Origin of the sequence: Dyadobacter sp. OTU695 (assembly GCF_038440355.1) — a bacterium.
Taxonomy (GTDB): Bacteria; Bacteroidota; Bacteroidia; order Cytophagales; family Spirosomataceae; genus Dyadobacter.
Genome location: NZ_JASATN010000003.1, coordinates 1 through 115,343, shown reverse-complemented (window position 1 = coordinate 115,343; position 115,343 = coordinate 1). Strand labels below are relative to the sequence as shown.

108 protein-coding genes and 1 tRNA gene (1 of these 109 running past the window's edge) are annotated in these 115,343 nt (G+C 48.9%); 67 read left to right on the top strand and 42 right to left on the bottom strand.

Translation table 11 applies throughout. The features are described from left to right. The 3 genes in view from rnc to AAHB90_RS08455 are tightly spaced (at most 43 nt apart) and all read right to left on the bottom strand, a layout consistent with a single transcriptional unit that may run on beyond the window. Positions 1-415: the 5' portion of a ribonuclease III gene (gene rnc, locus AAHB90_RS08465; RefSeq protein WP_342084503.1), read on the bottom strand. 332 nt of this gene lie to the left of the window's left edge; only the first 415 of its 747 coding nucleotides appear in the window; its start codon is at positions 413-415; its stop codon lies beyond the left edge, outside the window. Between the two features lie 14 nt (positions 416-429). Continuing rightward, positions 430-1,683 (bottom strand): beta-ketoacyl-ACP synthase II, encoded by a 1,254-nt coding sequence (gene fabF, locus AAHB90_RS08460; RefSeq protein WP_342084502.1) that lies wholly within the window; start codon positions 1,681-1,683, stop codon positions 430-432. Between the two features lie 43 nt (positions 1,684-1,726). Next, the gene (locus AAHB90_RS08455) at positions 1,727-1,963 is read right to left on the bottom strand and encodes an acyl carrier protein (protein ID WP_015813362.1); all 237 of its coding nucleotides are present in this window, start codon (positions 1,961-1,963) and stop codon (positions 1,727-1,729) included. Positions 1,964-2,195: 232 nt separating this feature from the next. Here AAHB90_RS08455 and kdsA point away from each other — a divergent pair, with 232 nt between their 5' ends. Genes kdsA through AAHB90_RS08435 form a run of 4 tightly spaced genes read left to right on the top strand, consistent with a single transcriptional unit; the run spans position 2,196 to position 4,782 of the window. Then, entirely contained in the window at positions 2,196-3,008 is an 813-nt protein-coding gene (gene kdsA, locus AAHB90_RS08450) for a 3-deoxy-8-phosphooctulonate synthase (protein ID WP_342084501.1), read from the top strand. 11 nt (positions 3,009-3,019) lie between these two features. After that, positions 3,020-3,694, top strand: coding sequence for a phosphatase PAP2 family protein (locus AAHB90_RS08445; RefSeq protein ID WP_342084500.1), 675 nt, complete (start codon positions 3,020-3,022; stop codon positions 3,692-3,694). A 60-nt stretch (positions 3,695-3,754) separates the two neighbouring features. After that, on the top strand, positions 3,755-4,213 hold the full coding sequence (locus AAHB90_RS08440) for a GyrI-like domain-containing protein (RefSeq protein WP_342084499.1): 459 nt from the start codon (positions 3,755-3,757) through the stop codon (positions 4,211-4,213). A gap of 35 nt (positions 4,214-4,248) precedes the next feature. Further along, complete coding sequence (locus AAHB90_RS08435) at positions 4,249-4,782, top strand: DNA-3-methyladenine glycosylase I (RefSeq protein WP_342084498.1); 534 nt, start codon at positions 4,249-4,251, stop codon at positions 4,780-4,782. A 13-nt stretch (positions 4,783-4,795) separates the two neighbouring features. On the opposite strand, the gene AAHB90_RS08430 is transcribed toward AAHB90_RS08435, so the two are convergent. Next, positions 4,796-5,611 (bottom strand): glycerophosphodiester phosphodiesterase family protein, encoded by an 816-nt coding sequence (locus AAHB90_RS08430; RefSeq protein ID WP_342084497.1) that lies wholly within the window; start codon positions 5,609-5,611, stop codon positions 4,796-4,798. Between the two features lie 128 nt (positions 5,612-5,739). After that, entirely contained in the window at positions 5,740-6,657 is a 918-nt protein-coding gene (locus AAHB90_RS08425) for a PfkB family carbohydrate kinase (RefSeq protein ID WP_342084496.1), read from the bottom strand. 191 nt (positions 6,658-6,848) lie between these two features. Here AAHB90_RS08425 and AAHB90_RS08420 point away from each other — a divergent pair, with 191 nt between their 5' ends. From AAHB90_RS08420 to AAHB90_RS08410, 3 genes are read left to right on the top strand one after another with little or no spacing between them, the layout of a single operon-like run. After that, a complete protein-coding gene (locus AAHB90_RS08420) occupies positions 6,849-7,235 on the top strand; it encodes a DUF5618 family protein (RefSeq protein ID WP_342084495.1) in 387 nt (128 codons plus the stop codon). A gap of 21 nt (positions 7,236-7,256) precedes the next feature. Beyond that, a complete protein-coding gene (gene cysS, locus AAHB90_RS08415; RefSeq protein ID WP_342084494.1) occupies positions 7,257-8,759 on the top strand; it encodes a cysteine--tRNA ligase in 1,503 nt (500 codons plus the stop codon). 50 nt (positions 8,760-8,809) lie between these two features. Then, positions 8,810-9,844: a M28 family peptidase gene (locus AAHB90_RS08410; protein ID WP_446717889.1), complete on the top strand. Its 1,035-nt coding sequence runs from the start codon at positions 8,810-8,812 to the stop codon at positions 9,842-9,844. A 222-nt stretch (positions 9,845-10,066) separates the two neighbouring features. On the opposite strand, the gene pbpC is transcribed toward AAHB90_RS08410, so the two are convergent. After that, entirely contained in the window at positions 10,067-12,367 is a 2,301-nt protein-coding gene (gene pbpC, locus AAHB90_RS08405) for a penicillin-binding protein 1C (protein WP_342084493.1), read from the bottom strand. 164 nt (positions 12,368-12,531) lie between these two features. On the opposite strand from pbpC, the gene glpK reads away from it, so the two are divergent. From glpK to AAHB90_RS08370, 7 genes are all read left to right on the top strand, one after another. Further along, complete coding sequence (gene glpK / locus AAHB90_RS08400; protein ID WP_342084492.1) at positions 12,532-14,031, top strand: glycerol kinase GlpK; 1,500 nt, start codon at positions 12,532-12,534, stop codon at positions 14,029-14,031. A gap of 290 nt (positions 14,032-14,321) precedes the next feature. Beyond that, positions 14,322-15,131: a 3'-5' exonuclease gene (locus AAHB90_RS08395; RefSeq protein WP_342084491.1), complete on the top strand. Its 810-nt coding sequence runs from the start codon at positions 14,322-14,324 to the stop codon at positions 15,129-15,131. Positions 15,132-15,233: 102 nt separating this feature from the next. Then, positions 15,234-15,587, top strand: a complete 354-nt coding sequence (gene nuoK, locus AAHB90_RS08390) for an NADH-quinone oxidoreductase subunit NuoK (protein WP_342084490.1) — start codon at positions 15,234-15,236, stop codon at positions 15,585-15,587. Between the two features lie 51 nt (positions 15,588-15,638). After that, positions 15,639-17,558, top strand: coding sequence for an NADH-quinone oxidoreductase subunit L (gene nuoL, locus AAHB90_RS08385; RefSeq protein ID WP_342084489.1), 1,920 nt, complete (start codon positions 15,639-15,641; stop codon positions 17,556-17,558). Between the two features lie 54 nt (positions 17,559-17,612). Then, positions 17,613-19,061, top strand: a complete 1,449-nt coding sequence (locus AAHB90_RS08380; RefSeq protein ID WP_342084488.1) for a complex I subunit 4 family protein — start codon at positions 17,613-17,615, stop codon at positions 19,059-19,061. A 9-nt stretch (positions 19,062-19,070) separates the two neighbouring features. After that, positions 19,071-20,465: an NADH-quinone oxidoreductase subunit N gene (locus AAHB90_RS08375; RefSeq protein ID WP_342084487.1), complete on the top strand. Its 1,395-nt coding sequence runs from the start codon at positions 19,071-19,073 to the stop codon at positions 20,463-20,465. A gap of 114 nt (positions 20,466-20,579) precedes the next feature. Continuing rightward, on the top strand, positions 20,580-21,728 hold the full coding sequence (locus AAHB90_RS08370) for a polysaccharide biosynthesis protein (RefSeq protein WP_342084486.1): 1,149 nt from the start codon (positions 20,580-20,582) through the stop codon (positions 21,726-21,728). Between the two features lie 50 nt (positions 21,729-21,778). Here AAHB90_RS08370 and AAHB90_RS08365 read toward each other — a convergent pair whose 3' ends face one another. Then, positions 21,779-22,690: an alpha/beta hydrolase gene (locus AAHB90_RS08365; RefSeq protein ID WP_342084485.1), complete on the bottom strand. Its 912-nt coding sequence runs from the start codon at positions 22,688-22,690 to the stop codon at positions 21,779-21,781. A gap of 378 nt (positions 22,691-23,068) precedes the next feature. On the opposite strand from AAHB90_RS08365, the gene AAHB90_RS08360 reads away from it, so the two are divergent. From AAHB90_RS08360 to AAHB90_RS08340, 5 genes are all read left to right on the top strand, one after another. Then, positions 23,069-23,842 carry an alpha/beta fold hydrolase gene (locus AAHB90_RS08360; protein WP_342084484.1) on the top strand — a complete coding sequence of 258 codons (774 nt, stop codon included), beginning with the start codon at positions 23,069-23,071 and terminating at the stop codon, positions 23,840-23,842. 79 nt (positions 23,843-23,921) lie between these two features. Continuing rightward, positions 23,922-24,593, top strand: coding sequence for a CBS domain-containing protein (locus AAHB90_RS08355; protein ID WP_342084483.1), 672 nt, complete (start codon positions 23,922-23,924; stop codon positions 24,591-24,593). A gap of 105 nt (positions 24,594-24,698) precedes the next feature. Beyond that, the gene (locus AAHB90_RS08350; RefSeq protein ID WP_342084482.1) at positions 24,699-25,574 is read left to right on the top strand and encodes an NAD kinase; all 876 of its coding nucleotides are present in this window, start codon (positions 24,699-24,701) and stop codon (positions 25,572-25,574) included. A 28-nt stretch (positions 25,575-25,602) separates the two neighbouring features. Further along, positions 25,603-26,625, top strand: coding sequence for a dipeptide epimerase (locus tag AAHB90_RS08345; protein WP_342084481.1), 1,023 nt, complete (start codon positions 25,603-25,605; stop codon positions 26,623-26,625). Positions 26,626-26,633: 8 nt separating this feature from the next. Continuing rightward, complete coding sequence (locus tag AAHB90_RS08340) at positions 26,634-27,728, top strand: aminotransferase class I/II-fold pyridoxal phosphate-dependent enzyme (RefSeq protein WP_342084480.1); 1,095 nt, start codon at positions 26,634-26,636, stop codon at positions 27,726-27,728. A gap of 11 nt (positions 27,729-27,739) precedes the next feature. On the opposite strand, the gene tatC is transcribed toward AAHB90_RS08340, so the two are convergent. Together tatC and pdhA are read right to left on the bottom strand one after the other, a co-directional pair. Beyond that, complete coding sequence (gene tatC / locus AAHB90_RS08335; protein WP_342084479.1) at positions 27,740-28,621, bottom strand: twin-arginine translocase subunit TatC; 882 nt, start codon at positions 28,619-28,621, stop codon at positions 27,740-27,742. A 137-nt stretch (positions 28,622-28,758) separates the two neighbouring features. After that, a complete protein-coding gene (gene pdhA / locus AAHB90_RS08330) occupies positions 28,759-29,790 on the bottom strand; it encodes a pyruvate dehydrogenase (acetyl-transferring) E1 component subunit alpha (RefSeq protein WP_342084478.1) in 1,032 nt (343 codons plus the stop codon). Positions 29,791-29,919: 129 nt separating this feature from the next. On the opposite strand from pdhA, the gene recF reads away from it, so the two are divergent. Beyond that, entirely contained in the window at positions 29,920-31,017 is a 1,098-nt protein-coding gene (gene recF / locus AAHB90_RS08325; RefSeq protein WP_342084477.1) for a DNA replication/repair protein RecF, read from the top strand. 2 nt (positions 31,018-31,019) lie between these two features. On the opposite strand, the gene AAHB90_RS32760 is transcribed toward recF, so the two are convergent. The 3 genes from AAHB90_RS32760 to AAHB90_RS08315 all read right to left on the bottom strand — a co-directional run bounded on the left by AAHB90_RS32760 (position 31,020) and on the right by AAHB90_RS08315 (position 32,711). Continuing rightward, the gene (locus AAHB90_RS32760; RefSeq protein WP_446717888.1) at positions 31,020-31,247 is read right to left on the bottom strand and encodes a type II toxin-antitoxin system RelE/ParE family toxin; all 228 of its coding nucleotides are present in this window, start codon (positions 31,245-31,247) and stop codon (positions 31,020-31,022) included. Between the two features lie 4 nt (positions 31,248-31,251). Next, a complete protein-coding gene (locus AAHB90_RS08320; protein ID WP_342084476.1) occupies positions 31,252-31,530 on the bottom strand; it encodes a hypothetical protein in 279 nt (92 codons plus the stop codon). Positions 31,531-31,643: 113 nt separating this feature from the next. Further along, complete coding sequence (locus AAHB90_RS08315) at positions 31,644-32,711, bottom strand: mannose-1-phosphate guanylyltransferase (protein ID WP_342084475.1); 1,068 nt, start codon at positions 32,709-32,711, stop codon at positions 31,644-31,646. 282 nt (positions 32,712-32,993) lie between these two features. On the opposite strand from AAHB90_RS08315, the gene AAHB90_RS08310 reads away from it, so the two are divergent. Then, entirely contained in the window at positions 32,994-36,077 is a 3,084-nt protein-coding gene (locus tag AAHB90_RS08310; protein ID WP_342084474.1) for a carboxypeptidase-like regulatory domain-containing protein, read from the top strand. 12 nt (positions 36,078-36,089) lie between these two features. Here the strand turns inward: AAHB90_RS08310 and upp are convergent, their stop codons facing one another. Beyond that, entirely contained in the window at positions 36,090-36,734 is a 645-nt protein-coding gene (upp, locus tag AAHB90_RS08305; RefSeq protein WP_342084473.1) for a uracil phosphoribosyltransferase, read from the bottom strand. A 126-nt stretch (positions 36,735-36,860) separates the two neighbouring features. Here upp and AAHB90_RS08300 point away from each other — a divergent pair, with 126 nt between their 5' ends. The 6 genes from AAHB90_RS08300 (at position 36,861) to AAHB90_RS08275 (ending at position 44,731) form a co-directional block, all read left to right on the top strand. After that, on the top strand, positions 36,861-38,633 hold the full coding sequence (locus AAHB90_RS08300; protein ID WP_342084472.1) for a capsule assembly Wzi family protein: 1,773 nt from the start codon (positions 36,861-36,863) through the stop codon (positions 38,631-38,633). 17 nt (positions 38,634-38,650) lie between these two features. Further along, positions 38,651-39,514 (top strand): carboxylating nicotinate-nucleotide diphosphorylase, encoded by an 864-nt coding sequence (gene nadC, locus AAHB90_RS08295; protein ID WP_342084471.1) that lies wholly within the window; start codon positions 38,651-38,653, stop codon positions 39,512-39,514. Between the two features lie 36 nt (positions 39,515-39,550). After that, positions 39,551-41,641 carry a ComEA family DNA-binding protein gene (locus tag AAHB90_RS08290; RefSeq protein ID WP_342084470.1) on the top strand — a complete coding sequence of 697 codons (2,091 nt, stop codon included), beginning with the start codon at positions 39,551-39,553 and terminating at the stop codon, positions 41,639-41,641. A gap of 62 nt (positions 41,642-41,703) precedes the next feature. Then, positions 41,704-43,857, top strand: coding sequence for a DNA helicase RecQ (recQ, locus tag AAHB90_RS08285; RefSeq protein ID WP_342084469.1), 2,154 nt, complete (start codon positions 41,704-41,706; stop codon positions 43,855-43,857). Between the two features lie 44 nt (positions 43,858-43,901). Then, positions 43,902-44,285, top strand: coding sequence for a RidA family protein (locus AAHB90_RS08280; RefSeq protein ID WP_342084468.1), 384 nt, complete (start codon positions 43,902-43,904; stop codon positions 44,283-44,285). Between the two features lie 152 nt (positions 44,286-44,437). Continuing rightward, on the top strand, positions 44,438-44,731 hold the full coding sequence (locus tag AAHB90_RS08275) for a hypothetical protein (RefSeq protein WP_342084467.1): 294 nt from the start codon (positions 44,438-44,440) through the stop codon (positions 44,729-44,731). 40 nt (positions 44,732-44,771) lie between these two features. Here AAHB90_RS08275 and AAHB90_RS08270 read toward each other — a convergent pair whose 3' ends face one another. The 5 genes from AAHB90_RS08270 to AAHB90_RS08250 all read right to left on the bottom strand — a co-directional run bounded on the left by AAHB90_RS08270 (position 44,772) and on the right by AAHB90_RS08250 (position 51,878). Then, positions 44,772-48,560 carry a DEAD/DEAH box helicase gene (locus AAHB90_RS08270; RefSeq protein WP_342084466.1) on the bottom strand — a complete coding sequence of 1,263 codons (3,789 nt, stop codon included), beginning with the start codon at positions 48,558-48,560 and terminating at the stop codon, positions 44,772-44,774. Positions 48,561-48,649: 89 nt separating this feature from the next. Continuing rightward, entirely contained in the window at positions 48,650-49,093 is a 444-nt protein-coding gene (locus AAHB90_RS08265) for an NUDIX domain-containing protein (RefSeq protein ID WP_342084465.1), read from the bottom strand. Between the two features lie 223 nt (positions 49,094-49,316). After that, on the bottom strand, positions 49,317-49,901 hold the full coding sequence (gene lpcA / locus AAHB90_RS08260; protein ID WP_342084464.1) for a D-sedoheptulose 7-phosphate isomerase: 585 nt from the start codon (positions 49,899-49,901) through the stop codon (positions 49,317-49,319). A 22-nt stretch (positions 49,902-49,923) separates the two neighbouring features. After that, on the bottom strand, positions 49,924-50,580 hold the full coding sequence (gene mnmD / locus AAHB90_RS08255) for a tRNA (5-methylaminomethyl-2-thiouridine)(34)-methyltransferase MnmD (RefSeq protein WP_342084463.1): 657 nt from the start codon (positions 50,578-50,580) through the stop codon (positions 49,924-49,926). A gap of 29 nt (positions 50,581-50,609) precedes the next feature. Then, positions 50,610-51,878 (bottom strand): aspartyl protease family protein, encoded by a 1,269-nt coding sequence (locus AAHB90_RS08250; RefSeq protein ID WP_342084462.1) that lies wholly within the window; start codon positions 51,876-51,878, stop codon positions 50,610-50,612. A gap of 301 nt (positions 51,879-52,179) precedes the next feature. Here AAHB90_RS08250 and tpiA point away from each other — a divergent pair, with 301 nt between their 5' ends. Further along, on the top strand, positions 52,180-52,941 hold the full coding sequence (tpiA, locus tag AAHB90_RS08245; RefSeq protein ID WP_342084461.1) for a triose-phosphate isomerase: 762 nt from the start codon (positions 52,180-52,182) through the stop codon (positions 52,939-52,941). Between the two features lie 141 nt (positions 52,942-53,082). Here tpiA and AAHB90_RS08240 read toward each other — a convergent pair whose 3' ends face one another. The 3 genes from AAHB90_RS08240 to AAHB90_RS08230 form a co-directional block, all read right to left on the bottom strand. After that, a complete protein-coding gene (locus AAHB90_RS08240) occupies positions 53,083-54,333 on the bottom strand; it encodes an OmpA family protein (protein WP_342084460.1) in 1,251 nt (416 codons plus the stop codon). Positions 54,334-54,417: 84 nt separating this feature from the next. Then, entirely contained in the window at positions 54,418-55,170 is a 753-nt protein-coding gene (locus AAHB90_RS08235) for a DUF5672 family protein (RefSeq protein WP_342084459.1), read from the bottom strand. Positions 55,171-55,190: 20 nt separating this feature from the next. Beyond that, positions 55,191-56,168 carry a glycosyltransferase family 2 protein gene (locus AAHB90_RS08230; RefSeq protein WP_342084458.1) on the bottom strand — a complete coding sequence of 326 codons (978 nt, stop codon included), beginning with the start codon at positions 56,166-56,168 and terminating at the stop codon, positions 55,191-55,193. Positions 56,169-56,279: 111 nt separating this feature from the next. Between AAHB90_RS08230 and AAHB90_RS08225 the strand changes: the two genes are divergently transcribed. The 6 genes from AAHB90_RS08225 (at position 56,280) to AAHB90_RS08200 (ending at position 62,512) form a co-directional block, all read left to right on the top strand. Then, positions 56,280-56,831, top strand: a complete 552-nt coding sequence (locus AAHB90_RS08225; RefSeq protein ID WP_342084457.1) for a hypothetical protein — start codon at positions 56,280-56,282, stop codon at positions 56,829-56,831. A 15-nt stretch (positions 56,832-56,846) separates the two neighbouring features. Then, positions 56,847-57,641, top strand: a complete 795-nt coding sequence (locus AAHB90_RS08220; RefSeq protein WP_342084863.1) for a nicotinamidase — start codon at positions 56,847-56,849, stop codon at positions 57,639-57,641. A 73-nt stretch (positions 57,642-57,714) separates the two neighbouring features. Further along, on the top strand, positions 57,715-60,603 hold the full coding sequence (gene uvrA, locus AAHB90_RS08215) for an excinuclease ABC subunit UvrA (protein WP_342084456.1): 2,889 nt from the start codon (positions 57,715-57,717) through the stop codon (positions 60,601-60,603). 51 nt (positions 60,604-60,654) lie between these two features. Beyond that, a complete protein-coding gene (gene parS, locus AAHB90_RS08210) occupies positions 60,655-61,089 on the top strand; it encodes a type II RES/Xre toxin-antitoxin system antitoxin (protein WP_342084455.1) in 435 nt (144 codons plus the stop codon). 11 nt (positions 61,090-61,100) lie between these two features. After that, positions 61,101-61,556: an RES family NAD+ phosphorylase gene (locus tag AAHB90_RS08205; protein WP_342084454.1), complete on the top strand. Its 456-nt coding sequence runs from the start codon at positions 61,101-61,103 to the stop codon at positions 61,554-61,556. 119 nt (positions 61,557-61,675) lie between these two features. Next, complete coding sequence (locus AAHB90_RS08200; protein WP_342084453.1) at positions 61,676-62,512, top strand: fumarylacetoacetate hydrolase family protein; 837 nt, start codon at positions 61,676-61,678, stop codon at positions 62,510-62,512. A 62-nt stretch (positions 62,513-62,574) separates the two neighbouring features. Here AAHB90_RS08200 and AAHB90_RS08195 read toward each other — a convergent pair whose 3' ends face one another. The 4 genes from AAHB90_RS08195 to AAHB90_RS08180 form a co-directional block, all read right to left on the bottom strand. Continuing rightward, positions 62,575-62,964, bottom strand: coding sequence for a hypothetical protein (locus AAHB90_RS08195; protein ID WP_342084452.1), 390 nt, complete (start codon positions 62,962-62,964; stop codon positions 62,575-62,577). A gap of 329 nt (positions 62,965-63,293) precedes the next feature. After that, a complete protein-coding gene (der, locus tag AAHB90_RS08190; RefSeq protein WP_342084451.1) occupies positions 63,294-64,604 on the bottom strand; it encodes a ribosome biogenesis GTPase Der in 1,311 nt (436 codons plus the stop codon). A 66-nt stretch (positions 64,605-64,670) separates the two neighbouring features. Next, positions 64,671-65,597: a GTPase Era gene (gene era / locus AAHB90_RS08185; protein WP_342084450.1), complete on the bottom strand. Its 927-nt coding sequence runs from the start codon at positions 65,595-65,597 to the stop codon at positions 64,671-64,673. 44 nt (positions 65,598-65,641) lie between these two features. Continuing rightward, positions 65,642-67,597, bottom strand: a complete 1,956-nt coding sequence (locus AAHB90_RS08180) for an LTA synthase family protein (RefSeq protein WP_342084449.1) — start codon at positions 67,595-67,597, stop codon at positions 65,642-65,644. Between the two features lie 108 nt (positions 67,598-67,705). Between AAHB90_RS08180 and AAHB90_RS08175 the strand changes: the two genes are divergently transcribed. From AAHB90_RS08175 to AAHB90_RS08140, 8 genes are all read left to right on the top strand, one after another. Then, positions 67,706-67,778 (top strand) — tRNA-Met (locus AAHB90_RS08175). Between the two features lie 218 nt (positions 67,779-67,996). Next, a complete protein-coding gene (locus AAHB90_RS08170) occupies positions 67,997-68,221 on the top strand; it encodes a hypothetical protein (RefSeq protein ID WP_291204448.1) in 225 nt (74 codons plus the stop codon). 124 nt (positions 68,222-68,345) lie between these two features. Continuing rightward, positions 68,346-69,764, top strand: a complete 1,419-nt coding sequence (locus AAHB90_RS08165) for a hypothetical protein (protein WP_342084448.1) — start codon at positions 68,346-68,348, stop codon at positions 69,762-69,764. A 124-nt stretch (positions 69,765-69,888) separates the two neighbouring features. Continuing rightward, positions 69,889-70,047: a 50S ribosomal protein L34 gene (gene rpmH / locus AAHB90_RS08160; RefSeq protein WP_015813300.1), complete on the top strand. Its 159-nt coding sequence runs from the start codon at positions 69,889-69,891 to the stop codon at positions 70,045-70,047. A 111-nt stretch (positions 70,048-70,158) separates the two neighbouring features. Then, on the top strand, positions 70,159-70,575 hold the full coding sequence (locus tag AAHB90_RS08155; protein ID WP_342084447.1) for a ribonuclease P protein component: 417 nt from the start codon (positions 70,159-70,161) through the stop codon (positions 70,573-70,575). Between the two features lie 6 nt (positions 70,576-70,581). Continuing rightward, positions 70,582-72,234: a S41 family peptidase gene (locus tag AAHB90_RS08150; RefSeq protein ID WP_342084446.1), complete on the top strand. Its 1,653-nt coding sequence runs from the start codon at positions 70,582-70,584 to the stop codon at positions 72,232-72,234. Between the two features lie 41 nt (positions 72,235-72,275). Beyond that, positions 72,276-72,971: a tRNA (adenosine(37)-N6)-threonylcarbamoyltransferase complex dimerization subunit type 1 TsaB gene (tsaB, locus tag AAHB90_RS08145; RefSeq protein WP_342084445.1), complete on the top strand. Its 696-nt coding sequence runs from the start codon at positions 72,276-72,278 to the stop codon at positions 72,969-72,971. A 75-nt stretch (positions 72,972-73,046) separates the two neighbouring features. Continuing rightward, positions 73,047-73,580, top strand: a complete 534-nt coding sequence (locus AAHB90_RS08140; protein ID WP_342084444.1) for a DUF2480 family protein — start codon at positions 73,047-73,049, stop codon at positions 73,578-73,580. On the opposite strand, the gene AAHB90_RS08135 is transcribed toward AAHB90_RS08140, so the two are convergent. The 4 genes from AAHB90_RS08135 to AAHB90_RS08120 are packed head-to-tail and all read right to left on the bottom strand — an operon-like array spanning position 73,541 to position 77,011. Continuing rightward, positions 73,541-74,167, bottom strand: coding sequence for a ribonuclease HII (locus tag AAHB90_RS08135; protein WP_342084443.1), 627 nt, complete (start codon positions 74,165-74,167; stop codon positions 73,541-73,543). The two genes, AAHB90_RS08140 and AAHB90_RS08135, sit on opposite strands and share 40 nt — an antisense overlap. Continuing rightward, positions 74,167-75,186 (bottom strand): vWA domain-containing protein, encoded by a 1,020-nt coding sequence (locus AAHB90_RS08130; RefSeq protein ID WP_342084442.1) that lies wholly within the window; start codon positions 75,184-75,186, stop codon positions 74,167-74,169. Before AAHB90_RS08130 ends, AAHB90_RS08135 begins: the two co-directional genes overlap by 1 nt. 12 nt (positions 75,187-75,198) lie before the next feature. Next, positions 75,199-76,125, bottom strand: a complete 927-nt coding sequence (locus AAHB90_RS08125; protein ID WP_342084441.1) for a hypothetical protein — start codon at positions 76,123-76,125, stop codon at positions 75,199-75,201. After that, complete coding sequence (locus AAHB90_RS08120; protein WP_342084440.1) at positions 76,118-77,011, bottom strand: DUF58 domain-containing protein; 894 nt, start codon at positions 77,009-77,011, stop codon at positions 76,118-76,120. The genes AAHB90_RS08125 and AAHB90_RS08120 overlap by 8 nt, the downstream gene beginning before the upstream one ends. 84 nt (positions 77,012-77,095) lie before the next feature. On the opposite strand from AAHB90_RS08120, the gene AAHB90_RS08115 reads away from it, so the two are divergent. Both AAHB90_RS08115 and AAHB90_RS08110 read left to right on the top strand, forming a co-directional pair. Continuing rightward, entirely contained in the window at positions 77,096-77,455 is a 360-nt protein-coding gene (locus tag AAHB90_RS08115; protein ID WP_342084439.1) for a DUF4296 domain-containing protein, read from the top strand. 55 nt (positions 77,456-77,510) lie between these two features. After that, positions 77,511-78,272, top strand: a complete 762-nt coding sequence (locus AAHB90_RS08110) for a polyprenol monophosphomannose synthase (RefSeq protein ID WP_342084438.1) — start codon at positions 77,511-77,513, stop codon at positions 78,270-78,272. On the opposite strand, the gene AAHB90_RS08105 is transcribed toward AAHB90_RS08110, so the two are convergent. After that, complete coding sequence (locus AAHB90_RS08105) at positions 78,235-79,428, bottom strand: M20 metallopeptidase family protein (protein WP_342084437.1); 1,194 nt, start codon at positions 79,426-79,428, stop codon at positions 78,235-78,237. The genes AAHB90_RS08110 and AAHB90_RS08105 overlap by 38 nt on opposite strands. Before the next feature lie 185 nt (positions 79,429-79,613). On the opposite strand from AAHB90_RS08105, the gene AAHB90_RS08100 reads away from it, so the two are divergent. From AAHB90_RS08100 to AAHB90_RS08070, 7 genes are all read left to right on the top strand, one after another. Beyond that, a complete protein-coding gene (locus AAHB90_RS08100; protein WP_342084436.1) occupies positions 79,614-80,495 on the top strand; it encodes a class I SAM-dependent methyltransferase in 882 nt (293 codons plus the stop codon). Positions 80,496-80,527: 32 nt separating this feature from the next. Further along, positions 80,528-81,463 (top strand): hypothetical protein, encoded by a 936-nt coding sequence (locus AAHB90_RS08095; RefSeq protein WP_342084435.1) that lies wholly within the window; start codon positions 80,528-80,530, stop codon positions 81,461-81,463. Positions 81,464-81,559: 96 nt separating this feature from the next. After that, a complete protein-coding gene (locus AAHB90_RS08090) occupies positions 81,560-82,378 on the top strand; it encodes a phytanoyl-CoA dioxygenase family protein (RefSeq protein ID WP_342084434.1) in 819 nt (272 codons plus the stop codon). Between the two features lie 20 nt (positions 82,379-82,398). Beyond that, on the top strand, positions 82,399-82,638 hold the full coding sequence (locus tag AAHB90_RS08085; protein ID WP_342084433.1) for a hypothetical protein: 240 nt from the start codon (positions 82,399-82,401) through the stop codon (positions 82,636-82,638). 2 nt (positions 82,639-82,640) lie between these two features. Next, entirely contained in the window at positions 82,641-82,865 is a 225-nt protein-coding gene (locus AAHB90_RS08080) for a DUF2283 domain-containing protein (RefSeq protein WP_342084432.1), read from the top strand. Between the two features lie 17 nt (positions 82,866-82,882). Beyond that, the gene (locus tag AAHB90_RS08075; protein WP_342084431.1) at positions 82,883-83,713 is read left to right on the top strand and encodes a glycosyltransferase family 2 protein; all 831 of its coding nucleotides are present in this window, start codon (positions 82,883-82,885) and stop codon (positions 83,711-83,713) included. 38 nt (positions 83,714-83,751) lie between these two features. Then, entirely contained in the window at positions 83,752-84,516 is a 765-nt protein-coding gene (locus AAHB90_RS08070; protein WP_342084430.1) for a glycosyltransferase family 2 protein, read from the top strand. A gap of 6 nt (positions 84,517-84,522) precedes the next feature. On the opposite strand, the gene AAHB90_RS08065 is transcribed toward AAHB90_RS08070, so the two are convergent. The 3 genes from AAHB90_RS08065 to AAHB90_RS08055 are packed head-to-tail and all read right to left on the bottom strand — an operon-like array spanning position 84,523 to position 87,660. Continuing rightward, positions 84,523-84,972, bottom strand: a complete 450-nt coding sequence (locus AAHB90_RS08065; protein WP_342084429.1) for a hypothetical protein — start codon at positions 84,970-84,972, stop codon at positions 84,523-84,525. Beyond that, entirely contained in the window at positions 84,973-86,133 is a 1,161-nt protein-coding gene (locus tag AAHB90_RS08060; protein WP_342084428.1) for a 1-deoxy-D-xylulose-5-phosphate reductoisomerase, read from the bottom strand. It abuts the gene before it with no gap. A gap of 24 nt (positions 86,134-86,157) precedes the next feature. After that, a complete protein-coding gene (locus AAHB90_RS08055) occupies positions 86,158-87,660 on the bottom strand; it encodes a GH3 auxin-responsive promoter family protein (protein WP_342084427.1) in 1,503 nt (500 codons plus the stop codon). Positions 87,661-87,870: 210 nt separating this feature from the next. Between AAHB90_RS08055 and AAHB90_RS08050 the strand changes: the two genes are divergently transcribed. From AAHB90_RS08050 to nadD, 7 genes are all read left to right on the top strand, one after another. Beyond that, a complete protein-coding gene (locus AAHB90_RS08050) occupies positions 87,871-88,896 on the top strand; it encodes a rod shape-determining protein (RefSeq protein ID WP_019946014.1) in 1,026 nt (341 codons plus the stop codon). Positions 88,897-88,943: 47 nt separating this feature from the next. Continuing rightward, positions 88,944-89,786: a rod shape-determining protein MreC gene (gene mreC, locus AAHB90_RS08045; RefSeq protein ID WP_342084426.1), complete on the top strand. Its 843-nt coding sequence runs from the start codon at positions 88,944-88,946 to the stop codon at positions 89,784-89,786. Next, positions 89,783-90,286, top strand: a complete 504-nt coding sequence (locus AAHB90_RS08040) for a hypothetical protein (RefSeq protein WP_342084425.1) — start codon at positions 89,783-89,785, stop codon at positions 90,284-90,286. The genes mreC and AAHB90_RS08040 overlap by 4 nt, the downstream gene beginning before the upstream one ends. Before the next feature lie 218 nt (positions 90,287-90,504). Beyond that, entirely contained in the window at positions 90,505-91,104 is a 600-nt protein-coding gene (locus tag AAHB90_RS08035) for a sigma-70 family RNA polymerase sigma factor (RefSeq protein WP_015813277.1), read from the top strand. An 82-nt stretch (positions 91,105-91,186) separates the two neighbouring features. Further along, positions 91,187-91,474: a phosphohydrolase gene (locus tag AAHB90_RS08030; protein ID WP_229223373.1), complete on the top strand. Its 288-nt coding sequence runs from the start codon at positions 91,187-91,189 to the stop codon at positions 91,472-91,474. A 9-nt stretch (positions 91,475-91,483) separates the two neighbouring features. After that, positions 91,484-92,053: a guanylate kinase gene (gene gmk / locus AAHB90_RS08025; protein WP_342084424.1), complete on the top strand. Its 570-nt coding sequence runs from the start codon at positions 91,484-91,486 to the stop codon at positions 92,051-92,053. A gap of 13 nt (positions 92,054-92,066) precedes the next feature. Then, complete coding sequence (nadD, locus tag AAHB90_RS08020; RefSeq protein ID WP_342084423.1) at positions 92,067-92,639, top strand: nicotinate (nicotinamide) nucleotide adenylyltransferase; 573 nt, start codon at positions 92,067-92,069, stop codon at positions 92,637-92,639. 24 nt (positions 92,640-92,663) lie between these two features. Here the strand turns inward: nadD and AAHB90_RS08015 are convergent, their stop codons facing one another. Beyond that, positions 92,664-93,053, bottom strand: coding sequence for a hypothetical protein (locus AAHB90_RS08015; RefSeq protein ID WP_342084422.1), 390 nt, complete (start codon positions 93,051-93,053; stop codon positions 92,664-92,666). A gap of 128 nt (positions 93,054-93,181) precedes the next feature. On the opposite strand from AAHB90_RS08015, the gene AAHB90_RS08010 reads away from it, so the two are divergent. After that, a complete protein-coding gene (locus AAHB90_RS08010) occupies positions 93,182-93,616 on the top strand; it encodes a nuclear transport factor 2 family protein (RefSeq protein WP_342084421.1) in 435 nt (144 codons plus the stop codon). Positions 93,617-93,682: 66 nt separating this feature from the next. Here the strand turns inward: AAHB90_RS08010 and AAHB90_RS08005 are convergent, their stop codons facing one another. Both AAHB90_RS08005 and AAHB90_RS08000 read right to left on the bottom strand, forming a co-directional pair. After that, the gene (locus AAHB90_RS08005) at positions 93,683-94,612 is read right to left on the bottom strand and encodes a helix-turn-helix domain-containing protein (protein ID WP_342084420.1); all 930 of its coding nucleotides are present in this window, start codon (positions 94,610-94,612) and stop codon (positions 93,683-93,685) included. Between the two features lie 173 nt (positions 94,613-94,785). Next, the gene (locus AAHB90_RS08000; protein ID WP_342084861.1) at positions 94,786-95,925 is read right to left on the bottom strand and encodes an acyl-CoA dehydrogenase; all 1,140 of its coding nucleotides are present in this window, start codon (positions 95,923-95,925) and stop codon (positions 94,786-94,788) included. A gap of 186 nt (positions 95,926-96,111) precedes the next feature. On the opposite strand from AAHB90_RS08000, the gene AAHB90_RS07995 reads away from it, so the two are divergent. The 3 genes from AAHB90_RS07995 to AAHB90_RS07985 all read left to right on the top strand — a co-directional run bounded on the left by AAHB90_RS07995 (position 96,112) and on the right by AAHB90_RS07985 (position 100,028). Further along, positions 96,112-97,383 (top strand): hypothetical protein, encoded by a 1,272-nt coding sequence (locus AAHB90_RS07995; protein ID WP_342084419.1) that lies wholly within the window; start codon positions 96,112-96,114, stop codon positions 97,381-97,383. Next, entirely contained in the window at positions 97,380-98,621 is a 1,242-nt protein-coding gene (locus AAHB90_RS07990) for a hypothetical protein (RefSeq protein WP_342084418.1), read from the top strand. Before AAHB90_RS07995 ends, AAHB90_RS07990 begins: the two co-directional genes overlap by 4 nt. A gap of 63 nt (positions 98,622-98,684) precedes the next feature. Then, complete coding sequence (locus tag AAHB90_RS07985; RefSeq protein ID WP_342084417.1) at positions 98,685-100,028, top strand: MutS-related protein; 1,344 nt, start codon at positions 98,685-98,687, stop codon at positions 100,026-100,028. A gap of 29 nt (positions 100,029-100,057) precedes the next feature. On the opposite strand, the gene serS is transcribed toward AAHB90_RS07985, so the two are convergent. The 5 genes from serS to AAHB90_RS07960 form a co-directional block, all read right to left on the bottom strand. After that, positions 100,058-101,350, bottom strand: coding sequence for a serine--tRNA ligase (serS, locus tag AAHB90_RS07980; protein WP_342084416.1), 1,293 nt, complete (start codon positions 101,348-101,350; stop codon positions 100,058-100,060). 58 nt (positions 101,351-101,408) lie between these two features. Then, the gene (locus tag AAHB90_RS07975) at positions 101,409-102,767 is read right to left on the bottom strand and encodes an aspartate kinase (RefSeq protein ID WP_342084415.1); all 1,359 of its coding nucleotides are present in this window, start codon (positions 102,765-102,767) and stop codon (positions 101,409-101,411) included. Between the two features lie 192 nt (positions 102,768-102,959). After that, positions 102,960-103,454 carry a 6,7-dimethyl-8-ribityllumazine synthase gene (ribH, locus tag AAHB90_RS07970; RefSeq protein WP_342084414.1) on the bottom strand — a complete coding sequence of 165 codons (495 nt, stop codon included), beginning with the start codon at positions 103,452-103,454 and terminating at the stop codon, positions 102,960-102,962. Between the two features lie 118 nt (positions 103,455-103,572). Next, a complete protein-coding gene (locus tag AAHB90_RS07965) occupies positions 103,573-104,274 on the bottom strand; it encodes a tetratricopeptide repeat protein (RefSeq protein WP_342084413.1) in 702 nt (233 codons plus the stop codon). Between the two features lie 237 nt (positions 104,275-104,511). Further along, a complete protein-coding gene (locus AAHB90_RS07960) occupies positions 104,512-105,813 on the bottom strand; it encodes a serine hydroxymethyltransferase (protein ID WP_342084412.1) in 1,302 nt (433 codons plus the stop codon). Between the two features lie 353 nt (positions 105,814-106,166). Here AAHB90_RS07960 and nagB point away from each other — a divergent pair, with 353 nt between their 5' ends. Then, positions 106,167-108,107 (top strand): glucosamine-6-phosphate deaminase, encoded by a 1,941-nt coding sequence (gene nagB, locus AAHB90_RS07955; RefSeq protein ID WP_342084860.1) that lies wholly within the window; start codon positions 106,167-106,169, stop codon positions 108,105-108,107. Positions 108,108-108,199: 92 nt separating this feature from the next. Here nagB and AAHB90_RS07950 read toward each other — a convergent pair whose 3' ends face one another. Beyond that, positions 108,200-108,364 (bottom strand): hypothetical protein, encoded by a 165-nt coding sequence (locus AAHB90_RS07950; RefSeq protein ID WP_176885078.1) that lies wholly within the window; start codon positions 108,362-108,364, stop codon positions 108,200-108,202. A gap of 243 nt (positions 108,365-108,607) precedes the next feature. On the opposite strand from AAHB90_RS07950, the gene mutL reads away from it, so the two are divergent. The 4 genes from mutL to dxs all read left to right on the top strand — a co-directional run bounded on the left by mutL (position 108,608) and on the right by dxs (position 114,293). Beyond that, positions 108,608-110,494 (top strand): DNA mismatch repair endonuclease MutL, encoded by a 1,887-nt coding sequence (mutL, locus tag AAHB90_RS07945; protein ID WP_342084411.1) that lies wholly within the window; start codon positions 108,608-108,610, stop codon positions 110,492-110,494. A gap of 59 nt (positions 110,495-110,553) precedes the next feature. Further along, positions 110,554-111,339, top strand: coding sequence for a rhomboid family intramembrane serine protease (locus AAHB90_RS07940; protein WP_342084410.1), 786 nt, complete (start codon positions 110,554-110,556; stop codon positions 111,337-111,339). A gap of 3 nt (positions 111,340-111,342) precedes the next feature. Continuing rightward, positions 111,343-112,257 (top strand): rhomboid family intramembrane serine protease, encoded by a 915-nt coding sequence (locus AAHB90_RS07935; RefSeq protein ID WP_342084409.1) that lies wholly within the window; start codon positions 111,343-111,345, stop codon positions 112,255-112,257. An 86-nt stretch (positions 112,258-112,343) separates the two neighbouring features. Next, positions 112,344-114,293, top strand: coding sequence for a 1-deoxy-D-xylulose-5-phosphate synthase (gene dxs, locus AAHB90_RS07930; RefSeq protein ID WP_342084408.1), 1,950 nt, complete (start codon positions 112,344-112,346; stop codon positions 114,291-114,293). Positions 114,294-115,343: the final 1,050 nt, after the last annotated feature.

Here is a 115,343-nt window from a genome sequence, read left to right as displayed (position 1 = left end):
CGTCCCCGTACATGGATGAGCGGGGCGACATACCACGGCGGTTTCCATCGTATTCGATCAGGCGGTCGAGGCCCAGCTTGCGCGAAATCTGGTTCAGCGACTCGCGGTTAACGATCCGTGAGCGGATTTCGGTCAGGAAGCCTTCGTCCTTGTAGGGATATTTGGTAAAAAGAAATTCTGCCACCACCATGCCCAGCACTGCGTCGCCCAGGTATTCCAGACGTTCGTTCGATTCCCTGAAACCTTTGATAGCGGTTTCGCGGGAAGCGGAGGTATGCCTGAAAGCCAGCTGGTAAACGCCGAGGTTGGAAGGTTTGTCGCCTATCACATGCGCAATCGATTCCTTAAATTTTTTGTCCTCAGCACTTCCGGTCCTGAAAAGGGAAAGTATCGGTATAAGAATTCGCTTTGCCAATGGTAGAGAATTAATCAGTCTTCGTACTTTTTGAAAACGACTGATGCATTATGACCTCCGAAACCGAATGTGTTGCTCAAAGCGATATTTACACGGCGTTTTTCAGCTTTATTGAATGTAAGCTTCAACCGCGGATTGATTTCCGGGTCGTCGGTAAAGTGGTTAATGGTAGGCGGCACGACCTGATCCTTGATCGCCATGATACAGGCGGCAGCTTCGATAGCTCCTGCTCCTCCCAATAAATGCCCTGTCATCGATTTCGTAGAGCTGATATTCAGATCATATGCATGCTCGCCGAAGAATTTTTCTATCGCCTTGATCTCCTGTGGGTCACCGATCGGGGTAGATGTACCGTGGGTATTGATGTAATCGATTTCCTCAGGCTTGATACCTGCGTTTTCGATGGCATTTTTCATTACAATGAAAGCTCCCAGCCCTTCCGGATGCGGAGCGGTGATGTGATAGGCGTCGGACGACATGCCGGCACCGATCATTTCAGCGTAAATTTTGGCCCCGCGTGCTTTCGCATGTTCGAGTTCTTCCAAAATAATCGCTGCTCCACCCTCTCCAAGCACGAAACCGTCACGGTCCTTGTCATAAGGGCGCGAGGCCGTTTCGGGCGAATCGTTTCTTTCGGACAATGCCTTCAATGCATTGAAACCACCCACACCGGCAATCGTAACTGCCGCTTCCGAACCGCCTGAGATACAAACATTCATCAAACCAAGCTTGATATAGTTGAATGCGTCGATCAAAGCGTTGGTTGCCGAAGCGCAAGCCGATACCGTGATAAAATTAGGTCCCCGGAAGCCGTACCGGATCGACAATACGCCTGAGGCGCTGTCGACGATCATTTTCGGGATAAAGAAAGGATTGAAGCGGGGTGTTCTGCCGTTCTCGGAGAAGTTCATCACTTCTTCCTCGAAAGTTTTGAGGCCGCCGATTCCGGAGCCCCAAATTACACCGGCTTTGTCGAGATCAAGCGTATCTGCGTCAAAGCCGGCGTCCTTCATCGCTTCATCAGCCGCGATGACGGCGTATTGTGTAAAGGGGTCCATTTTACGGGCTTCTTGCCGAGGGATGTAATTAGTGACGTCCAAACCCTTCACCTCGCAGGCGAAACGCGTCCGAAACTTTTCAGCATCGAACCGCGTGATGGGGGCTGCGCCGCTTACGCCGGCAACCAGATTTGACCAAAAGGTGGGAACATCATTGCCAACGGGCGTCAAGGCGCCCATTCCTGTAATTACAACTCGCTTAAAACTCATAAAATTGGGACAGAAATAGAAGATTGTACTGGTAAAAACCGGATTACTTCACGTTTTCTTCCAGATATGCAACAGCCTGACCAACTGTACCGATGTTCTCTGCCTGATCGTCAGGAATAGAAAGATTGAATTCTTTTTCGAATTCCATAATCAATTCAACGGTGTCTAGAGAGTCCGCTCCCAAGTCGTTCTGGAAGTTTGCTTCCGGTGTAACCTCCGACTCTTCTACGCCGAGTTTTTCGACGATAATTTGCTTAACTCTTTCTGCAATTGCTGACATTTTATAATCACTTTTTGGTTAAAATCGCCACAAAGAAAGATATTTCAGTTCACTTTTTCAAAAATTTTTTAAATAGGCCGTTTTATTGCACAATCCCTGTTTAAAATAAAAAAAAGCAGGAAATCAGCCGATTATAAGGGTTCTGTTTCAAGAAATCGGCTGAGTGCAAAGAGAACATTGCGGATAGCCGTACATTCGCGAAACATTTGTTAATATCTATACCAACACCCGTATGATCTCGATACCGAAGTTGAAGAATACCGATTCGACCTCTTTTTTCCTCCTTGCCGGCCCCTGTGCCATCGAAGGCAGGGATATGGCCCTGCGGATCGCTGAACACATCGTTACGGTAACTGACCGCCTCCGTATTCCTTATATATTCAAAGGTTCCTACCGCAAAGCGAACCGCACCAAAATCGATTCATTTACGGGGATCGGCGATGAAAAAGCGCTGAAAGTCTTGCAGGAGGTAAGTCAGACTTTCGGCATTCCTACTGTAACCGACATACATGAATCGCACGAAGCCGCGTTGGCCGCCGAATATGTGGATGTTCTTCAAATTCCTGCATTTCTGTGCCGCCAGACCGAACTTCTCGCAGCTGCGGCGCGCACCGGCAAGGCTGTTAATGTGAAAAAAGGACAATTTCTTTCAGGGGCGTCGATGAAATTCGCCGCCGAAAAAATTCACGAGGTAAATCCTGCCGCCCAGGTAATCCTCACCGATCGCGGCAATAGCTTCGGGTATGGCGATCTGGTTGTAGACTATCGTAACCTGCCCGAAATGGCCGCATTCGGTGTGCCCGTCGTCATGGACTGTACGCATTCGTTACAGCAGCCTAACCAGGCTTCCGGCGTAACCGGCGGCAAGCCCAAACTGATCGAAACAATTGCCAAGGCGGCCATTGCCGTGGGTGCCGACGGCCTTTTTATCGAAACGCATTTCAATCCCGCCGAGGCAAAATCCGACGGCGCAAATATGCTGCCGCTCGATCAACTGGAAGGACTCCTGGAAAGACTCACACGTGTGAGAGAAGCTATTTTATGATCCCAAAAACTATGAAGGCATATCTGATATGCCTTTTTCTTTTACTACAAATACTCCCGCAGGCCGCATTTGCGCAGCGGGATTCGACACTATGGAAAGTTACGGCGGGTGATGTTATTCCGCCTGTCACGCTCGGGCTTGCCGGCCTTATAGTTCAAGGTAAAATCAGCCGGCATTTGCAGGAGCGGGTCGTTTCCAATTATCCCGATTACCGAACCAAATGGGACGAATATCTCCCGTATGCGCCCGGCGTGTTCAGCCTCGGGCTTGCCTCAGCGGGAGTGAAGGGAAAGCATAATCTTGGCGACCAGGTGATCCTGGCATTACTTTCCAATGTTATCGCTCAGGGCGTTACGCAAAGTTTGAAACGGATTGTGAAATATCCGCGGCCCAATGGAGAGGACAATCATTCGTTCCCGTCGGGGCACAGCACGACGGCTTTTACCAATGCTACGATCCTGCATGAGGAATATGGTCAGCGAAGCATATTATATAGTATAGGCGGTTACGGAACGGCCACTGCCGTGGGAACAATGCGGGTGCTGGGCAACCACCACTGGCTTGCGGATGTCCTCATGGGTGCGGGTATAGGCATAGGCGCGACGAAGGTGGTTTACATCAGCTATCCCTGGCTGCAACAGCAGGTACGAAGAATAAAAGCACGGCGGCATAGTGAAAAAAACTGAATGCTGCTGACATAGGGTTGTCACTTGGCGGTTTGACTTTTGTGCAAACATCTGTTAGCCATGCAAACTAAAACCATTCAACCGATCCACGTTTTGTACTTCGAAACGCGGACTTCGTTCAAGGAAATATTCCAGTACGTACGTGTAGAAGCCCGGAAACTGTACCAGGATGCGGTCGGCAACGATCTGGAAATCACCGGCCCGGTTTACTGGATATACAATGGCGCTGATGGTAATGCCGACACTGTTTTTTCGCTAACCATTGCTCTGCCCGTCACACCTCCCGCACACCCTATCGACTCGAAATACCGGTTGAAAACACTCGACACCTTCCAATGCATTAATGAAGAACTTTACGGGAATTGGGACGGGCTGATTAATACTTATGGTTCGCTATTCGGGCAAATAATGTCCCAAAACCTGCGACCTTCCGGCCAAAACCGGGAAATTTACCTGAATATGGATTTCGAAAACCCCGACCGCAACATTACGGAAGTACAGATCGGCATTCTTCAATAAGCTATTACAAAGGCAAGTGCCTAAAAACCAACGCGATGTCATATTGCACTTACGTCAACAACAACCCATCGGAGCAGGCAGATTACCTGCTCCACAAACATTACCATGACAACCAGTACGGCTTCCCGATCGACGATGACGACGAACTTTTCGGACGGCTTTTGCTGGAAATCAATCAGGCAGGGCTTAGCTGGACATTAATGCTTCGTAAGCAGGAAAGCTTTCGGGCCGCTTATGATAATTTCTCCATTGAAAAAGTAGCTGCTTATGATGAATCCGATCGTGAGCGGCTGCTCGGCGACCCCGGCATCGTACGGAATCGCCTGAAAGTGAATGCGGCTATCGTAAATGCGCAGAAGATTATCGAACTGAAACAGGAGTATGGTTCGTTCAAAGGCTGGATCGACGCGCATCATCCTCTGACCAAAGAGCAGTGGGTCAAGCTGTTTAAGAAGACATTCAAGTTTACCGGTGGGGAGATTGTGAATGAGTTTCTGATGAGTACGGGCTATTTGCCGGGTGCGCATGATGCGGATTGCCCGGTATTTGCTGTCACAAAGAAAGTTTAGCTATGTCCTTCGATTACGAATGACTTTTGATATAATCTACTAACTCAGCCGGCTTATCCGTCTGCAAGCCCTGCACACCTTTATGTAAAGCCTCATTCCAGGAAGCTGGGCCTTCGGTAGGGCTTTGAGCATCCAGCCAGACGGAAATGCCTAGCTCATGAGCCGCTTTCAATAACTCGGGTTCAGTAATATTGTCGGCGACCTGAATATGTACTCGGTTCAGAAATGCAATCAGTTGCTCTTTGTTGGTAACATCTTTCGGCAAACTGGTCATCAGCGGCATTTCAGGCGCTGCTTCTTTCCATTTTTTGTATTGCTCTTCCTTATTTAAATAAACGACCACCTGATGTTCCATACCAGCGGCTTTGATCTGCTTCCAGGTTTCGGCTACGTCGGCGTCTTTAAAATCAAGGTAGATATTGATTTTGCCTTTGCAAAGGGCCAGTATTTCCCGGAATTCGGGAATGCGGTGCGTCTTTTTATTTCGGTTGAATACCTGTAACTCCTCAACTTCCTGCCAGGTTATATCGGCGATTTTGCCCATACCGTTTGTCGTCCGATCGACTTTGGCGTCATGCATCGCAACCAGATGTCCGTCTTTGGTAGTCCGCAAATCCACTTCTACATAGTCCGCGCCGCAGGCAATAGCGTCTTTTGTGGACGCCAGCGTGTTCTCCGGTGCATTCACATGGTTGCCACGGTGGGCGATCACGACGGTTTTGTGTTTGGAATGTGGTAATACCGGATGTGCATGGTGTTGCGCGAATGCGGGTAAGGCGGTCGTGGCGCACATCACCAGAAGGCAGATTTTTTGAATAAATAATTTCATCGGAATTTCAGGTTATCAGCGGGATTACAGGTTTTTCAATCAAACAGACCAATACAGCATCAAAAAAATGAGTCTACAAGCAGAAAAGATTCCAACTCATAGACTCATTTACTCTTAACTTTAAAACTTTATTGTATTTCGAAGCTCGACAGTTTCACAAATTCCTGAACGCGGGCATTGATTTCTTCTTTCGAAAGGTTCACCAGGCGCTCGGTACCGAATTTCTCTACACAGAAAGAAGCCATTGCAGATCCGTAAATGATCGCACGCTTCATATTTTCAAAAGAAATATCATCGGTAGCAGCCAGGTAACCGATAAAACCACCCGCAAAAGAGTCGCCGGCGCCAGTTGGATCGAATACTTCTTCCAACGGTAATGCAGGCGCGAAGAAAATGCGGTCTTCCTGGAACAGCAATGCACCGTGTTCGCCCTTTTTGATGATCAGCGTCTTAGGGCCCATAGCCATAATCTTTTTGGCAGCTTTGCGCAGCGAGTACTCGCCGGAAAGCTGACGGGCTTCCTCATCATTGATGGTGAGCAGATCTACCAGTTTCAAAACCGCTTTCAGGTCGTCCAAAGCGATATTCATCCACAGGTTCATGGTATCGAGCATGATCAGCTTCGGGCGTTTCGACAGGCGCTCGATCACCAGTTTCTGGGTCGCAGGGACCGTGTTACCCAGCATCAGGAACTCGGTGCCCTGGTAGGAATCCGGGATAGTCGGATCGAAATGCTCCATTACATTCAGCTCCGTGATCAGCGTGTCGCGGGTGTTCATATCCTCATGGTACTTACCCGACCAGAAGAACGTCTTGCCATCCTGCACGATTTCCAATCCGTTGGTATTCACGCCATGGTCTTCGAGCAGGTCGATCATTTCTTTGGGAAAATCGCCGCCTACCACCGCAACGAGATTATTCTGCTGGGTGAAATAGGAAGCAGCTAGTGTGATGTAAGTGGCTGCACCACCGATAATTTTGTCTGTTTTTCCAAACGGGGTTTCGAGCGCATCGAATGCAACAGATCCTACGGTAAGTAAACTCATAAGTGATTACTGTGTTGATTTTAAGTTAGTTTCAAACTGGATTTTAAATGCAAAAACGCTGCGAAGATAAACAAAACGGTCGAATAGCCTCTTCCCGCCTGCTCATTCTCAGCTATACCTACAAATCAATCATGGGTTATTTGCTATTTTTGTCTGAATCAAATAATTCACCACCCTAATCACATACTATCATGGAAGCAATCTCGGAAGCAAGACGCCACATCGACAATGCAAAGGATTTTCTCAGCAACAATGCGAAGAAACAGGATGGACTTTATCAGGACAGAAAGTACGTCAAAATCGCAGGGCACACCGCATACACCGGGGTGTTGTTGGCGCTGAACGAGCTTTTGGGAGAAAAAAACAAAAAGACGCCAAAGAGTGTTGAATGGTATCAACATGAACTGAGCCGGGTCGACAAGACTCTTCTATCAAACTTTACCGGAGCATATGAAATCCTTCATATTGATATGGGTTATCAGGGGATACGAAGTGCCGATACCGCTTCATTAGGTTTGAAAAAAGCAGAAAAAGTCATCGATTGGGTCGAAACACGGCTCGAAAAGAAAAATCAGTAATCCAGAAAGTACAACATATAAATGACCGCACAAACTTTCCAGCCACTTAAAATATTCAATACGCTTACCCGTAAAAAGGATGTTTTCGTTCCCATTGCCCCTCCCTATGTCGGCATGTATGTGTGCGGGCCGACGGTCTATAACAATGTACATTTGGGCAATATCCGGACCTTCCTGTCATTTGATATTCTCTTTCGTTACCTCACGCACATCGGTTACAAAGTGCGCTATGTACGTAACATTACCGACGTAGGCCACCTAGTGGGCGATGGCGATGCGGGCGAGGACAAAATCGGGAAAATGGCCAAGCTGCAAAAGCTCGAACCGATGGAGATCGTGCAGCGGTATACCAATGACTTTCATGAAGTTACAGCCATATTCAACCTGCTTTCCCCCAGCATAGAACCTACCGCTACGGGCCATTTGATCGAGCAGATCGAAGCGGTACAGGCACTGATCGATAAAGGGGTTGCATACGAATCCAATGGCTCCGTTTATTTTGACATTAATAAATACCAGGCAGGCGGTAATGAATACGGCAAACTTTCAGGCCGTATTATCGAGGATTTGCTGAACGAAACCCGAGACCTTGACGGCCAGGCCGAAAAGCGTAACCCGTTGGATTTTGCATTGTGGAAAAAAGCAAGCCCGGAACACATTATGCAATGGGAATCGCCCTGGGGCAAGGGCTTTCCGGGCTGGCATTTGGAATGTACCTGCATGAGTGCCAAATATTTAGGCAAACAATTCGATATTCACGGCGGTGGTATGGACCTCAAATTCCCGCACCACGAATGCGAGATCGCGCAGGGGAAATCGCTGACCGGCGAAGAACCGGTGCGGTACTGGATGCATACTAATATGCTGACGGTCAATGGCCAGAAAATGTCCAAGTCGCTCGGCAATTCTTTCCTGCCGTCGGAACTGTTTTCAGGTAGTCACGAACTGCTCGACCAGGCTTACAGCCCGATGACCGTGCGCTTCTTTATGCTCCAAAGCCAGTACCGAAGCACGCTCGATTTCTCCAACGATGCACTGAAAGCGGCCCAAAAAGGTTATAAAAAGCTTGCAAATGGTCTGCGCATTGCGAAAATGCTCACCTACACGCACGAGGACGGCGTGAATGCGGACGAAGCGAAAAAAGCGGATATCGAAAAGTCGATCGATGGATTTTACAATGCGATGAACGACGACCTCAATACGGCCGTTGCATTTGCGAATCTTTTCAACATGCTGAAATACATCAACATGCTGAATACGGGGCAACTAAAATCGGCTGCATTGGGCGAGGCGGTATTTACTTCGCTGAAAGAACAATTCGTCGTGTTCTTCGAGGACGTGCTCGGGCTAACCGAGGAACTCGCCGAAGGTCACGCGATACTGGACGGCATGCTGAAACTATACCGGGAATTTAAACTTTCGCAGAACTACGAAAAAGTAGACGAAATCCGTTCTTACTTTAAAAACCAGGGGCTGGTGATCCGCGATACGAAAACCCGGATCGACTGGGCTTACGAGGAATAGAATGCCGGGCACCAGGCACCGTTATCAACGTAACCATATTCAATCAGGAAATGTCATTTCTTTTTAATAGCTTGTTTTTGAGACGATTATCTGTCCTGTTAGCAATCATCATCGGTGCTTACGGATGTAAAAGCAATACGAATTCCGAGCAAACCGCCGAACAAGCTCCGCCCGCGCTCGTCAAAAGCGCTGATTTCAATGCCGACAGCGCTTATCAGTTTGTTCAAAAGCAGGTTGATTTCGGCCCGCGCGTACCCAACACCGCTCAGCACACAGCTTGCGGTGATTACCTGGTCGCTACGTTGAAGAAATACGGTTGGCAGGTTGTTGAGCAGCCATTTACCACCACTACATTTGATGGTACAAAGCTGAAAGCCCGAAACATTATAGGCAGCTTCAATCCACAGGCAAGCAAGCGCATTCTGCTGGCGTCGCATTGGGATTCGCGGCCGTTTTCTGATCAGGATTCTCTGGTGAAAAACAAGCCGGTACTGGCCGCGAACGACGGCGCGAGCGGTGTGGGTGTACTACTTGAAATTGCAAGGGTACTTTCCAAAGAGGCCACCAAACCGGATATTGGCGTCGATATCATTTTCTTTGATGCGGAAGACTGGGGCTCGTCGGGTTCTGAAGATACAGGAATGGAAAACGGCGGCTTCTGCCTGGGTTCCCAGCATTGGGCGGCTAACAAACATAATCCGAATTACACCGCCTATTTCGGCGTCCTGCTCGATATGGTAGGCGCGAAAGGCGCTACCTTTTTTAAGGAGGGCTATTCTGTTCAGCTGGCTGATGACACGGTACGCCAGGTATGGGCGACCGCCAGCCGGCTCGGTTATAGCAATTATTTCATCGACGAGACCGGCGGTGCCATCACCGACGACCACGTTCCCGTCAACAAAGTGGCCCGCATCCCGATGATCGACATCATCCACACCAACCAGAACAATCTGAACAAAACTTTCTTCGACGCGTGGCACACCACCCACGACACGATGGAAAACATTGATCCGAAGACATTAAAAGCCGTCGGTCAAACGCTCATACAGGTGCTATACCAGGAAGCGAAAGATCAGCCGCTTTAAATTTTGTCAGGGGTGGTCATTAATGGTCAGAGGTGGTCATTGATAGTCAGGAGTGGTCAGCGATGGTCAGGAGTAGTCATTTGTTGTCAGATCTTGTCAACAGTACGAAATGACAATACAATGCTTGACAATTTGGTGAAAACACATGACCACTCGTGACCACACTTGACAATACCTGACCATTCCTGACAATACCTGACCCCGTCCTGACAATACCGCCCCCTACAGCCGCTTCACAACAATCCAGACGTCCGAATTACGTCCCTTATCGTCGCTGCAGGAAATCTTAACGCGGCCCAGCGGCGGGCTTAGAAAAACACTTTCCTGGGGCGGTGATTTTTTGTATAATTTATCATTGATATACCAATAAACTTCCTGCACATCGTTGGCCGCCTGGCAGGCAAGCTGAATTTGCTGAGGCTCGTCCTTGCGGATATAGTATTCGCTACCGTCATTCGGACTCACGATCAGCGGGGCGCCTTCGTGAAACACCCTGTCACATTGCGGATTATGCGGTGGAATTTTTTGATACGGTAATTTTTGCAATTCATAGAATGCCGTCAGTTCCGGAGCGAGGTTGGGATAGGCTTTCTTTTCAAAGCCTTTTTCGGGAAGGCAATAGGTACAATAGGACATTTTGCCGGCCGCGTCGGTAAAAACCCAGCGCATATGCTGGCATTTCCGGTAAGCGGATACGCCGACGATGTATTGATCCGGCACATGGTGGTCGCAGAAGTCCGACGGAATGTCGCCACTCACCGGGCATACATTGCGGAGCGAGATATTGGCCGGCGATTTATACCAGCCTTTCGGCGAATTGTAATCCAGTGCATTGAAGATCGAAAACAGCAATGGGGTCGCCGTGTTGGCGCCGCTGAGCTCGGCGACGCCTTCCCCCGAAAAGTTACCAACCCAAACGCCGACCGTGTAACGCCTGTTATAGCCGATACTCCATGCATCTCTTTTCCCGTACGATGTGCCGGTTTTCCAGGCTATGCGCGGCAAATGGTAAGTATTATCAAAATTGGTAGGCAGATCGGGGCGGGTGATCTGGGTGAGGATACTCGTGGTGAGAAATGTCGCTTCCTCCGATAAAACCGGTGTTCCTTTTTTATCCGGAAAATCCCCATCGGTTAACCGCAGATTCCGCAGCTTCCCCTCATTGGCAAATGCCGCAAAAAGCCGCGTCAGTTCTTCCAAAGTTACCCCGCAGCCACCGAGAATCATCGACAGTCCCAGGTCTTTTGCCTGCTTGTCAACGGTTTTGAAACCCGCTTTACGAAGTTTGGCGATCAATGCAGGTGTGCCAATGTCTTTGAGAACTTTAACCGCCGGAATGTTCAGCGAATTGGCCAGAGCAAATTCGGTAGTAACCGCTCCATTGAAATGCTTATCGAAATTTTCAGGTTCATACCCATTGAAATTCCCCGGAACATCGTTCAAAACCGACTTCGGGGTGATAATACCGGCATCAAATGCCGTCGCATACAACAGCGGCTTCAAAGTACTCCCCGGCGACCGCACCGCCCTCACGCCATCAACCTGACCACCATCGAACGGATTATTGAAGTCGGCCGAACCTACGTAGGCTTCCACTTCCATCGTTTCGTTGTTCACCACCAGCACTGCTGCATTATGGATATTCATCAACTGCCGCCGGTTTATATAATTTCTCACCTGCTCTTCAATCTGGTTTTGTGCCTGCAGGTTCAGATGGGTGCGGATTACCGGCTCGTCGGGAAATTGCTGTTTGAGACGTATCGAAAGATGCGGTGCAAGGCGGGGAGTTTGGAGGCGACGGATGTTCAACGGCTCGTCCGACGCATCGCGGATTATATTCCCGGCAAAAAGGCCGTCTTCCTCAAAACGTTTCAGCCAGCTATTCCTGGCTTCACGCAACGCGTCGTTACGCGTACCTGGGCGCAGGCCCGACGGGCGGTTAGGTACGATCGTCAATGCGGTAATTTCCGCCAGGCTCAGCAGCTGTGGCGCTTTGCCGAAATAGAGCAGCGAGGCAGCTTTTATCCCCTCAATATTGCCTCCATAAGGCACCAGATTGACATAAAATTGAAGGATTTCCGCTTTGGAATAATGCATTTCCAGCTGAAAGGCATGCCACATTTCGATCAGCTTGTTCACATATGTGCGGGGGCGCGGGTTCATAAGGCGCACGACCTGCATGGTAATGGTAGAAGCGCCGGAAGTCCTTTTGCCCGAAAATACATTCCGGACCGCCGCCCGTACCACCGCGAACGGGTTCACGCCGGGATGGTAATAAAAATATTGATCCTCCTTATAAATGAGCGTTTTGCGAAGCAGCGGCGTGATTTCGTTGACATCCGAATAAAGCCGCCATTTATCTTCCTTGCTCAAAAACGCATGTATTACGCGACCTTTCTGGTCGGTAATCTGTGTCGCGTAACGAATATCGGGATTAAAAGGAAAGGCCAGATCCAGGGCAAAAAAAACGAGTATGAGGCATATCAATGCCAATAACGTCCTTCTGACCTTGCTGTTTCTCATAGGAGGATGATCTGAAACTTGCTATACTACATGTAAATATAGGCAACGCCGCGAGGCGGTTTTATCATGTTCCATTCAATAAAATTGCCAGGTCGTTTGTGCTGATCGGTTAATTTTCCCTATTTACTTGCTTTACTACAAATAAAATCAATCATAATACCATTATGTCCAAATACATTGCCGCCATTGACCAGGGTACTACCAGCACACGCTGCATACTTTTCAACCAACAGGGGAACATCGTTTCGGTAGGACAAAAAGAACACGAACAGATTTATCCGCACCCCGGCTGGATGGAGCATAACCCCACCGAAATCTGGAAAAATACCCTGGAAGTCATCGCATTGGCGCGCATTCACGTGTCAGCACATGCCTCGGACATTGCGGCCGTGGGCATTACCAACCAGCGCGAAACGACGGTAGTCTGGAATAAACGCACCGGAAAACCGTATTACAATGCATTGGTTTGGCAAGACACCCGCACCACCGATCTGGTAGCGAAATATGAAAAGGAAGGCGGCCTCAACCAGTTCCGCGACATTACCGGTCTGCCGGTTTCCACTTATTTTAGTGGTTTAAAACTAAAATGGCTGCTTGATAATGTGGAAGGCATCCGTGAAGACGCTGAAAAGGGCGAGGCGATTTTCGGGAATATGGACACCTTCCTGATTTGGCACCTTACCGGTGGCACACAAGGTGGCATCCACGTGACGGACGTCACCAATGCCAGCCGCACGCAACTGATGAATTTGCGTACACTGCAGTGGGACCAATCGATGCTCACCGCATATAATATCCCGGAAATAATGCTACCGGCTATCAAAAGCAGCAGCGAAATATACGGCTATGCTACCCACGAAGTGCTTCCCGGCGTGCCCGTTGCCGGTGACCTGGGCGATCAGCACGCCGCATTAGTAGGCCAGACCTGCTTTGAACCTGGAATGGCCAAAAACACCTACGGTACCGGCTGCTTCCTGGTCATGAACACGGGTACCGAGCTGAAAACGTCCGAAAACGGTCTGCTGACAACGATTTCGTATAAGTTTGGCGACCAACCCGTCCAGTATGCCCTGGAAGGCAGCGTGGCCGTAACCGGTGCGCTTGTACAATGGCTCCGCGATAACCTGGGACTGATCCAGAACAGCGGCGATATTGAGCCCCTTGCCCGAACCGTGGAAGACAACGGCGGCGCCTACTTTGTACCCGCATTCTCGGGCCTGTACGCGCCCTACTGGCGCAACGACGCGCGCGGTGTGGTCGCAGGCCTTACGCGCTATGTGAACAAGGGACACATTGCACGCGCAGTACTCGAAGCCACCGCTTACCAGACGGCAGATGTTGTAAAAGCCATGGAGCAGGATTCAGGTATCAGGCTCGCCAGCCTGCGCGTCGATGGTGGGATGGTCCACAACCAATTACTCATGCAATTCCAATCCGATATACTGGATACTCAGGTCGTCTCCCCGGCCGTAGCCGAAACCACCGCGCTCGGTGCCGCCTACGCTGCTGGCCTGGCCGTTGGATATTGGAAAAGCACCGAAGATTTGAAGAAAAACTGGGCGATAGCCCACACCTGGAATCCCGACATGCCCGAAGAAAAACGAAACGCCTATTATAAAGGCTGGAAGAAGGCGGTTACCAAATCGTACGATTGGATTGATTAGTGATTTGGTTCGTGTGGTCAGGTCTTGTCAGGTGTTGTCAAGATTTGTCAGGCGTAGTCAGGTATTGTCAAGGTTTGTCAAGAATGGGCATGTAGTCATGACTGTGCAGAAACAGTAAATGACCTCACCTGACTATCTCCTGACTACACCTGACCACTTCTGACCACTTCCGACTACACCTGACAAACCTCCCGCGGTCTCTTTTTTATAATCTGTATAAACAAGCCCGTTTCTTGCGCCATCTTGCCATTCGGCTTAACTTCGCGCTGCCAAATCAACCTCAGTAACCCATGCATACCCTCCATCTCAAAAAGCCCCTTGCTTTTTTTGATCTTGAGACAACAGGAGTAAATATTGTCCGCGACCGCATTGTAGAGATCTCCGTTGTTAAAGCATTGGTGAATGGCGAGATTGAGATCCGCACGCGCCGGATCAATCCTGAAATGCCTATCCCGCTGGAAAGCAGCCTCATACACGGTATTTACGACGAGGATGTAAAGGATGCCCCTACATTTAAAAGTATTGCCAAAAACCTGGCGACATTCCTCGAAGGATGCGACCTTGCCGGCTTTAACAGCAATCGTTTTGATATCCCGATGCTCGTGGAAGAATTCCTGCGTGTGGGTGTTGATTTTGATATTAAAAACCGCCGGATGGTCGATGTACAGCGTATTTACCACATGATGGAGCCGCGCAACTTGTCGGCTGCCTACAAATACTATTGCGGTAAAACCCTCGACAACGCGCACAGTGCCGAGGCTGATACCATCGCGACATTCGAAGTACTGCAAGGCCAAATCGAAAAGTACCAGGGTGTTACGATCACCGACTCACACGGCAAGGTGACCGAACCGGTGAAAAACGATGTGGCCGCACTGCATGAACTCACTGCCTCCAAGATCGTGGATTTCGCCGGAAGGATGGTGTTCAACGACAAGGGCGAAGAAGTCTTCAACTTTGGCAAGCACAATGGCAAGCGGGTAGTCGACATCCTGAAAAACGAACCGTCGTTTTTCGACTGGATGATGAAAGGCGAGTTTCCGCTCGATACCAAACGGAAATTAACGGAGATTAAATTAAGGGGATTAACCCAACGTTGACATAATCTTACCTCAGGTTTGAGTAAGTAGTAATTATGTCTATTTTTGCCAGAAATCTATTTTTGACTATTTTAACCGGATATCCCATTAGGTAAACCTGCTATGATCCCAAACCCCACCATGCCAGAGGTTAACATACCAGCGGTTATTCAACATATTCCACTTCAAAGCTATCTAATTCTCAGCACCTTATTATTTGTGATCGGTATCATCGGCGTGCTTACGCGCAGGAATGCCATCATCATTTTTATGTCGATTGAATTGATGCTCAACGCCGCTAACCTGCTGCTGATCGCATTCTCTTCATACCGGTCCGATCCATCCGCACAAGTTTTCGTATTCTTCATTATGGCCGTTGCCGCCGCCGAAGTGGCCGTAGGGCTTGCCATTATCGTAATGATTTACCGAAACACCAGAAATACGGACATCGGGTTCCTCAACAAGCTGAAATGGTAATTATCGCGTGCAACCGGTATAAATCAAGAGATTAAAGATTAAAAAATAGACATGTCTGCATCATTACTCATCCTGATTCCGCTGCTGCCGCTCATCGGCTTTCTGATCAACGGAATCGGATTTCCCAATATCCCAAAAGGCGCGGTCGGTATCATCGGAACGCTGGCGGTTGTTGCCAGTTTTGTATTGTCTGTCATGACTTTCAATGCATTCGTAGCGTCCGGCAGCCAGCCATTCATCGTTCCGCTTTTCGACTGGATTACCGTCGGCGACCTCAATATCCCATTCTCATTCCAGATCGACCAGCTTTCGCTGTTAATGCTGATGATCATCACCGGAGTAGGCTCGCTGATCCACATTTATTCGATCGGCTATATGCATCACGATCCGGGTTTTGGTAAATTTTTCGCCTACCTGAACCTGTTTTTGTTTTTCATGCTCCTGCTGGTGCTTGGCTCGAACTATGTGATCATGTTCATCGGCTGGGAAGGCGTGGGACTTTGCTCTTACCTGCTCATCGGCTTCTGGAACAAGAACACCAATTACAACAATGCGGCCCGCAAGGCATTCATTATGAACCGCGTGGGTGACCTTGGCTTTCTGCTGGGGATCTTCACGATCATCGCTACATTCGGTTCCGTTGAATATTCGGAGGTTTTCACGAAAGCCGCTGCCGGTTTCCAGGTAGGCGATCCGGTGATTATTACCATTACATTGTTCCTTTTTGTAGGTGCAATGGGTAAATCAGCCCAAATTCCTTTGTACACCTGGTTGCCCGATGCGATGGCCGGCCCTACGCCCGTTTCTGCCCTGATCCACGCCGCTACGATGGTTACTGCGGGCATTTACATGGTGATCCGCTCCAACGTGCTCTACTCGCTGGCGCCTTCTACGCTCGAAATCGTGGGCATTATCGGTGGTGCTACCGCGTTGTTCGCCGCTTCGATTGGTCTTTTGCAAAACGATATTAAGAAAGTGCTGGCCTACTCTACTGTGAGTCAGCTAGGTTATATGTTCATGGGTTTGGGCGCGATGGCCTATTCGGCTTCGATGTTCCACGTCATCACCCACGCATTCTTCAAAGCATTGCTCTTCCTTGGTGCAGGTAGTGTGATCCACGCCATGTCCGACGAGCAGGATATTCGCTCGATGGGTGGTTTGAGGAAGAAATTACCTGTTACATTCCTTACTTTCCTCATCGCCACGATCGCGATTTCAGGTATCCCTCCATTTGCCGGTTTCTTCTCGAAAGATGAAATCCTTGCCCATGTTTTTGAACACAACAAAGTCCTTTGGGTAATCGGTGTGCTCGGTTCGGTCATGACTTCCTTCTACATGTTCCGCCTGCTGTTCCTGACATTCTTCGGGGCATTCCGCGGCACGCACGAGCAGGAGCACCATTTGCATGAATCACCGGCTTCTATGACGATACCATTAATCATCCTCGCCATTCTTTCGGCTGTGGGTGGTTTCATCGGCGTTCCCGAAGCATTGCACGGTTCACACCAATTGGCGCAGTTCATGAGCCCGCTGTATGATCTGGCTAAAACGGCCAATCCCGCTGCATTTGAACATACTTCCCTTTCACATTCGGAAGAATATATGCTAATGGCCATTTCAGTAGCCGCTGCACTGATCTCCGCCATTGCGGCTTACGTGATGTACGTGCGAAAAGGTGCGGTACCAGCACCCGATTCGGAAGAAAAATCCGGCTTGCAGCGTGCGATTTATAACAAATACTATGTCGATGAACTATACGATGCCGTATTTGTGAAACCGGTTAAAACGCTATCCAATGTGCTGTACAGCTTTGGCGAAATCGCCATTGACTTGATCATCGATGCATTCGTAAGACTCGTGTCCCTGGGTGCGAAACTGTTGAGAAAAACACAAACCGGCTCCACCGGCGAATACGTTTTCGCGATGGTGATCGGCATTGTGGCCATATTGTTCTGGAAGCTGTTACTCTGATCCGATCATCCATAAATCCGTTTCCTATTAGTTTCGGACCGTCGACTTGAAAATATGCTTACTCTTCTTTTAATACTTTTACCGATAGCGGCTGGCGTTATCACCCTCCTGGCCGGCGAACGCATGGCTAAGCAGCTTGCGCTGGTTGGTGGTCTGGCTTCATTGGGCGTCGCTATTTTTACCTGGCTGCAATTCGACCCGGCTGCGGGCTCGCAATTTGGCTTCAAATACGCCTGGGTTGCTTCCGGAGGCATTTCCTTCGCGGCGGGTATCGACGGTATCAGCCTTTTGCTGGTATTGCTCACCACTTTTCTGACGCCGCTGATCATCCTTTCGGCATTCAAAAACGAGTACAAAAATCCCGCGGCATTCTATTCGCTGATCCTGTTCATGGAAGCGGCGCTAATCGGCGTTTTTACAGCAACCGACGCATTCCTTTTTTACCTCTTCTTCGAAGCTGCATTGATCCCCGTTTATTTCCTGGCGGCGATCTGGGGCGGTGAGAACAGGATCAAGGTTACCTTCAAGTTCTTCATTTACACCATCTTCGGAAGTTTGTTCATGTTCGTGGCACTGGTTTACCTCTATTACCAGACACCAGGCACGCATACTTCTGAAATAGCTGCCTTTTACCAACTGCAACTGAGCCCCTCTGCACAAGGCTTCGTGTTCTGGGCGTTCTTCATCGCCTTTGCGATCAAAATGCCGCTTTTCCCTTTCCATACCTGGCAACCGGATACTTATACCGAGTCGCCGACGGCTGCGACAATGCTCTTATCAGGTATTATGCTGAAAATGGGGGTTTATGGTCTGATCCGCCTCCTGCTACCGATCGTGCCCCTGGGCATGGAGCAATGGGGCTTCCTGGCGATGATCCTTTCGGTGATAGGCATCATCTACGGTTCCATCATCGCGATCCAGCAAAGTGATATGAAAACGCTCATCGCCTATTCTTCCTTCGCTCACGTAGGATTGATGGCAGCCGGTGTTTTCTCTTCTTCATTGAATGGCTTGCAGGGTGCATTGATCCAGATGCTGGCGCACGGTATCAACGTCATCGGGCTGTTCTTCATCGTCGACATTATTTATTCCAGGACCAAAACCCGCTATCTCGACCAGCTCGGCGGCATCACCCAGAGTACACCGCATTTGAGCGTGTACTTCATGATATTGCTGCTCGGTAGCGTTGCATTGCCGCTTACCAACGGTTTTGTGGGGGAATTCCTGTTGCTTTCAAGTGTATTCCAATACAAAGGATGGCTGGGCGCAGTAGCCGGTCTGACGATCATTCTCGGTTCTGTATACATGCTCCGTCTTTTCCAGAAATCCATGTTCGGACCAAAATCGAAATGGGTGGAAGGCTTCCAGGACCTTACTGCCAGCGAGCGCGCGGTTCTGCTGCCGCTGGTGATCATGGTATTCTGGATCGGTATTTACCCAAGCACATTCCTGAAAATAACTGAGCCTGCTGTAAACCAACTGTTGCAACTGGTCAATAACTAAGTTAAGAATATGTATCCCATTATATTGTTGTCGGTTTTTGGAGTGTTAACGCTTTTTCTGGGCTTTTCGAAATCCAAGAACATCCTATTGCCATCTACCCTGCTTTTCCTCGCCCTGGCGCTGGGAAGCAACTTCATCGATTGGGGAAAAGGGCCATTCCTGTACTTCGACGACATGCTTCGGGTCGATAATCTGACGCTCGCCTTCAACGGCATCATATTGCTTTCCGCTTTTATGATCGTCGCTATCTCGGGTGGTTTCCAGGATAATGCCGATTCCGAACCGGCTGAATATTATGGATTAATGCTTTTCTCGCTCGTGGGGGCCATTATGATGATCGGCTTCGATCACCTGATCATGCTCTTTATCGGTGTCGAAATCCTTTCCGTGGCTATGTACGTGCTCACAGGGAGCAACAAGCGTAACCTGCGTTCCAATGAGGCTGCATTGAAATACCTGCTAATGGGTGCTTTCGCGACGGGTTTCATGCTATTTGGAATGACATTGCTTTATGGCGCCACCGGCTCGTTTCACCTTGTAGCTATTCAGGGCTTCGCATCGACGATGTCTGCAGCTTCGCAATCCTACATTTTTTACGCAGGCTTGCTGCTCTTGCTGATCGGTATGCTTTTCAAAGTATCGGCCGCGCCGTTCCATTTCTGGACGCCGGACGTGTACGAAGGCGCCCCTACTATTTTCACGACTTTTATGTCGACCATCGTGAAAACCGCCGGGTTCGCCGCCCTGTTCCGTTTGCTGAACCATACCTTCGCCATTTACGGCTTCTGGTGGATCGTCATCGCGGCCATTGCCGTGCTTACGCTGCTTGTCGGCAACATTGGCGCAACCAGCCAGAACAGCTTTAAAAGAATGCTTGCTTACTCGGGTATTTCGCACGCCGGCTACCTGTTAATCGCCCTAACTGCGTTGAGCAAGCCTACTCAAAACGCTATCGTATTTTACTCACTTGCCTACTCTTTATCTACCATCTCCGCATTTGGCGTGCTGATGCTCGTTTCCAAGGAAAAAAGTATCGAAGGACAGCCCAACGAGCGCTACGAGGCATTCAATGGTCTTGCCAAACAAAACCCTTTGCTGGCTTTCGTTTTGGCGGTATCAATGCTTTCACTGGCCGGGATCCCGCTGACAGCCGGGTTCTGGGGTAAGTTCTTCATATTTACGAGCGCAGCGGAACGCGGCATCATGTGGATCACGGTAATCGCCGTTTTGATGTCAACCGTAGGTATTTACTACTACTTCCGGGTGATCATCTCTTCGTATTTTAAAGAAGGGGATACGGTAAGGATACGTGTCGCGCCCTTCTACCGGATCATTCTCGTTCTTGCCACATTCCTCACCATCCTGTTCGGTCTGGCGCCCGGGATTTTCGAAAAGTTGATCTAAAAGTTTGTAAATAATACCTTACGAAAAGAGCTGTACATTTTACGGCTCTTTTTTTGTTACCAAACCGCCAAACAAGCGTATCAAGGATATCAGTTATTTTAAAACGATATCCAGATGCAAACACAACGACACACTTATCCCCTCTTCACATTCAGGCCGGAAGACCTGCTGGGCCGCGAACCTATCGTGCTGGACATGCAAAACGCCATTCAGGAAATCCACGGCAGGAATATCCTCATCACCGGTGCCGCAGGTACCATCGGTAGCGAACTGGCCGCACAAGTGTGCGCCTTTGCACCCGCGAGGGTCATACTGGTCGATCAGTCGGAAACAGCTCTTTATGAGCTCGATCTCCAACTTCAACAGCAATTTCCCCAAACCGATATTTGCAACCACATCGCGAGCATTACCGACGCATTACGGATGGCGGAGCTATTCTCGAGGACGGACATTGACATTATCTTCCATGCAGCAGCCTACAAGCATGTGCCATTCATGGAGCGGCACCCGTACGAGGCGATCAAAACCAATATACTTGGCACCGAAATCCTGGCCGATCTGGCCATATCCCACCGCGTTACCAAATTCATCTATATTTCCACAGATAAAGCCGTCAGACCAGCCAACGTAATGGGTGCCACCAAACGCTTCGCTGAGCTTTACCTGCAATACCTCAGCAGCGAATATCCCGGACAAACCCGGTTTATCATCACCCGGTTCGGGAACGTCCTGGGTTCAAACGGCTCATTCCTCATCCGTTTTGCAGCGCAGATCCGGGAGGGTGGGCCAATTACCGTAACCCACCCCGAAGCCGAGCGGTACATGATGACGGCCAACGAAGCTTGCCAGCTAGTACTGCATGCCGCTGCCACAAGCGATGGCAACGAGATATTAACATTCGATATGGGGAAACCCGTACGAATAGTCGATGTCGCACGGAAAATGATTCGGATGGCAGGCCTGGAACCGGAAAAGGACATTCAATTACAGTTTACAGGCCTTCGACCCGGCGAGAAATTAACAGAAGAACTCATTGGCGCTGGCTTGCGGATAACCTCGCCAGCGCAGCTTCAAACTTACCGCTTCCACTGCCCCGCAGAACAATGCATGCGCTACGCAATGTCATCATTGCAAAAAGCGCTCGATTCGGGCCAGTCCGGGCAGATGGTCTCCGTCCTGAAAGCGGTAATCCCCGAGTACATCAGTGCCAATTCACCCTATGAGAAGCTGGATAGCTTGCGGTCGGCAATTCAGGCGACTTGATCACCGGGTGTCACGGCATCCGTCCGGCGTGCGCCCGAATGCACCCGCAATCACTTTTCGGGCAGGAAGCCATTCGTGCGCATCCAATGGAGGCAACGACCAAACCACTCGTCGAACGACGGTGTTTTGGGGTATCCGTGCTGCCCCTGGGAATAAATGTGCATGTCGGCAGCAACACCTTTCGCATTCAATGCTTCGTAAAAACGGAGGCTGTTGGACACCGGCACCACCGTATCGTCGCCCGCATGCGTAAGGTAAGCCGGCGGTGTGGTAGCCGTTACCTGCAAGTCGCTGGAGAAATAGTCGATCCGCCCGGGCGAAGGCGATGCGCCAAGCAGGTTGGCCGACGAGCCCTTATGTCCGATTTTTCCTTCAAAACTGATCACCGGGTACACGAGCACCATGAAATCAGGTCGAAGGCTGGTTTTTTGAGGATTATCCACAAAGCTGCTGTCATAATGCGTACCGGCCGTGGACGCCAGGTGCCCGCCTGCGGAAAAACCCATAATACCGATTTTCGACGGATCGATACGCCACTCTTTGGCCTTTTCCCGAACAGTTTTAATGGCTTGCTGGGCGTCCTGCAACGGGCCTATTGCCTTGTCTTGCATAATACGGTCGCTCGGGAGCCGATATTTCAATACGAATGCCGCGATACCTGCCTTATTCAGCTCTTTCGCGACCCGGTATCCCTCCCAATCGATGACCAGCACTCCGTACCCTCCGCCCGGGCAAACAATCACAGCTGTACCATTTCCGGTACCAGCGGGCGGAAGAAAAGCTGTCAACGTTGGTTTGGAAACATTTCTGATCACATTCTTCTCATTGGTTTCCTGGTTCTCGGCCTCTTTGGCATTAGGAACACGGCCGGGATAAAGCGGCATTTCCGTTTGCCCATACAGCGAAACCGACCATACCGGAACAAGGCAAAAGGCAAACAGCAGGCGGGATAGCTTAATCATTTAATTTTTTTCTAATTCCGTTTACAAACATTTTCTACCTAAATTTCGGTTACACTAAAACGACCGGATTCGGTGCGAACAATCGCCGCAAGGCCCGATGCAACCAGCAAAGGGCAGACAAATGGGTAAGGCACGATCAGGCAAAATATACCTGCGTCACGATCCCGGAGCAGCCGCGTGACGGAGGTGAACAGAATTGCACCATTCTGTGTTATTCGACTAATTCTTTTAATATTAATATAATATTTACAAGAAATTCGAAACGCGTTTGTTACTTTGCCTCATTGAACAATCAAAAAAATAACTAGTTTTGTAGAGTATCCTAATCATGCACTAGTTTCTTTGATAAGTTATAGATGGTCTTAAATCCACAAAAGAATGAAATATACAGTACGTGCAGAGGGCAGGTTTAAGTTTATCGACGAGGGAAAGGGCGAGACATTACTGCTTCTGCATGGCCTTTTCGGTGCACTGAGTAACTGGGACGGCATTATTGACCATTTTTCGAACCGTTACCGGGTCGTTATTCCTCTGCTCCCCATCTATGAACTTCCTCCGCGCGAAGCCGGTCTGGAAGCCTTGCTTGCCTTTCTGGAAGACTTTGTTTCGTTTAAAAATCTTACCAACGTTACGGCCATCGGTAATTCATTGGGTGGACACATCGGCTTGCTTTATACGCTGAAAAACCAGGAGAACGTACAAAGGCTGGTACTGACAGGCAGTTCCGGGCTGTTCGAAAATTCAATGGGCGGTTCATTCCCGAAACGTGGAAGTTATGATTATATCAAGGAGCGCGTAGCCTACACTTTCTATGATCCCGAAGTCGCGACGAAGGACCTGATTGACGAGGTATTCGAAACCACTTCGAGTATTCCTAAGTGCATGAGCATTGTAGGGATCGCAAAATCGGCTCAGCGACACAATCTTGCTAAGGATCTGCACCAAATTACCGTTCCAACGCTACTGGTATGGGGCCTCAACGATACCATTACTCCCCCGCACGTCGGTTATGAATTCAACCGCCTCATAGCTAATTCGGAATTGTATTTTATCGATAAATGCTGTCATGCACCGATGATGGAGCACCCGCACGAGTTCAATGTGATCCTCGAAAGCTTCCTGGAAAAAGATGTCTCGGTTCCGATAGCGTAAAAACCGGAAAATTTCTTTTGTTACGATAGTTGATCTATATATTGTTTTTTTATAGCTTCGGAAAATGACGTTCTGACCCATGCTCGCAGCCAATCTGATAAATCCAATGATTCCCTTGCTGAAACCAACCGATTCGGTGGGTACGGCTTTGGATTGGATGGATGAGTTCGGCGTAAAGCAACTGGTCGTAACCGACTCGGGCGTATACCAGGGGATCGTCTCTGAGGACATTCTTTTCGATATCAGCGACATTTCCGAACAGCTTTCCAAAGTAATCATTCAGCATAAGGACATTTTCGCGACGGCAGACCAGCACCCTTACGAGCTCCTCCGGCTCGTCAACCAGTTCGGGCTGCTGATCATCCCGGTGCTTCATGAAGACCGGTCATTCGCGGGGAGCATTCTGGTTAACGACCTGGTTGAACACTTCGTGAACGAGCTGGGTGTACAGGAGAAAGGCGCGGTTATTGTCCTTAAAATCGCCGAAAGAAGCTACTCGCTTTCGGAGATCAGCCGTTTGATCGAGTCCAACGGTGTTAAAATCCTGAGCAGCTACTATTCGTCGGGGGAGGTTTACAATCCTACCAATGAGGCGCGGCTAACGCTCAAACTGAACCGGACACATATTACCCCCATCATTGCCACGCTTGAACGTTTCGGGTACGAAATCGAGGAGGCACATGCCAACGATCCTATTGAAAGCCTCGACCAGGAACGCCTCGATATGCTCTTGCGCTACCTGGCCACCTAGTACCCACTGCCCAACGCTTGTCACCCTCAAATGTGCGTGCGGCTTTTGAATCGGCATATTTGTCGTGTATCTTTCGGCTGAAACCACAAGTTTTACTTTTTCTTCATGAAAATCGCCATTCACGGACGCAACTTTAATGAGTCCGCAAGGCCGTTCATTGAAAATATGTTCGATGAACTGGCGCGCAGAAAAGTTGAAGTCCAGCTTTCAAAGTCTTTCAGGACATTTCTGGACCAGGCCGGCATTTCGCATTATTCCGAGCTCGTTTATGAAAACCCGGAAGAACTTTTCGACGCTCGGCTGATCGTGAGTATGGGTGGCGACGGCACCTTGCTTGAAACGATTTCACATGTCGGCAAGCGACAAACCCCTGCAATCGGTATCAATGTCGGCCGCCTTGGCTTCCTGGCCACGATTTCTCCCGAGCGCATTACCGACATGATCGCCGCCCTCGAAAACAGCCAGTTCCGCATCGATGAGCGCACGCTTGTGGAAGTTGAATCCAATGTCGATCTTTTCGACGGTCTGAACTTCGGTTTGAATGATTTCACGATCACGAAAACCGATACCTCGTCGATGATCACCGTGCATACCTATTTGAATGACGAGTTTTTGAACTCCTATTGGGCCGACGGTCTCATTATTTCAACCCCAACGGGCTCAACCGGCTATTCGTTGAGCTGCGGCGGGCCTGTACTGGTGCCGCATTCGCAGAACTTCATCGTGACGCCCATCAGCCCGCATAACCTGAACGTCCGCCCGCTGGTGGTAGAAGACACGGCGGTAATCCGACTCGAAGTAAAAAGTCGCAGCAGCAACTTCCTGGTGTCGCTCGATGCCCGTTCGCGCATTGTGGATGAAAACACGCAGCTGCTCGTACGCAAGGCGGATTTCATCGCGCGCCTGATCAAGATGAAGGATGACAGTTTTTTAAATACATTGCGGAGCAAACTATCGTGGGGCCTCGATATGCGGAACTAGGCCCCGAAATCTTCACTTCTGACACCCTATGCGCATTACTTACCACACTTTCGACCTTCAACTGAAACACACTTTCACCATCGCGCACGACTCGCGCGATGTCCAGCAAACGCTCGTCGTGCAGTTGAGCGACGGCGTGCATTCCGGCTTTGGCGAGGCCACCGCCAATCCCTATTATGGCATTACGATCGATAATATGATCGCTACGCTGGATACAGTAAAAGGTGTTGTGGAAAAAGGCGATTACAGCTCAGCGGAAGTGCTCTGGGCGCTGGTACACCCTTTTCTCAAATCCAATTCCTTTGCCCATTGCGCATTGGATGAGGCCGCGCAGGATTATTTTGCTAAGAAAAAAGGGCAGAAACTATACGAAAGCTGGGGCCTCTCGCCGGACAATATTCCTATGACCAATTTCACGATCGGGATCGATACGGTGGAAAAGATGGTTGAAAAAATGCGGGAACTTCCCTGGCCAATTTATAAGATCAAACTCGGTACCGAAGAAGATCTCCGCATTGTGCAGGAATTAAGGAAAAATACCGACGCGCTGTTCCGCGTGGATGCCAACTGCGGCTGGACGGCCGAAAAAACCATCGAACTCGCCCCGCAGCTCGCCGCATTGGGCGTGGAATTTATCGAGCAGCCATTGCCGGCCGACGATATTGAAGGTATGAGAAAGGTTTTTGCATCGAGCGCATTGCCTGTCATGGCCGACGAAAGCTGCATTATCGAAGAGGATGTCGAGAAATGTCACGGCCTTTTTCATGGTGTAAATATAAAACTGACCAAATGCGGCGGCCCTACCGCCGCTTTACGCATGATTGCCAAAGCAAGGTCTTTGGGGATGAAAACCATGGTAGGCTGCATGACAGAGACCAGCGTAGGCATTTCGGCCATTGCACATTTGCTTCCGTTGCTCGATTACGTCGATATGGACGGCTCGCTGCTCATCCGGAACGACCCGGCTACGGGCGTGACGTTTGATTTCGGCAAGGTCATTTATGCGGAGGGCAATGGCACCGGCGCGGCGCTCAAACCCGAATTTTTATAACCGCTGCCGTGGAAACCTATCACACCAGCAAACTCCCCGGCAGAACCGTCGAAACTACCGACGGGCGCGAATTTCTGTGGTTCAGCGGTACCGATTACCTTGGAATGGGCCACAACGAAGACCTTCGTAGCTATGTATATGCAGCTACGGAAACCTTCGGAAATCACTACGGTAGTTCAAGAAATAACAGTCTCAGACTTGATATTTATGATGAGGCGGAAAAGCAATTCGCTGATTTTCTGCAAGCTGATTCAGCTCTCATTGTCTCCTCCGGGATGTGGGCTGGGCAGTTGCTGATGAAGGAGATCGAAAACATCATACAGCAACGTCCGGATATCGCCAGGATTATTTACCATTATGCGCCGGGCGTGCACCCAGCATTATGGGGCAATGCATTTCACCGGAACAATGATGAATGGCGTGAGTGGGCGGCGCAAACGATCCGAAAAATTAATGCAACGGACCCGGACGTCGCGCATATTATCTCCACGGACGCCGTAGGTTCTCCGATGGTAAAGGCATTTGATTTTGAAATTTTTAGTGCCATTCATAATCCAGCTAACGCGTGGCTGCTTATCGATGAATCACATTCGCTGGGCGTATTGGGCGCCGCTGGACGTGGTGCGGCCGGGCTCATTGACCCTAAACTTTTAAAGCAGACCACTTTTGTTTCGTCCCTGAACAAAGCAATGGGTATCCCTGCCGGTGCAATTTGGGGTAGTAAAAATGTCATCGAAATGATGAGGAAATCGCCCTGGTACGCGGGCGCGTCCCCGCCTGCACCGGCCTATATGTATGCGTTGAAAATGCTTTGGGAGAAAAACAAATACGAATACGCCCGAGGATTGTTAATGGATAATATCAGCTATTTCCGCCAAAGCATGGCAGGCAATGCATTGTTTGAATCCATTCCCGGCTACCCCGTATTCTGTTCGACTAATGCAGCGCTTTTCGATCATTTGCTGCGAAACGGCATTATGGCTTCGTGTTTCCCCTACCCTTCGCTTGCCGACGCGCCGGTGACCCGCATTGCGATCACCAGTTTGCACCAAAAAGAAGACCTCGACCGGTTGGCCGAGGTCTGTAAGCGGTTTAAGGCCTAAAAATCTTTAAATCAGTCTTCGGTAGTTGTACCGCCCAATTTAGCAAGGCGTTTCTCCTCTGCGAGCTTTTCACGCTCCACTTTGGCCGAAACCATAATACTAAGCTCGTAAAGCATGAAAAGCGGAATGGCTACCAGCACCTGGCTGTAAATGTCGGGCGATGGCGTGATCACCGCAGCCACGATCAGGATCACGATCATGGAGTGCTTGCGATATTCTCTCATGAATGAAGGCGTCAGTACCCCGATTTTCGACAATACAAACACAACGATCGGCAGCTGGAATGCTACCCCGCAAGCCAGCGTAAGTGTCGCGACGAGTGAAATGTAGGATGCGAGACTGAATTCGTTGATGATCGAAGGATCGAGCGTATAATTTGCAAGGAAGTTGATAGCCAGCGGGCTTACCACATAATAGCCAAAAAGGACCCCGGCAAAGAACAGGAACGTCACATAGAACACCGCCCCTCTTGCCGACCGTCTTTCGGAAGGTTTCAGGCCCGGTTTGATGAAGCGCCATATTTCCCAGAATGCGTAAGGGAATGCAAATATCAATCCCGCGATTACCGACGACGTCATACTCATCGTAAAGGCATCGCCCATCCCGATAAGCTGCAATTTGAAGTTCAGCGACTTCACGCAAAGGTCTTCATAACCTGTGATTTCCGACAGTTTACAAAGCATTCTGTATGTCCAGAAATCAGGCCGGGAAGGGGCAACAATTACGTAATGGTATATTTCTTGGATATAAACAAATGCAAGAATCGCAAATACAAGAATCGAAGCACCGGCGCGTATGACATGCCATCTTAGTTCTTCGAGATGCGAAATAAACGACATCTCTTTGCCTTCACCTTCCTCTTCTTCGTTATCAAAATCCTGATCCAGGGACATATTTTAAATTATTACTAGAATTCAATCTACGTGGAAACTGAAAAACAGGATCACTACCTGTTTACTAAAAGCTGAAATTACTTAAAAAACCCGTCGAAGTGATCCGACGGGTTTTTATTCATACGCTCTGGATCAAATTAATCCATTACAAAAGGATAATCGCTCTCAACATACACATCCGTGTAAGCTTCTTTCGGGTCCGGCCACTCCGATTCCTCGGCGAATTGCACGGATTCCGCTACGATTTCTTTTACTTTTTTATCGATGTTTTCGAGATCCTCTTCGGTGGCAATTTTGTTTTCGAGGATCACCGCACGGATCTGCTCGATCGGATCGCGGTGTTTGTATTCTTCAACCTCCTCTTTCGAACGGTATTTCTGAGGATCGGACATTGAGTGTCCGCGGTAACGGTAGGTACGGAATTCCAGGAAAGTAGGTCCTTCGCCTTTGCGTGCACGGTCCGCTGCGCGGGAAACCGCTTCGTGGATCGCTTCTACACTCATCCCGTCGACAGGCTCCGAAGGAATGTCGTAAGCCTCGCCAAGGGTATAAAGCTCTGTAACATTGGAAGAACGCGCCACGGAAGTACCCATCGCGTAACCATTGTTTTCAACGACAAAGATCACAGGTAGTTTCCAGCTCATCGCCATGTTCAGCGTTTCGTGGAACGAACCCTGACGGATTGCGCCATCCCCGAAGTAGCAGATGCACAGGTTATCGGTTTTGTTGTATTTCTCAGCGAATGCAAGACCTGCACCCAGGGGAATCTGGCCTCCTACGATACCATGACCGCCGACAAAACCAACTTCCTTATCAAAAATGTGCATTGAACCGCCCTTACCTTTGGTAGTACCGGTTTTCTTGCCGTAAAGCTCTGCCATAATTGCCTTCGGATCGGTCCCTAATGCAAGCGGGATACCATGGTCGCGATAAGCGGTAATGTATTTGTCGCCCTTTTTCAAGGCACTCACCGCGCCGGAAGAGCAGGCTTCCTGACCGATGTACAAGTGACAAAAACCACGAATTTTCTGCTGACCGTACAGCTGGCCTGATTTTTCTTCAAAACGGCGTTGTAAAAGCATATTCTCGAACCAGAACATGTATTGCTCCTTCGGATGCTGTAACTTTTTGGGGGCTGATGCTTTCTTTTTCTCAGTAACGGTGGCCATGTATTTGGTTCTCGTTTATAAAGACAGAACTTTGTCTTAAAGTTAGTAGTGGTATGAACAGAGTCTGTTTTTGCCGTACTCACGCAATGATCTGCGAAAATAAGCATAAACTAAATAACAAAGAAGTTCATGTGGCTAGAAAAGCTCCACCTTACATACTTTAAAAGCTATGAGGAGAAGGCCTTCACTTTTGGACAACATGTGAACTGTATCGTGGGCGAGAACGGCAGCGGCAAGACCAACCTGCTCGACGCAATCTATTTTCTGACCCTTACCAAGAGTGCATTTCATAACCAGGACGCTTTGGGGATCCGCCACATGGCCGACTTTTTCCTGATCGACGGTGTATTTAACGAAGAGGGCAAACACATCCAAATCACCTGCAGCCTGCAGCGTGGCCAGCGCAAGGTTTTCATGGCCGATAAAAAACATTATGAGCGCCTGAGTGACCATATCGGCTTGTTTCCGGTAGTGTTAATCGCTCCGGACGATACCGATCTTATCCGTGACGGCAGCGAGGAACGCCGCAGGTTTTTCGATGCCGTGTTGGGCCAGGCCGTACCCGGTTATCTGAATGATTTCCTCCAATACAACAAAATAATTACGCAGCGCAACGGCCTCTTGAAACTGTTCGCCGAGCGGAATTACCTTGACGAAGACCTCCTCGAAACCTACAACGAGCCGTTGATTGTGCTCTCACAACGCATTCACGGGCACCGGGCCACGTTCATGGAAAAGTTCGTCCCGCTATTCTATAAATTCTATGAATTTCTTAGTAGCGGCCACGAAAAAGTGGATGTGATTTATGAAAGCGAAGTATCCAGTCCCGATTTCCCCGCCGAATTCCGCCGCAACCGCAGCCGCGACCTGCACGCACAACGCACGGGCAAGGGCGTGCACAAGGATGAATATGTATTCGAAATTGATGGGGTAACCTTAAAAAAATTCGGCTCCCAGGGTCAGCAGAAGTCATTTTTAATCGCCTTAAAACTCGCGCAGTTCGAGCTACTGAAAGAAGAAAAAGGCAAGACCCCCATCCTGCTCCTCGACGATATTTTCGACAAACTCGACGACCGGCGCATTCACAAACTCATCGAACTGATCGACACCGGCTTTCTGGCCCAGGTTTTCATCACCGACGCCCGCCCCGAACGCTCGCAAAGGATTTTGGAGCATGTGAAGGCTGATGTAAGGTTTTTTGAGATTGAGAAGGTGTTGAGGGAATAAAATCAGCGCTGCCTTGCTGTATTTACTATATTCATTATCAAGACAATGTCATCGAACACAGTATAAAACAAACTATGACGTTTGCTCAGCACCAACTCCCGCATGGAAGATATAAAATTGTCTTGCTTGCCAATAAATGGGTGTTCTTCCAACCTTTGTAGACTGGCCTGCAAATTATCTGTAAACTTTTCTGCACTCCGATCTCCCCATGTGTCGTAAAGATATCTCACAATTTTAGAGTAATCCTCTTTTGCGAGACGAGTCCATTTTATCTCGTAATTCACGCCTTATTTCTTTAAAGACTTCTTCATTTGAGAAGAGCTTACCTGTTTCGGCTTGAAGTAGAGATTGGTTGAGTTTTTCTAAAAATTCAGGGGAACGAGAATCGAAGCCCGAATGTACCTCCTGTTCGGCAAACGCGCGGATGGTTAATAGCAAATCTTGTAAGCGACTGTCACTTACCTCATTCACAAGCCGCATCAATTCCGCTTTTATTTCTCGACGATTAGACATAGCTGTTTCGATTAACTTCAATTCCTTTTTAACGAATTTACAAATTTAAAAACAACAAAGCCAGGCCTGAGCGACCTGGCTTTCCAAACGGCATACCTTAACCATCAACCGTTCTAAACATATTTAGGATCGAGCTCCTTAGCCTGCGCCACGAATTCCTTTACCTTTTGTTCATCATCTTTTTTGCAGATCAGCAACACGCCGTCGAACTCCGCGACGATGAAGCCATCGAGGCCGTTGATGACGACCAACTTGTCTTTGGGCGTCTTAATGATCGAGTTCGTTGTGTTGTGCAGGATCAGATTGCCGTCCGTAACATTCAGGTTTGCATCCTTTTCCGACACTTCGTACATCGATTTCCAGGTTCCCAGGTCCGACCAGCCGAAGCTTGCCAGTACGACATGCACATTTTCCGCCTTTTCCATAATACCATTGTCGATGGAAATGCTACCGCAATGCTGGTAGGCACGCTGCACGAACGCATCCTCGGAATTGAGGTAGTAATGCTCATTGCCGCCCTGGAAAATCTCTGCGATATCTGGCTGAAACTTGGCCAGGGCCTTTTTGAATGCGTTGATATTCCAGACGAAAATACCGGCGTTCCAAACGAAATCGCCGCTGTCGAGGAATTGCAATGCAAGCTCCAGATGTGGCTTTTCTGTAAATGATTTTACTTTTTTGACCGTAAGCTTGTCGGGAATGTATTGGATATAGCCGTAACCGGTGTCAGGACGTGTCGGCTGAATACCGAGCGTGATCAGGATATCTTCGTTGCGGGTCGCGCCCAGTGCCACTTTGATCGTGTCCTTGAAAACTTCCTCTTTCAGGATAATATGGTCTGCTGGGGCCACTACTACGTTGGCATTGGGATTCCGGGCCGCGATTTTGTAGCATGCATAAGCAATGCAGGGCGCAGTATTCCGCCGGTGAGGTTCCAACAGGATCTGGTCGTCGGTCAACTCGGGGATCTGCTGTTTGACGAGGTCCTTATATTCCTGACTCGTTACGATATAGATATTCTCGATAGGGCAAACTCCTTCAAACCTGTCGACAGTTTGCTGCAGTAGCGTCCTGCCAGTGCCGAGCACGTCATGGAACTGCTTCGGGAAATCCGTCCGGCTAAACGGCCAAAAACGGGTACCAACGCCGCCTGCCATGATTATCACATAAGTATCCTGCATTTGTGTTGTGTTAGCTGTGGTTATTATAACGTGAATGAATCTCCCAAAACTAGTGATAAAGCGTCAGTATGCTCGACCCGCGTCTCCTAAATGTCGGGGAAGTTAGTTCGTGGCATTTAGCACAATCTTTCACCGGAATGGTAAATTAACCAGCCAGGGCAGGGAATCGGTGAACGCGAAACATTTTAGCTCTCTATAAATACCTAAAGAAATAATTGGATATAATTATAAAAAACTTGATTTCTTAGTAACTTGTTAAAGACATCAACTCAATTAAGAACCATGGCCAACACTTCTACACCCCTCAGAAACCCGCTCCTTCTGCTCCTTGCATTGTTGTTCTGGCAACATTCTTTCGCCCAGATAAGTTTAACCGGCAAGGTCACCGAATCCGTCACGCAGGAGCCGCTTGCCGGCGTAAGCATCCGCATACTTGGCAAAGTAGCCGGCACGATAACCGATACAAAAGGGGAATTTTCCCTGACTACAACATCGAATCCGCCGTTTTCTATCATTATCAGTTCCGTAGGCTTTCAAACCCAGGAAATCGCGGTTACGGCAAGTGTGTCGAATCTGGATATCAAACTGGTTGAGCAGCCGGTTCTGGGAAAAGAAATCGTCGTTTCTGCCTCGCGTGTAGAAGAAAGCGTTATGAAATCGCCGGTAGCGGTCGAGAAGCTCGACATCCGGGGGATCCGCGACTCCCCTTCCACAAACTTTTATGATGCGCTCTCCAATTTGAAAGGTATCGATATGACGACGCAGGGCGTTTTGTTCAAATCGGTGAACATGCGCGGCTTCGGCGCGACCGGTAACCCACGCACCGTCCAGATGATCGACGGCATGGACAACCAGGCACCGGGGCTCAATTTCCCGCTCGACAATATCATAGGTATGTCCGAGCTCGACGTTGAAAGCGTAGAGGTATTGCCCGGCGCGGCTTCGGCGCTGTACGGCCCTAATGCAGTGAATGGCCTGATTTTGATGAACAGCAAGAGCCCATTTCTCTACCAGGGATTAAGCGCCAACCTCAAAGGCGGAATCATGCATGAAAAGAACCGCTCGAAAGCCACTACCCCATTTGCAGAAGCTACCATCCGTTACGCCAAAGCATTTAACAACAAATTCGCATTCAAAGTAAACCTTTCGTACATCCAGGCAAAGGACTGGGAAGCTACCAATTATACGAACCTCAATGTAGGGGGGAATGCGGACCCCGCTCGGGGAAAAGGTACGGACCTGGATTACGACGGTGCGAATGTGTATGGCGATGAAATCCAGACCAATATCAACGCGGTGGCCAAAGCGCTGGCAGCAGCGGGTCAGATTCCGCAGGACGCCGTAGGTCTGGTACCCAACTCGTTCGTCAGCCGAACCGGTTTCCGTGAAAGAGACCTCGTGGATTACGATACTAAAAGTTTCAAGGCTAATGCTGCATTGCATTACCGTCTGAACGAGAAAGTGGAAGCCATCGCACAAGTCAACTATGGCTACGGAACAACGGTTTATACCGGTACCGGCCGCTACTCGCTGCGTGATTTTAACCTTACCCAGGCAAAACTGGAACTCCGTGGCGATAATTTCACCGTCAGGGCGTACACCACGCAGGAACGTTCCGGGAAGTCGTACCTCTCTGGCCTTGCCGCGGTTTCCATGCTGGGCGAGATCAAGCCGAACAACACCTGGTTCGGGCAATACGTAGGTGCGTTCGTAGAGGCGCGCGGGTCAGGTGCCGCGGAAGCGGATGCGCACGTGCTCGCAAGGCAGTTTGCCGACCAGGGTATGCCGCAGCCGGGTAGTCCCACATTCAATCAGTTGCTCGACAAATACCGCAATATGCCCATTGTAGACGGTGGAGGTGGTTTTGCAGATAAAACCAATATGTACCATGTGGAGGGGTTTTATAATTTCAAAAATCAGGTCCGCTTCGTGGAACTGATTGCCGGGGCCAATTACCGGCTCTATACGCTGCGCTCCGCCGGAACATTGTTCTCCGATACCAAAGAAGGCCGCGACGGGAGTATTCCCATCAACGAATGGGGCGCATTTGTACAGGCTGGGAAAAATTTGCTGTCGGACCATTTGAAACTGACCGGCTCGATCCGCTACGACAAGAATGAAAATTTCGACGGACAATTCACACCCCGGGTGTCAGCTGTCACCACTTTTGGAGAACACAACATCCGCCTCTCCTACCAAACAGGCTTCCGCATTCCAACCACCCAGAACCAGTATATCGATCTCAGAACACCATCGGGGACGCTGGTAGGCGGCTTGCCGGAGTTCGACTCGCGTTACAACCTGTCGAGCGGTATTCTCCGGCAGAACCTGTCGGAAGCAGCGGTGACCGCCGTTGTGAAAAGCGATCCATCGGTGTTACAAAGTGCACAGCAATATGCCACGGTGGTGGTAACCCAACAAGCAACAACAGCCATTACACAGCAGGTTACAACCGCGGTAACCGCGCAGGTTAACGCAGGAGTAGCGGCCGGAACGATTCCTAACGACCCGGCAGCGATACAGGCAGCCATTGCGGCGGGTGTCAACCAGACGCTCCCCGGTGTGCTGTCGGCCCAATTGCCGGGTATTCTAGCAACTCAGGTTCCGGCATTGGTTCCCGACCTGGCGAAGGCTTATGCATTGGGTAAACTTCCCAAATACCAGCCGGTGAAATTGAAACCGGAGCGCATTGCTTCTTACGAGATTGGTTACAAAGGCATTATCGCGAAGAAACTGTTCATCGACGCCTACTATTATATCAGTAAATACAAAAACCTGATTGGCGGAACGGTGATCGTCGTGCCTACTGCTGCGGCAGCACCCGGCCTGCCCATCGAGTCGGGTATCGGGGTGGGCAACTATCAGGGATTTGCACGGACGGTAAATACGACGGAGACCATTACGACGCGCGGCTTCGCGATCGGCCTGAATTATGCATTACCCAAAGGCTTCAACATCGGCGGAAATGTGGCAAACAACGAGTTGAAAGACTTTACACCATCGCCGGAAGTACAGTACTCGCAGTTCAATACGCCCAAATACCGGTATAATGTCAATTTTGGCCGCCGCATTACCAGCTCCAATACGTGGGGTTTCAATGTCGTGTACCGCTACCAGCAGGCTTTTTTATGGGAATCGAGCTTTGTAGTGCCCACTACGACGGATGTGCCGGTATTCTCCAACACGCAAGTGCCGGCCATTAAGAACCTCGATGCCCAAGTGAGCCTGAAAATCCCGTCGATCAAATCGATCATCAAAGTGGGCGGTACTAACCTTTTTGGAAAGTCGTACTTCCAGTCGTACGCGAGCCCGAATGTGGGCAGCACGTACTACGTGTCCATTATGTTTGATGAATTGCTGAACTAAGTTGCGATAGGGCTACTTTTCGCCAAAAGCCAGGTCGCCGGCGTCGCCGAGGCCTGGTACTATATAATATTGTTCGTTCAGCTTCTGATCCACGGCACCAAGCCAAAGGCGGCATTGCGGGATCCTGCTTTGCAGATAAGCAACTCCCTCAGGACTTGCAATAACCGAAGCAATGTGTGTTTGAGAAGGAATACCGAAGCGCAGCAGTGCATGGTAAACTTTTTCCATCGACCGGCCGGTTGCCAGCATCGGGTCGATCATCACAAGGATTTTACCTGTCAGATCGGGGCTTGTGATGTAGTCCATTTCAACGGTAAATTCTTCCTCAGCATTAATATGATGCCCCCGGTACGCGCCGACAAATGCATTATCGGCATTATCGAAAATATTCAGAAAGCCCTGATGAAACGGTAATCCGGCCCTCAGAATGGTGGCCAGCACAACAGGCTGCAACATCGACCGGCACGATGCGGTACCGAGCGGCGTTTCTACTTTCGTGGTTTTGAAAGTGAGCGTTTTGGACATTTCATAGGCCAGCAACTCGCCCATCCGCTCCATATTCCGGCGAAACCGCATCCGGTCTTTCTGACAATTTACGTCACGCAATTCGGCCAGGTAGTGATCCGCGATGGAAGGTTTTTGGGAAAGTAAAAACATGGGAGCGACAGTTTTTTAGACTACTCCATGCAAGATAATACAAATTCATTGACGTAATTTGGAACACCAATTCTAAAAATTACGTGCAAGAGCTCATATTGCGGTCGTTGTAGATTTTTGTTGCCTATGTATCAAGGAATTATCCGGCTTTTTAAATTACTGTTTTTAACACTGGTATCCTCAGCATACGTACACGCGCAAAGTTCATTCGTTCCGCTAAACGATGACTATTACCATCTCATCGATCGTCTGGAAATCAAAAGAGGAAAATTTTCCGAAGGTTTTCACTACAATGCCAAGCCATTCGAACGCAAAGCGGTGGTGGCGCTCACTGATTCCATATTGAAAGAAGGCACGGTTGACCTCACCGACCGCGACTGGGAGACGATCGATTACCTGCGTGAAGACAGTTGGGAATGGACGAACGGAATGATCTCCACGGATTCGGCCAAATACAACAAGCTGGCGAGACTGGGCTGGTTCAAATCGCCTCCCCCTGGACAGAAACGCAAGTTTTTCCACCATCCGGCCGACCTGTACAGCATTCACAACAAAGATTTCGACCTGCATTTCAATTTTACCACCACCAATTTTATTGGCAAAGACAACAGCTACGATACCACGTCGCACCAAACGCTGTGGTTTACCGGTCGTGGGGTGGAGATCAGGGGGATGATCAACGAAAAGCTGGGATTTTACACATTTGTATCTGATAATCAGGGCCGTTTTCCTCGTTATGTAAACGAATTTGCCCCTAAATACAGCTTCCCGGGCGAGGGGTTTGCCAAGGCGACGCGCAACCATGGCAACGACTTTCTTTCTGCCCGCGGCTACATTACTTTCCGCCCGCTAAAAGCCGTCAATGTTAAATTCGGACACGATTACAACACATTCGGCAGCGGTTACCGCTCGCTGATCCTGTCCGATAACAGCAGCCCATACCTGTTTCTGCGCCTGGATACCCAGCTGGGACGGTTTCACTATACCAACCTCTGGACCAGCATGATAGATGGCGGCAAGGATGCATTCTCGGAGTTTTTGAGGAAAAAGAAATTTGCGGCAATCCATCATTTGAGCGTCAATCTTACTGATAAGATTAATTTCGGGGTATTTGAAGCCGAAGTCTTCAACCGCGATTCCGTCGGCGGCGGGTACGACCTCAATTATCTGAACCCCATCATTTTCTACCGTTATGTGGAATCCTACATCGGCAGCCAGGACAATGCGCTGCTCGGTTTCGACTTCCGCTGGCTCGTGGGCAAAACGGCTTCGATTTACAGCCAGTTCGTACTCGACGAGTTTTTGACCAAATTCCTTTTCAACGGAAGCGGGTCGTGGACCAACAAATACAGCTTCCAGCTCGGTGGCAAGTACGTGGACGCATTTGGCATACCCAACCTTGATTTACAGGCAGAATACAACGTCGTACGCCCCTACACGTACTCGCACAAGGACGGCGGGCGCAACTACATGCATTACGGGCAGGCGCTCGCGCATCCGCTGGGCGCGAACTTCCGGGAATATCTAGGGATCGTGCGTTACAAGGTTACTCCGAGGCTATCCATTTACGGTACCGTCATGTCGGCCATGCAGGGAAAGAACCCAACTACCGGCCCTGAAATGAACTACGGCGGTGATATTTCGAAAAGTTACGAAACAAGAGATTGGGGACGGCCAGGGGACGAAAGCAATATCAACCAAAAGATCGGCCAGGGCATTAAAGCGACTACCTTGTTTACGGATCTGCGCCTGTCGTACTCACTGGCCCACAATGTATTCCTAGATGGCCGGTACCTGATGCGGAAAGTGAAGTCACAGGATGTGAATGTGGCTACGAACTCCAACATTTTTTCGATTGCCATCCGCTATAATATGGCGTACCGGCAGCAAACCTACTGATTTTAATTTCAACCAAAATGGAAACTGATCCACACGAACTCCGGAATCTTCTCAGACTTGCATTACTGGAAGATATTGGTGACGGAGACCATTCATCCCTAGCCAGCGTTCCCGAAAATGCGACCAAGCGCGCAAAGTTGCTGGTGAAGCAGAACGGTGTGCTCGCGGGAGTGGAAGTGGCGCAGATCATCTTCGATGAAACCGCTAAATATTACAATTACCCCCTTCCGAAAATTGATGTGTTACTTTTTGACGGTTCTGTCGTATCAATAGGAGACATTGTTTTTACGGTAGAAGGAAACGCACGCCTGATCCTGAAAGCCGAACGACTGGTGCTGAACATTATGCAGCGCATGAGCGGCATTGCCACCTATGCCCGGCAAATGTCGGACCTGATCAAGGATTTGCCCGTAAAACTGCTCGATACCCGCAAAACGACACCGAATTTCAGGCTTTTTGAAAAAATGGCCGTGAAAATCGGAGGTGCTGTAAACCACAGGATGGGTCTTTACGACATGATTATGTTGAAGGACAACCACGTGGATTACGCAGGTGGGATCGAAGCGGCGATTACCGGCGCCCGGAAATACCTGAACGAAACCGGTCGGAAACTGAAAATCGAGATCGAAACGCGGAACCTTGCCGAGGTGGACGAGGTGCTTCGTGTGGGGCAGGTCGATATTATCATGCTGGATAATTTTAAGCTCGACGATCTGCGTGAGGCTGTGAAGCGGATCGGCGGACGGTACGAGACGGAGGCATCCGGGAATATTACCGAAAAAACATTGCGCGAAGTGGCCGAAACCGGTGTGGATGGGATCTCCTCCGGTGCGCTCACGCATCAGGCGCGAAGTCTGGATTTAAGTCTGAAAGCCTTCTAACCTTTTCATACATATCGAAAGCGTATGCTGAGATCGATGAAAACATACGCTTTTGATCTTCAAGGGTTTCCTTCCGGATATTTCCTGTTGGTAACCACATTGTTTTGCATTTCCATTCCCTCCATTGCCCAGGAGCCTCCACGAGGTGAAATCGATATCACCCGCTTCATCGCCGAACTGTTCCCGATTCCGCCCGACGATAGCGAAGAACTTTACGAGACTCTTTTACAGCTCTACGCCAGTCCGCTCGACCTCAATACGGCCACTCCGGACGATCTTGCGGCCCTGTTCATCCTAAACGAAGAACAGCTCCGTTCATTCTTCCACTACCGCGTAAAAGCCGGTGCATTGTTGTCACTTTATGAACTGCAAGCCATCCCCGGGTTTGACATTTACACCATCCGGAGATTATTGCCTTTTGTAACGGTCAGTGCCAAAGCGGTTTCCATTCGGAATGCATTAAAAAATCCTGGTCAGCATTTCCTGATGTTTCGTTCAGGGAAACTGCTTGAACAACAGAAGGGTTTTGCACCGCTGGATTCGAACTCCACCACAAGATACCAGGGGCCGCCATTTAACGGCTATCTCCGTTATCGCAATGCACGGAGCGGCGTATATAGTTTTGGAATAACATTGGAAAAAGATTCGGGCGAACGATTATGGCACTGGAAGCCCGGTAAGCACATTTTGGGCATTGATTACACTTCCTTTCATGCGCAGATCACCGACAGGGGAAGGCTTAAAAATTTGATTATCGGGGATTTTCAAATGCAGGCCGGACAGGGAATGCTGCTGGGTGCCGGGTTTTCGCTTGGCAAAGGCTCGGAAGTAATCCGGACGGTGTACCGCAGCACAACCGGTTTAAAGCCGTACACATCCGCTACCGAAGCCAACTTCTTCCGAGGCATCGCAGCCAGCTGGACCATTGCACACCGCACCGACCTCACTATTTTACTTTCAGGAACAAAACGCGATGCGACACAGGAGTCGGACAGCATTCATGCCGGTATTACAACCTCCCTGCCTGTTAGCGGTTACCATCGCACGCCTACTGAAATTGAAAAGCATCATGTACTTCGCGAGCAGAATGCAGGGTTGCATTTAGGACACAAACTGGCTGCTCAAAAAGGTCAGATCGGTGTAACGATACTCCATACCCGCTATGATTCATATATCCAAAAGCGCGATCTACCTTACAACCTGTACGAATTTTCAGGAACGCAAAACCTCATTGCCGGTCTGCATGGCGACTATCGCTGGCAGAATATCCATTTTTTTAGCGAAGCAGCCATTTCACGAAGCGGCGGTACCGGTGCTATCGGAGGCCTCGTTGCAAGCGCCGGCAAAAAGCTGGACGTTTCGCTGATGGCCCGGCATTATGCCCGCAACTTTCACACATTCTACGGCAATCCCATCAGCGAAGCCACCAGGCCCATTAATGAGCGCGGCGCATATGCCGGTATCCGCTGGTCGCCTTCGCGGAAATGGCAATGGAGCACATACATCGACTATTTCCGGTTTCCCTGGCTGAAATTCCAGGTCGATAAGCCCTCCCGCGGCTTTGATTACTTCCTGCATTTACTTTGGAAACCCTCCAAGCGGCTGAATGCTTACTGGCTTTTCCACGAGAAGCATAAGCAGATCAATGACCCGGCGGCGGCTGACAACCATCCTGCGCTGATCCATTCCGTCAAACGAACAGCCGTATTCAATATCGAATATGAAGTTCCGCTCAAATGTGCATTCCGGACGCGCCTGCAATATGGCGGGCTAACAAATGGCCATTTAAAAGGCTCGAATGGTTTTACGATCGCCCAGGATATGACCTGGCATTTTTCCAAAGTTGAAGTCAGTGGCCGGATAGCATTTTTTAAAACCGACGACTACGACAGCCGGCAGTATGTGTATGAGAAAGATATGCTCTACGCCTTCTCGATCCCTGCCTATTATAACACCGGTACGAGAAATTATCTGATGCTGCGCTATTCCGTGGCAAAACAGCTCAAAATATGGCTCCGGTGGTCACAAACGCGGTATTCGGATATTGAAAAGATCAGCTCGGGACTCAACGAAATCGAAGGAAACAAACGCAGCGAGGCAAAGTTGCAGGTGATGTATCAGTTTTGAAAGCCTATTTTTGCAGCGCGAAAGGAAATTCTTTTTGAGTAAATACCATTAATCAGTACAACATGCCCAGCAACAAACTTGAAGCGTTAAAAAAATATTTCGGATACGACTCCTTTCGCCCGCAGCAATCCGAAATCATCGACACCATCATGGCCAACCGCGATTGCATGGTGCTCATGCCCACCGGCGGCGGCAAGTCGGTCTGTTTCCAGATCCCCGCCGTGCTCCGCGAAGGGCTCACGGTCGTCATTTCGCCGTTGATTGCCCTGATGAAAGACCAGGTGGAGGCATTGCGCGGAAATGGTATCACAGCTGCATTCCTTAACTCCACCATTTCGGGAGCCGAGCAGGATCAGATCATGTGGCAAATCAAGCTGGGTGAACTGAAACTACTATACATCGCACCCGAAAGGCTTTTTGCAGGAAATACATTCGATTTGCTGCGAGAATGGAACGTGCAGCTTTTCGCGGTCGACGAATCGCACTGTATTTCTTCCTGGGGCCACGATTTTCGCCCGGAATACCGCCAGCTGAACCTGCTGAAACAGCGCTTTCCCGACGTTCCGGTCGTTGCGCTTACCGCTACCGCCGACCGCGTCACGCGTCGCGATATATTGAAGCAGCTCAATATCGAACACGCAGAAACCTTCATTTCGAGCTTCGACAGGCCAAACCTGAGCCTGAATGTGCTTCCCGGAAGAAAGCGTATCGAACAAATCCAACGCTTCATCACCAAACGTGAAGGCCAGCCGGGCATTATTTACTGCCTCAGCCGCAAAGGCACCGAAACGGTGGCGGCCAGTTTGCAGAAAGCCGGGTTGAGGGCGGCCTGCTATCACGCAGGTATGACGGGCGACAAGCGCTCGCAGGTGCAGGAAAATTTCTTACGGGATGATATTCAGGTAATTGTCGCGACAATTGCATTCGGAATGGGAATCGATAAATCCAACGTACGCTGGGTGATCCATTACAATCTTCCTTCCAATGTTGAGAGCTTTTACCAGGAGATCGGAAGGGCCGGGCGCGATGGCGCCAGCGCGGATACCGTGTTGTTTTACAGTTATCTTGACATTATTACGAGGCAGGATATGATCAATAATTCGGATCAGTCGGCGGAACAAAAAGAACTGCTGCACGCCAAACTGAACCGTATGAAGCAATATGCGGAGGCTGATATCTGCCGCCGCCGCATTCTTTTGAGCTATTTCAACGAACCGGTCGATCACGATTGCGGCAACTGCGACGTATGCCGCAACCCACGCACCCGCTTCGATGCGACCATTATTGCCCAAAAGGCATTATCGGGCATTGCCCGCACCGAGCAAAAAGTGGCAATGGGTATGCTTATCGACATTTTACGCGGCAGCCGAAACCGGAATATTCTCCAGCACGGGTATGAACGGCTGCCTACATTCGGCGTCGGGCACGAGCTGCGTGGCGACGAATGGTCGGAATACCTGAGCCAAATGCTGAACTCCGGCGTAATGGATATCGCTTATGACGAGGCACATTCCTTCAAGCTGAATGCGGTAAGCTGGCAGGTTTTGAAGGGTGAAAAGCAGATTGATCTTGTGAAATTCATCCCGCTCAGCGAACGGAAAGCAAAAGAAGAAGAACTGGTGCCCAAGGAAAAACCAAAACAGGAAATCATCCGCGACGCCCTTTTCGAACGCCTTCGCCAGCTTCGCAAACAGCTTGCCGACACGCTGGGTGTGCCGCCTTACGTCGTTTTCAGCGACGCCTCACTTTCCGAAATGGCCCAGAAAAAGCCGGTTTCCGAAGCCCAGATGAAAGCCGTGTCGGGCGTGGGGGCTGAAAAATTCCGGCGCTATGGCGAGGCATTCATCAACGAAATACTTGATTTTGCAAGAGAAAACAATGCCCCCGGCACGCGGGTAATGAAAGGAATGACATTTGTGGAAACCTTTGACCTTTACAAGGAAGGTTATTCCGTCAAGGTAATTGCCGAAAAGCGCAACCTCAACCCGGTGACGATCATTTCACATTTGGTAAAACTGAAAGAAGATGGCCATGGCATTGATTTGAAATCACTCATTGACCCTGCGGCCTACAAAACGATCATTGCTGCCGCCCAGGAAATCCAGGTCGGGAAAAATGATCCGCTGAAACCGCTGTTTGAATTGCTTAACGAGCAGTTTGATTACGGGCAGATCAGGCTGGCGCTGGCGATTTGGGAAGGGGAGCGGCAAAACTAATTGCACGTGCTTATATTTACTTTTTTAAATACTTAACCAACAATATGTCAAGACAAAATATACTTTCAGGCTCTCCCTGGGAAGACAAAATGGGGTATTGCCGGGCGGTTCGGATCGGGAATATCATCGAAGTGGCCGGAACGGTCGCTATTGTGGACGGAGAAAAAGTGAAGGCTGACGATGCTTATGCGCAGACGAATAATATCATCGAACGCACTGAAAAGGTGTTGAAGGATGCTGGCGCCACTCTTGCGGATGTCGTGCGCACGCGGATTTTCACGACAGACATTACCCTTTTTGAGGAAATTGCACGTTCTCATGGTGCGTATTTCGGCGACATTAAGCCCACCACTGGTATTTACGAAATCAGTAAACTGGTATCAGCCGACTACCTCGTTGAGATAGAATTTACAGCCATAGTCCAGTAATATATTGGAATGTTTAAAAAGGGCCTGTTTCCTGCACGGAAATGGGCTTTTTTTATGACCATTTTTAATTCCTTCCAACCTTTTGGCTCGAAATTTGCTCTCTGTGGAGGTGTTGTCTGATTTGGAACCCTAAAAAATAGACATCTCTCGACATGAAAAATAGAATTACACTTCTAATTGCCTCGGTTTTGCTGATTCTGTGCGTAGTGCAAAAAGAGGCCAGGTATGGAACAGCTCAACACGCAAGTGTAGAAAAAATGTACAATTCTTCATCTTCCGGCACGAAAACTGTCGTTTCCGGTTCGCAGTATGATGGTGAATTGCTGACGGATTCGCAGAGCTTTGAATTCGCATCCGTCGATTCGTTGAAATCGGAACCGACTGCCCGGCTGGCCAACCAAAGGTTATTAAACATTTCGGCGGGCAGCAAAATGCTAAATTACTGAACCAACATTTCGATTCAGTAATTTAGCTGACAGTCGATCATTAGCTGAAAAGACCCATAATATCCTCTTGGCTCAGCTTCTTGATAAATCCGGACTCCCCGCCTACTAAATCTTCTGCCAGGTCCTGCTTACGTTGCTGCAACAGCAGAATCTTCTCTTCAATCGTATCCTTACAAATCATCTTATAGGCAAATACCTTGCGCGTCTGTCCGATACGGTGCGTACGGTCGATCGCCTGCCGTTCCACCGCCGGGTTCCACCACGGGTCCACAAGATAAACGTAGTCGGCTTCGGTCAGGTTGAGCCCTACCCCACCTGCTTTAAGGCTCATCAGGAACACGCGGCAAGTATCGTCGCTCTGAAAACGGTTTACACGTCCGGCGCGGTCGACTGTCTGGCCGTCGAGGTATTCGTAAGGGATATTCACCTTTTCCAAATGTTTGCGGATCAGATCCAGCATCCCCAAGAACTGACTGAATATCAATATTTTGTGGTTTGAAGCATTCTCCTCGATTTCCCGCGTAATTTCTTCCAGCTTTGCCGATTCATTACCAAAATCCTCATCCCCCGACAAAATAGAAGGCGAGTCGCATATCTGACGCAGTTTCAGCAACGCTTCCAGAATGAGGAAGCTGCTTTTGTTAAGACCTTCGGTAGCCAGTTTTTCTGCGATTTCCTGCCGGTAGCGCTCGCGGAATGTGTCGTACACCTTCCGTTGCTTGTTACCCATTTCGCAGAACAGGATCGTTTCGGTTTTGTCCGGCAAATCGGTCGCGACTTCCTCCTTCGTGCGTTTCAGCATGAATGGGTATACCAATTTGCGCAACTCGGCGGCCTTTTCCTTATCCTGGTATTTATCGATCGGCGTCGCATATTCTGTCCGGAAAAAGTCGGCGTGACCCAGCATTCCGGGATTCAGAAACTCGAATTGTGAATACAGATCGAATGTATTGTTCTCTACGGGTGTACCCGTCATGGTCAGGCGGTTGCGCGCACGTAACAGGCGCGAAGCCTTGGACGTGAGCGAATCCGGGTTTTTAATAGCCTGTGCTTCGTCGAGGATAATGTAGTTGAAATCGAACTGCCTCAGTAGTTCGACGTCGCTCCGCATTGTGCCGTACGTGGTGAGGATAATGTCGTATTCCCGGAAAAAATCAATGTCTTTCCTTCTCGACATTCCACGATGAACGTATAATTTTAGGTCAGGCGTAAATTTAGCCGCCTCCGCCTGCCAGTTGAAAATCAGGGTAGTAGGAACTACGACAAGATTCGTATACTCCGGATTCAGGTTCTTCTGATTTTGCAGGAACGTCAGCATTTGAAGAGTTTTACCCAAACCCATATCATCGGCCAGACAGCCGCCCCATTGGAATTCGTCGAGGAAATGGAGCCATTTGTAACCCTCTTCCTGATATTGCCTGAGCGTGGCCTGGATGTTCTGTGGAAGTGGTACTGACGGGATTTGCTTAAAGTTGAGCAGTTTCTGCTTTTTCTCCCACAGCTCGCGGAACACCTCCTCATTGTCAATCTCCGAAACCAGCTCGTCAATTAGCGAGAAATGGATTTTGGATAGATGGATCTGATCGTCGTTCACCCGGCCGAACTGCATTAGCGGTTCCAGTTTCGCGATCCATTCGTCGGGTAGCACGCCCAGCGAACCGTCTTGCAACTGAATATAGTTCTGCTTTTTCAGTAACGCTTTTTTCGCATCTGCCAACGTCACCGTCTGATCGCCGAATGTGATCTCGATCCGCATATCGAACCAGTCGATACCCGAGGACGTATGCACTTTCACCATCCCTCGGTTGGGATTGAAGCGCATTTTTTTCAAGTCTTTAAACCCGAAAATCTCGTAATGCTTTTTCTTGGCAGCATCCACGAAATTGAACAGCCAGCCATTTCTCATCACCTGTTCGAAAGGCACGTAGAAAAACGGTTGACCGGTTTGATGTGCAAAGTCGGGGTGCAATGCCTTAGCCCATTCCCAAACTTCATTTTCAGCCTGAACATCGCGTTCGAGCATCGTAATCTGGTTGTTATCGAAGCTCGTTTTGGTGCGACGCTGGTCGTGGAGCAGTTCCAGTTCTTCTGAGCTTTTGCCGTTTTCTTCGAGATAAACGTACGAAGGAACGATCAGCAGGTTCGCCTCATCTTCTTTGAGATAAAACTTCGGCTTCTGGAAAGCCAGCGGCGACGTCTGTATTTCGTGGCGTGTCTGGAAGATCACGTCGAATTTCTCCGAAACGGGTATGATCCAGTCTTTCAGAAAATCATCGCCAAAATCCTTCTTAACCCTTATTTTAAATCCATTCTGGCTCAGGTATGCGACCATTTCGGCCTCGCTGATTCCCGCCCAGCGGAATAAAGTCTTTTCGTTGTAAAGTCCCAGCCAGAAACTATCGAGCGAGACCACTTTCTGCAACTCCAGCGGCGTGCCGGGTTTGATTTCTACGTAAGGATTGAGGGTAATGAACTCCTTGTCCTCCGTAAGCACGAAAAACAATTTCACCGGCTCACGGTGCAGTTCCAGCTGTGTGAGCTGGTGATTGCTGGTCACGTAGTCGCCGTCGGCGAGGAACAGCCGGTCGCCGTCAAGGTCGTTGAAAACGCGGGTGAGCTGCTTTCCTACGTAGTTCCGTGCTTCGTAACGCTGGTCAGCCTCCACGTCGTCGAAATGCAGGTACGCATTATAAGCCCAGCCTTGTTTACGAATGAATTTTTGAAGCCCCTCTTCCCAGTGCTTTGCCAACCGTACAAGCCGCGCATCGGATTCGGTCAGAACGGGAATTTCATCAGCAGAATAATAATGGCTCGAACCGCCCGCAATGTTGCGGATATTAGTGACTTTCTCAGATTTGGAACTGAATTTGACCGAAAAAACCCCGAAACCAATGTCCAGCAAATGATTTTTTCCTTTTGGCCAAAACACAAAAATAGAAACGCGGTCTTCATCGTCCTGCCCGTTATCGGTCAACGTCACGGCAAATGACGACTCTTGCGCGGGCAATATGCGTTCGCGCAGTGATTGCCAGTCCTGGTAAGCACCCACTTTCTGGATGGCAGGGTCGAGCCTGATCAAATGCAGCCCGCCGTCCTCGTCGAGCCGGAATTCGAACTTGTCTTTATATTGATCATCCAGCGAATAGCCGTATTCGGCCAGCAAGTTGCTTTTTTCGACGGTCATGTCGCGCATTACCTCAAATGCCTTCTCACCCAGTTCTTCACGGAGTTTCAGCAATGCGGCCAGCTTATGTTCGCAGAGCGGCACCCATAGCTTCTGGTTACAGGTACAGGAAGTCTGAATCTGACGGGTACCTTTTACACGCCGGAATGTGGTCAGAAACTCCTGATCCTTGTCCGTCACCTGGCATTCCGCCTCGCCTTCCTTCGCCGACACGATCTCCACCGGACCCACGTTTCCGCGGTTCTGCCAGGTTTCGTCGAGTACCATGCTACGCAATTGCATTTCGCGGATTTCCTGCAATTCGATCGTCGTGTTGGCCATTTCATGGACCACCTGCTTGATCGTCGGCATTTTGTCGAGAATGTACAGAATGCTTGCCACGCGGTGTTTGCACAGTCCGGCTTTATCCGGACAAGAACATTCGGTGGTTATTTGCGGTGTGAGAAAATCCCGGATAAAAATCTGGTAGTACTGGATCGAATAGTCGCTTTTGACCTTGAACTCAGCATTACCGGGGCCATTATAATCGAGTTTGGAAACTTTTAAGCCGCCACTGCTATAAATGGAACGCCCTCTTGACAATACATCCCGATCCGCCCGTCTCAGCAAGAAGTTCGATAATTTCTCCTTCTTTTCGTTTTCCATTTACCCTGCTGCCTATTAAAAACGCAAAAGTACGGTATGTTTCTGTCTTATAGAAACGAACGGAGAAGTATTGACCCGAACTATGTAGTTTATGAGCGCACATAGGGCTGGTCGATCACGCCTATATGACCGGAATGTAGCGCTTCATGGCAGAATGCGGTGATCTGCGGGCCGACATTGGGATATAAATGCCTCGAAGAAAGCGATGAAACCGGTAGCCACACGATTTCAAGCGCCGTCGTATGCGCCGGGTCGAGCGCCGGAATACCCTTTGTTATGTTTGCGTTAAATACCATGTGCAGCGTCTCCTTCTGCACTTCCTGCCAGATTACCTCACCGCAGGAGACCATTTCCCCAACCGTAACCTCCACGCCCAGTTCTTCCATCAGTTCGCGGGCAAGCGCATCGGAAAGCGATTCTCCGGGATCGGGGTTGCCGCCCGGCAATGCAAATACTTCCTTTTCGCCATAGCAATAACGCAATGTGAGGATCTTGTCGTTTTCGAGAATGATAGCGGATGGACGGACATTCATGGTGATATGGGTGTGCAGGTTGGTATCGTTGGATTTTAGTCAGGTGTGGTCAGGAGGTTGTCATTTGTGGTCAGGTGTAGTCTGATATTGAAATTTGATTGTTTCTCAATAAACAAACTTCCTGCGACAAATAACAACATCTGAAACAAATGACTATTCCTGGCAACATCTGACCACAAATGACTATTCCTGACCAAACAAAATGTCGCCAAACAGCACCACGTCAATCCCGCAGCACCATTTTTTCGATCAGCAGCATGAAAATGTGGATGACCTTGATGTGGATTTCCTGAATGCGGTCGGCATAACCGAAATGCGGCACGCGGATTTCAATGTCGGCAACGCCAGCAAGCTTCCCGCCGTCCTTTCCCGACATGATAATGATCTTCATCCCTTTCGCTTTTGCGGCTTCGGCAGCACGGATAATGTTGGCAGAGTTTCCGCTCGTACTTAGCCCAAGCAGCACGTCACCGGGCTGTCCTAATGCTTCAATATATCTTGAAAACACATATTCGTATCCGAAATCGTTGCTGACGCAGCTCAAATGGCTCACATCGGAAATTGCGATGGCTGGTAATGCACGGCGGTTGTCGCGGTACCGGCCGGTCAATTCCTCCGCGAAATGCATGGCGTCGCAATGCGAGCCACCGTTCCCACAGGAAAGGATTTTACCGTTATGGATGATCGCGTCGGCCATCAGCCCGGCCGCTTTCTCGATCTTTTCAATCTGCTCCGGGTCGCTCAGGAAATTGTCGAGAACCGCTTGTGCTTCTTTAAGTTCCTGGCTAATTATGCTTTGATAATTCATACTAATATCTGATTCTATTATTTCACAATCTGATGGCTTTCAGGACGTGGGTCTTTCTGCCCGGGCCCTTATGCCGCTCCACTTTAAACCCTCCCGCAGCCAATGCCCTTTTTACGATCCCCTTCGAGGAATATGTTACTAATACGCCTCCTTGCGGCGTTTGGGCCGCTATTTTGGAGAAAATTTCTTCGGTCCAAAGCTCCGGCTGGGCGCGAGGATCGAAAGCGTCGTAGAAAATAACGTCAAAAAACCGCTCCGAAGTAAATTCCTGCACGGTAGCGTTTTCCTTTTGCAGGTAAAAAAATGGAGAAATGGCGGTTTCGGCCCCCCAGGGAGCATGATGCAGCTGCATAAAGCCGCTTGCCCCGGTCGCTTCCTCGTAATTGAGCTGCGACGCTTCCAGCAACGATATTGGAAAGGCCTCTACAGAAGTGTAGAAAACCTGTTTTTGAAGACTGTCGGCTAGTTTCCAGGCGAGGAAGGCATTCAGGCCTGTGCCAAAGCCCATTTCAAAAACGTAAACCGGTCCCGAAGCATTTTCCAGGACCGGCTTTAAACCAAGATTGATATAAATGTGCTCCGATTCACTCAGAGCACCATGCAGTGAATGGTATTGCTGCCTGAACTGCGCGCTGAACAGCGAATGCGAGCCGTCTTCGGTAATAATGAAGCGATCCAAATGGCCAGGTTTTAGTTTGGCCAAAAGTACTAAATCATTCTGCGCAGTGTGACCTGTGTAAAGAAAATATCGCCTTTCCGTTTCACCAGCAGATCCACGTTTTTACCATCGCCCCGCTGCAAAAGCTTATATATTTCGCTCACATTGAGCTCGGAAGCCGAATGGTCGTCGATAAACAGCAGTTGGTCTCCTTCCATCAGCCCGGCGCGTGCTGCCGGAGAATCGGTTACGACATGGTTCACAATGTAGGAACGAAGGTCCCTTCCTTCTGCACGGATTTCCATGCCGCTCATATCGTGCTCAAACTTCTCGCGCAGCCTGCTTTTGATCGGTTTCAGCACCATATAGTGCTCGCCATAGTTGAATGTGACCTTGAAACGGCGGAGCAGCTCGCACCCGATATTGCCCTGACGCTCGGCACCGGCCCGGATCTTGGAACCGAATGCAATACTGTCTGGAAATGAGGCTACTACATTATTCAGCTCGAAGCGGCCCAGCCGCATTTTGTCTACCCGGCCCAGGTTTCCGTTGATGACCCCGTTTAAGCCGCGGCCCAATTGCGCACGGATTACCTTTTCCGGTAAGCGAAAGGTCTCTTTGCGGGTATTGTTCAAAAGCAATGCATGTCCGGCACCGGTATCAATCAGGACCCGGATCGGATGTTCGCGGCCGTCGGCAAAAAGCGTCACGGCATCGGTGAATGGCTTGGTATCCTCGATAATCAGCGGGTGCTTGTCCCCCTTGCTGCTTTTGTATTTGTACCTGTCCGGCCGCATCAGCAGTATTTCCTTTTTGGCAAAATCGATGGTTACGACGAAATTGTTGAAAATCTCATAACCAAAAATGCCATGCACCGGTACGCCCACGTACTCGGATAGCCGCAGAAAGTCCTGTTCGAGGATCACGATATTCTGGTGGTTCGCTTTAAGCCTTCCCATCGCAAACCGGTTGTCGATCGCGACGTGCGCCGAAATCGACGCCCCCTCGCCCGCTCCTGTGAGGTTGACCTTACGGGTTAAACGCAGCTTGTCGGCTTTGAGGATATTCGGATCGGTAATGATAATGGAACTAACGCCCGTGTCGAGGATAAAACGCAGCGAATCATTGTCGTTGATCTTCGCGTAAAGCAATATCAGGTTGGAATGCAGCTCGAACGGGATGCGTGCTGTTTTATGGTTTTTATCTAAAAAGTAACCATACTTTTCCTCTGATACAGGGGGTACGTCGCTGGAATGGCCGAATGTCAGGGTATGAGTAAAAAGTATGATCGCTGCTATGAACCACTTAGACGTTTTCATCGTGGCCTCCTTTCTTTAAATGGCTATGTTTCTATTTCCGCGGGTAACATCAAAAAACACGTTGATTATAAATGGTTTATACTTCTATTTATATTCGTCGGTGTACACTAAGTATCGAATTCAGTCCAATCGGTTAATTCAAGTAAAAATAGTTGATTTTGCATTAATAAAACACAAAAAAATCTCGATATGTGCAAACTTTCCGACATTTTTTTGATCACATATATATAATCATGTAAATGATGAAAATATGGTACTTTTGTTGCGTAAAATGACTTTTTCCCACAATAAAAATTTTCTCATGCGAAAAAAAATTGTTGCCGGTAACTGGAAGATGAACAAGGTTCTGGATGAAGCAGTTGCGCTTACTTCAGAGCTCGTTAATATGGCCAAAGACGAGGTCCGGAATGACGCGAAAATCATCCTTTGCCCTCCTGCGATTTACCTTACTACGATTCAAAAATATATCGAGAACGAGCCCAACTTCGCATTGGCGGCTCAAAACTGCTCCGACAAAGTTTCGGGTGCTTTTACAGGCGAGATTTCCGCGCAAATGCTGCAATCGATCGGGGTACAATATGTGCTGATCGGCCACAGCGAGCGTCGCCAGTACTTCAATGAAACCAATGCATTGCTTGCCGAAAAAGTAAATACGGCATTAGCGAACGGCGTTTCCCCTATTTTCTGCTGCGGCGAGTCGCTCGAACAGCGTCAGAACGAAGATTATATCGGTTTTGTAAAAAACCAGCTAACAGAAAGCCTTTTCCACCTTTCAGAGGAGCAATTGAAGTCGGTGATAATCGCTTATGAGCCGATCTGGGCGATCGGAACAGGCCTTACCGCTTCGGCAGAACAGGCGCAGGATATGCACGCGGCATTGCGGGCGCACATCGCATCGAAATATGGTGCGGAAGTAGCGGATGAAATTTCGATTCTTTATGGCGGAAGCGTTACGGCTGCCAGCGCACCCGAGCTTTTCTCAGCACCTGATATCGACGGCGGCCTGGTAGGCGGCGCGTCGTTGAAATCACGCGAGTTTACCAATATTATTAAGGCGCGGTAACGGTACTGTCATCCTGAGCGCAGTCGAAGGATTTGCATAGTGCATTTGCACTTCGACTTCGCTCAGTGTGACATACCCGTCCTTCGATAGCTCCAAGGATGACATACCACCCCTCGATCGCGCTCCTGGGCGACATTAGTACTACATTTCCGTAATCACAAACTCCACCCTGCGGTTCTTTTTCCGCTCTTCTTCGCTGCCTTTTTTCAGCGGTCGCGTTCCGCCGTAGCCTTTTGCTTCAATACGGCTGCCTTCAATGCCTTTTTCGATCAGATAATTTTTTACTGCCTCAGCACGCTGACGGGAGAGTTCGAGGTTTTTGTCAAAATCACCTACATTGTCGGTGTGGCCTTCGACACGGATCTTGACGGTCGGACTATCCCGCATGACATCTACCAGCCGGTTCAGTTCTTCGTAGGATTCCGGAAGAAGCATGTATTGCGAGGTTTCGAAATAGATATTTGGAAGCAGGATCGTCTCACCTACGATCAGAGGTGTTAAATACACATCCTGATCGAAAGATCTGCCCGTAGAATCGCCCGGCGCAAGGCTGAACGATGAGCCGTAATAGCCCCGGGCCATTACACGAAATTTATATCGTTCGCCTGCATCGACACCCACGCGGTATTTCCCGGATGACGAACGGATTTGCAGTGTATCACCACCCTCAATGTAGGAGATTTGCGAGGCAATTGGCTCCTTCGATTTCGCATTGTAGACCGTTCCTTTCAAAACCGCCATTTCGGCCTCTTTCTTCGCAGCCGGAGCCGGGTTTAGAGGTGCTTTTGCAGCTGGCTTGGCTGCCGGCTTTTTAACGGGCGGTGTCGTCGCTTTCGCTAAGGGCTTCGACGACTTTTCAGGCTGCTTTTTGAGCGGGTTCTTGACGTGGACTCCGTAAAAATTCCAAGACTGGGTTCCCTGCGAGCTTCGGCCTTCATAGAAATCGAATTCCTCGATTCCGGGCGTGAGTCTTTCAAAATAAGCTACAAAATCGACGGTATCACCGTTAGCGACACTCGTTCTGGTGGTTGTAGTGATGTTTTCGGCCCTGATAAACTTAAATTTTTTATCGATTTCACCGGGTTTGTAAAGCCGGGTTTCCGGATCAAGCCAGATCTGGCTCTGGCCTATACCCTGCTGTGGAACCTGCGGAATGCGCGAGTCGGGGAATGGCGACGTCCTTGGTTGCGAGCGGAACTGCGGCCGCTGGTTTTTAGGCTCGGTAAACTGGAGGTAAATAATTGTATTGGCGTCCGTCAGTTCTACTTTCTTGATTTTCACATAGGGAACCGACGACTCCTCTACCTTGGGATTCTCAGTAATTTGCCCGAAGCTGGTATGGATTGACAGTAAAATGGCTCCAAAACTGGCCGAAAGCAACTTGAAATTCATAGCGATATTGGGGTTTTGACTAAATATCAGCAAGAACGTCCGAAAATCGATGATAGTTTGTTAAAAATTGTTAAACGCAGAAAGTCACTGGTTTACAGGGATAAATGGAACCCAAAAAGCCGGATCGTAGCGTTCCCAGGCATGGCAGGCAAAGGGCAGTTGGTGGTTCGTAAGCTCATAACTTGCGGCCGGGCTTTTCTCGAATGCAAAATGTAATGCTTCGGCCCAGTTGGGCAACTTCATGAAGATCTTCATTGGTTTGAGTCGCGTTGCTTCCTGGCAGAAAAGCATGTCTTCATTACCTTTCCAGGATGGATAGAAGAAGTTGTAAATCTTCAGATAACGTAGGAATGCTGAAATTCTCCGCAGGGAAAGGCCTCCATTCAATACGATGCGATGGGCCGACAATGCATTAGCAAAATCCTGGGCAGATTCCGCGGGAATGGTGTCGAACGCTGGCTGATGAAGGGACGGCGCGCCCAGATAATCATACCCTTTGGCACACCATTCACTAAGCTCGTCCCGGAAAACAAATGCGTCGAGCTGGTAAATGAGGATGTATTCGTAGGCAGTGAAAGTTCTGTAAAAATCAGTGGACACCATTAACCGGTTATAAGCGTCGACGTCGGCGAAAAAGGTGCTATCGAAAGACTGAAATCTAAGCGCCGGGCATTGATGCTGCAACGCCGAAAGGTCGAGACCGGCCGGTTTAACCACAATCACCGGATAGTTGCCCAACACAGCCATGCATTGTTGCAACGACATTTGCTCAGCATCCGTCAGGTTTGCCTGATACACCGGTATTACCACCGCCACCAACGACTTTTTTTCAGCCATTTTAAATACTAATCCAGTTCCTATTCAAGTAAATCGCCCACGGCAGGCAGCCACCAGTCTTTGCTACTGAACCGGTAATAACCGCGCAGCAGCTGGCTCAACACCGGTGTAAGTCGTTTGAAACGACTATCCGGCAGTGACGCCCGGGTGTAAAAATGCTTTTGTGAAAGATACAATTTGATCAGCTTCTCGCGCGGAACAAACGGAAGCGCACGAAGGAGCAGATAGAGCTCATGCAGCTTATCGGCCTTTTCCTTCAACGGGACGAGCTTCAATTTCCGGTCGCGTTTCAAACGGTGGGCGAGCTGCACTTTCTCGACCTTATTGCCAAATCCCACCTGCTGGCTGGAATGAATTCGGTACGAAATCAGGGGTTCGGGGATAAAATCTATCTTGTTTTCCAGGCTCAATACCATGGCTATCCAGGCGTCGTGAATGAGGTCCTGCACGTGGGTTGGGAAGGGCATGAGTCGCTGGAGGCACGATTTGCGTAGCGCCAGCGTGGCACCTGTTACCACAAACCCGTTAAAGAGTATTTCATGCGGTCTGCCACTCTCCCAGATCTCCTGCCGTGACCTGTCAAACTCGATTTCCTGCCAGATAGTCCTGCCGGTCGGTTCCGAATCGTCATTGATCATTTCCGCGTCGCTGAACACCGCATCGAGCTCGGGGTGTGCATCCAGGAACGCAAGCTGCTTCTGCACCTTATCTTTTCGCCAGCGGTCGTCCTGATCGCAGAGAAAAATCACGTCGCCTTCGCAGAGTGAAAGACATTTCTCAAAATTCCTGGTCGAGCCCAGATTCTGCTCGTTCACGTGGATGCGAACGGGGAATTTGCTGGTAGCAGCGAAAGATTTTATGATTTCAATAGTGTCGTCCTTAGATCTGTCGTCACATACAACCAATTCGTCCACCGAAACCGTCTGATCAGCAATGCTCTTCAACTGTTCGGGCAGGAACTTTGCCCCGTTGTAAGTACACATAGCCACTGAAATCATAATGTGTATCTGTATTTTATATTTTTGTAAAAGCTTCCCGGCCTTTTTTATAGGCCATAAAGTTACGTGGTTGAGCCGGGAATTAAACTAAAAGTTATTAAAAGCACCCGAATGGCTTTACCTGAACAGCTCAAAAAGGCGATTATCCAGATGCCTGCGAAAGAAAAGGATAAATTGCTCCTGAGGCTGATTACCAAAGACAAAACCCTGAGCGACCGCCTGCATTTCGAACTGATCGAGGACAGCTCCACCATTCCCGAAAGAAGGGAAGAGCTTATGGGACGGATTGTACGGACATCGAAATTTAACCAGAATACGCCCGGTTGGGTACTGACGGACATGCGTAGTCTGAGCGCGGATATCGCTTACCATGTGAAGGTTACGAAAGATAAAATCGGCGGAATCGAGCTGAATATCTTTCTTCTTAATACATTCCTGGAAGGCTATTCCGACATTCTGAGAACCTACTCGTCCCGCGCTGATACCTGTGCATTATACATTGCCAAAAAGGCCCAGGTAATCCTCAACGGCGTCAGCAAACTCGACGAAGATTACAGGATCGATTATATTAAGGACACGAACCGGATGCTGCAACTCGTTTACAGCCTCTGTTCCAAAATGTACGCCCGGCAAATGGAGCTGCCACACGAGCTGGAATTTTAACACACCCATTTCATGATGAAAAAGACCGCATTGCTGATCATCGACGCCCAATATGATTTCTGTAATCCTAACGGGACTTTATATGTGCCGGGCGCCGGGAAGGACATGGAACGCATTGCCAGCCTCATTGCGCTGGAAGGCGATAAAATCGATTCGATTTTCCTGACGCTCGATACCCACCAGGTGCTCGATATGGCACACCCGCTCTTCTGGGAGGACCAGAACGGCAATACGATCGCGCCATTTACGCTCATTTCGGCCCAGTCGGTGGAAACAGGTAAATGGGTGCCGCGCTATCACCGTGAATATGTTTTAAAATACCTGCAAACACTGGAAGCCGAAGGCGAATTCCAGCATTTCATCTGGCCGGAGCATTGCCTTATCGGTTCCAAAGGTGCGGCAATCGACGACACGCTCATGCATTCCGTGCTCGCGTGGGCGCACCGCACCCGCCGCAACTACCACACGGTGTCGAAGGGCATTAACCCTCTTACCGAGCATTTCGGCGTTTTTAAAGCACAGGTACCCGTGACCAATGCCCCGGAAACGGAGCTGAATGAACGTTTTTTGGCGGACCTCAATGCATTCGACCAGGTACTCGTCGCCGGCGAGGCGCGCTCCCATTGCGTAGCGACCAGTGTCCGGCAAATCGTGAAATATGCCCCTGAATTAGCGAAAAAAGTCATCGCGCTCACAGACAGCATGTCCGACGTTCCCAACTTCGGACATTTCGCCGATCCTATATTTGAAGAAGCAGCGAAAAGCGGCCTGAAATTTATGAAAGCGGGTCAGGTTTTTAAAGAAAACTAAATACCGAGGCTTTTGGTTATAATAGTATCACATCATCATTCAAACTAATATCATAATCACCGATAACCCCGCTATGATGCAATTAGCTGTGCCCCGGATCGAGGCCGATCAGTTCGATGAACTGGATCCGAGACAATACATCCTGATCAAAGGTGCCCGAGTAAATAATCTGAAAAATATCGATGTGGCGATCCCGCGTAACAAGCTGGTCGTCATTACAGGCCTTTCGGGCTCCGGAAAATCGTCGCTTGCCTTCGATACGCTGTTCGCGGAAGGCCAGCGGATGTATGTGGAAAGCCTCAGCAGCTATGCCCGGCAGTTCCTCGGCCGTATGGAAAAGCCGGAAGTGGAGTACATCAAGGGCATTTCACCGGCCATTGCCATTGAGCAAAAGGTGAATACCCGCAATCCGCGATCGACCGTCGGCACTTCCACGGAAATTTATGATTATCTCAAACTGCTTTTCGCGCGCATCGGGCGCACCTATTCGCCGGTTTCGGGTGAAATTGTAAGAAAAGACTCGGTTACCGACGTGGTGAACTACATGCTCGCGCACGACGAGGGCACACGCGTGATGATCCTCGCGCCGTTACTCATTCGAGATGGCCGCTCTCAGATGGAGGAACTTACAATACTACTTTCCAAAGGGTATAACCGCATTGTGCTGAATGATGAGGTGGTTTCTATCGAAGATATCCTCGAAAGCCCCGAGCAGTTTCCCCAGGCCGGCAACCAGGTTTTCATCCTCATCGACCGCGCCGCGATCCGCCACAACGACGAAGACACGCAATACCGCCTTTCCGACTCCGTACAAACAGCGTTTTTTGAAGGGGAAGGCACTTGTACAGTACATATTGTAGGTAGTGAAAAAAGGTTTTTTTCTGACAAATTCGAACTCGATGGCATTACATTCGAGGAACCGACCGTCAATCTTTTCAGCTTCAATAACCCTTACGGTGCCTGCAAAAGGTGTGAAGGTTTTGGTAAAATATTGGGCATAGATCCCGATCTGGTCATTCCTGACAAGAACCTATCGGTATACGACGGTGCCATAGCGCCCTGGCGTACGGAGAAAATGGGCGAATGGCTGATCCCGCTCGTCCGCAATGGCGTGAAATTCGATTTCCCAATCCACAGGCCTTACAAAGACCTCACTCCCGCTCAAAAAGAGTTGCTTTGGACCGGTAACCAATATTTCCAGGGAATCAACGACTTCATTTCGGAACTCGAATCCCAGACCCATAAGATCCAGTACCGTGTGATGCTCTCTCGCTTCCGCGGGCGCACGACCTGCCCCGATTGCCGCGGTTCGCGTCTGCGGAAGGACGCTTCCTACGTCAAAATAGGCGGCAAATCCATAACCGACCTGGTTTTGATGCCTATCCAGGATGTTTCGGGATTTTTTAAACAGCTCGGACTAGGCGACCACGACCGGCAGGTGGCACGACGCGTTCTGACTGAAATTGAATCCCGCCTGGATTATATGAACCGCGTCGGACTCGGTTATCTGACTTTAAACCGGTTGACCAGCACATTATCCGGCGGCGAATTCCAGCGCATTAAGCTCGCTACTTCGTTAGGAAGCGCATTGGTGGGCTCGATGTACATTCTCGATGAACCAAGCATCGGCTTGCATCCGCGCGATACGCAACGGCTCGTAGGCGTGCTCGAATCTCTCCGCGACCTGGGTAATACCGTGATCGTCGTAGAACACGAGGAGGAAGTAATGCACGCGGCAGACCAGATCATTGATATCGGACCGGAAGCCGGAACCGGTGGCGGCCATGTGGTTTTTCAGGGCAGGCAGAGCGACATCGCTGCTTTGAAAAGCGATGGTCACAGGGTCAGCAATAGTCAGGAGGTCATTGACGGTCAGGAAGTAAATGCGCAGTCGCATACTTTGGATTTTTTGCTTGGAAATGATTCCATTCCGATTCCTTCTGTGAGACGAAAATCGCTGCACTTTCTTGAAATCAAGGGCGCGCGGGAGAATAATCTGAAAGAGCTGGACGTCAGAATCCCTTTGAATAACCTTACCGTCGTCACCGGCGTGAGTGGTTCAGGAAAATCTACATTGATCCGTAAAATCCTTTATCCCGCATTAATGCGCATCAAAGGCGAATTTAGCGAGGATGTAGGAAGGTTCGACGAGCTGACAGGCAGTATCGACCGCATCGAAGCAGTGGAAATGATCGATCAGAACCCGATCGGGAAATCGTCACGCTCGAACCCGGTTACATATATCAAAGCTTACGATTATATCCGGCAGATGATGTCGGAACAGCCACTTTCGAAAGCGCGGGGCTACAAACCTTCGCATTTCTCGTTCAACGTCGACGGCGGCCGCTGCGAAATATGCCAGGGGGAAGGCCAGGTGAAGATCGAAATGCAGTTCATGGCCGATATTTACCTCACTTGCGAGGGCTGTAACGGAAAGCGTTTCAAACAGGAAGTGCAAGAAGTGAAATACCACGACAAAGACGTGGCCGAAATCCTGGATATGACCGTCGATGAAGCCATCGAATTTTTCAGGGAATCGGAGCCGAAACTGGCTGATAAGCTGCTTCCGTTGCAGGAAGTAGGGCTCGGTTATGTGGGGCTCGGGCAGTCGTCTAACACACTGTCCGGCGGTGAAGCGCAGCGTGTGAAACTGGCTTCGTTCCTGGGCAAAGGTTCTTCCAACAAAGGAAAAACACTCTTTATTTTCGACGAACCGACCACCGGTTTGCATTTCCATGACATTAAAAAGCTCCTCAAAGCCATCAATGCATTGGTAGAACAAGGCGACAGCGTGATCATCATCGAGCACAATATGGAAGTCATCAAAAGCGCTGACTGGATCATCGATCTCGGTCCCGAAGGCGGCGAAAACGGCGGGCAGCTCACATTCGCCGGCACACCGGAAGAGATGGTGAAACTGGAAGGGAACTATACTGCGGACTTTTTGAAGGAAAAGATTTGAAATACGACGTATGTCACTTAACTTAGTGACATACGTCATTTATAGCACGCTATGTCAACGCCACCTATCCGGTTTTTCGAAGAAGAATTCGTTCCCTATGGCAAACAGCCTGCATCGGAGTTTCTTGTTGTTAAAACATCACGCGAAGGAATTATGCGCGCTGTTGCCGATGAAATAGCTGACCTTGTGGGCCTGACAGACAATGAAATCGCTCACGTACTCGGCATGACGCCACGTAACCTGCATCGCATTCAGGGCGATAAAAGGCTTGGTACCGATGCTTCCGAGCGGCTTTTGCTGCTTCGCAATGTGCTTATTCATGCGCTGGATACTTTCGATGGCCGGGAAAACGTGGTCAGGCATTGGCTACGAACACCAATCTCCGCGCTGAATGACCAGTCGCCCTTGCAAATGATGGATACGGTGACGGGCTTTGGGCTGGTGGATGATGTGCTTGGCCGCCTGGATTACGGTTTACCCGCCTGACAGCGCTGCCTATGCCTTTGGTATACAGGATTACGCGTGAAAAATTCCGGCATGATGCACTTTCTACCGAAGGCAGCCGTCTTTTCGGTGCGCGCTGGAACCCAAAAGGAGTTGGCGTGCTTTATACCACTTCCACTCCCGAACTCGGACTTGTCGAAACCCTCGCACACGCGCCCGGCGTGCGCTATGAGGACCTTCCCGAATACTGGCTGTCATCTATTGAAATCCCCGACGACATCAAACGCTATTCTCGGAATGACCTGCCCGCTTACTGGCAGGATAAAACCTATGGCCGGACGCAATTCTGGCTAAGAGACTGGCTCATCAAACCCGACGTACTGGGTGTCGGCATACCGTCGGTCATCGTACCTTTTTCTTACAATATCATTCTCCATCCCGATCATCCACTGTTTGGAGATATCAAACTCCTCGACCAGGAGCCCATACCGATCGACCGCCGCCTGTAGCGCAGCTGATGCCTCCATATTCCCGCATATTTAGTGGCCTGAAACACTTTCCTGTCCGTATTTAACAGTAAAGACACCCGATCGGGGACTTATTCAGGCAAAACCAAAATCTGCATTTCATGAAGTTATATAAGACCGAAAATGGCATCCTCCTTGAAAACGAGGACATTTTCTACCGCCTCCACGAAACCGACTGGGACGTTGTCGTGAACAGGAACAACCTGTACGAATGGCTGGAAAATCAGACTCAAAACCTTATCGCGCTGACATTCAGTGAAGATTTCCCGATGCCGGACGCACTGGCGCCTATCGGGTCTCAGGAAGTGTGGGCTTCGGGTGTAACCTATTTCAAAAGCCGCACGGCACGCATGGAGGAATCCGAAAAAGCAGGCGGCGGAAGTTTCTACGACCGTGTGTATGAAGCCGAACGCCCGGAGCTGTTCTTTAAATCGACCGCCTGGCGTGTGGTAGGCCATCATGGCACAGTTCGTATCCGTAAAGATTCGACCTGGGATGTTCCCGAGCCGGAACTAACCCTGTTTGCTACATCGGAAGGGGCATTAGTGGGTTACACCATCGGAAACGACATGAGTTCCAGAAGCATTGAAGGTGAAAATCCTTTGTACTTGCCACAGGCAAAATCCTACACCGGCAGCGCCGCCCTGGGCCCTTGCCTTTATGTATTTAAAGAACAGTTCGGTACTGATACGGTGATCGACCTCTCGATCGTGCGCGGGGGCGAGGAAGTTTTTAACGGGCAGGTTACTTTGGCCCAAATGAAACGCAAACCCGAGGAATTGCTGCATTTCCTGTACCGCGAAATGGCTTTCCCGCACGGCTGCTACCTTATGACGGGGACCGGTATCGTGCCATCCTCCGACTTTACTTTGAAATCCGGTGATGTCGTTCACATTACCATCGAACCGATTGGCACCTTGACCAACACGGTAGGCTGATAAAGCAAAAAGCTGCGAGATCGACTCTCGCAGCTTTTTGCTTTTAAAATTATCGGTATTGCTTAGGAATGACCCAGTTTAGGAATGAAGGTAAAAATCACACACCTAACTGCGCTCACCAGCTTGGTTACCATTGATTCGCCTTCGCTCTCTTCGGATTCGCTTTCAAAAAATGCCGCCGGACCTTCTTCCAGGATACGCGCATTCAATGTCATAATTTCTGAACCCGACATGCTGGCGCTCGTGTTTTTGACCGCGCCCGCGTGTTTCACCTGCACAGGAGCCTTTGCCTTCAACACAGGCTTTACTTTCCGCGCGGCCGTTCTTTCAGTTACACATTCCTTGCCGGACTGCAACTTTCTGTGCGCCACAAACATGTTGTGTACATAGCCTGTTGCGCTGGCTTGCAGGCTGATGGTGACGAGCAATATTAAAATTCTGAGTGTTTTCATGGCTTGTATTCAATCGTTAAGAATTCCGGTGGAGCCGGGTGGAATTATGTGTAACTAATTGACCTTACAAATATATATGTTTCATTAGGTATCTTGCAATACATAGTACCTTGTTTTTAACATTTTTTTCGAAAATTTTTCAGAATCCTCTCAAAGTACCGTGGCTGGCCGGATAACAGATGTAAAAGTAATATAAAAGGTTGCTCGAGATTCTTTAAAAAAGACGAACCGTCGAATTTTTCGGCTGAATAGTAGTAGGTTATGGATAAAATGCGAAAGCGCCGACAAGGGAAAATCCCGCCGGCGCTTTTGAATGTATTTGTTTCAGCCTATTTCTCGCGAAAGAATATCGTGATCGGTACACCTGAGAAGTCGAAGTTTTCGCGCAAACGGTTTTCCAGGTAGCGTAGATATGGCTCCTTCACATGCTTTGGATGACTACTGAAGAAGACGAATGTCGGCGAAGGCGTCGGCAGCTGGATCATGTACTTGATATTGATATACTTGCCGCGGTGTGCCGGTGGCGGGTATTTTTCAATTTCCGCCTGCATTACCTCGTTCAGTTTCGAAGTGGTAATCTTCTTGGTCTTGTTCTGATAAACTTCCATCGCTTTCTCCATAACCTGGTGAATGCGCTGTTTTTCAACCACCGATGCGAAAATGATCGGCATGTAATTCATCGGTGCGAGCTTTTCGAGCAAGGCTTTTTTGTATTGATCGGCGGTTTTAGAATCTTTCTCAACCAGGTCCCATTTGTTGACCATGATCACAATGCCCTTTTTCGCTTTGTCGGCCTGACCGATAATGTTCATATCCTGGCCTTCAAGCCCCAATGTGGCGTCCAGGAGAACAATGCAAACGTCGGATTCCTCCATTGCTTTGACAGAGCGCAGGGTCGAGTAAAATTCGATATCCTCCTTCACCCGCGACTTACGACGGATGCCGGCGGTGTCGGTAAGGATAAACTCCATCCCGAATGCATTGTAATGCGTATGGATAGCGTCGCGCGTGGTACCTGCGATGTCGGTTACAATACTACGGTCGGTGCCGGTCAATACGTTCAGAAACGAGGATTTACCTACATTCGGGCGTCCCATGATCGCAATGCGGGGAATGCCTTCTTCCGGGTTCTCAATGCCCGCAGTTTCAAAATGCTGGATTACTTTGTCAAGCAGCTCTCCCGTACCGAAGCCGGTTTGCGCGGAAATCGCGAAAATTTCATCTCCCAAACCCAGTTCATAAAATTCCGCAGCCGACTGATAACGTTCTGTCGTCTCGGCTTTATTGGCTACGAGGTAAACCGGTTTGTTGAAACGGCGGAGCACATTTGCAAAATCTTTGTCGAGGTCGGTAAGGCCTGTCATGGTATCAACCATAAAAAGAACTACTGTCGATTCTTCGATCGCCAGTTCTACCTGGTCGCGGATCGCGCCTTCAAAAATATCTTCCGAGCCTACTACATAACCGCCCGTATCGATCACTGTGAAATATTGGTCGGTCCATTCGCCGTAACCATAATGCCTGTCCCGGGTTACGCCGCTCTGGTTGTCCATGATCGCCTTCCGGCTTTCGGTGAGGCGGTTGAACAAAGTGGATTTGCCCACGTTCGGACGACCAACAATCGATATTATATTTGCCATTTTTTATTACTATTAATATGATCCGAACGGGCCTGGCGCCTGTTCTTCATTCGTTTTATTTAAAATTTATTCCTGATAACCGAGCTGGCGCAACTTGTTTTCCTTGCTTCTCCAATCCGGTTCTACTTTTACATGCTGTTCGAGGAAGACTTTTTTTCCGAAGAAATCTTCAAGGTCCTGCCGGGCCTGCGTGCCTACTTTCTTTAGCATTTCCCCTTTTTCACCAATAATAATCCCTTTCTGGCTTTTACGTTCAACCAGAATTTCTGCACGGATCACAATGATGTCGTCCTTATCCTTAAATTCAGTGATTACTACTTCGGAGCTGTATGGAATTTCCTGGCGGTAATTCAAGAAGATCTTTTCGCGGATGATTTCCGAAGCAAAGAAACGCTCCGGCTTGTCGGTTAGTTCATCCTCATCGAAATAAGGCGGGTGGAACGGCAATCGCGTCACGATCGCGTCGAACAGCGTTCCGATGTTCGCCTTTTCCAATGCAGAAATCGGAACAATAGCCGCAGGGTGGATCTCATCGTCCCATTCCTGCATTTTTTGTTTCACCTCTTCCTCATTCGAAAGGTCGATCTTGTTCAAAACTAAAACGACAGGTGCTTCCGTTCGTTTCAGCAACGGCAGTACCTCGTGTTCGGCCGCTTTCTCCCCTATTTCCACGACAAAAAGCACCACATCGGCATCTTCCAACGAGCCTTTCACAAAGGTCATCATCGAATCGTGGAGCTTGTACGATGGCTTGATTACCCCCGGCGTGTCAGAGTATACGAGCTGGAAAGGGATTTCCTCATGCTTCCCATTCAAAATTCCGATAATGCGGTGACGGGTTGTCTGCGCTTTCGAGGTGATGATCGACATCCTTTCCCCTACGAGCACGTTCATCAGCGTCGACTTCCCGACGTTGGGTTTTCCGACAATGCTCACAAAACCAGCCCGGTGGTTACGCAACTCGGTATTGTTATTTTCGACTTTTTCTTCCATAAAACTACTTCTTCACTTTTTTGTGCTTCCCAAAAACATGGCACCTAAGGTGTTACCGTCAGCCGGTCGTCCAGCATCCTGTTCGAATATTGCTGGATAAATGCCTTAACCTGCAATTCCATAGGCCCTTGAACCTCTGGAACCCGGCCTGCAAGGTTATTTTTCAAAAGCTTGTCTTCCTGATATTTATACAAACCTACGGTTTTCCGGCCATCAAATTGCAATACGTAAGGTCCGTTGAACCATTGATACGCCCCGTCATAGTTGACGGCAAAGTTTATCGGAGGGTTCCTGAAGATGTTTTTCCCAAAGCCGAAATAGGGTTTGTCATAATGCAGATAACTCAATACCGACGGCATAATGTCAATTTGCTGGACGAGTGTCGTACTGTCGGTGCCCGCCATCAATGTATCGCCTGGTGCATAAAAAAGGATAGGCACTGAGAAATTCCCAACCGACGTCTGGTACTGCGGATAGTGCGCAAATGTGGCTGAATGGTCCGCCGTGATTACAAATAATGTATTCTTGAACCATGGCTTCGTTTTGATGGAATCGAAGAATTTCCGCAATGCATTGTCGGTATAACCCATGGTTTCGTAGATCGGCAGCGGTCCTTTCGGGAATTTGCCTTTATAGCGCGCCGGGATTTGGAAAGGGTCGTGCGATGATACCGTGAATAAGGTGCTCATAAATGGCTCCTGGAACGAATTGAGCTTTTTGGACCAGAACTGCATAAATTCCTCGTCCCAAATTCCCCAGATACCGTCATAATCCGCATCGTTGTTGTACTCGGTTTTGCCGTAATAATCTTTGATGCCGATCAGATTGGTGAAGGCCTTAAAACCCATTGAACCGTTCGGTGCGCCGTGAAAGAAAGAAGTGTGATATCCTTTGGACTGCAAAATTTCGGGCAAGCTCGGCAATTTGTTGTCGGTATAGCGGGTCAGCACAAAAGGCTCTAAAATGCCTGGAATGCTCGTGAGTACGGATGGAATAGCTTCAATCGATTTCGCGCCATTTGCGAACGAATACCAATGCACCTTACTGTGTTGCATCAGCGAGTCGATGAAAGGCGTGTAACCCTTGTAGGTCCCGTTCTCCAAATCCCGGTTGTAAGTCCCCACCATTTCCTTCCCGAAACTTTCCCAGATCAGGATCACGACATTTTTCGGACGAAATGCCGGTGTATTCGGATCGGGTGTGTGAATGGGAGAATAAACGGCATTCATTTCCCGCTCGGATTTGAAATAATCCGCACGCTGGTAATCGGATCTTTTCAATGTTTTGAAAATGCAGAAAGGCGTATTCAGTACGATGAACATCTCCTTGGGCTTCTCTACATATTCTCCCGCGTTGCTCAGCGTAATAGGCCTGGTACTGTGCAGGAAACCGCCTTTTACGCCACCAATGAACAGAAACACAGCAACGGTCATTAATACACTGTGTACGAGGAATATCTGCCAGGCTGGTCGCAACGGTTTGGATCCAACCCGCCAACGGCGCGTTATATACACCACTAATGCCACCAGCAGCATCCATACCAGCGCCACATACCAATAATGCACCAAGAAGCCGCCAAACAGCTTGTGCATGTTGTTTTCATGCGAGAATTCCTGCAAAACCGACCAGGTACTCCTTTTAATTGTAAACCGGTAGTAAATGAAGTCGGCACAGTTCGCCAGCAGCGCAATGCTGTTGGTGATGATAAAAAGATAGTCCAGAAATTTCTGAAATGCGGGCCGGTACTTGAATGTGACAGGGATCAGCGTCAGGAAAACGTAAAGGATATTAACGTACAATACCGCCACAAGGTCGAACCGCAAACCTCCCAGGAATAGCCGCGGTGCAAGTACAAGATTTACGCCCGGAAAAAAAGATTGGTTGAACAAATAGAAGAGGAGCCGGCAAATGCTGAACAAGATCATAATGCCGAGCAACCTGATCAGCAGCACTTGATGAATACGCCACCCAAAACCGGAAGCGCCTGTATATGAACTCATAAAATTGGTGTCAGTATGTTAGAGGCAAACTTTTTTGAAAAGTTTTCACAAAAATAGTTGTTTTCTCTAAAACATTTGTTGTATGTTTGCACTCCAATTCAACGACACCGCGGGATGGAGCAGTTGGTAGCTCGTTGGGCTCATAACCCAAAGGTCGCTGGTTCGAGTCCAGCTCCCGCTACACAGGCCAAAGCCACTTTCTTTCGAAAGTGGCTTTTTTGCGTTTCCAGTTTTGCCGGATTAAAAATTATTTGCCATCGGTGACATATTGTTTTACAGATTTTGGACTATATTTGAAAAAATTAAGAGTAAACATTAAATTTATTCTACAATTTTATACAACAACACCTACAAAGTTGTATCTTGCCGTTGATTTATACTGATGCCATGCAGATGATTATGACAAACCCTTATTTCTCCGGCTTCGAACATAGTGCAGCTCAAATCCGCCGTTTCCTGCAGACACACAAAACATTTACCCTTTTGCTATCAGGAGGACGTATCGTTCACCACGAGGCCGAAGATGCTATCCGTTTCAGGACCTGGCTTTTGACGCACCAGATCGAGGATGTGCGCGAATCTTTTACCAAAAACTATTCGGCTTACAACTTGATGTCAGCCTAAGCCCGGCGGCGCGTTGTCGGCTACGAAGTTTTCCCCGCCGCATCCTCACAGATGGGCATTTCTACGCGCCGGTTTAAAATAAATGTCTTATGTTTGGATACTTCTTTCACAAGGGTAACAACATATGACACATTACTTCTCCTGGCTTAAAAATCCCGACAACAAGTTAAAACTGCTTATTCTGGCATTTTTTGTCATCCTGTTCCCATTTGTAGCAGTCTCATTTTTCGCATTCCCTACGACCGACGATTACTGCCACACGTTGGCTGTTAAAGAGATGGGCTACTGGGGTTACCAGGTCCATTACTGGAAAACATGGTCGGGCCGGTATATCGGCACGCTTATTTCCGCCACACAGCCGCTCGCGTACGATTCCTACACCGGTTACAAGCTGGCGCCAATTGTACTTATACTCTTATATGTACATGCCTCTCTGAAATTTGCTGGTGCAATTACCGCAGATAAATTGCCCAGATGGCAGACCGTTCTGCTCGCATTCCTGCTCTTATTTGTGCTGATCGCCGAGCTTCCGGTCGTTTCGGGCTACTTTTACTGGTATACGGGCTACTACTACACCATCGCCGACATTGGTACGCTCTACCTGCTTGCCTATTTATTCAGAAACTACTCCACGCTTTCCATACAGAACGTCGTCATTCTCGCCCTCGGCACTATTCTGCTGGTGGGCATGAACGAATACACGCTGGTGTGGCTGGTGGTACTTTCCGGCGGATGGTTCTTTTTCAGCAGCGTCATAGCCCGCAAGTTGCAGGTGAAATATATGCTTCTCAGCCTGGTAGCATTGTCGTTTGGCGTGCTGTCGGTAACGGCTCCGGGCAATGGCGCACGGGCCGAGTCGGGACTCTATCCTACGCCTTTGAAATACAATCTTCTATTTTCGATTAAAAACAGCCTGGTCTGGGAAATCCATAATTTCTCCAAAATGGCGCCGGCATTATGTGTCCTGGCTTTGGTACTGATCCCGATCGCCTGCCAGCTTTTCAAAACCAAGGGTGAGGACGATTTTAAATTCTTCGGCGTACATCCGGCACTTTCGATACTGATCTTTGTGGGCTGTATGTACCTCAGCTATTTTCCTTCGTACTGGTCCATCGCCGAGCCGCCTAACCTGCGCGGGCAATGCGTGATCACGTTCTGGACGCTTATCGGCTGGACATACAATGTATTTGTACTGACGTGCTGGGTGCTGAAAAAAGGATATATGCAACCGCTAACGCAGAGCCCGGCCATTGCCTGGGTGGCAGGCCTGTATTTTTTCTTCCTTTTCGCGGGCAATTTCAATTACCGGTCGGCATGGTCTGATTTGCTTACGGGTCGCGCGGCACGGTTCAATCAGGAAATGCATGAGCGTACGGCTTTGGTACTGAACACCAAAGAAGAGCAGGTTTACGTACCGAAGCTCAAAAATGTGCCGTACACAATCCTCATCGTAAACGACGAAACCGACCCGGCATGGGCGTCTGTGGAGGTCAACAACGGCTGTGCGGAGTGGTTTTTCAAGAAGAAGTTTTTCTATAAATAGCCTTCCTAACCGACTATTTCTGAAAAAAATACAGAAATTTTGACTTGAATAATTTTTTTATCTACCTTTGCAAGCCAAAATTACGGGTAGACAGAGATTTATATCGCAATAATTTGATACTGAGATGAAACGTACCTTTCAACCATCGAATCGCAAGAGGAGAAACAAGCACGGATTCCGTGAGAGAATGTCCACGGCAAACGGACGCAAAGTAGTTGCTGGCCGCCGTAAAAAAGGCCGTTGGAAACTGACTGTTTCTGACGAAAAACGTCACAAGCAATAAGCTACGCTTGAAGGTTTGAGTAGAGGACGGTAGTCAGGGACGCCCAGTCTTTCATAGTCTGATAAGTTTGAGAAAACATCGAACTTATCAGACATTTTTTTCTACAAGAACTTGAAACAGACATTTGGTAAAAGCGAGCGGTTATGTAACCTCCATATCATAGGCAGGCTTTTCAAAAAAGGTAGTCCGGAGGTTCAAACGTTCTACAATTACCCATTCAGGGTGCTTTACATATACGCGCCCGAAACTCCTCCTACCCTTCCGCAAGTACTTTTCTCCGTTTCCAAAAGGCATTTCAAAAAAGCGGTCGACCGCAACCTGATCCGCCGGCGCTGCCGTGAAACTTACCGGCTGCACAAATCGACGCTCGTTTCATTACCTCCCGAAACGCGCCCTTCCTACATTGCTTTTTTGTATCTTGCAAAAGAAATAGCCTCATACGACGTTATTGAAACGGCCATGAAGCAGTCGCTCAAAAAGCTTGAAAAGCTGCCGCCCGCCTTTCTCAAAGATCAATCCAATTCCTGAACATAGATGAAAAAGTATCTTCGTTCCATTTTGCTGGCGGCTCCGGTTGTGAGCGGGCTTGCATTCGTATCATTCCGTCAGGACGACCGACTCTTCGAGATCGCGCGGAATCTGGACATTTATGCTACGCTTTTCAAGGAATTGAACGCGTACTATGTCGATGAGATCAACCCCAACCAGCTGATCAAAACAAGCATCGACAATATGCTCCGCTCGCTCGACCCTTATACGGTCTACTACGCCGAGGACGATATTGAGGATTACATGACGATGACCACCGGCAAGTACAACGGCATTGGCGCGATGGTCAACTCTGCCGATGGCAAGCATACCGTTATGATGGTGTATGAAGACACTCCCGCACAAAAAGCAGGACTGCAACTCGGCGACGAAATCACGAAAATCAACGGCATCGACCTTTCGACCCGCGAGGATTTCGATACGGGCAAACTACTCAAAGGACAAACGCAGACCAGCGTTACGCTTACCGTAAAACGATATGGCATTACCAAGCCCCTGGAAATCAACCTCAATCGTGATATTGTAAAAGTCACAAACGTGCCTTACTACGGCATGCTGAATGAGGAAGTCGGCTATATCGATCTGAAAGACTTTACAGCAACCGCTTCGAGGGAAGTACGCAATGCATTTCAGGAATTGAAAGGTAAGGGTATGAAATCGGTTGTGCTCGATCTCCGGGACAACCCGGGCGGCTTACTGAATATGGCCATCGAAATTTCCAATATATTCATTCCTAAGGGAGAAGAAGTGGTTTCTACCAAAGGAAAAGTGAGCGAATGGAACAAGACCTACACCGCTTACAATCCTGCGCTTGATACTGAAATACCGGTTGTAGTACTCACCAACAATCGTAGTGCCTCGGCAGCGGAAATCGTTTCGGGTGTCATTCAGGACTATGACCGCGGTGTTCTGATCGGCCAAAGAACTTATGGAAAAGGATTGGTCCAAACTACGCGTGACCTTTCTTTTAATACCAAAATGAAGATCACCACTGCTAAATACTATATTCCAAGCGGCCGGTGCATCCAGGCGATCGATTACAGCCATCGCAACGACGACGGCAGCGTGGGCAAGATCCCCGATTCGCTTATGACCGAGTTTAAAACCCGCAACGGACGCGCGGTGTTCGACGGCGGCGGTATTTTGCCTGATATCATTACTGAAAAGGAAAACTTCTCGCCATTGGCTGTGTCGCTTGGCCGTAACCGGCTATTCTTCGACTACGCAGTGAAATACCATTTCGAACATCCGACGATCAAGCCCGCGAAGGAATTCCAGCTTTCGGATGCAGACTACGCGGCATTCACCAAATGGCTCGGCGATAAGGAATATGACTACACCACACAGGTGGAACGCGACCTGAATGACCTGGAAGCTTCTGCTAAAAAGGAAAAATCACTGGAAGTAATTGAAGATCAGCTCAAAGCATTAAAATCCAAGCTTTCACACAGCAAAGACAACGATTTGCAGATCTTTAAACCGGAGATTAAGCAGATCCTGGAAGAAGAAATTATCAAGCACTACTATCTGGAAAAAGGCATGCGGGAAGCTTCTTTCAACGAAGATCCCGAAGTAAAAGCAGCGCTGGCACTCTTCAAGGATCCGGCCCGCTACAATCAGATCCTGAAAAAGAAATAGTATCATCCGGCCCGTCGCTCGCGGCGGGCTTTTTGTTTTATATGCTTCTACTAAGTATCGATACCTCGATCCGCGGATGCTCGGTGGCCGTGCACAATGAGACCGGCCTGCTGGCAGCTTACGATCTTTTTACCGACAAGTCATCATCGGCGATGCTCACCACGCTCCTGCGCGACAGTGTTACGCACGCGGGGTTTAACCTTTCGGACATCGACGCGGTCGTCGTTGGTAAGGGCCCCGGCTCGTATACGGGCCTGCGCGTAGGCGTATCCACCGCCAAGGGATTGTGTTATGCGCTGGACAAACCGCTGATCGCCATCAATACATTGCAGGCAATGGCCTTGCAGCTCGCCCCGTTCTTCCCGGGGTCTTTGTTGTGCCCGATGATCGACGCACGGAGAATGGAGGTTTACGCAGCTGTTTTGGACACAAAAAACGCGTTCGTTCAGGAAACACAGGCCGTGATTATGAATGATGCGTCATTTGAAGACCTGCTGGTGAACAATAGGATCGTTTTCTTTGGCGACGGCGCGGCCAAATGTAAGCCAATTCTCGAAAAGCACCCGAACGCAATTTTCCCTGCAATAGATATCAAACCATCAGCCCGGACCATTGGTCAGTTGGGTGCGATTGCATTCGCGAACGCGCAATTCGAGGATGTGGCGTCATTTGAACCCTATTATTTGAAAGACTTCATGTCGCCCGCGCCACGAAAGGCCAGTACGCTGGTACAGTAACCGGCGGATTTTATAAGGTTTGCCAAACAATCGCCCGCATTTTGTTGTTAGCCTTTTTGTAACAGGATTTTTAGAATGGAAACTGACGAAATTGTAAACCGGGTTGCTACCAGCGGCATCATTTCACTGGATTTGGAAGAGCTCTATCACCCGGGCGAGCGCATTGTTTACGATATTAAGGATAACCTCTGGCAAGGAATGATCCTTCGCGAGAAGGATTTCCGCGATTTCCTCAAAGCCCACGACTGGTCGCAGTATCAGGACAAGAATGTGGCGATCATCTGCTCGGAGGACGCGATTGTGCCAACCTGGGCCTACATGCTCCTCGCCGTACAGCTCGAACCTTATGCCAATGCCTTTGTATTTGGTGATTTAAATGCGTTGGAAGACAAACTCTTTGCCGACGCCATCGCAAAGTTGGATGCAACGGAATTTGCTGGAAAACGCGTGGTTGTAAAAGGTTGCAGTAAGGTAAATGTGCCTGTTTCGGCTTACGTAGCGGCGAGCAAACTGCTGAAACCCGTCGTACAAAGCCTGATGTTCGGCGAGCCTTGCAGCACAGTCCCCCTTTATAAAAAGCCTAAATCTTCGGTTTCCTCCACCGACTGATCGTCCTCCGCTTTTAATAACTTGAATGTCATACGGTGATAAGAACAAGGCCCGTGTAAACCGATCGCCTTCCGGTGGTGAACCGTGGGGTAGCCTACGTTCTGCTCCCAGCCATAATGCGGGAATTGCCTGGAAAGGTTTGTCATCAGCTCGTCCCGGTAATTTTTGGCCAAAACCGAAGCGGCAGCAATGGAGAGATAATGCGCATCGCCCTTGATAATGCAGGTATGCGGGATCATCGGATAAGGCGTGAAACGGTTTCCGTCGACTAGCAAATGCTCGGGGCGTACCCTTAGCTTGTCCACCGCCCGGTGCATGGCCAGGAAACTCGCTTTCAGAATATTGATTTTATCAATTTCAAAATTATCGACTTCCGCCACTGCCCAGCAGATGGATTCGCGGATGATTTCCTTTTCCAGTTCCAGACGTTGCGCTTTGGTGAGCTGCTTGGAGTCATTGAGGAAGGAATGCTTGTAATCGCGCGGCAAAATCACTGCCGCAGCCACTACCGGCCCTGCCAGGCAGCCTCTTCCCACTTCATCAAGCCCTGCCTCGACAGCATCGATATTGTAATAAGCTTTCAGCATCAATCTTCCAGAATATTGGCCATAAATGTACTCTTCGTCCCGATCGCCACAAGCAACAGCGCTACCGCCCAATAGAGGTAAACGCGGTAGTAATCCTTCACATCGCGCGACAGTACATCGCGGGATTTCACTTTTTCGAGCTGGTCGATCTGTTTGAAAACCGTTTCCAGCGCCGTGTTATCGGTAGCACGAAAATACTTTCCATTCCCGATTCCCGCAATATTTTGCAACTCACCTTCATCCATTAATGCCCCTAAACTGGCCGTAGTGTCGGTTTTCGATATTTTTTTTGGTCTGCCGACAGAAATTGTATACACTTTTACACCGAATGCATTCGCCAATTGCGCCGACGTCGTCGGGCCGAGGTTGCCGGAAGTATTATCGCCGTCGCTGATCAGGATTGCCACCTTGCTTTCGCCTGCCGTATCGCGCATCCGGTTTACGGCAACTGCCAGCGCACTGCCGATTGCCGTTCCGGGAGTAGGAATAAGGCTGGGATTAACCTCATCCAGAAAGCCGTACAACAACTCGTAATCGGTGGTCAGCGGGCAAAGCGACACCGCTTCACCGGCAAAGACGATCAGCCCGATACGGTCCTGTAACCTGCCTCTGATAAATTGGCGGGCCATTCTTTTGGCTGCCTCGAGGCGGTTGGGGCTCAGATCTTTTTCGATCATGGAGTCTGAAATGTCGAGCAGCAGCATAATATCGATTCCCTCCGAGTACTGGTCCTTCCGCTCGGAAACCACCTGGGGACGTGCCAATGCAACCAGAATGAGGGAGATCGCCAGACCGACGCAAACGGGCTGCACAAATCGCAGCAATGTGAGCCAGCTCCGCAAACCGGTTACCGAGGTATAGGTGATCGTCAGTCGCTGCTTATGTTTGCGGTGTAACGCGTTTCGAAGCCAGAAAAGGAACGGTACCAGCGGCAGCAAATAGAGAAAGTAAGGGTATACCCATTCATACGACCTTAACGTGCTGTAACCAAACCATTCCAGTGAAAACCAGTTTTCCATTCAATGATCGGGTTAAACGACGGGGCTATCGAGTACAAATTTTCTTTTGGCCCTGTACAAACGCGTAGCGCCGGTTTTGAGCACTTCCAGGTACTTATCCATATTCCCCGACCTGCTTTGCCCGTACACGATGCTATCCATATTCTTCAATGCATCAGCCAGTTCGTCGTCGGGCATATTGTCAATAATTTCTCGTGTGGTATAAGTCGCAAATGGTTTCTTCTCCAATCTTTCGAGGTAATTTTTCCAGATAATAATGGCCTTTTCGGCATCCTTAATATTGCTCTTCTCACGTGCGCTGCGCATGAGGCGGTTAAACGACCGTACATATTCCAGATGCCGGCGCTGCAATTTGAGCAGCTGCCATTGCTTGTAAATATCCCGTCCGAAAACCCAGTAAATACTTCCAACAACACCGATAATCAACGCTACCGAACCGATGAGCATGGAAAAGTTGAACTCCCGGCTCAATGCAACCAGCCGGGTCTCTTCCTTTAATACCGGTTTTTTACGGAGGTCGATGTTATTGCTTCTGATGAGAAAGACCGAGTCGGGCGCTGTAAATACGGCCGTACAATCTTTCTTTTGGAATACAAAGACAGGCAGCCGGAGCTTTTGTACTTTGGATACGTCGAAGGAAATGAGGTGATAAACCGCGCTGTCGAGCGTCCCGCGGCTATCGGTACTTGAAACGAAAGTTCTTTGGGATACCAGTTCAAAAGGCGAAAAATCAAATGTGCTGTCGGGGAAGAAAATCTCGGATTCGGGGCTATGGCGCAGGCTTAGGGAGAAGTAAATGGGCTTTCCCACCTCCACGCTGTCATTCAGGAAAATACCTTTGGGTTTCAAGCGCTGTTTGCGCGCGTCTCTCGCAATGCCCGAAAAGCAGAGCAAAAACCCGACGATTCCCAAAATGATTACCTGAAAAACCCTAGCCATTGGATGGTGCCGTACTTTTGGTATAACGCCTTACCTTAAACAAATGGATGAGCGCCGGCACATAATCCTCCTGGGTATTGATGGAAATATAGTCGGCGCGGTTCTGGTGGCACAGCCGCTGGAGTTCAGTACTTCGTTTGCCGAAGCGGTTGGCCATTTCTTTGCGGTACTGCTTCGACGACGTGTTGACCCACACAGTTGTCTTCTTTTCCGCATCGTAGAGCGGGATAATGCCTAATCCCGGCAAATTCACTTCCCTCGAGTCATACAAATGGATCACGATCAAATCGTGCTTGCGGGCGAGGGCTTTGAGGTTATGCTGATAGTTATTGTCGATAAAATCGGAAATCAGGAATATGAGACTGCGGCGGCGGAGCACGTTCAATGCGACCAGAATGGCCTCGGCTATATTGGTTTTGGTCGATTCAGGAACCAGTTTGTACAGCTCCGAGATCAGGCCGTAACCGTGTTTCATGCCATCTGAAGGCCGTATATACCGCTCATTTCGATCCGAAAAGCAAAGCAAACCTACCCGGCTCGCCTCCTGGATCGCTGAAAGCGTCAGCACCCCGCATATTTCCTTCGCAATATCGATTTTGAGCTTCTTGATCTCCCCTACCTGCTGCGACGCGCTCACATCGAGCATGAAAAACGCCGTTTGCTCCTTATCTTCTTTGAAAATCTTGACAAATGTACCATGGCCTTTGGCAGAAGTGTTCCAGTCTATGGCACGTACGTCATCGCCATACTGGTACAAGCGCAGGTCGTCGAATTCCAGGCCGGACCCTTTGAAAACCGAATGGAAGTTGCCGTGGCGCTCGCTGGTCACTGCTTTCCGCATTCGGATTTCATACTTCCTTAACTTTCCCAGAAACTGCTCGAACATAAGTTTTGCAAAAAAATCACCACCTTTGTCGTCTGGTGTACCTAAAACAAAGATAGGTATTTTGATAGTAAGCTACGCCCTGCGATGAAATTCACGACCGGTATAAGCCTTCTGGCGCTTTTTATGCTGTTGTTTTCGGCTTGTTCCGAAGAGGAAAAGCCCCCGAAAGGGACATTATCCGAGGAAAAAATGGCAACAATCCTGACCGACATTCACCTGGCCGAGTCGCGCGTGAACCGTTTGCAGCTGAAATCGCTCGATTCCTCGCTCATGATTTTTAACCGTTTGAAAAGTGATATCTGGAAAAAACACCAGGTGGATACAACGGCGTATCGCGAAAGCTACTCTTACTATATGAGCCATCCCGAGCAAATGGCGACCATTTACGAAAAAGTGAACAAGAAAATTGAGGATCGGGAGAAAAGTAATAATATTAAACTCTGAAATTTTCGTATCGCGCTATATACTAGGCATTTAACTTCTAAACTGGACAATTTCTGTGAACGACTGCATTGTAGTTATCCCAACCTACAACGAACTTGAAAATGTTGAAGCCATCATCCGGAAGGTTTTTAGCCTGAATCATCCGTTTGATTTGTTGATCATAGACGACGGGTCGCCAGACGGCACCGCAGGGGTTGTCAAAGAGTTAATGAAGGAGTTTTCAGGACTTCACCTCGTAGAAAGAAAGGGAAAACTGGGCCTGGGTACCGCTTACATCCACGGCTTTAAATGGGCGCTTGAAAGAGGCTATAACTACATTTTTGAAATGGATGCCGACTTCTCGCATCCGCCCGAGGATCTGATCCGCCTGTATAATGCTTGTGCGAACGAAGGTCACGACGTCGCGGTTGGTTCCCGGTACATTACAGGGGTGAATGTGGTCAACTGGCCGATCAACCGTGTTTTGATGTCCTATTTCGCAGGATATTATGTGCGTATGATCACCGGAATGCCGATCATGGACCCTACTGCAGGTTTCATCTGCTATACTGCCAAAGTCCTGAACACGATCAACCTCGACAATATCCGTTTTATCGGCTACGCATTCCAGATCGAGATGAAATTCAACTCGTGGAAATACGGTTTCAGCATTACAGAGGTGCCTATCATCTTCACCGACCGCACCAAAGGCGCCTCAAAAATGTCAAAAGGCATTTTCAAGGAAGCCATCTTTGGTGTGATCACGTTGAAAATCAACAGTTATTTTAAAAGGTATATTCCTAAGCATTCAGCTCAGAAATTGCCAGCCAACTCATAAGGCCGGTAGAAATTTCGAGTGCGCTTTCGTCAATATCGAATGTAGGTGTGTGCACGCCGGAAATGATCCCGCGTGCCTCGTTGCGCGTTCCGAGGCGGTAGAAGCACGAATCGACCACTTGTGAGTAGAATGCGAAATCTTCGCCGGCCATCCAAAGGTCGAGGTCGATGACGTTTTCGGCACCCATATAGCCTACTGCCGCTGTTCGGGTACGTCTGGTGAGTTCGGGGTGGTTTTTCAGGAAAGGATAACCTTTTACAATCTCGAATTCGCAGCTTCCGCCCATGGCTTCGGCGATATTTTCAGCCATTTTCTTCATTCTGCGCAGGCCGTCTTCGCGCCATTCCTCATCCATACAACGCCACGTTCCCTGAATGGTCACCTCGTTGGGGATCACATTGGTAACGCCGTCAGCAATGAACCGGCCGAATGACAATACCGAGGGGTTTGCAGGATTGCGGTTGCGGCTGATGATCTGCTGCAATGCTACGATAATATGAGATGCCATTAACACCGGGTCGACCAGCTGATGCGGTGCCGCGGCATGGCCGCCTTTGCCCTTTACAGTCAGGTACAGCTCATCGGTACTGGCCATATACATGCCCTCGCGGAACCCGATTTTGCCGACCGGAATATTAGGCGCCACATGCTGGCCTACCATGCTGGCGGGTCTGGGATTTTCCAGAACACCTTCCTTGATCATCAGTGAGGCCCCGCCCGGTGCTTTCTCCTCAGCTGGTTGGAATACCAGTTTGACCGTCCCTTCAAACTCCTCACGCAATGCGTGCAGGATACGCGCCGTGCCCAGGAGGGACGATGTGTGTACATCGTGCCCGCAGGCATGCATCACGCCCGGAACCGTCGATTTATAGGGAACATCATTCGCTTCGAGGATCGGCAGGGCGTCCATATCGGCACGCAGACCTACCACTTTCTTACCAGGATTTCGGCCTTCGATGATCGCAACCACGCCCGTTCCTGCAATGCCTTCTTCGGGCTGCAAGCCAATTGCTGTAAGTTCGGATGCAACGTATTTAGCCGTTTTGAACTCTTCAAATGATAACTCGGGGTTACTATGCAAATGATGACGGTGGGCAATAATGTCTTCCGACTGATCTTTGGCAAGCGCTTTGATTTTTTCCTGAAGCTGGGACATGATATTGAAGTACTACGGGTTGTCTTTACAAAACATTCAAAGGTAACAATAAAAAAATGGCGGGGGAACGTTGCCATACAAACAGAAACACAATGCCCATTTGCTAAGAAGCCGCCGCACGTTGGCTGGTGTTCCAAAGAAAAAGGGTAATTTTGACCAGATATGAATCAATCAGACACGCAAAAATGAATCAACAGGAGTTTTTAGAATCATTGGTTTGTCCACGCACAGGAACCCCTTTAACCATAGCCGAAGACGGCAAATCACTCAAAAGCGAAGACGGCACCGTTTACGAAGTAGGTGACACAGGCATTGTCAATATGCTGTATCCCAAAGAATTGCTGCCCGAAGATGCCCGTGAACAATACTTGTACGACCAGGCGTTTCTTCGCTACGACCGCGGCGTTTCCTGGGTTTTCGAAACCCTGAACCATTCCGACGAAGCCGCTACCCGCCGCTTTTTCATCGACCTGATGGAGCTGAAACCCGGCATGAAGGCCCTCGAAGTGGGAGCCGGAACCGGTAAAGATTCTGCATTGATTCTCGACAAAGTAAGACCCGGCGGAACTGCCGTGTTGTCCGACCTTTCGCCTAACATGCTGAAACTGGCACAGGAAAAGCTCGTTACCGACGACCTGAATGTGCATTACTTCCTCGGAAACGGCTCTTACCTGCCTTTCCCAGACGATACTTTCGACGCTGTGTTCCATTTCGGCGGCATTAATACCTTCTCGGAGCGCAAACGTGCATTCGACGAATTGACCCGCGTCGTGAAACCCGGCGGAAAAGTGGTGGTAGGCGATGAAAGCGTGGCCCCATGGCTTCGGAACACTCCTACTTACGCTACTTTGCTGAAAGCGAACCCATTGTTCCGCGCCGAAGTACCGTTGGAAGATGTTCCGGCCAATATCGAGAACTTCAAGCTGCATTATGTGTTTGGCAATGCGTTTTATGTAATGGAATACCGCGTTACCGCCAAAGCACCGGAAGTGGATATCGACCTGCCGATCCCTGGCAAAGATTTCGTTGATAACTGGCGCATTCGTGCTGAAAAAGCCGTCGACTAAGCCATTTTTCAATACCAAAATTCAACGTTCCAATGTGGGTTAAAAAAGGAGTTATTTACAAACCTGACGGCAGTCTGGCGCACAGCCAGAGCCATGCGCAGGTGCCATTTGCCTATAAACACAAGGATTTTCTGAGGATCTATTTCTCGACGCGGGATAAGAGCACGCAATCGCGCCCGACGTTCATCGACGTGGATTACGACGATCCCAAAAAGATCCTTTATATACACGACAAACCCGTGCTCGAACTCGGAGGCCCGGGCGAATACGACGAAACCGGCGCTATGCCCGCCTGGTTTGTGGACCGTCCGAACGGTGATATATGGCTATATTATACCGGCTGGAACCGCACCTGGAACTCCTACCGGCTCTCCATGGGCCTTTCGGTAAGCCATGACGGCGGGTTGACATTCAAAAAGATGTTCCGCGGGCCGATTATGGACCGCAGCATTGAGAATCCGCTCTGGGCCGCGCAGCCTTCGGTACTGATCGACGACGACGGCACCTGGCGGATGTGGTACATCTCGGGCCACAAATGCGAGATGATCCACGACTATCCCGAGCCTTACTACCGCGCACAATCCGCGACTTCGAAAGACGGTATCCGCTGGGAAATCAGCGACATTCCGACGTTGGACTTCGACGATTTCCTGCATGCAGTAGGCCGGCCGAGCGTTTTCAAGGAGGATGGTATTTACAAAATGTACTACTCCTACCGCCACTCCCGCGATTATCGCACCGACCGCAATCAGAGCTACCGCCTGGGTTATGCCGAATCGGCAGATGGTACGAACTGGGAGCGCAAGGACCATTTGGTAGGCATTGCAAAATCTGACAATCCGGAAGATTTCGACTACGAAATGATCGATTATGCCAATTTCTACCAGCACAACGGCAAGCGTTACCTGCTTTATAACGGTAATGGGTTCGGTGCCGCAGGTTTTGGTTATGCGGTCTGGGAAGATTAATATTCTGAAATAACCTGAGACACATCATAGTCTCAGCAACAATGGCGAGATAATTTTGAAGAAATCACCATTAAATGTCACAAACGTGATCGCACAATGAGTACACTTCAGGAGCAGTTCAACCGCGATGGTTATGTCCTTTTGAGAAATTACCTCGACAAGGGCGTCATTAATGAAATATATACCGAAGCCCGCAAGATCTTTGCTACGCAGATCAAGCGTGTTACCGGCAAAACGGTCGATATTGACGAGCGCGATACATTTGAAAACGCGATGTTCGAGTTTTTCGAGAAAGATTTCGACGGATTTGTAAGCACAGGCAAAACGGTTCAGCACGCATTCTCGCTGCACCGCTTGGGCGTTGACCCGGTTATTGAAAACCTTTTGAAAGATATCGGCCTTTCGGCTCCTATTATCGGAGCACGTGCCGCCATGCAGTTCAACAGCCGCTTTTTGTCGAAAGACGGCAGCAAGCACTGGAAACTCGATGCGCACCAGGACTGGCGCACCGGCCAGGGCTCGCTCGATAGTGCGGTGATCTGGTTTCCTATGGTCGATGCAGGTGCGGACATCGGCGCATTGCAGGTGATCCCGGGCAGCCATAAAATTGGTTTGCAAGCCTCTACCACGTCCGGTTATCAGGGCGGTATTACTGTGGAGTTGAAGGACGAAGATTTTGTTCAGACTGAATTCCAAGTTGGTGATATCCTGATCTTCTCAGCATTCCTGATCCACCAGTCGGGTAACAACATCACAAACAACATCCGTTGGTCGGTGCAGCTCCGCTACAACAACCTCGACGAACCAACATTCATCGAACGCGGCTACCCGATGGCGTATATTTATAAGCCCGAAACCGAGCTGGTAACGCCGAATTTCCCGACGGTAGAGCAGTTGAAAGAGGTCTTTAGCTAAAATAAAAATGGATCCGGCCGATGAAGTTTACGCAGTACTTTCTGTTCACACGCAATCGGCCGGATCGCCAGGAAATTAAGCTGGAATGGATTGGACAGGTTTTCAATTATCCCGAAAAAGAAGAAATCCAATCCGACGGACGTATCAGGCGCTGGGCGAAAATCGCGGAGAACCAAAAATTTTTACGCATCGTTTTGCTAGAAGACGGCGTTACGATTCACAATGCATTCTTTGACAGGTCATTCAAACCCGGAAACTAGCTATGGACATTCGATATTTTGAGGATACGGATACATTATTGCTCATCTTCAGTCAGAACGCGGTCGTTGCTACCGATGATCTGAACGAGAACATGCTGGTCGATCTGGATGCAAATGGGAATCCCGTTTCGATGACCATCGAACATGCGAAGTCGTTTACAAATGTACATGGCTTGTCGTTCCAACAGATCAACGGCGATTCCGTCAAACAATTAGTAGCCATTTAGGCCTCCAATATCATTCAATGAAACTTTCCGTCTGCGTCCCGACGTACAATCACGAGCAATATATAGGTCAAATGCTGGAAGGCGCATTAATGCAGCAAACCAATTTTGACTTTGAAATCGTGGTAGGCGATGATGCTTCTACTGACGCGACGCCGAAAATTATCCGCAAATATTCCGCAGATACGCCGGGAATCATCCGGGCTTTTCTGCATTCTGAAAACCAGGGGCCGAAAGAGCCGCGTGAGTTTGCAGGAAGAAATAATGTGCTGCAACTGCTGAAAGCCTGCAAAGGTGAATATGTGGCCATGTGCGAGGGCGACGATTACTGGACCGATCCGCTGAAACTGCAAAAGCAAGTAGATTTCCTGGATCAAAACCCTGATTTCGCCGTTTGCCATCACAATATGCAGGTCATTTACGAAGATGGCTCTCCCTCGCATTTCTTCAATGCGGCCGATCAAAAAGCTGTTTCAACCATTGAAGATCTCCTCGAAGACAGATGGTTTATGGCCACCGCCAGCTGGGTTTATCGCAACCATTTTCTCACCGAAGACTTTGCCGAATGGCACGCCAGAGCAGCGGCCGGCGACTGGGCAATCATGTTCCAGTTGGCTGCAAAGGGCAAAATCGGCTATTTGAATGACGTTATGGGCGTCTACCGCAAGCATAGCGCAGGCCTGAGCAACGTACATGCACATACCAATTTTAAGTTTTTACAAAACAGAAAGGAAATGTTTGTGAATGTAGGTAAATGGCTCGGTGGGCGCTATAATGCGACTGTGGCCAGGACCCTGCAACGCTACGACGAGCTCCTTGCCAGCCTTGAAAAAATTGGCAGTTCGAATTAATAATCTTTAATTTGTACTGTTTAACACTTATCACATTTATGAAGCTAAGCGTCGTAATACCAGCATATAACGAAGAAGAATCGATCACTCACACGCTTGTATCTTTACACAATACATTAAATAAGTACAATATCCCCCACGAAATCTGCGTCACCAACGACAATTCGAAGGATGGGACATTGCGTGTGCTGGACGAGCTTTCCCTTCAAATCCCTACGCTGGTTTACTATACCAATCCCGGTCCGAACGGTTTCGGTTACGCGGTACGCTACGGTCTCGAACGCTTCAAAGGGGATTGCGTGGCCGTTTTCATGGCCGACATGTCCGACGATCCCGAGGACCTTGTGAAGTTCTATTATAAAATGCTGGAAGGCGACTATGACTGCGTTTTTGGCTCACGCTGGGAAAAGGGCGGTAAGGTAATCGACTATCCGGCTTTGAAAAAGGTAATCAACCGGGTGGCCAATGCGATCGTGCGCATGGTAATGGGCATTAAATACAATGATACTACCAATGCATTCAAGCTATACAAGCGGGAAACAATCGAAGGTATCAAGCCATTCCTGGCACCTCACTTCAATTTGACCATTGAACTTCCATTAAAAGCAATGGTCCGCGGCTACAACTACGCCGTCGTGCCAAATAGCTGGACCAACCGGAAATACGGCGAGTCGAAGCTGAAAATCAAGGAAATGGGCAGCCGGTATTTCTTTATATTGATGTACTGCCTCATCGAGAAATACTTCTCGCAAGGTGACTTTATGAAGAAAACAACTGCACCAAAGAAGGAGGTCAGCAGGTAATACTTCTCATTTGATCCACTCCTGGATAAACGTCATTTTATGGGCGATGTAAGAGATCGCCAGTCCCCATACGAGCGCGCTTGCGGACATCCACATGAAGATCGAGCCTTTTGGCACACGGAATGCGACGGCCAGAATAGGCCCGAAAAGTGGTGTGAAAAGCGGGGGCGTAAGAAATGCGATGCCTACGATCCCGAATTTACGCCAGATGTTGACGGCAATACGATTGGTTTTCGTGAATTTTTTGGGTGGAGATTTCCGGTATTTCTGAATAAGGTTCCGGATCGCGCCGCCTACGTATGTGAGCACGAACACGCTGAACATCATCCCTACCGCCGAACAAAGTGCGGTTTCTATCCAGGTCAGTTTAAGCACAACCCCCGCAATCGGCCCTCCGAAGAATTTCAATGTACTGGCAAGCGCAACAGACAAGTATTTCAAAAAGGTGGTTTTCATCTACACTTTAATCTGTATCATTTCAGAAGCAAAACGCCTTGTCGCTTCGTTCGTCTCAACGTAATCCCCTATTGAAGGATTCCCTATGAACGCGATTTTGGCAAGGCTTTCGACAATAACGTCCGAAATATCCAGAAATCCTATCTTATCATGGAGGAATGCGTCAACGGCAATTTCATTGGCTGCATTGACAATACAAGCCGCATTTCCCCCTTTTTCCAATGCTTCATAAGCGATTGCGAGGTTACGAAAAGTCTCCAAATCTGGCTTTTCAAAAGAGAGAGAAGGGTAATCCATGAAATTGAAACGCGGAAAGTCAGATTTCAAACGCTGCGGATAATATAATGCATACTGAATGGGCAGTTTCATATCCGGCAGCCCCATTTGTGCCTTGATACTCCCGTCTTCAAACTGAACGAGCGAGTGCACGATGCTCTGCGGATGCACGATCACGTCTATTTGCGAAGCACTCAAATCAAAAAGCCATTTTGCTTCGATTACTTCCAGCCCCTTGTTCATCAACGTTGCCGAGTCGATGGTAATCTTTGCGCCCATCGTCCAATTCGGGTGTTTGAGCGCCTGCGCTTTCGTCACGTGTGCGAGAAACTCCCGGTCTTTGCCCCGGAACGGGCCACCTGATGCGGTCAATATGATTTTTTCAATCGCATTCTCCGACTCTCCCGCAAGGCATTGGAAAATGGCCGAGTGCTCCGAATCAACCGGGTAGATGCTGACACGATGCTTTTTTGCCAATGCGGTGATCAGTTCACCGGCTACCACGAGCGTCTCCTTATTGGCTAATGCTATATCTTTTCCGGCTTTGATTGCATGAATGGTAGGTAAAAGGCCCGCATAACCGACCATCGCGGTCAGTACCACATCCACATGATCCGATTCTACCACCGAAGCCAGTGCGGATGCGCTGCTGTAAACCTTGATACTGAATGGAAAAAGGGCCGCTTTTACCCTTTCGTAATGCTTTTCATTGCAAATAACGACCTCTTCCGGCTTGAATTTCACGGCTTGTTCTATGAGCAAATCGGCATTGCCGCCTGCCGTTAACACCGAAACCGAGAAGATTTCCGGGTTGGCAGCGATCACTTCCAGGGCCTGGGTACCGATAGAACCGGTCGAACCTAAAATTGCTACTCTTTTTTTCATCGCATTCTCACAAATAGGTTCGGATTAATGATGGTTCAGCCGGGTAAGTTCGTCGGCGATCTTGCGGTCGTTGGAGAGGCGTGGAACTTTGTTCTGGCCGCCCAGCTTGCCGTTGGCGCGCATGTAATCGATAAATGAATTTTTACGCAATGGTACAAGTTCCAGCCGACGCAGAATGCTGCCCGTGATCAGGTCCTTATAGTAAATATTCAGTTCTGTCAGGCGACGGTCGAGATCGTTCGCAAATTGTTCCATATCGTTTGGGCGGGTGGCAAATTCTACCAGCCATTCATGATAAGGAAGGCCGCCGTCGACGGAATTTACCATCGGCGCAACGGTCAATTCCACCACTTCGGTTTCAGGATGTCGTTCCAATGCGTATTTCAATGCTTTTTCAATTTCCTCGCCAATAACATGCTCACCGAATGCAGAAATAAAATGCTTGATACGCCCCGTTACCAACACTTTGTAAGGATCAGTCGACACAAACTTGACAGTGTCGCCGAGTGAATAGCCCCAAAGGCCCGCATTATTATTGATAATTACCGCATAATTCCTGCCTACTTCCACCTCGCCGATGGATAAACGGCGCGGATTTTCATCGAAGTAGTTTTCTACCGGAATGAATTCGAAAAAGATACCGGTATCCAGCAAAAGCAGTAAACCTTCTTCACTCTGCTTGTCCTGGTAAGCCAGGAAGCCTTCCGAAGCAGGATATAGCTCGATAGAATCAATCGGTTTGCCTATGGATTCGAACAATTTGGCGCGATAGGGTTCGAAATTTACACCGCCGTATATAAAAAGAGAGAAATCAGGGAAAACGTCTTTAATCTTCTTGCCGGTACGTTCGATAATGCGGTCGAAATACATTTGTACCCACGGCGGAATGCCGGAAATGAGCGACATCCGCTGGTCAAGTGTTTCATCGATGATCTTGTCGAGCTTGGTTTCCCAGTCCTCGATACAATTGGTTTCGTAACTCGGGAGCTGGTTCGCGCGCAGGTACGAAGGCACGTGGTGGTTTGAAATGCCCGACAAGCGGCCTGTCAGTACCCCACTGGTGTCTGTCAGTATGGGACTGCCAGAGAGGAAAATTAGTTTATTATCCAGAAAATCAGACTTTTGTGTCTCTTCAATATACGTCAAAATGGCATTACGCGCCGAGTCGATGTGGTTGGAGATCGAGTCTTTCGAAATCGGGATGTATTTGGTGCCGGACGTTGTTCCCGAAGTCTTTGCAAAATACAATGGCTTACCAGGCCACAAAATATCACTTTCGCCTGATTTTATTCTCTCGACGTAAGGTTTCAGATCTTCATAATCATGTACCGGAACAGCCTCCCTGAAATCGGAATAGCTATGAATATCCTTGAAAAAATGGTCTTTGCCAAACTGCGTTCCGGCCGCTTTCGACACCAGTTCCGCTCTCCACTTTTCCTGAACTTCAACACTTCGCGCGATCCATTCCTGTTGCTGCCTGACAATGTAACGGGCCAGCGGCCTGCTCAAAATTGATCTGATTCCCATAGTGAAAACAAATGTACGCAGGATTTGTAAATTCCATGATTTCGACCTCCCGGAAAGCCGCTGGAAAGCCGTTTGAGAGCACCCCAGCAACTAGTTTTACGCCCTTCGGATACCACATACCGAAATTTTTTAAATGCCTTTGTTTGTGGTTAATAATCTGTAATTTTGCCATCCTGAAATCAAAGTGGGCAAAAGTTTTTAAAATTATATATGGGATTGTTTGATTTTTTGACGAGCGATATAGCGATCGATTTGGGTACTGCAAATACTTTGATCATCCATAAAGATACTGTTGTTGTTGATGAACCGTCGATCATTGCTATGGATAAAACCACGGGCAAAGTGCTGGCGATCGGGCACACAGCAATGCAAATGCACGAGAAGACCAATGAGAATATAAAAACAATCCGCCCGTTGAAAGACGGGGTGATCGCCGACTTCACAGCGGCCGAAATGATGATCCGGGGCATGATCAAAATGATCGACACCGGCAGCCGTTTCTTCACTCCTTCCCACCGTATGGTAGTTTGTATTCCTTCCGGAATTACCGAAGTTGAGAAACGTGCAGTAAAAGATTCCTGCGAACATGCGGGCGCCAAGGAGGTATATATGGTGCACGAACCCATTGCCGCTGCGATCGGTATCGGCATCGATATCACACAGCCAAATGGCGTAATGATCGTCGATATCGGCGGTGGTACCACGGAAATCGCGGTAATCGCATTGTCGGGTATCGTCTGCGAGCAATCGGTACGTATTGCGGGCGATGTTTTCACCCGTGACATTGTCGATTACATGCGCCGCGAGCATAACCTGCTGATCGGCGAGCGTTCTGCGGAACTGATCAAAATGGCCATTGGTTCCGCCTCCCCCGAACTGGAGATTCCCTTGGATGACTACCAGATCCGTGGCCGTGACCTTATGACAGGTATTCCAAAGGAAATCCGTGTCACTTACAGCGAAATCGCTTATTCTCTCGATAAATCGATCTCCAAAATTGAAGAGGGCGTCATGAAAGCCCTCGAAATATCTCCTCCCGAGCTTTCTGCGGATATTTTCAAAAACGGTATTTACCTTACGGGCGGCGGCGCATTGATCCACGGCCTCGACAGACGTATCGCCCAGAAAACCAAGCTGCCCGTGCATATCGCCGACGATCCGTTGAAAGCGGTTGTAAAAGGTACCGGGGAAGTCCTCAAAAACCTCGAACTATACAAGCCTGTACTGATTTCGTAGGATGGTAGCACTCACAGTTGAAGGGCTGCGCGTGAACATTTAACCCCATGCTCCAACTCGTTGATTTCGTTGTCCGGAATCGTTTCTTTTTGGTTTTTGTGTTGCTGGAAGTGCTCAGTGTCTGGATGATCGTGCGCAACAACACGTACTGGGGAGCTACCTATTTCAATACTTCGAACTACTACGTTGCCAAAACACTCGCGTTTTCGAACTCAGTGCGCGACTATACCAAGCTCGACGAGATCAATGCCGACCTCGCGAGTGAAAATGCGCATTTGCACGCGCAGGTCGCCAGGCTGAGCCAGATCAATCCGAGCCAGTTACCAACAGGTTATGTGCCGGATTCGGCATTCGCGGCCCGGTTTACCTACACGGTTGCCAAAGTGGTCGACAACGAAACCAATAAAGCCAACAATGTCATCACGATCGACAAGGGCATGGCGCATGGCATTAAACCCGGAATGGGCGTCATTTCCGCTACGGGCGTCGTCGGTAAGGTACGGTTCTGTTCCGAGCATTATTCGGTGATCACCTCGATCCTGCATTCGAACTTCATGGTTTCGTCCAAATTAGTGCGCAGCAAGGAAATCGGCTACGCCAAATGGGCAGGGAAAGATCCCAATTTCATCGACATGATCGATGTTTCGAAGTATACCAGGGTTTTCAAGGGGGATTCGGCGGTGACTTCGGACCAAAACTCTGTTTTTCCTCCTAATATCATGGTTGGAAAGGTGGAGAGCGTGACGGTCAATCCGAACCAGACGTTCTACAACATCGTGCTCAAACTGGCAACCGACTTCCGGAACCTGTCATACGTGTATGTGGTACAAAATCACCAACTTGTAGAACAGGAAAACCTTAAATCAAGAACCATAGAACTGAAAAAATGAGCTTACGCGAGGCGATACAATATTCCCTGATGATCCTGCTTTACCTGTTTTTGCAGATCTTCTTCATGCGGAATATCGTGCTGTTCAACTACGCGTTCTGCTTCATTTACATTGCGGCCGTTCTGCTGCTGCCTGCGGACATGGACCGGATGTATACATTGCTGATAGCCTTCGCGATTGGCTTTGTAGTCGATGTTTTCTCGAATACCTTCGGCATGCATGCCTCAGCGACAGTACTGATTGCCTATCTCAGGCCATTCCTGATCCATTACCAGATGAAGTCGCGCGGGGCCGAGCGCGCGGAGGTGGGCATACGAGCACAAGGGTTCGGCGCTTTCGTTTCGTATATCCTTCCGCTGGTCCTGCTGCACCATTCCATGCTGTTCCTGATGGAGATGAATAATTTTGGAATGATCCTTTATACGCTTATCCGCATCGGTGCCAGCACTTTGTTCACTACTATCCTGATTATCCTGCTGGAACTCTTCTCCAAACGATAGCATGACATTTTGGCGTAGCCTTCTTTTTGGCTCGAAATTTGATGTATTGACATTGAATTAACGATAGGAGGCGACACCGTTTGGGAAAAAAGTTAATCCCATCTCTTTTTAATTTTATCGTGAAATAACGGCAGTTAAGGCGCTCCAATCAGCCATTTATCAAATTTTAATTTGTACGAATTGGAGCTGTTATTAATCTTTGTAAATTCAGCATTCCTATGTTAGTTGCCATGTCAGAAACGCTCACGACTAATGAATACACGGATGATCTTCGTTATGAAGTATTTAACCGTGAGTTCATGCCACACATTGACTCCATGTACAACTTCGCCTTCCGACTTACCATGGACGAAGACGATGCCAATGACCTGGTTCAAGATACATATCTGAAGGCGTTCCGTTTTATATCTTCTTTCGAGCAGGGTACGAATGCCAAAGCCTGGCTTTTCAGGATCCTCAAAAACAGCTTCATCAACGACTACCGTAAAAAAAGTAAAGAACCTTCCAAAGTTGATTATCAGGAAGTTGAAACGACCTATAATTCCGAGGAAGCATCCGATACCACTTATACCGTAGATCTCCGTGCTGATGCTGTACAGGAACTGATCGGCGACGAGGTTGCCAATGCCCTCAACGCCCTGCCTGTCGACTTCAGAACGGTCATCATACTCTGTGACATCGAAGGTTTCACCTACGAAGAGATGGCCAAGATCCTGGACATTCCTATCGGAACGGTGAGGTCCAGATTGCACCGCGCACGTAACCTCCTGAAAGAAAAACTCAGAAGCTACGCGAGCTCAATGGGATATGATTCATAGGTTGTGAAACTTTTTTTGCAACCTCTTCGGTTATAGGGTACAACTGTACATATATTCCATTATTCTTTTTTCATTTTAACTAATGAATGCATCTTCCACGACGCCTTCTGTAACAGAAGTTGCGCAAAAACAAATGAAGCATACCTGCGAGCATCATGCTGAGTGTATGAAAATCATTCAGGCTATCCTGGATGACGAGGCGAGCGAAGCAGAGAAGGACCACTTCCGCGAAAACATGGACAAATGCATCCCTTGTATCGAATCATACCGACTGGAAAAGTGCATCAAGGATTCCCTCAACAACAAGATTGTCAAGAAGCCTTGCCCTGAGAGCATTCTCAATACGATTATTTCAAAAATTAACAGTTAATCTGTTCGAGTGAAAGGCAAGCTTATCATATTTTCTGCCCCTTCCGGATCCGGAAAGACCACCATCGTAAGGCATCTTTTAAATAAATACACACAGCAACTGGCATTTTCAGTCTCGGCATGTACGCGTCCACGGCGCGAACACGAGGTGGACGGCAAGGATTACTACTTTCTGACCTTGCAGGATTTCCGTCAGAAAATCGCAGATCAGCAGTTTGCGGAATGGGAGGAAGTTTACGCCGGCAACTACTACGGCACCCTTAAAGCTGAAATACAACGCCTTTGGGACGAAGGCAAACACGTTCTTTTTGATGTGGACGTGAAAGGAGGGCTTAAATTGAAAGAGGCATATGGCGACGCCGCACTCGCCGTGTTTGTGAAAGTTACCTCCGACGAAGAAATCAAACGCCGCCTGGCCCGTCGCGGCACCGAAACTCCCGAAACACTCGCTACACGCCTGGCAAAGGTCCGCTACGAGCAGAGCTTTGAACATGAGTTTGACCGGGTTCTCGTCAACGATCATCTGGAAGAAACCCTGGTCAAAGCAGAAGAGCTGGTTCAGGCATTCATTCAATCCTAATTAATTTTCAGCGATGAAGATCGGCCTGTTTTTCGGATCGTTCAATCCAATCCATGTCGGGCATTTGATCATCGCCAACACGATGGCTACCACGACGGACCTCGAACAGGTGTGGTTTATCGTGAGCCCGCAAAATCCATTCAAGAAAAATAACAGCCTCCTGCACGAATTCGACCGTTTCGATCTTGTGCAGCGGGCTATTTCGGACAATACACTGCTTCGGGCCAACGACATTGAGTTCCATATGCCCAAGCCGAGCTACACGATCGATACGCTCGTGCGCTTGCAGGAAAAATTTCCACAGCACCAGTTCAAGCTGATTATGGGGGAAGATAACCTGGCACAATTTCCGAATTGGAAGAACTACGAGAAAATTCTTGAATACACAGGCCTGTATGTTTATCCAAGGCCCAACTCAAAAGCACACGCATTTGCGAACCATCCGAATGTGAAATTCGTGGAAGCGCCGTTGCTGGATATTTCAGCTACATTCCTTCGCGCCTGCATTAAAAAAGGTCAGTCGATCCGGTACATGGTGCCGGAGCCGGTGGAGCAGCTTATTAAAATCAAGAAGTTTTATTTGTGATGAGAATAATCCGGCTTGCTTTGCTCAAAGCGGGCGGTCCTGGTATGTGATCTCCGAAAGCAACCCCACTGCATTGAATTTCAGAAGTACCTTACGGGCATTCGATTTGGCTTGCATGTTCTCGCATTGCGGGCCCTTTTCCAGAAAATAGACGTAAAACTTGGTGTTGCGCTCGCCGAGTTGATGAATATCCGGCCTGCCCAGTATCTCTCCGATCGTATCGGCAAACTTTCCCTTCAATTCTTTTTCAACATTCTTAAAATCGCCTTCCAGGCCTTTGCGCACGTCATTGCAACCTCCGCGGTCGCTGCGCCATTTTTTAAGGTCCAGATTGCCTAATTTATCCGGAGCACCCGAACAGGCGGCAACAATACAGATCAGCGCGGTAAGAAGGATTTTTATTGATAATTTCATTGTACTGATTCGTTCATGGAAAACAGACGCGAATCTAGCCACACAAGACGAGATTTTCACTATTTGCTTACACATGCTGCCGAACCCAAACAAGACCTGACCTTTCTGACAACACCTGACCATCCGACATGAAACAACTCCTGATCATTTTCCTCCTGGCATTTGCTCCGCTTGCCGCATCCGCGCAAAACAACGCCCCACAGCCTGTCGATGGCACGGATTGTTCCGAACTGTTTTTCAAGGCATTGCTGGATGAGGATGCCACAGCCATCACCAATCTCATTTCAAATGATTTTACTGTCACCAGTTTCAATGGCCAGACGATCGACGGACGCGCGTTGCAGCAGGCGATCGGGCAGGGCTACATCGTCATCGACTCGGGTATGCTCACGGGCACACGCACGCGCACGTACGGGGATGTGGCCGTTGTACAGGGTTTTTGGAATGTGAGCGCGAGGATCCAGAATAACGGCTTCAATGGCAATGTTGCGTACACGACCGTATGCGTGCGCTTGGGCGGGAAATGGAGGGTTACGGCTGCCCAACTTACACCCGCGCAGTAATATCAGGACATAAAAAAAGAGAACCGGAACCAGTTCTCTTTTTCAATTATAGTCTAACATTACATTCTAAACATTCATCAGCGATTCGCGACGGCGCATTTTTCCGGCCGGGATACCGAACATCATCTTGAAGCGGCGGCAGAAATAGGCGGTGTCTTTGTAACCCACATCGGAACCGATCGCGCGGATGCTTTTCTTCGACGTGCGGAGCAGATCCACAGCCTTTTCCATGCGCTGGTACTCGATATAATCTTGTGGGTTGATACCGGTCAGCATTTTGAAATATTGACCTACATAGTCCTCAGAAACGTTCGCTACGTTGGCCAGCACCTTGTTCGACAGGTCGCCGCCCAGGTTGTCCTTAATGTACGCGAAAATATCGATCAGACGAGGATCTTTGAAATAGGTACTGTTGGTTACGAGCTGCTCCACGAACAGTTTGTTCTTCAAAATATAACGGATGATCTCGATCACTACCTCTTCGGTTTTGATCTTGATGATACGGCCTTTTCCTGGGGTATCGAGCATATCTTCCGTCAGGATCTGGTTGATCGTCGCGGCGATCTGGTCGTCGCGTTTGATCAGGAACGGAGGCACGTCCAGGGAAGTGAAGAAGTTCACGGTATCGAATACCTTGGCTTCGAAAGATATCAGACCGAACGAGTTAGGTAACTTCCCGATCAATGCAGGGTCGTGGCCCGCTTCGATATAGTTGTCGCGGTTGGTCATGAACTCCTCGTTCGATACGGTTTTGGCTGACGCACCATTACCATAAGTAACCGTAGCGTGCTTACCTCCCGGAATAAAGAGCATATCCCCTTCCTCAACCTTTTGCGACTCTTCCGAACCGAAAGAAACCTCGCCATCGTACAGAATGGTCAGGGAGTTCTGTACGTCATAGAAATTTTTAATCGTGATGGGCTGTAAAATCCTGATATGACGGGCCTTCACGAATTTCACTCCCAACGACTCAATAATCTTATTATAGTCTTCCATACTTGATATATTTAAGGGGCCGTTTTGACCGATTATTCAAATTTTGTACAAATCTAATAAATTGTACAAAACTAATACAAGTATAGTTTCACAAAAATTTAAAAAAAAGTGATATTTTGATATTATTTAAATCCAAGATTCAGAATAAAATCGACTTTTAAGGGAATTACTAATTATTTAAGAAGCTCCCGGGCGATCACTAATTTTTGGATTTCGGAGGTACCTTCATAAATCTGTGTGATTTTAGCGTCGCGCATGTGGCGTTCGACGTGGTATTCCTTCACGTAACCGTAGCCCCCATGCACCTGGACGGCTTCTGTTGTCACCCACATCGCGACTTCGGATGCATACAATTTTGCCATGGCTGCGGCTTGTATATAGTCCTTTCCTTCATCCTTCAACCGGGCTGCCTTATAAACAAGTAACCGAGCAGCTTCAATTTTCACAGCCATTTCCGACAATTTGAACTGGATCGCCTGATGTTCGGCGATGGGTTTGCCGAACGTCTTCCGCTCCTTGGAATATTTCAAGGAAAGTTCAAAAGCCCCCGCCGCAATTCCCAACGCCTGCGCCGCTATCCCGATACGCCCGCCGTTGAGCACGTTCATGGCATACCTGAAACCAAAGCCATCCTCCCCGATCCTGTTCTCCGCTGGTACTTTCACATCCGAAAACATCAAAGTGTGTGTGTCAGAAGCTCTTATACCCATTTTATCTTCCTTTTTACCTATTGAAAACCCCGCCCAACCCTTCTCGACAAGGAATGCATTAATGCCTTTGTGTTTCAGCTCAGGGTGTGTCTGGGCAATTACGATGCACACCGACGAGGTGTTACCGTTGGTGATCCAGTTTTTCGTGCCGTTCAATAAATAATGGTCTCCGTTTGGTATCGCAGTCGTGTGTTGTGAAGTGGCGTCGGAACCGGCTTCGGGCTCCGACAGACAGAATGCACCGATGACCTCGCCAGATGCCAGGCGTGTCAGGTACTGCTGCTTTTGTTCCTCCGTACCATACTTTTCCAACCCCCAGCACACCAGCGAATTGTTTACCGACACGATCACACCAGCCGACGCATCGACCTTCGATATTTCCTCCACAGCTATCACATATGCCAGCGTATCCATCCCCCCGCCACCGTACTCCGGTGCAACCATCATGCCCAAAAGGCCTAAATCAGCCATTTTACGCAGTAATGCCGGATCGAAATGCTGGGCATTATCACGTTCTATTACGCCGGGCAACAACTCGGTTTGTGCAAAGTCACGCGTGGCCGCCTGCACTGCCAGGTGTTCTTCACTAAGGTTGAAATCCATTCCGGTAAGTGGTTGGGAAGCTGACATAGAAGACATTGATTTTTGTGGATGAAGATTTTCAAAAATAGGATTTACCAATACAGTATGCAAGCATACAATTCCCTAACCAATTAAAACTTTGGGTTTTGCTGGTCGTTTTGAAGAAAACTTGTCTTAAGTTTGCGGCCGGATCACGACAGATTACCCATGCCCGTTCTTACCGTTTTTTATATTAAGCTGCTCATCAACCTTGCATTGACTATCGGAATTATCTGGACTATCAGCCGTTCGGATCTCTTCTCAAAATGGCAGCGGGAAAACGATAAACTGATCTTCACATTAGGCTTTGTGCTCTTCCGGCTCATTCCCTGGATCGGCATTTTCCTCATTATCAACGAGGAGCCGCGGGGCGATATTCCTTTCTTTTTTTACAAGGCAGAAGGCGCCAAGGCGGGCGGTTTCGTCTACCGCGATTTCTGGTCGTACCACGCGCCACTTTACGCTTACATTATCAGCATCCCGGTCTGGATCTGGCACAATGCCCGTGCGATCGTACTTTTTATGGTATTGATGGAGACCGCCATTCTCTGGCTTACTTACGATACTTATAAAGGCAGAAGTCCGAAAGCGCTGCAACTGGCCACAATTTACTACATGCTCCCGGCTGCATTCATGTACATACTCGTAGATGGACAGGAAGAAGTGTGGTTCTGGGGCGCGGCGCTGCTTATCTGGCGGTATACAATCAAAAACCGGAGCAACTACGAGGTCGGGATCGGGATATTATATGCGATGACATTGCTCACCATAAAAGTGACCTTCATCTTTTTGCTGCCTGCATTGCTGGTAATGGTCAAAAAACCGATCAAAATGCTGCTCGTCATGGCTGCCATTGGCTTACCTGCTGTGGGCTTTCTCTACTGGCAGATCGGCGATCTCTTCCTGATGCCGATCCGGCATACCGAGCAGTTGATGACACCCAACTTATTTTCAGTTCTCCGGCCGTTTGTGGAGCTGGTTTTCCATGTAGATGAAAAGAAGTCAACGCTGATCAACTGGTTCGGATTGCTGTTTACCGTGTTTATTCCCGTTTACATGGCATTGAAAGCACGGCACCGACATATCAGTGAAGTATTACCGGGCATTTTTATCGCCTGCTTCGTGTGCATGATGCTTTTTCAGGCTAGTGCTATGGGCGCGTACGTGATCGCGTACCTGATGGCCGTTTTGTTTGAAATCATCGATATCCGCAAAACCGCTCATGTCGTGGTCCTGCTCGCGCTGAACTGGCTCACGGTTGTGCAGCCTTTTGTGTGGGTGTATATCAAACAGCCCGCGTACACGTCATTGGGCATGTTCGGGAACGCGTCGTACCTGTTCGAGTATGTGCTGCAAATCCTGAATGTACTCTGTTTCCTCTGGGTGCTTCGCGAAACATACCGAAAGGTGGTTCCCTCCCAAAACCTGGCAACGGCATGAACATAGTCCTTGCCAAAACCGTCATCAGCATTGCCGCGCTGTTGGTTACCGCTGCATTGCTTTTTAAAAGGGAATCACTTACCGACTGGCTCGAAAAAAAATCCGCGAATACCGTACTGGCAGTAGCATGGGTATTGCTCCGGCTTCTGCCATTCATTGCCGTGTACCTGGTAGCCAATATGGAGCCTACCTCGGACGTGAACGGCTTCTGGGACGAAGGTAGTAAGGCATCGCTGGGACAGGTCGTGTACCGCGATTTCTGGTCGCCTTACTCACCGCTTTACGCCTATTTTCTTGGCCTGTGGCTGAAACTTTGGTATAGCCCCAAAATGATCGTGCTGACGATGGCGGTAATGGATGGCATTGCATTGCTGGCCTCGTACCATTTTTTCAGGCCATTCCAAACTCGCGGCACATTCCTGTTCCGGGCGCTCATTTATCTGCTGCTGCCGGGCTCGCTCGTGCTTTGCATCATAGGAGCCCAGGAAGATGTATGGATGTGGCTGTTCGTGATCCTTGCTTATCTTCTGCGTGAACGCACATTGCGCGTAGAGTGGTACGCGATCGTATTGGGCATTGGTTTGTTAATGACGAAAGCTATTTTCGTGCTGATCATGGTGCCTTTGTTTCTACTGGAAAAACAAAAGGTCCGTTTCGTCATTCCGATCGCCATTATCGGCATTGTCTCGCTCGGCATATTATACCCGCTCGTCGGATTCGAGTTCATGCAGCCTTTGGACGAAGCCAAAACATTACGGGCCCCGAATATTCCTTCGGTCCTGAATCCCTGGTTTTACAACTCGATAGGCGTCGGGGAAAAGTTTTGGAACTGGATAGGCCTGGTTGCATCGGTAGGCTTGGCTTGCATTTCCGCATGGCGCCTCCGGCATGCCGATTTCCGGGTAATGCTGTCGAAAGTCTGGATCGTTTTATATGCTACGATGATGATCGTACAACAGAGCGCTTACAGTAACTACATCTTCCTCTTCCTGCTACCGCTGGTCCTCTATGTCATTGACTGGAAGAACAAAACACAGGTTACGATACTTTTCGTATTCAACCTGCTTTGCGTGGTGCATCCATCCTACTGGTGGCGGCTCGGCATGCCGTGCTACATGACACCTTCCGACACCCTCGCATCGACTGATCTGCTGATCGACTACTCGATGCAAACGGCGATCGTAATTCTGACCGGTTACTTCATCTGGCTCGCATTTCCCAAAAAGCACGAAGTTTAACTTTATTTAACGGGCGGCTCTCAGCCCCCGCATTTACATTTGGGCGTACACAAAACCGCCCGAATGCAGCCCGTCGACCGGCATACCTTACACGAACTACAACTTCTGCCCGAAAACAGCCGGACGGCAAGCATATTCGCCTTTTACAATCAAACTGAAACGCTGGGAGGTTCTGACTATCTCAAAAGCATCATCACCAAACCCAAGGGAACACTCGACGATATTCGCCGTTTTCAAAAGTTATTAAAAACCATCGCGGCAAGGCCGAATGCGTGGCAGATCAATATTGCAAAAGCTTATGCAGCGGCGGCGGAAAGCTATTTTGCATTGAGCGTGGCGCATTCGATGTCGCAGGACGTCGTGAAGCACTGGTTCGATACCTGGTTGTATTCAGTCAAAAACAAAGGTGAATATTACCGCATTCAAAGCGGTGTGCTGGCTACTTTACGGCTCGCGCGGGCAGTTGAAAACACGCTCAATAACCTCTCCGAAACGGTAATTCCCGATGAGATAAAGGAAGATATCGATCAGCTCAGGAAATTTATTTTCTCCCCTGTTTTATCAGCATTTCTAAAAAGGAATGATGGCAAACTTTCAAATGGCTCCATATTCTACCTCGACTACCATTTCCGGATCAGCCATAGGAACGAATTTCGGCAGATGCTCGACACGCTCTACCGGCTGGACGCCTGCCAGGCGATCATCAAAACGGCCCGTAGGCACCAGCTCACCTTTCCGGAATTTGACCCACGTTTAAATGGCTTCCGCGCGGACTCAGTCTGGCATCCCTTGATCACGGATGCCGTCGCCAACAATTTCTCACTGGGGTCCGACCAGCCGGTGTGCATTCTCACCGGTGCAAACACCAGCGGCAAAACCACATTTCTTAAAACCTGCGGTATTCTGGTTTACCTCGCACACCTCGGATGGCCCGTGCCTGCACAATCGCTTCGGTTACCATTTACCGACCGGCTTTTTACCTCCATTCACCTTTCCGACGATCTCGATCAGGGTTTCAGCCATTTTTACAATGAAATGATACGGATCAAACAAATTTCCCAGGCATTGAGCGTCGGGGAAAGATGCTTTGTGATTGTGGACGAATTGTTCCGGGGTACCAATCAGGAAGACGCTTTTCATTGCTCGAAAACAGTACTTGATGGCTTCGCAAATTTTGAGGGCTCGTATTTTCTCGTCTCCACCCACCTGCATGAGCTGATTTCGCATTACACCGGCCATTCCCAGCTAAGCTTCCACTGTTTCCGAACCCGCATTACCGGCCATCAATTTCAAAATACATTCAAAATCGAAGAAGGAGCCGCATTTGAAAAGGTAGGAAGGCTCATTATGGACCAAACCGGCGTAACCGCCTTGCTCCGAAACGCAAAAAGGCCCTCACCAGAATGAGAGCCCTTTCCTAATAGGTATTTTGAATGCTATTCTATCAAATCGAAACCGCAGAATGGCACCAGGACAGCCGGTACTTTTACCGTTCCATCCGGCTGCTGGTTATTTTCCAGCAATGCGGCCAGGATACGCGGCAATGCCAATGCAGAGCCGTTCAGAGTGTGAAGCAGCTGCGTTTTCTTATCGGCATTCTTGTAGCGCAGTTTCAGGCGATTGGCCTGGTAGGTTTCAAAATTAGAAACCGAGCTGCATTCCAGCCAGCGCTGCTGCCCTGCCGACCATACTTCGAAATCGTAGGTCAATGCGGATGTGAAACCCATATCGCCACCGCAAAGTCGCAGAATGCGGTAGGGCAGTTCCAGTTTTTCCAAAAGGCTTCTCACATGTTCCACCATTTCGTCGAGGGCTTTGTAAGACTCCTCCGGTTTGCTGATCTGCACAATTTCCACCTTATCGAATTGGTGCAAACGGTTCAGTCCGCGTACGTGTGCGCCCCAGCTACCTGCCTCCCTGCGGAAGCACGGCGTGAATGCTGCATTCTTAACCGGTAATTCACTTTCCTGCACGATTACATCGCGATACAAGTTGGTAACCGGCACCTCGGCAGTCGGGATCAGGTAGAGATCGTCAACAGTTGCGTGGTACATCTGTCCTTCCTTGTCAGGTAACTGCCCTGTGGCAAAACCTGAATCTGCATTGACCACAATCGGCGGTTGTATTTCGGTATAACCGGCATTGCCAGCCTCACTGAGGAAGAATGCGATCATTGCCCGTTGCAGTCGCGCGGCTTTGCTTTTGTAAACAGGGAAACCCGCGCCGGTAATTTTGTTACCCAATTCAAAATCGATGATCGGAGCCTGGCTACCACCCAGCTTCCTGATAAGGTCCCAGTGAGGCAATGCGCCTTCGTGCAATTCCGGCTTGCTGCCGGCTTCGAGGACAGTTACGTTATCATCGGCAGTCCGGCCTTCCGGAACGCTCTCATGCGGGAGATTTGGCAGCTTTACGAGCTCTTGCAGCAAAGCTTCTTCAAACTCCTTGTGCTCCTCTTCCAACGCTTTGGAACGCTCTTTCAATGCAGCCGTGTCAGCCTTGGCGGCTTCTGCCTCGGCTTTCTGGCCGGCTTTCATCAGTGCGCCGATTTCCTTGGCTTTGTTGTTGGACGCAGCCAGCACATCGTCTAGTTCCTGCTGGACCTGGCGGCGTTTGCCATCTAGTTCGATAATGCGGTCAACCGCCTGCTCAGCATCCTTGAAATGCTTTTTGGTCAGTCCCGCGATCGTCAGCTCGCGGTTTTCGCGGATAAAATTCGTTTGTAACATTGGGCTGTCGGCTGTCGGCTTTCGGCGATCAGCTTTTTAGTATTTGAATGCTTTGAGATCAGGGAGCAGTGAAAATATCCTTCATCGCGTCCTCGTAAAAGAACAGGCGCTCGTTGAGGACGTTCAATGCCTCCGCTTTGTATTTGGAATGAATCAGCAACGACAGGTTATGTTCCGAAGCACCATACGAAATCATTCGTATAGGAATATTTTTCATCGCATCCAGCACTTTCAATGCGATACCTTCTTTATCGGCGCTGAAATTACCAACTATGCAAATGATATTCTGGTCGCGGTCATGTTCCTCCAAATCGGCGAATTCACGCAATTCGGCACTGATCTGTTCCAGGTTTTCGGAGTTATCGATCGTTACCGACACCGATACTTCTGAGGTCGTGATCATATCCACCGGCGTTTTATATTTCTCGAAAATCTCAAACACCCGGCGAAGGAAGCCGTAAGCATTCAGCATACGGGTCGAGTGAATGTAGATTGCCGTGATATTGTCTTTGGCGGCAATGGCTTTAATGTCGCGGTCGGAAGTCTGGGTCGCGATGAGCGTTCCGGGAGCTTCCGGCTGCATGGTGTTTTTCAAACGAACCGGTACGCCACGCAACTTGGCAGGGGTAATGGTGCTCGGGTGCAGGATTTTCGCCCCGAAATAAGCCAGCTCAGCCGCCTCTTCGAACGTCAGCTCGCGGATCGGGAAGGTACGCTTCACAATGCGCGGGTCGTTGTTGTGCATTCCGTCGATATCGGTCCAAATCTGGATTTCATCTGCACGGATCGCTCCGCCGATCAACGACGCGGTGTAATCGGAACCACCTCTTTTCAGGTTGTCCACTTCCTCCCGCGGGTTGCGGCAGATGAACCCTTGCGTAACGATCGTCTGCTTGTCGGTATATTGGTTTAAAATAGTTACCAATTTCTCCTCGATCGTAGCCAGCTCAGGCTCTCCATCCGCATCAATGCGCATGAAATCCAATGCAGGCAGCAATACCGAGCTCTCTCCTTTTTCTTCCAGATACGCCTGGAACATTTTGGTACTCAATATTTCTCCTTCCGCAACGAGTTCTTTCTCCTGTTTGATGGTGAAAGGTTTCACGCTTACCACCGATTTGATAAACCCGAATTCTGAATCCACGATCTGCTGACCAGCTGAGAGCCCCTCAGGAGTTGAATACAATTCCTTGATGAACAAATCGTAGTGATTTTTCAATTCTTCAATCAATGCCGCAGCCTTGGCGTCGTCATACGATTTGGCTGCTTCTCCGATAGCGATCAGCGCGTTGGTCGATCCGGAAAGGGCCGATAATACGACAATTTTACGATTAGGATCATTGTTGAGGAGTTCGCGGATTGAGTGCATGCGCTCAGGCTTCCCTACCGAAGTACCGCCAAATTTCCAGACTTGCATAACTAATTTTGAATGATTGAATGACTGAATGATTGAATGACTGAATGAATGAATGACTGAATGAATGATTGATTGAATGACTGAATGTGTGAGTTTTGAATGACTGAATGTGTGAATGAGTGAATATTCTTCATGCAAATAAATCAAACTGTGACTTGCGTTGCCAGACAGGGTCGCGCCCTATTCACTCATTCAGTCATTCAAAATTAATTTAAGCCCGACCATCTTAATCGCCGTCATCGCCGCTTCGTCGCCTTTGTTGCCGTGTACGCCGCCAGACCGTTCCAGTGCCTGCTCCATATTGTTGGGAGTCAGTACGCCGAAAATTACCGGTTTGTCGTATTTCAGGCTGACATTCGTGATGCCTTGCGCCACCGCGTGGTTGATATAATCGTTATGCTTTGTTTCGCCCTGGATTACGACACCCAATGCGATCACCGCATCGATATCCGCACGCTGAGCGAACCATTGAGAGGCCATGGTAAGCTCGAAACTCCCCGGCACATTACCTCTGACGATATTCGCCGGAAGCGCCCCGTAGGTAATCAGCGTCTGGTAAGCTCCTTCGAACAGTTTTTCGGTCACTTCGCTGTTCCATTCGGCTACGACGATCGCAAATTTTTTATTGCTGATATCCGGAAGTCCTTCCGTGGTGAATACGCTCAGATTTTTATCGGCACTTGACATTGATTTTCAAGAGGTTAATTAGAAAATGTCTTGTTTTTAAAACTTTGGATTAAATGAATAAAAAAAGGATAAAACCTCGGTCGGCTTTATCCTTTTTCAGAAACAGAATGGTTAACCATTATTTGCCGACCTGTCCCTCTAATAATCCCATATATTTCTTCGCATTCACCACTTCCGAGGACAGTGGGAACTCGTCTACAACACGTTTATAGGTTGCAACTGCATCAGCTGGCTGGTTAGCCTTCTCCTGAGCGAGTGCCAGTTTCATCAGATAAACGGGTGTAAAATATTCGTTTTTCTCATAATCAGCGGCTTTCTGATAGTATGAGATGGCCTCAGCAGGCTGATTTTTTTCGAGATAAGCGTCACCGATCAAGGATTGGGCACGCGCGTGGATCAACAGATCGGAAGAACTGAATGATTGCAAACGGCTGATAGCGTCGTCGTATTTGCCTTGTTTCAACAAAGCTACACCGGCGTAGAAGCTGGCCAGGTTGCTGGCATCGGTTCCTTTGTAATTGTCGGCAATAGAAAGAAGACCTTCATTACCGCCGCTTCCGTTCAATGCTTTCTGCAATGAATCTGCTTCAAAATCGTACACGACACTTGCAAGTGCATTCTGGGCGGTGCCTTCCTGACCATCTATATAAAAACGGTAACCAGCAAATCCAGCAATAGCAACCACAACCGCCACCCCGATTCCAAGAACTACCTTACGGTTTTTTAGGAAAAAAACCTCTGCTTTATTGATCTGGCCTGCTAATGCCTCCGGAGATTCGATGATTTCGATCCCAGATTCGCCCGTATTTTTCTTGCTCATATCAAATAATTCGATTTTGGAGTGCAAAGTTATGAAAAACTTATTAAGTCAAAACAAGTTAGGACACAATTCTTTGTGATATGTATTTCCTGTGGACCAATAATAAACGAACGGCTAGCAGTGACAAATGCATGGAAGACCATTTGATTTGTGACTCAGCCTATTAACCTACATCATAAAACAAAAACTGCGCGGCAACCAAAGTTACCGCGCAGCATTCTGCAACCTTATATAATGTTAATACAATGGATATTGTTTCATCCATTCGTTCACTTCTGTTTTAACAGCGGCGATTTTCGCTTCGTTGTCATTGTTAACCAGAACGGTATCCACCAGATCAACGATACGTTCCATATCGGCCTCAACCAATCCGCGGGTCGTCATCGCAGCAGTTCCTACGCGCATACCGGAGGTTACCATCGGCGATTTGTCATCGAAAGGAACCATGTTTTTGTTAATGGTAATGTCCGCTTTGATCAGCGTGTTTTCAGCCAGCTTACCAGTCAGGCCTGATTCTACGCCATTTTTTGTACGCAGGTCGATCAGCATCAGGTGGTTGTCGGTACCGCCTGAGATAATGCGGTAACCTTTGTCAACGAATGCTTTGGCCATTGCCTGTGCATTTTTCGCAACCTGGGTTGCATAGTTATAATATCCTTCGCTCAGCGCTTCTCCGAATGCAACGGCTTTGGCAGCGATAATGTGCTCCAAAGGCCCGCCTTGTGTGCCCGGGAATACGCCCGAATCCAAAAGCGATGACATGGTGCGCAGCTGGCCCTTCGGGGTTTTGATACCGAATGGGTTTTCGAAGTCGTTGCGCATCATGATCACACCGCCGCGTGGGCCGCGAAGTGTTTTGTGCGTTGTAGTAGTTACAATGTGGCAGTGATCGAACGGATCTTTCAAAAGTCCCTTAGCGATCAGGCCGGCAGGGTGGGAAATATCAGCCATCAACAATGCACCGATTTGGTCGGCCACCGCACGCAGGCGCTCGTAATCCCAGTCACGGCTATATGCGGACGCACCGCAGATCAAAAGCTTCGGACGTTCTTTCAATGCGGTTTCCTCAACTTTATCCCAGTCGATCAGACCTGTTTCTGCTTCAACACCATAAAACACAGGCTGGAAATATTTACCTGAAATGTTCACAGGCGAGCCGTGTGTAAGGTGACCTCCGTGTGCGAGGTTAAAGCCCATAATCTTGTCACCCGGGTTCAGGCAAGCAAGGAAAACGGCCGTATTGGCTTGTGCTCCCGAATGTGGCTGTACGTTAGCCCAGGTAGCACCGAAAAGTTCTTTCAAACGGTCGATCGCGATCTGCTCGATTTCGTCAACTACCTCGCAACCGCCATAGTAACGTTTGCCTGGAAGACCTTCCGCATATTTGTTGGTCAACACACTGCCTGACGCCTCCATCACCTGGCGCGATGTGAAGTTTTCAGAAGCGATCAGTTCGATACCAGACTCCTGGCGATGTTTTTCTCTGTTGATCAGATCAAAAATGGCGGTGTCGCGTTCAACGCTGGTGAGTGTAGACATGGGATTTGTCAGAAAAAATGGTGTGATACTCTTGGAATAAGCCGCAAAAATACAAGCAATTATTTTGGAATAAAATACTAACACTTACTTTATCTTTAAAGTGCGAAGCGCCGGATTAGCCGCGTCTGGGGAAATAGCCCGTAGTGGCGCGACGAGCGTAATTTTAAGTATAAGTTATTTCTTAAATTATTTTAAGAATAATTGTTTTCCGTTGTACTTTTGTGGTCAAATCGTTCGTGCGTGATCGAACACATGAGTAACTTGCAGTTTAATCCGAAGTCTATTCACGAAACTCTTACATAATTTAACATTTAGTTATGAGCCAACAAACGGTAAGTCCACAAACAATCCTGATGCAAGCTTCCAACAATGGAAAAGGCACTTCCGGCACCATAGGACAACCTATTACCTATGAAAAAATCCCGACGCAGATTTTTGCCGATTCCAAAGAGGCGTCCTACGCGGTTGCGAAAGAGATTTCGGACCTGATCCGTCAGAAACAAAAGGAAGGAAAACCTTGCGTTCTGGGGCTTGCTACCGGCTCTTCGCCGAAGACTGTTTACGCAATCCTCGTGCGTATGCACCGTGAAGAAGGTTTGAGCTTCAAGAATGTGATTTCTTTTAACCTGGATGAGTACTACCAAATGGAGCCGGATTCCATTTACAGCTACCACCGGTTCATGAAGGAGCAGTTGTTCGATCATGTCGATATTCCGAAAGAAAACTATTTTCTTCCGGACGGAACGGTACCCGCTGCCTTGCTGCGTGATTACTGTATGTCTTACGAGAACAAAATCAATGCGGTAGGCGGACTGGATTTCCAATTGCTCGGTATTGGTGGTAATGGCCACATCGGTTTCAACGAACCTGGCTCATTGATCAACTCGCATACACGCCTTATCACGCTCGACCACTCTACGCGCGCAGCTGCCAGCATGGAGTTCGGTGGACTGCATAATGTACCCCGCAAAGCGATCACGCTAGGTGTTGCACCGATTTTGAATGCACGCCGCATCGTTCTGCTGGCCTGGGGTGAAAGAAAAGCTTCGGTAATCAAAAGTGCCGTGGAAGGCCCTGTGACAGAGCTTAACCCTGCTTCGTACCTGCAAGCACACGCCGATGTTTCTTTTGTAGTTGACGAAAGCGCGGCTTCCGAGCTGACCCGCATCAAAACGCCTTGGGCTGTTGACTCGGTGATCTGGGACAATAAAATGATCAAGAAAGCGGTAACACATTTATCGCAAACCTTGAAAAAACCAATCCTGAAACTGACTGACAAGGATTACAACGACAATGGTATGAGCGATCTACTGGCACAATATGGCGCCGGTTATGAGATCAATATCAATGTGTTCAACCAATTGCAGCATACTATCACCGGATGGCCGGGTGGAAAACCCAATGCGGATGATACGCACCGTCCGGAACGCGCTCAGCCTGCGAAAAAACGTGTGCTCATTTTCAGCCCGCACCCCGACGACGATATTATTTCAATGGGTGGTACTTTCCAGCGCCTCGTCGACCAGGGCCATGAGGTACACGTTGCCTACCAGACTTCCGGAAACATTGCAGTAGCCGATGACGAAGCATTGCGTTTCATTGATTTCGTAGTCGACTTCAACAATGGCTTCGCAATCGATAGCCCGAATGCGACTAAACTGTTCCAGGATGCGAAAGACTTTTTGAGACATACCAAAAATAGCGAGATCGATACGCCTGAGGTTCGCAAGGTGAAAGGTCTCGTCCGTCGTGGCGAGGCAAAGGCTACCTGCCGTTTCGTAGGTATCCCAACCAGCCAGGCGCATTTCCTGGATATGCCTTTCTACGAAACAGGTACCGTTCAGAAAAAGCCGATCGGTGAAGAGGATATCAAAATCATCGAAAACCTGATTGAAGAAGTTAAGCCACACCAAATCTACGCCGCCGGCGACTTCGCCGATCCGCACGGAACGCACAAAGTGTGCTGGGACGCTATCGAGGCCGCATTGCAGCGTTCGAAACATAAGAATTTCATGAAGGACTGCTGGGTATGGTTGTACCGCGGCGCATGGGCTGAATGGGATATTTATGAAATCGAGATGGCCGTTCCAATGAGCCCCGACCAGGTTTTGAAAAAACGCCAGGGAATTTTCAAGCACCAGTCCCAGAAAGACGGTGTGGTGTTCCAGGGTGAGGATTCCCGCGAGTTTTGGCAGCGTGCCGAAGAGCGCAACCGTGGAACCGCTCAGCTGTACGATTCACTTGGCCTCGCCGAGTACGAAGCAATGGAAGCATTCGTACGCTGGAAATTCTAAGTAATAACCGTAAATGAAAAGAGCCCGGAGTTTTCCGGGCTCTTTTCATTTATATCTACCTGATATGCTGACTAAATACGTCGATGCTGGTGTTACAATTCCATGTCAACCCACATCCTGTGCGCCATTTTTTCAACCATATTCATTACGCCTTGTACGGCGCCAAAAATGATACAAAGAGGCAGAATGACTGGTAAAAAGATCAGCCATTGCAGTGCCATGGTAAAGTTAAATCTCTTGATAATTGGCGTTTTCATAACAGGATCAGGTGCTTAATAACATCGGTTTAGTATCCCAAGTTATACAATTAATTAATAGTCAACAACTTTTTACAATACTAACGTTCTCGTTTTGTGTAAAATTTGAATTATTAATGTAATTATTTCAATTGGAATTCTTGAAAAAGCAATTTCACCCAATTTGTTACCCACCATTATAAGCCGAGCAGTAAAAAAAATTTTTGTTTATTTGTTATAGTAAAGTTAACTGCCACTTCCGACATGCCTTCATCCGACATCATTCAACTATTACCCGATTCCATAGCCAACCAGATTGCCGCGGGAGAGGTCGTTCAGCGACCCGCTTCGGTGGTAAAGGAGCTCATGGAAAATGCGATTGATGCGAAGGCCACGCAAGTGCAGGTCATACTCCGCGAAGCTGGCCGGACGCTGATCCAGGTGATCGATAATGGCAGCGGAATGTCGGAAACCGACGCGCGGATGTGCTTCGAACGGCATGCTACTTCCAAGATCCGGCAATCGGAAGACCTGTTCAGGATCAGGACAATGGGCTTCCGTGGTGAGGCGCTGGCGTCGATCGCCGCGGTGGCGCAGGTGGAGATGCGTACGCGCGAAGAATCGGATGAACTGGGCACATTGATCCGCATCGACGGTTCGGAAATCAAAACCCAGGAGGCTGTGGCTTGTCCGAAAGGCACTAATTTTTCGATCAGGAACCTGTTTTTCAATGTACCGGCCCGACGAAACTTTCTGAAATCCAATTCCGTCGAAATGCGCCACGTGCTCGACGAGTTCCAACGGGTTGCATTGGCGCATCCGGAGGTAGGTTTCACGCTCCATCACAACGATACGGAGGTCTTTAACCTTCAATCGGTGAAACTGGTCAAGAGAATCATTGATATTTACGGTAAAAGCTATCGTGAGCAATTGGCTTATTGCCAGGAAGACACTTCCTACATCAATGTTCGCGGCTATATCGGCAAGCCCGAATTTGCCCGGAAGACCCGCGGCGAGCAGTTCTTTTTCGTGAACGACCGCTACATCAAGCATAATTACATGCACCACGCGGTGATCAGCGCATTCGATGGTACCATTCCGGAAGGCAGCCACCCGTTTTATGTATTGTTTATTGACATCGACCCGTCACATATCGATATCAATATCCATCCCACTAAAACGGAAATCAAATTCGACGACGAGCGGTCAGTATATGCGATCATTATGGCCGCCGTGAAAAAGGCGGTAGGGGTTTATAATCTCTCACAATCCATTGATTTTGAAGAAAATATAAACTTTCTAAATCCATCCCCGTCGGAGCCGAACAATAACCTCATTCCGCGCACGGTAATGCCCGACTGGGCCGCACAGCCGCGCAAGAGCGAGAGCGGCGCGTCGAAATCCAACCTGACCAATTGGAGCAAGCTGTTCGAAGGTTTGCAAAATACCGAAGACCGGCACCGCGAGCTTGCTGCTTTCGAGATGAGTGCAAGCACGGCTTCGAGGCCGGTGTACCAGGAACAAGCCAAAACGGTCGCCAGCAAGGTGAACCGGATGGCTTCCGAAGTAATTGCCGCACCCGAGGCCGACGCGCTGTTGTTTCAGCTCCATAACCGCTACATTTTGTCTCAGGTGAAGGACGGCATTATGCTCATTGATCAAAAATCGGCCTATGAGCGCATTCTTTACGAGCGGTACCGCAAGATGCTCATCAACCGCAATGGGGCCTGCCAACAGCTTCTTTTTCCAAAAACCATCCGCCTCACGCATTCGGATATGCAGCTTGTGCATGAAACGAAAAAGGAGATCAGAAGCCTTGGCTTTGAGTTTGACGAATTCGGGTCCAATGAACTGATCATCCGCGGCATTCCGGCCGATTTGCCTGAAGAAAGTGAGCAGGATTTGTTCGAAGAGTTGATCGAGCAACTTAAACAGAGTTATTCCGACCTTAAACTGAATAAGCCGGAAAGTCTTTCACGATCGTTGGCGAAACGTTTTTCAGTACGATACGCCGTCAAACTTTCGTACGTCGAAATACACACATTGCTCAACCAGCTGTTTTCATCCTCGGACCCGAACCGGACGCCGGGCGGCGAGCCGATCATCGTTTTGCTGACGATGGATAAACTGGCCAACATATTCCGGGGTTGAGAAACAAAAACCGGAATTGTGAAGTTTATTGAAGATAAATCTTTGAATTTGAATCTTATATGTTAGCCATAACCCCCACGGTAAGGAATTTATTAATTCTGAACATTCTATTCTACTTTATTGATTCTTCTGTTTTCAGCCTGAAAGGCCAGTTCGCGCTCATGCCGGTAATGTCACCGGAGTTCCACATTTTCCAGTTTGTTACCTACATGTTCCTGCACGGAGGCATTGGTCACCTTTTCAGCAATATGTTCGGTCTGATCATGTTCGGGCCGCTGCTGGAAAGGATCTGGGGGCCGAAGCGCTTTCTGATTTTTTACTTTGTAACCGGCATTGGCGCGGGGCTTCTGTTCTCGGGAATAGGCCTTTATGAGAATTGGCAGGTAGCAAATGCTGTTGAGTTATTTACCCAAAATCCTACACCGGACGGCCTGGCCGATTTCCTGAGCAAGCACGCCGAACCGCTTTACGAGCCGAACCTAGACTTTTTGAATTCTTTCGAAGGAAATCCAACCAATTCGGTGTATATTCAACAGAGTATTAAGCTGGTACAAGGTTTTTATGCCTGGTCTATCAGCATACCGATGGTCGGCGCTTCGGGAGCAATTTTTGGCATCCTGATGGCGTTTGGTTTGTTGTTTCCAAATACGGAGCTTTTTCTCCTGTTCGTACCGTTCCCTATAAAAGCAAAATATTTCGTTGCTTTTTATGGGCTTTTTGAATTGTATTCAGGAATACAAAATGCTCAGTCCGATAATGTTGCCCACTTCGCACACATTGGAGGAATGCTATTTGCATATATATTGTTGCGTTACTGGGGTACGCAAAAATCAAATTTCTATTAGAAGATGAGCAATATTGTTGACGACGTTAAAAGGGAATTCGCGAAATCCGAGAATGCGCTTGTAAAAATTATCCTGATCAATACAGCAGTGTTCCTGATTCTGCTGCTCATGAAGATTGTGCTCACCCTATCCCAATCTTCGAACGTATACGCACTGGTGATCAATATGTTACAACTTCCGGCCGCTACGGGAGAATTCGTATATAAGCCCTGGACGCTCATCACGTATTTCTTCACACACGATGATATCTTTCACATTCTTTTCAATATGCTCTTTCTCTACTGGTTCGGAAAACTGGTGGATGAATACCTGGGCGCAAAAAGAGTAGTGGCGCTATACATGCTGGGCGGGATCGCTGGGGGGCTGATTTACATTGTTTTGTATAACCTCCTGCCTTACTTTCAGGCGCATATTGAAGGTTCCAGAATGCTCGGCGCGTCGGCTGCGGCATTTTCCGTGGCAGTCGGAGCATCCACTTTGCTTCCAAACTATACATTCAACCTGATTTTTTTAGGTCCTGTTCGTATTAAGTTCATTGCATTATTCTATATCATTCTCTCGCTTGCGCAGACTGTGGGGCCTAATGCAGGTGGAAACCTGGCGCATTTGGGAGGCGCATTTACAGGTTATATTTTCATCAAATTGCTGCAAAACGGGACAGATTTGGGTAAACCGATCTACGGACTATTATCGGTATGGTCACGCATTTTCCGGAAACGGCCGTCCATGCAGGTCACCTATCGTGAACGGCAGGTGTACCGCAGCACCAGTGTATATTCATCGTCGTCATCGGGTACGATTGAAATGCCTGATCAGATGGAAATCGATTCGATCCTGGATAAGATCTCGAAATCAGGCTACGAAAGCCTGACCCGCGAGGAGAAGCAGAAGCTGTTCAAGGCGAGCCAGCAAAAATAATAGTCAGACTTAATGCGTATTTGCTTAATTTTGTGACTATTTAACAAAGCGGACAGCCAGTAAATTTGATTCAATAGCCCTACGGTATGCTTATAACGCCAGGAAAATTATTAGCAACAATTAATTCTCCCGAAGATCTTCGAAAACTGGACAGTTCTCAGCTTCCGCAGGTTTGCAACGAGTTAAGGCAATTTATCATCGATAATGTGTCGGTTTACGGCGGGCATTTCGGCGCCAGTCTGGGTGTGGTCGAGCTGAGCGTGGCACTGCATTACGTATTCAATACGCCCGACGACCAGCTAGTCTGGGATGTGGGCCATCAGGCTTACGGCCATAAAATACTTACCGGCCGGCGCGATGCATTTCACTCTAACCGCGTTTACGGCGGACTTTCCGGTTTTCCCAAAAGAAAAGAAAGCATTTACGACGCATTTGGCGTAGGCCACTCGTCTACATCCATTTCATCGGCGCTCGGAATGGCGGTAGCATCCGCGTTGGAAAAGAATTTCGAACGCCAGCACATTGCGATCATCGGCGACGGCGCCATGACTGCCGGTTTAGCCTTCGAAGGCATGAACCATGCCGGTGCTACGGATTCCAACCTGCTGATCATACTTAATGACAACTGCATGGCCATCGACCCGAACGTCGGTGCGCTGAAAGAATACCTGACCGACATCACCACCTCGCAGACTTACAACAAGTTCAAGGACGAAGTCTGGAACCTGCTCGGAAAAATGAGCAACTTCGGCAAGAGCGCCCAGGAAATTGTTTCCAAGGTCGAAACAGCGATGAAAACAGCGATCCTTCGCCAGAGCAATCTGTTCGAATCGCTCGGATTGCGCTACTTCGGCCCTATTGATGGAAATGATATCAGCCATCTTACCGAGGTACTTAAAGATCTCAAAAACATTCCTGGTCCCAAGCTTTTGCATTGCCTTACCGTAAAAGGAAAGGGCTACGGCCCGGCCGAAAAAGACCAGACGAAATGGCACGCTCCGGGCATCTTTGATAAGATAACAGGCGAGATTCAGAAGAAAGTTTACAATACGCCACAGGCACCAAAATATCAGGACGTATTTGGCCATACTATCGTGGAATTGGCCAGACAAAATCCGAAGATAGTCGGTATCACACCCGCAATGCCTTCTGGCTCCTCATTGAACATCATGATGGAAGCCATTCCTGAGCGGGCATTCGACGTAGGCATCGCCGAGCAGCACGCCGTAACGTTCTCGGCGGGTATGGCAACTCGAGGTGATGTGGTGTACTGTAACATCTACTCGACATTCATGCAGCGCGCCTACGACCAGGTCGTACACGATGTATGTATTCAGGAATTGCCTGTAATATTCTGCCTTGATAGGGCAGGATTGGTGGGAGCGGATGGCCCAACCCACCATGGCGTATATGACATCGCTTTCATGCGTTGCATTCCAAATATGGTGGTAGCCTCGCCTATGAACGAGCAGGAGCTGAGGAATATGATGTACACTGCGCAGCTGGAATTGTTTCAGTCGGGTAAAAATGCATTTACGATCCGTTATCCGAGAGGCAATGGCGTCATGCCGGACTGGAAAACGCCGTTTGAGGAGATCGAGATAGGAAAGGGAAGGAAGATCAAAGACGGTACGGACCTTGCCATACTATCCTTCGGGCCACTTGGCAATTTCGCTTTGCAAGCCTGTGAAGAATTGAAAAAGCAAGGCATCGACGCCGGTTTATTCGATATGCGGTTTGCAAAGCCGTTAGATGAGGCTCTGCTTCACAATATATTCTCTTCCTACGACAGGGTCATCACCCTGGAAGATGGTTGCTTACAGGGCGGATTTGGCAGTGCTGTCGTGGAATTTATGATCGACAACGGATATACAAGCCACGTTAGACGGCTGGGTATCCCCGACACGATCATAGAACACGGCGAACCTCAGGAACTATACCATGAATGTGGCCTTGACGTAAAAGGTATTACCGGCGCGGCAATCGAATTCATGACAACCAACCGCAAGCATCTACCCAAAAGCGCGCTTTACTAGGGTATCTATTAATCAAACATCAACAGGATAAAAGTTCGTTCTGACCGTTTTTAGTGGTTCATCTCTGAAATACCTATCTCTTATTGTCAAGAAAGGTTTCTCGATGTAGTGATACATCAATGTCGAGATTGTAACGGTCGCCACCCAATAGATAACGTACAGCAACGGGCCATATACCCCGGAACGAGTACCTATTGTTGTGGTCTTCATTAACTGTCCAACGATCGAATAATTGACCAGATACATCGAGTAGGATATCTTGCTGATAAACCTCACTCAACTTTTGATCCATCCCGGTTTTACATCTAATGTTGTCATAACAGGCAAGACAATCATAATGCAGATAGTGCTCACGGAAAGAAGAGCTTGTTTGTTAGCGTAATGGAATTAAGGTAGAGTCCTCCATTGCAGACCATCCAAAATGTGACGTAAAATGAAACTAGACCTGTGATTAATAAAAATCGCAATCTCCGCCATCTTTTCCCAAATTCCCGGTGCGGAGCTTGCCATGTAGGCTAAAAGCACGCCAAGACCGATAGAATCCAACCGCATAATCACAATCATTCTCGTCAGCATCCAGGCTCCGCGAGAATGAATATCCAAGAAACAAAATCTCGCAATGGAGGGCGTCGCTATCAACGATGATACAATCGAGTTTTCCTAAGGAGTACTTCAATGAATTTTTGGAGTAACGATCGAGCTTCTAATGCTTGAATAGAAAGGTAAATAAGCGAGAAGCGACGATGGCCGAAACGGGTAAATCAAGTAGAGTAGGAATGCCTTCTTTCTGAAATGCAAGCCCCCCAAACACAACAAAAGCATCCTTTGAGGGGATGCTTTTGTTGTGTTTAATAATTGTGGCGGCTAGGCTGCGCGCCCCGCCTACTTTACCAGGTTTGATCGGGGACGCCTAGTCGGGGACGCCCAGTCGGGGACGCCCAGTCCAAGTATCATCGGTGGTCCTGGCCGGGGTTGCGGACAACCTAGGCGCCCCCGCTTAGGCAGCCCCGCTTAGGCAGCCCCGCTTAGTTTCTCTGTTCCGGGACGCGT

Bases quoted from the DNA above. Each gene is read 5' to 3' on its own strand.
- upp (WP_342084473.1), bottom strand. From the start codon at position 36,734: ATGTTTTTACTTTCCCAAAAACCTTCCATCGCGGATCACTACCTGGCC.
- dxs (WP_342084408.1), top strand. From the start codon at position 112,344: ATGCTTATAACGCCAGGAAAATTATTAGCAACAATTAATTCTCCCGAA.
- AAHB90_RS08090 (WP_342084434.1), top strand. From the start codon at position 81,560: ATGAGTACACTTCAGGAGCAGTTCAACCGCGATGGTTATGTCCTTTTG.
- AAHB90_RS08205 (WP_342084454.1), top strand. From the start codon at position 61,101: ATGCCTTTGGTATACAGGATTACGCGTGAAAAATTCCGGCATGATGCA.
- uvrA (WP_342084456.1), top strand. From the start codon at position 57,715: ATGATGCAATTAGCTGTGCCCCGGATCGAGGCCGATCAGTTCGATGAA.
- AAHB90_RS08455 (WP_015813362.1), bottom strand. From the start codon at position 1,963: ATGTCAGCAATTGCAGAAAGAGTTAAGCAAATTATCGTCGAAAAACTC.
- AAHB90_RS08435 (WP_342084498.1), top strand. From the start codon at position 4,249: ATGTCATATTGCACTTACGTCAACAACAACCCATCGGAGCAGGCAGAT.
- AAHB90_RS08000 (WP_342084861.1), bottom strand. From the start codon at position 95,925: ATGGATTTCAACCTTAGTGAAGAACACCTGGCAGTGCAGGCGGCCACG.
- AAHB90_RS08140 (WP_342084444.1), top strand. From the start codon at position 73,047: ATGGAAACTGACGAAATTGTAAACCGGGTTGCTACCAGCGGCATCATT.
- era (WP_342084450.1), bottom strand. From the start codon at position 65,597: ATGGAAGAAAAAGTCGAAAATAACAATACCGAGTTGCGTAACCACCGG.
- AAHB90_RS08075 (WP_342084431.1), top strand. From the start codon at position 82,883: ATGAAACTTTCCGTCTGCGTCCCGACGTACAATCACGAGCAATATATA.
- AAHB90_RS08105 (WP_342084437.1), bottom strand. From the start codon at position 79,428: ATGTCCCAGCTTCAGGAAAAAATCAAAGCGCTTGCCAAAGATCAGTCG.
- AAHB90_RS08100 (WP_342084436.1), top strand. From the start codon at position 79,614: ATGAATCAACAGGAGTTTTTAGAATCATTGGTTTGTCCACGCACAGGA.
- tpiA (WP_342084461.1), top strand. From the start codon at position 52,180: ATGCGAAAAAAAATTGTTGCCGGTAACTGGAAGATGAACAAGGTTCTG.
- AAHB90_RS07990 (WP_342084418.1), top strand. From the start codon at position 97,380: ATGAACATAGTCCTTGCCAAAACCGTCATCAGCATTGCCGCGCTGTTG.
- AAHB90_RS08010 (WP_342084421.1), top strand. From the start codon at position 93,182: ATGAAACAACTCCTGATCATTTTCCTCCTGGCATTTGCTCCGCTTGCC.
- AAHB90_RS08430 (WP_342084497.1), bottom strand. From the start codon at position 5,611: ATGAAATTATTTATTCAAAAAATCTGCCTTCTGGTGATGTGCGCCACG.
- AAHB90_RS07940 (WP_342084410.1), top strand. From the start codon at position 110,554: ATGTTAGCCATAACCCCCACGGTAAGGAATTTATTAATTCTGAACATT.
- AAHB90_RS08165 (WP_342084448.1), top strand. From the start codon at position 68,346: ATGACACATTACTTCTCCTGGCTTAAAAATCCCGACAACAAGTTAAAA.
- nagB (WP_342084860.1), top strand. From the start codon at position 106,167: ATGCAAGCTTCCAACAATGGAAAAGGCACTTCCGGCACCATAGGACAA.
- AAHB90_RS08015 (WP_342084422.1), bottom strand. From the start codon at position 93,053: ATGAAATTATCAATAAAAATCCTTCTTACCGCGCTGATCTGTATTGTT.
- AAHB90_RS08060 (WP_342084428.1), bottom strand. From the start codon at position 86,133: ATGAAAAAAAGAGTAGCAATTTTAGGTTCGACCGGTTCTATCGGTACC.
- nadD (WP_342084423.1), top strand. From the start codon at position 92,067: ATGAAGATCGGCCTGTTTTTCGGATCGTTCAATCCAATCCATGTCGGG.
- AAHB90_RS08135 (WP_342084443.1), bottom strand. From the start codon at position 74,167: ATGCTGAAAGCTTATTACAATATCGATGCTGTCGAGGCAGGGCTTGAT.
- AAHB90_RS07975 (WP_342084415.1), bottom strand. From the start codon at position 102,767: ATGCAAGTCTGGAAATTTGGCGGTACTTCGGTAGGGAAGCCTGAGCGC.
- AAHB90_RS08005 (WP_342084420.1), bottom strand. From the start codon at position 94,612: ATGGAAGACTATAATAAGATTATTGAGTCGTTGGGAGTGAAATTCGTG.
- AAHB90_RS08130 (WP_342084442.1), bottom strand. From the start codon at position 75,186: ATGGAAAACTGGTTTTCACTGGAATGGTTTGGTTACAGCACGTTAAGG.
- AAHB90_RS08250 (WP_342084462.1), bottom strand. From the start codon at position 51,878: ATGAAAACGTCTAAGTGGTTCATAGCAGCGATCATACTTTTTACTCAT.
- AAHB90_RS08150 (WP_342084446.1), top strand. From the start codon at position 70,582: ATGAAAAAGTATCTTCGTTCCATTTTGCTGGCGGCTCCGGTTGTGAGC.
- recF (WP_342084477.1), top strand. From the start codon at position 29,920: ATGTGGCTAGAAAAGCTCCACCTTACATACTTTAAAAGCTATGAGGAG.
- pdhA (WP_342084478.1), bottom strand. From the start codon at position 29,790: ATGGCCACCGTTACTGAGAAAAAGAAAGCATCAGCCCCCAAAAAGTTA.
- AAHB90_RS08055 (WP_342084427.1), bottom strand. From the start codon at position 87,660: ATGGGAATCAGATCAATTTTGAGCAGGCCGCTGGCCCGTTACATTGTC.
- AAHB90_RS07985 (WP_342084417.1), top strand. From the start codon at position 98,685: ATGCAGCCCGTCGACCGGCATACCTTACACGAACTACAACTTCTGCCC.
- AAHB90_RS08440 (WP_342084499.1), top strand. From the start codon at position 3,755: ATGCAAACTAAAACCATTCAACCGATCCACGTTTTGTACTTCGAAACG.
- AAHB90_RS08375 (WP_342084487.1), top strand. From the start codon at position 19,071: ATGTATCCCATTATATTGTTGTCGGTTTTTGGAGTGTTAACGCTTTTT.
- AAHB90_RS07960 (WP_342084412.1), bottom strand. From the start codon at position 105,813: ATGTCTACACTCACCAGCGTTGAACGCGACACCGCCATTTTTGATCTG.
- mreC (WP_342084426.1), top strand. From the start codon at position 88,944: ATGCTCCAACTCGTTGATTTCGTTGTCCGGAATCGTTTCTTTTTGGTT.
- AAHB90_RS08195 (WP_342084452.1), bottom strand. From the start codon at position 62,964: ATGAAAACACTCAGAATTTTAATATTGCTCGTCACCATCAGCCTGCAA.
- AAHB90_RS08345 (WP_342084481.1), top strand. From the start codon at position 25,603: ATGCGCATTACTTACCACACTTTCGACCTTCAACTGAAACACACTTTC.
- der (WP_342084451.1), bottom strand. From the start codon at position 64,604: ATGGCAAATATAATATCGATTGTTGGTCGTCCGAACGTGGGCAAATCC.
- nadC (WP_342084471.1), top strand. From the start codon at position 38,651: ATGGAAACTGATCCACACGAACTCCGGAATCTTCTCAGACTTGCATTA.
- AAHB90_RS08410 (WP_446717889.1), top strand. From the start codon at position 8,810: ATGTCATTTCTTTTTAATAGCTTGTTTTTGAGACGATTATCTGTCCTG.
- AAHB90_RS08230 (WP_342084458.1), bottom strand. From the start codon at position 56,168: ATGATTTCAGTGGCTATGTGTACTTACAACGGGGCAAAGTTCCTGCCC.
- AAHB90_RS08030 (WP_229223373.1), top strand. From the start codon at position 91,187: ATGAATGCATCTTCCACGACGCCTTCTGTAACAGAAGTTGCGCAAAAA.
- AAHB90_RS08085 (WP_342084433.1), top strand. From the start codon at position 82,399: ATGAAGTTTACGCAGTACTTTCTGTTCACACGCAATCGGCCGGATCGC.
- serS (WP_342084416.1), bottom strand. From the start codon at position 101,350: ATGTTACAAACGAATTTTATCCGCGAAAACCGCGAGCTGACGATCGCG.
- mutL (WP_342084411.1), top strand. From the start codon at position 108,608: ATGCCTTCATCCGACATCATTCAACTATTACCCGATTCCATAGCCAAC.
- AAHB90_RS07995 (WP_342084419.1), top strand. From the start codon at position 96,112: ATGCCCGTTCTTACCGTTTTTTATATTAAGCTGCTCATCAACCTTGCA.
- AAHB90_RS08290 (WP_342084470.1), top strand. From the start codon at position 39,551: ATGAAAACATACGCTTTTGATCTTCAAGGGTTTCCTTCCGGATATTTC.
- AAHB90_RS08170 (WP_291204448.1), top strand. From the start codon at position 67,997: ATGACAAACCCTTATTTCTCCGGCTTCGAACATAGTGCAGCTCAAATC.
- AAHB90_RS07950 (WP_176885078.1), bottom strand. From the start codon at position 108,364: ATGAAAACGCCAATTATCAAGAGATTTAACTTTACCATGGCACTGCAA.
- AAHB90_RS08235 (WP_342084459.1), bottom strand. From the start codon at position 55,170: ATGGCTGAAAAAAAGTCGTTGGTGGCGGTGGTAATACCGGTGTATCAG.
- ribH (WP_342084414.1), bottom strand. From the start codon at position 103,454: ATGTCAAGTGCCGATAAAAATCTGAGCGTATTCACCACGGAAGGACTT.
- AAHB90_RS08225 (WP_342084457.1), top strand. From the start codon at position 56,280: ATGGCTTTACCTGAACAGCTCAAAAAGGCGATTATCCAGATGCCTGCG.
- AAHB90_RS08380 (WP_342084488.1), top strand. From the start codon at position 17,613: ATGCTTACTCTTCTTTTAATACTTTTACCGATAGCGGCTGGCGTTATC.
- AAHB90_RS08180 (WP_342084449.1), bottom strand. From the start codon at position 67,597: ATGAGTTCATATACAGGCGCTTCCGGTTTTGGGTGGCGTATTCATCAA.
- nuoL (WP_342084489.1), top strand. From the start codon at position 15,639: ATGTCTGCATCATTACTCATCCTGATTCCGCTGCTGCCGCTCATCGGC.
- glpK (WP_342084492.1), top strand. From the start codon at position 12,532: ATGTCCAAATACATTGCCGCCATTGACCAGGGTACTACCAGCACACGC.
- AAHB90_RS08355 (WP_342084483.1), top strand. From the start codon at position 23,922: ATGCTCGCAGCCAATCTGATAAATCCAATGATTCCCTTGCTGAAACCA.
- AAHB90_RS08310 (WP_342084474.1), top strand. From the start codon at position 32,994: ATGGCCAACACTTCTACACCCCTCAGAAACCCGCTCCTTCTGCTCCTT.
- AAHB90_RS08200 (WP_342084453.1), top strand. From the start codon at position 61,676: ATGAAGTTATATAAGACCGAAAATGGCATCCTCCTTGAAAACGAGGAC.
- AAHB90_RS08420 (WP_342084495.1), top strand. From the start codon at position 6,849: ATGGAAGCAATCTCGGAAGCAAGACGCCACATCGACAATGCAAAGGAT.
- cysS (WP_342084494.1), top strand. From the start codon at position 7,257: ATGACCGCACAAACTTTCCAGCCACTTAAAATATTCAATACGCTTACC.
- pbpC (WP_342084493.1), bottom strand. From the start codon at position 12,367: ATGAGAAACAGCAAGGTCAGAAGGACGTTATTGGCATTGATATGCCTC.
- kdsA (WP_342084501.1), top strand. From the start codon at position 2,196: ATGATCTCGATACCGAAGTTGAAGAATACCGATTCGACCTCTTTTTTC.
- AAHB90_RS08040 (WP_342084425.1), top strand. From the start codon at position 89,783: ATGAGCTTACGCGAGGCGATACAATATTCCCTGATGATCCTGCTTTAC.
- AAHB90_RS08370 (WP_342084486.1), top strand. From the start codon at position 20,580: ATGCAAACACAACGACACACTTATCCCCTCTTCACATTCAGGCCGGAA.
- AAHB90_RS08240 (WP_342084460.1), bottom strand. From the start codon at position 54,333: ATGAATTTCAAGTTGCTTTCGGCCAGTTTTGGAGCCATTTTACTGTCA.
- AAHB90_RS08395 (WP_342084491.1), top strand. From the start codon at position 14,322: ATGCATACCCTCCATCTCAAAAAGCCCCTTGCTTTTTTTGATCTTGAG.
- AAHB90_RS08270 (WP_342084466.1), bottom strand. From the start codon at position 48,560: ATGGAAAACGAAAAGAAGGAGAAATTATCGAACTTCTTGCTGAGACGG.
- fabF (WP_342084502.1), bottom strand. From the start codon at position 1,683: ATGAGTTTTAAGCGAGTTGTAATTACAGGAATGGGCGCCTTGACGCCC.
- AAHB90_RS08280 (WP_342084468.1), top strand. From the start codon at position 43,902: ATGTCAAGACAAAATATACTTTCAGGCTCTCCCTGGGAAGACAAAATG.
- AAHB90_RS08115 (WP_342084439.1), top strand. From the start codon at position 77,096: ATGAAATTCACGACCGGTATAAGCCTTCTGGCGCTTTTTATGCTGTTG.
- tatC (WP_342084479.1), bottom strand. From the start codon at position 28,621: ATGTCCCTGGATCAGGATTTTGATAACGAAGAAGAGGAAGGTGAAGGC.
- AAHB90_RS08080 (WP_342084432.1), top strand. From the start codon at position 82,641: ATGGACATTCGATATTTTGAGGATACGGATACATTATTGCTCATCTTC.
- AAHB90_RS08125 (WP_342084441.1), bottom strand. From the start codon at position 76,125: ATGGCTAGGGTTTTTCAGGTAATCATTTTGGGAATCGTCGGGTTTTTG.
- AAHB90_RS08425 (WP_342084496.1), bottom strand. From the start codon at position 6,657: ATGAGTTTACTTACCGTAGGATCTGTTGCATTCGATGCGCTCGAAACC.
- AAHB90_RS08095 (WP_342084435.1), top strand. From the start codon at position 80,528: ATGTGGGTTAAAAAAGGAGTTATTTACAAACCTGACGGCAGTCTGGCG.
- AAHB90_RS08365 (WP_342084485.1), bottom strand. From the start codon at position 22,690: ATGATTAAGCTATCCCGCCTGCTGTTTGCCTTTTGCCTTGTTCCGGTA.
- parS (WP_342084455.1), top strand. From the start codon at position 60,655: ATGTCAACGCCACCTATCCGGTTTTTCGAAGAAGAATTCGTTCCCTAT.
- AAHB90_RS08120 (WP_342084440.1), bottom strand. From the start codon at position 77,011: ATGTTCGAGCAGTTTCTGGGAAAGTTAAGGAAGTATGAAATCCGAATG.
- AAHB90_RS08350 (WP_342084482.1), top strand. From the start codon at position 24,699: ATGAAAATCGCCATTCACGGACGCAACTTTAATGAGTCCGCAAGGCCG.
- lpcA (WP_342084464.1), bottom strand. From the start codon at position 49,901: ATGAATTATCAAAGCATAATTAGCCAGGAACTTAAAGAAGCACAAGCG.
- recQ (WP_342084469.1), top strand. From the start codon at position 41,704: ATGCCCAGCAACAAACTTGAAGCGTTAAAAAAATATTTCGGATACGAC.
- AAHB90_RS08300 (WP_342084472.1), top strand. From the start codon at position 36,861: ATGTATCAAGGAATTATCCGGCTTTTTAAATTACTGTTTTTAACACTG.
- rpmH (WP_015813300.1), top strand. From the start codon at position 69,889: ATGAAACGTACCTTTCAACCATCGAATCGCAAGAGGAGAAACAAGCAC.
- AAHB90_RS08220 (WP_342084863.1), top strand. From the start codon at position 56,847: ATGAAAAAGACCGCATTGCTGATCATCGACGCCCAATATGATTTCTGT.
- AAHB90_RS08275 (WP_342084467.1), top strand. From the start codon at position 44,438: ATGAAAAATAGAATTACACTTCTAATTGCCTCGGTTTTGCTGATTCTG.
- AAHB90_RS08360 (WP_342084484.1), top strand. From the start codon at position 23,069: ATGAAATATACAGTACGTGCAGAGGGCAGGTTTAAGTTTATCGACGAG.
- AAHB90_RS08065 (WP_342084429.1), bottom strand. From the start codon at position 84,972: ATGAAAACCACCTTTTTGAAATACTTGTCTGTTGCGCTTGCCAGTACA.
- AAHB90_RS08315 (WP_342084475.1), bottom strand. From the start codon at position 32,711: ATGCAGGATACTTATGTGATAATCATGGCAGGCGGCGTTGGTACCCGT.
- nuoK (WP_342084490.1), top strand. From the start codon at position 15,234: ATGATCCCAAACCCCACCATGCCAGAGGTTAACATACCAGCGGTTATT.
- AAHB90_RS08050 (WP_019946014.1), top strand. From the start codon at position 87,871: ATGGGATTGTTTGATTTTTTGACGAGCGATATAGCGATCGATTTGGGT.
- AAHB90_RS07935 (WP_342084409.1), top strand. From the start codon at position 111,343: ATGAGCAATATTGTTGACGACGTTAAAAGGGAATTCGCGAAATCCGAG.
- AAHB90_RS08320 (WP_342084476.1), bottom strand. From the start codon at position 31,530: ATGTCTAATCGTCGAGAAATAAAAGCGGAATTGATGCGGCTTGTGAAT.
- AAHB90_RS08265 (WP_342084465.1), bottom strand. From the start codon at position 49,093: ATGAATGTCCGTCCATCCGCTATCATTCTCGAAAACGACAAGATCCTC.
- AAHB90_RS08445 (WP_342084500.1), top strand. From the start codon at position 3,020: ATGAAGGCATATCTGATATGCCTTTTTCTTTTACTACAAATACTCCCG.
- tsaB (WP_342084445.1), top strand. From the start codon at position 72,276: ATGCTTCTACTAAGTATCGATACCTCGATCCGCGGATGCTCGGTGGCC.
- AAHB90_RS08035 (WP_015813277.1), top strand. From the start codon at position 90,505: ATGTTAGTTGCCATGTCAGAAACGCTCACGACTAATGAATACACGGAT.
- AAHB90_RS07965 (WP_342084413.1), bottom strand. From the start codon at position 104,274: ATGAGCAAGAAAAATACGGGCGAATCTGGGATCGAAATCATCGAATCT.
- AAHB90_RS08070 (WP_342084430.1), top strand. From the start codon at position 83,752: ATGAAGCTAAGCGTCGTAATACCAGCATATAACGAAGAAGAATCGATC.